The organism is Pseudomonas sp. Irchel 3H3 (genome assembly GCF_900187635.1).
GTDB lineage: Bacteria > Pseudomonadota > Gammaproteobacteria > Pseudomonadales > Pseudomonadaceae > Aquipseudomonas.
Genome location: NZ_FYEC01000020.1, coordinates 1 through 95,967, shown reverse-complemented (window position 1 = coordinate 95,967; position 95,967 = coordinate 1). Strand labels below are relative to the sequence as shown.

84 protein-coding genes are annotated in these 95,967 nt (G+C 63.4%); 35 read left to right on the top strand and 49 right to left on the bottom strand.

Translation table 11 applies throughout. From position 1 onward, the window contains the following. Nucleotides 1-320: 320 nt before the first annotated feature. The 8 genes from CKW24_RS20215 to CKW24_RS20180 all read right to left on the bottom strand — a co-directional run bounded on the left by CKW24_RS20215 (nt 321) and on the right by CKW24_RS20180 (nt 8,499). Entirely contained in the window at nt 321-1,589 is a 1,269-nt protein-coding gene (locus tag CKW24_RS20215) for an OprD family porin (RefSeq protein WP_095169932.1), read from the bottom strand. Nucleotides 1,590-1,675: 86 nt separating this feature from the next. Then, nucleotides 1,676-2,680, bottom strand: a complete 1,005-nt coding sequence (locus tag CKW24_RS20210; protein ID WP_095169931.1) for a branched-chain amino acid ABC transporter permease — start codon at nt 2,678-2,680, stop codon at nt 1,676-1,678. A gap of 2 nt (nt 2,681-2,682) precedes the next feature. Continuing rightward, nucleotides 2,683-3,570 (bottom strand): branched-chain amino acid ABC transporter permease, encoded by an 888-nt coding sequence (locus CKW24_RS20205; RefSeq protein WP_095169930.1) that lies wholly within the window; start codon nt 3,568-3,570, stop codon nt 2,683-2,685. A gap of 73 nt (nt 3,571-3,643) precedes the next feature. Continuing rightward, nucleotides 3,644-4,858, bottom strand: a complete 1,215-nt coding sequence (locus CKW24_RS20200; protein ID WP_095169929.1) for an ABC transporter substrate-binding protein — start codon at nt 4,856-4,858, stop codon at nt 3,644-3,646. Nucleotides 4,859-4,974: 116 nt separating this feature from the next. Continuing rightward, nucleotides 4,975-5,697 carry an ABC transporter ATP-binding protein gene (locus CKW24_RS20195; protein WP_095169928.1) on the bottom strand — a complete coding sequence of 241 codons (723 nt, stop codon included), beginning with the start codon at nt 5,695-5,697 and terminating at the stop codon, nt 4,975-4,977. Next, the gene (locus CKW24_RS20190; RefSeq protein ID WP_095169927.1) at nt 5,694-6,470 is read right to left on the bottom strand and encodes an ABC transporter ATP-binding protein; all 777 of its coding nucleotides are present in this window, start codon (nt 6,468-6,470) and stop codon (nt 5,694-5,696) included. Before CKW24_RS20190 ends, CKW24_RS20195 begins: the two co-directional genes overlap by 4 nt. Before the next feature lie 224 nt (nt 6,471-6,694). Beyond that, the gene (locus CKW24_RS20185) at nt 6,695-7,285 is read right to left on the bottom strand and encodes a peroxidase-related enzyme (RefSeq protein WP_095169926.1); all 591 of its coding nucleotides are present in this window, start codon (nt 7,283-7,285) and stop codon (nt 6,695-6,697) included. A 140-nt stretch (nt 7,286-7,425) separates the two neighbouring features. Then, a complete protein-coding gene (locus CKW24_RS20180) occupies nt 7,426-8,499 on the bottom strand; it encodes a sigma-54-dependent Fis family transcriptional regulator (protein WP_095169925.1) in 1,074 nt (357 codons plus the stop codon). 332 nt (nt 8,500-8,831) lie between these two features. On the opposite strand from CKW24_RS20180, the gene CKW24_RS20170 reads away from it, so the two are divergent. The 6 genes from CKW24_RS20170 to CKW24_RS20145 all read left to right on the top strand — a co-directional run bounded on the left by CKW24_RS20170 (nt 8,832) and on the right by CKW24_RS20145 (nt 17,878). Next, nucleotides 8,832-9,905: an ABC transporter substrate-binding protein gene (locus CKW24_RS20170; protein WP_095169923.1), complete on the top strand. Its 1,074-nt coding sequence runs from the start codon at nt 8,832-8,834 to the stop codon at nt 9,903-9,905. Between the two features lie 21 nt (nt 9,906-9,926). Further along, nucleotides 9,927-11,150, top strand: coding sequence for a lipase family protein (locus CKW24_RS20165; RefSeq protein ID WP_095169922.1), 1,224 nt, complete (start codon nt 9,927-9,929; stop codon nt 11,148-11,150). A 15-nt stretch (nt 11,151-11,165) separates the two neighbouring features. Beyond that, the gene (locus CKW24_RS20160) at nt 11,166-12,374 is read left to right on the top strand and encodes an LLM class flavin-dependent oxidoreductase (protein WP_095169921.1); all 1,209 of its coding nucleotides are present in this window, start codon (nt 11,166-11,168) and stop codon (nt 12,372-12,374) included. A gap of 4 nt (nt 12,375-12,378) precedes the next feature. After that, nucleotides 12,379-13,962, top strand: a complete 1,584-nt coding sequence (locus CKW24_RS20155; RefSeq protein WP_095169920.1) for an ABC transporter substrate-binding protein — start codon at nt 12,379-12,381, stop codon at nt 13,960-13,962. A gap of 221 nt (nt 13,963-14,183) precedes the next feature. Beyond that, nucleotides 14,184-16,766 (top strand): TonB-dependent siderophore receptor, encoded by a 2,583-nt coding sequence (locus CKW24_RS20150; RefSeq protein ID WP_095169919.1) that lies wholly within the window; start codon nt 14,184-14,186, stop codon nt 16,764-16,766. Between the two features lie 20 nt (nt 16,767-16,786). Then, nucleotides 16,787-17,878, top strand: a complete 1,092-nt coding sequence (locus tag CKW24_RS20145) for an LLM class flavin-dependent oxidoreductase (RefSeq protein WP_095169918.1) — start codon at nt 16,787-16,789, stop codon at nt 17,876-17,878. Between the two features lie 595 nt (nt 17,879-18,473). Here the strand turns inward: CKW24_RS20145 and CKW24_RS20135 are convergent. The 4 genes from CKW24_RS20135 to CKW24_RS20120 are packed head-to-tail and all read right to left on the bottom strand — an operon-like array spanning nt 18,474 to nt 21,467. Then, nucleotides 18,474-18,653 (bottom strand): DUF1289 domain-containing protein, encoded by a 180-nt coding sequence (locus CKW24_RS20135; RefSeq protein WP_095169917.1) that lies wholly within the window; start codon nt 18,651-18,653, stop codon nt 18,474-18,476. A 3-nt stretch (nt 18,654-18,656) separates the two neighbouring features. Then, nucleotides 18,657-18,971 (bottom strand): hypothetical protein, encoded by a 315-nt coding sequence (locus tag CKW24_RS20130; protein ID WP_095169916.1) that lies wholly within the window; start codon nt 18,969-18,971, stop codon nt 18,657-18,659. A gap of 57 nt (nt 18,972-19,028) precedes the next feature. After that, entirely contained in the window at nt 19,029-20,117 is a 1,089-nt protein-coding gene (locus CKW24_RS20125; protein WP_095169915.1) for a polyamine ABC transporter substrate-binding protein, read from the bottom strand. Between the two features lie 45 nt (nt 20,118-20,162). Further along, nucleotides 20,163-21,467, bottom strand: coding sequence for an FAD-binding oxidoreductase (locus CKW24_RS20120; RefSeq protein ID WP_095169914.1), 1,305 nt, complete (start codon nt 21,465-21,467; stop codon nt 20,163-20,165). Nucleotides 21,468-21,621: 154 nt separating this feature from the next. Between CKW24_RS20120 and CKW24_RS20115 the strand changes: the two genes are divergently transcribed. Next, nucleotides 21,622-22,506, top strand: coding sequence for a LysR substrate-binding domain-containing protein (locus CKW24_RS20115; protein ID WP_095169913.1), 885 nt, complete (start codon nt 21,622-21,624; stop codon nt 22,504-22,506). A gap of 94 nt (nt 22,507-22,600) precedes the next feature. On the opposite strand, the gene mqo is transcribed toward CKW24_RS20115, so the two are convergent. Then, nucleotides 22,601-24,247, bottom strand: a complete 1,647-nt coding sequence (gene mqo, locus CKW24_RS20110) for a malate dehydrogenase (quinone) (protein WP_095169912.1) — start codon at nt 24,245-24,247, stop codon at nt 22,601-22,603. Nucleotides 24,248-24,702: 455 nt separating this feature from the next. Continuing rightward, a complete protein-coding gene (locus tag CKW24_RS20105) occupies nt 24,703-25,326 on the bottom strand; it encodes a cell wall hydrolase (protein WP_095169911.1) in 624 nt (207 codons plus the stop codon). Between the two features lie 152 nt (nt 25,327-25,478). Here CKW24_RS20105 and CKW24_RS20100 point away from each other — a divergent pair, with 152 nt between their 5' ends. Beyond that, a complete protein-coding gene (locus tag CKW24_RS20100) occupies nt 25,479-26,333 on the top strand; it encodes a CAP domain-containing protein (RefSeq protein WP_095169910.1) in 855 nt (284 codons plus the stop codon). A 10-nt stretch (nt 26,334-26,343) separates the two neighbouring features. Here CKW24_RS20100 and CKW24_RS20095 read toward each other — a convergent pair whose 3' ends face one another. Beyond that, nucleotides 26,344-26,559 (bottom strand): hypothetical protein, encoded by a 216-nt coding sequence (locus CKW24_RS20095; protein ID WP_256585514.1) that lies wholly within the window; start codon nt 26,557-26,559, stop codon nt 26,344-26,346. Between the two features lie 68 nt (nt 26,560-26,627). Continuing rightward, complete coding sequence (locus tag CKW24_RS20090; protein ID WP_095169908.1) at nt 26,628-26,831, bottom strand: hypothetical protein; 204 nt, start codon at nt 26,829-26,831, stop codon at nt 26,628-26,630. A gap of 171 nt (nt 26,832-27,002) precedes the next feature. Here CKW24_RS20090 and CKW24_RS20085 point away from each other — a divergent pair, with 171 nt between their 5' ends. Next, complete coding sequence (locus CKW24_RS20085; protein ID WP_095169907.1) at nt 27,003-27,656, top strand: peroxiredoxin; 654 nt, start codon at nt 27,003-27,005, stop codon at nt 27,654-27,656. A 47-nt stretch (nt 27,657-27,703) separates the two neighbouring features. Here the strand turns inward: CKW24_RS20085 and CKW24_RS20080 are convergent, their stop codons facing one another. The 4 genes from CKW24_RS20080 to CKW24_RS20060 all read right to left on the bottom strand — a co-directional run bounded on the left by CKW24_RS20080 (nt 27,704) and on the right by CKW24_RS20060 (nt 31,717). Continuing rightward, nucleotides 27,704-29,062: an MATE family efflux transporter gene (locus CKW24_RS20080; RefSeq protein ID WP_095169906.1), complete on the bottom strand. Its 1,359-nt coding sequence runs from the start codon at nt 29,060-29,062 to the stop codon at nt 27,704-27,706. Between the two features lie 1,057 nt (nt 29,063-30,119). Beyond that, nucleotides 30,120-30,572 (bottom strand): N-acetyltransferase, encoded by a 453-nt coding sequence (locus tag CKW24_RS20070; RefSeq protein WP_095169905.1) that lies wholly within the window; start codon nt 30,570-30,572, stop codon nt 30,120-30,122. Between the two features lie 90 nt (nt 30,573-30,662). Continuing rightward, complete coding sequence (gene map, locus CKW24_RS20065; protein ID WP_095169904.1) at nt 30,663-31,454, bottom strand: type I methionyl aminopeptidase; 792 nt, start codon at nt 31,452-31,454, stop codon at nt 30,663-30,665. Continuing rightward, entirely contained in the window at nt 31,451-31,717 is a 267-nt protein-coding gene (locus CKW24_RS20060; RefSeq protein WP_095169903.1) for a ParD-like family protein, read from the bottom strand. Before CKW24_RS20060 ends, map begins: the two co-directional genes overlap by 4 nt. A gap of 222 nt (nt 31,718-31,939) precedes the next feature. On the opposite strand from CKW24_RS20060, the gene CKW24_RS20055 reads away from it, so the two are divergent. Next, nucleotides 31,940-33,649 (top strand): amidase, encoded by a 1,710-nt coding sequence (locus CKW24_RS20055; RefSeq protein ID WP_095169902.1) that lies wholly within the window; start codon nt 31,940-31,942, stop codon nt 33,647-33,649. Nucleotides 33,650-33,697: 48 nt separating this feature from the next. Here the strand turns inward: CKW24_RS20055 and CKW24_RS20050 are convergent, their stop codons facing one another. From CKW24_RS20050 to CKW24_RS20030, 5 genes are all read right to left on the bottom strand, one after another. Continuing rightward, nucleotides 33,698-34,510, bottom strand: coding sequence for an energy transducer TonB (locus tag CKW24_RS20050; RefSeq protein ID WP_095169901.1), 813 nt, complete (start codon nt 34,508-34,510; stop codon nt 33,698-33,700). Beyond that, the gene (gene tolR, locus CKW24_RS20045) at nt 34,507-34,953 is read right to left on the bottom strand and encodes a protein TolR (RefSeq protein ID WP_095169900.1); all 447 of its coding nucleotides are present in this window, start codon (nt 34,951-34,953) and stop codon (nt 34,507-34,509) included. The genes CKW24_RS20050 and tolR overlap by 4 nt, the downstream gene beginning before the upstream one ends. Nucleotides 34,954-34,967: 14 nt before the next feature. Then, a complete protein-coding gene (gene tolQ / locus CKW24_RS20040; RefSeq protein ID WP_095169899.1) occupies nt 34,968-35,678 on the bottom strand; it encodes a protein TolQ in 711 nt (236 codons plus the stop codon). 96 nt (nt 35,679-35,774) lie between these two features. After that, nucleotides 35,775-37,688, bottom strand: a complete 1,914-nt coding sequence (locus CKW24_RS20035) for a phytase (protein WP_095169898.1) — start codon at nt 37,686-37,688, stop codon at nt 35,775-35,777. A 46-nt stretch (nt 37,689-37,734) separates the two neighbouring features. Beyond that, nucleotides 37,735-40,278 carry a TonB-dependent receptor gene (locus tag CKW24_RS20030; protein WP_095169897.1) on the bottom strand — a complete coding sequence of 848 codons (2,544 nt, stop codon included), beginning with the start codon at nt 40,276-40,278 and terminating at the stop codon, nt 37,735-37,737. Between the two features lie 457 nt (nt 40,279-40,735). Between CKW24_RS20030 and CKW24_RS20025 the strand changes: the two genes are divergently transcribed. The 4 genes from CKW24_RS20025 to CKW24_RS20010 all read left to right on the top strand — a co-directional run bounded on the left by CKW24_RS20025 (nt 40,736) and on the right by CKW24_RS20010 (nt 44,412). Further along, nucleotides 40,736-41,650 carry a GGDEF domain-containing protein gene (locus CKW24_RS20025; RefSeq protein WP_095169896.1) on the top strand — a complete coding sequence of 305 codons (915 nt, stop codon included), beginning with the start codon at nt 40,736-40,738 and terminating at the stop codon, nt 41,648-41,650. Between the two features lie 9 nt (nt 41,651-41,659). Beyond that, on the top strand, nt 41,660-42,697 hold the full coding sequence (locus CKW24_RS20020; protein ID WP_095169895.1) for an AraC family transcriptional regulator: 1,038 nt from the start codon (nt 41,660-41,662) through the stop codon (nt 42,695-42,697). 78 nt (nt 42,698-42,775) lie between these two features. Beyond that, complete coding sequence (gene chrA, locus CKW24_RS20015) at nt 42,776-43,981, top strand: chromate efflux transporter (protein WP_095169894.1); 1,206 nt, start codon at nt 42,776-42,778, stop codon at nt 43,979-43,981. 32 nt (nt 43,982-44,013) lie between these two features. Beyond that, entirely contained in the window at nt 44,014-44,412 is a 399-nt protein-coding gene (locus CKW24_RS20010; protein WP_095169893.1) for a GFA family protein, read from the top strand. Here CKW24_RS20010 and CKW24_RS20005 read toward each other — a convergent pair. Together CKW24_RS20005 and CKW24_RS20000 are read right to left on the bottom strand one after the other, a co-directional pair. Next, a complete protein-coding gene (locus CKW24_RS20005; protein WP_095169892.1) occupies nt 44,382-45,374 on the bottom strand; it encodes an NAD-dependent epimerase/dehydratase family protein in 993 nt (330 codons plus the stop codon). The two genes, CKW24_RS20010 and CKW24_RS20005, sit on opposite strands and share 31 nt — an antisense overlap. Nucleotides 45,375-45,495: 121 nt before the next feature. Continuing rightward, nucleotides 45,496-46,941: a SulP family inorganic anion transporter gene (locus CKW24_RS20000; protein WP_095169891.1), complete on the bottom strand. Its 1,446-nt coding sequence runs from the start codon at nt 46,939-46,941 to the stop codon at nt 45,496-45,498. A 203-nt stretch (nt 46,942-47,144) separates the two neighbouring features. Here CKW24_RS20000 and CKW24_RS19995 point away from each other — a divergent pair, with 203 nt between their 5' ends. The 5 genes from CKW24_RS19995 to CKW24_RS19975 all read left to right on the top strand — a co-directional run bounded on the left by CKW24_RS19995 (nt 47,145) and on the right by CKW24_RS19975 (nt 53,305). Then, the gene (locus CKW24_RS19995; RefSeq protein ID WP_095169890.1) at nt 47,145-48,044 is read left to right on the top strand and encodes a bile acid:sodium symporter family protein; all 900 of its coding nucleotides are present in this window, start codon (nt 47,145-47,147) and stop codon (nt 48,042-48,044) included. A gap of 212 nt (nt 48,045-48,256) precedes the next feature. Continuing rightward, nucleotides 48,257-48,769, top strand: a complete 513-nt coding sequence (locus CKW24_RS19990; protein ID WP_095169889.1) for a sigma-70 family RNA polymerase sigma factor — start codon at nt 48,257-48,259, stop codon at nt 48,767-48,769. After that, entirely contained in the window at nt 48,766-49,734 is a 969-nt protein-coding gene (locus tag CKW24_RS19985; RefSeq protein WP_095169888.1) for a FecR domain-containing protein, read from the top strand. Before CKW24_RS19990 ends, CKW24_RS19985 begins: the two co-directional genes overlap by 4 nt. A gap of 97 nt (nt 49,735-49,831) precedes the next feature. Continuing rightward, the gene (locus CKW24_RS19980; RefSeq protein WP_095169887.1) at nt 49,832-52,255 is read left to right on the top strand and encodes a TonB-dependent siderophore receptor; all 2,424 of its coding nucleotides are present in this window, start codon (nt 49,832-49,834) and stop codon (nt 52,253-52,255) included. Between the two features lie 603 nt (nt 52,256-52,858). After that, nucleotides 52,859-53,305, top strand: a complete 447-nt coding sequence (locus tag CKW24_RS19975) for an NUDIX hydrolase (RefSeq protein ID WP_095169886.1) — start codon at nt 52,859-52,861, stop codon at nt 53,303-53,305. Nucleotides 53,306-53,393: 88 nt separating this feature from the next. Here CKW24_RS19975 and CKW24_RS19970 read toward each other — a convergent pair whose 3' ends face one another. Next, on the bottom strand, nt 53,394-55,550 hold the full coding sequence (locus tag CKW24_RS19970) for an LTA synthase family protein (RefSeq protein ID WP_371917602.1): 2,157 nt from the start codon (nt 55,548-55,550) through the stop codon (nt 53,394-53,396). 396 nt (nt 55,551-55,946) lie between these two features. On the opposite strand from CKW24_RS19970, the gene CKW24_RS19965 reads away from it, so the two are divergent. The 5 genes from CKW24_RS19965 (at nt 55,947) to CKW24_RS19945 (ending at nt 59,263) form a co-directional block, all read left to right on the top strand. Then, the gene (locus CKW24_RS19965) at nt 55,947-56,489 is read left to right on the top strand and encodes a DUF3455 domain-containing protein (RefSeq protein WP_095169884.1); all 543 of its coding nucleotides are present in this window, start codon (nt 55,947-55,949) and stop codon (nt 56,487-56,489) included. Between the two features lie 51 nt (nt 56,490-56,540). Further along, nucleotides 56,541-57,122, top strand: a complete 582-nt coding sequence (locus CKW24_RS19960; RefSeq protein ID WP_095169883.1) for a sigma-70 family RNA polymerase sigma factor — start codon at nt 56,541-56,543, stop codon at nt 57,120-57,122. Beyond that, the gene (locus CKW24_RS19955; RefSeq protein ID WP_095169882.1) at nt 57,119-57,835 is read left to right on the top strand and encodes an anti-sigma factor domain-containing protein; all 717 of its coding nucleotides are present in this window, start codon (nt 57,119-57,121) and stop codon (nt 57,833-57,835) included. The genes CKW24_RS19960 and CKW24_RS19955 overlap by 4 nt, the downstream gene beginning before the upstream one ends. Before the next feature lie 121 nt (nt 57,836-57,956). Continuing rightward, the gene (locus CKW24_RS19950; protein ID WP_095169881.1) at nt 57,957-58,352 is read left to right on the top strand and encodes a hypothetical protein; all 396 of its coding nucleotides are present in this window, start codon (nt 57,957-57,959) and stop codon (nt 58,350-58,352) included. Between the two features lie 236 nt (nt 58,353-58,588). Further along, nucleotides 58,589-59,263 carry a DUF3313 domain-containing protein gene (locus CKW24_RS19945; protein WP_095169880.1) on the top strand — a complete coding sequence of 225 codons (675 nt, stop codon included), beginning with the start codon at nt 58,589-58,591 and terminating at the stop codon, nt 59,261-59,263. Nucleotides 59,264-59,309: 46 nt separating this feature from the next. On the opposite strand, the gene CKW24_RS19940 is transcribed toward CKW24_RS19945, so the two are convergent. After that, the gene (locus CKW24_RS19940; protein WP_095169879.1) at nt 59,310-60,215 is read right to left on the bottom strand and encodes an alpha/beta fold hydrolase; all 906 of its coding nucleotides are present in this window, start codon (nt 60,213-60,215) and stop codon (nt 59,310-59,312) included. A gap of 2 nt (nt 60,216-60,217) precedes the next feature. After that, nucleotides 60,218-61,297: a sugar phosphate isomerase/epimerase gene (locus CKW24_RS19935; protein WP_095169878.1), complete on the bottom strand. Its 1,080-nt coding sequence runs from the start codon at nt 61,295-61,297 to the stop codon at nt 60,218-60,220. A 140-nt stretch (nt 61,298-61,437) separates the two neighbouring features. Between CKW24_RS19935 and CKW24_RS19930 the strand changes: the two genes are divergently transcribed. From CKW24_RS19930 to CKW24_RS19905, 6 genes are all read left to right on the top strand, one after another. Beyond that, the gene (locus CKW24_RS19930; RefSeq protein ID WP_095169877.1) at nt 61,438-62,046 is read left to right on the top strand and encodes a TetR/AcrR family transcriptional regulator; all 609 of its coding nucleotides are present in this window, start codon (nt 61,438-61,440) and stop codon (nt 62,044-62,046) included. A 219-nt stretch (nt 62,047-62,265) separates the two neighbouring features. Next, on the top strand, nt 62,266-62,808 hold the full coding sequence (locus CKW24_RS19925) for a cysteine hydrolase family protein (protein WP_095169876.1): 543 nt from the start codon (nt 62,266-62,268) through the stop codon (nt 62,806-62,808). Continuing rightward, nucleotides 62,805-63,257: a GNAT family N-acetyltransferase gene (locus CKW24_RS19920; protein ID WP_095169875.1), complete on the top strand. Its 453-nt coding sequence runs from the start codon at nt 62,805-62,807 to the stop codon at nt 63,255-63,257. Before CKW24_RS19925 ends, CKW24_RS19920 begins: the two co-directional genes overlap by 4 nt. 109 nt (nt 63,258-63,366) lie before the next feature. Next, nucleotides 63,367-63,882 carry a sigma-70 family RNA polymerase sigma factor gene (locus CKW24_RS19915; RefSeq protein ID WP_095169874.1) on the top strand — a complete coding sequence of 172 codons (516 nt, stop codon included), beginning with the start codon at nt 63,367-63,369 and terminating at the stop codon, nt 63,880-63,882. Next, the gene (locus tag CKW24_RS19910; protein ID WP_095169873.1) at nt 63,879-64,835 is read left to right on the top strand and encodes a FecR domain-containing protein; all 957 of its coding nucleotides are present in this window, start codon (nt 63,879-63,881) and stop codon (nt 64,833-64,835) included. The genes CKW24_RS19915 and CKW24_RS19910 overlap by 4 nt, the downstream gene beginning before the upstream one ends. A 76-nt stretch (nt 64,836-64,911) precedes the next feature. Further along, on the top strand, nt 64,912-67,317 hold the full coding sequence (locus CKW24_RS19905) for a TonB-dependent siderophore receptor (protein ID WP_095169872.1): 2,406 nt from the start codon (nt 64,912-64,914) through the stop codon (nt 67,315-67,317). Between the two features lie 73 nt (nt 67,318-67,390). On the opposite strand, the gene CKW24_RS19900 is transcribed toward CKW24_RS19905, so the two are convergent. Then, complete coding sequence (locus tag CKW24_RS19900; protein WP_095169871.1) at nt 67,391-67,987, bottom strand: DJ-1/PfpI family protein; 597 nt, start codon at nt 67,985-67,987, stop codon at nt 67,391-67,393. A 110-nt stretch (nt 67,988-68,097) separates the two neighbouring features. Between CKW24_RS19900 and CKW24_RS19895 the strand changes: the two genes are divergently transcribed. Continuing rightward, complete coding sequence (locus tag CKW24_RS19895) at nt 68,098-69,432, top strand: PLP-dependent aminotransferase family protein (RefSeq protein WP_095169870.1); 1,335 nt, start codon at nt 68,098-68,100, stop codon at nt 69,430-69,432. On the opposite strand, the gene CKW24_RS19890 is transcribed toward CKW24_RS19895, so the two are convergent. Beyond that, complete coding sequence (locus CKW24_RS19890) at nt 69,429-70,325, bottom strand: LysR family transcriptional regulator (protein WP_095169869.1); 897 nt, start codon at nt 70,323-70,325, stop codon at nt 69,429-69,431. The genes CKW24_RS19895 and CKW24_RS19890 overlap by 4 nt on opposite strands. 100 nt (nt 70,326-70,425) lie before the next feature. On the opposite strand from CKW24_RS19890, the gene CKW24_RS19885 reads away from it, so the two are divergent. Further along, nucleotides 70,426-71,817, top strand: a complete 1,392-nt coding sequence (locus tag CKW24_RS19885; protein WP_095169868.1) for an aldehyde dehydrogenase family protein — start codon at nt 70,426-70,428, stop codon at nt 71,815-71,817. 62 nt (nt 71,818-71,879) lie between these two features. Here CKW24_RS19885 and CKW24_RS19880 read toward each other — a convergent pair whose 3' ends face one another. The 15 genes from CKW24_RS19880 to CKW24_RS19805 all read right to left on the bottom strand — a co-directional run bounded on the left by CKW24_RS19880 (nt 71,880) and on the right by CKW24_RS19805 (nt 90,862). Continuing rightward, the gene (locus tag CKW24_RS19880; RefSeq protein WP_095169867.1) at nt 71,880-74,231 is read right to left on the bottom strand and encodes a serine protease; all 2,352 of its coding nucleotides are present in this window, start codon (nt 74,229-74,231) and stop codon (nt 71,880-71,882) included. Nucleotides 74,232-74,380: 149 nt separating this feature from the next. Next, a complete protein-coding gene (locus tag CKW24_RS19875; RefSeq protein WP_095169866.1) occupies nt 74,381-74,704 on the bottom strand; it encodes a helix-turn-helix transcriptional regulator in 324 nt (107 codons plus the stop codon). A 496-nt stretch (nt 74,705-75,200) separates the two neighbouring features. Beyond that, nucleotides 75,201-75,929 carry an amino acid ABC transporter ATP-binding protein gene (locus CKW24_RS19865; RefSeq protein WP_095169864.1) on the bottom strand — a complete coding sequence of 243 codons (729 nt, stop codon included), beginning with the start codon at nt 75,927-75,929 and terminating at the stop codon, nt 75,201-75,203. Beyond that, nucleotides 75,926-76,612: an amino acid ABC transporter permease gene (locus tag CKW24_RS19860; RefSeq protein WP_095169863.1), complete on the bottom strand. Its 687-nt coding sequence runs from the start codon at nt 76,610-76,612 to the stop codon at nt 75,926-75,928. The genes CKW24_RS19865 and CKW24_RS19860 overlap by 4 nt, the downstream gene beginning before the upstream one ends. A gap of 2 nt (nt 76,613-76,614) precedes the next feature. After that, complete coding sequence (locus CKW24_RS19855) at nt 76,615-77,343, bottom strand: amino acid ABC transporter permease (protein WP_095169862.1); 729 nt, start codon at nt 77,341-77,343, stop codon at nt 76,615-76,617. Nucleotides 77,344-77,465: 122 nt separating this feature from the next. Then, nucleotides 77,466-78,365 (bottom strand): transporter substrate-binding domain-containing protein, encoded by a 900-nt coding sequence (locus CKW24_RS19850; RefSeq protein WP_095169861.1) that lies wholly within the window; start codon nt 78,363-78,365, stop codon nt 77,466-77,468. A gap of 55 nt (nt 78,366-78,420) precedes the next feature. Then, the gene (locus tag CKW24_RS19845) at nt 78,421-79,623 is read right to left on the bottom strand and encodes a pyridoxal phosphate-dependent aminotransferase (RefSeq protein WP_095169935.1); all 1,203 of its coding nucleotides are present in this window, start codon (nt 79,621-79,623) and stop codon (nt 78,421-78,423) included. Between the two features lie 317 nt (nt 79,624-79,940). Then, complete coding sequence (locus tag CKW24_RS19840; RefSeq protein ID WP_095169860.1) at nt 79,941-81,353, bottom strand: aldehyde dehydrogenase family protein; 1,413 nt, start codon at nt 81,351-81,353, stop codon at nt 79,941-79,943. A 10-nt stretch (nt 81,354-81,363) separates the two neighbouring features. Further along, nucleotides 81,364-82,407, bottom strand: coding sequence for a homoserine dehydrogenase (locus CKW24_RS19835; protein ID WP_095169859.1), 1,044 nt, complete (start codon nt 82,405-82,407; stop codon nt 81,364-81,366). 772 nt (nt 82,408-83,179) lie between these two features. Then, entirely contained in the window at nt 83,180-83,617 is a 438-nt protein-coding gene (locus CKW24_RS19830) for an Lrp/AsnC family transcriptional regulator (RefSeq protein ID WP_095169858.1), read from the bottom strand. Continuing rightward, on the bottom strand, nt 83,614-85,008 hold the full coding sequence (gene thrC / locus CKW24_RS19825; protein WP_095169857.1) for a threonine synthase: 1,395 nt from the start codon (nt 85,006-85,008) through the stop codon (nt 83,614-83,616). The genes CKW24_RS19830 and thrC overlap by 4 nt, the downstream gene beginning before the upstream one ends. Nucleotides 85,009-85,024: 16 nt before the next feature. Next, entirely contained in the window at nt 85,025-85,915 is an 891-nt protein-coding gene (locus CKW24_RS19820) for a LysR substrate-binding domain-containing protein (protein WP_095169856.1), read from the bottom strand. Between the two features lie 59 nt (nt 85,916-85,974). Beyond that, entirely contained in the window at nt 85,975-87,405 is a 1,431-nt protein-coding gene (locus CKW24_RS19815) for an amino acid permease (RefSeq protein WP_095169855.1), read from the bottom strand. A 142-nt stretch (nt 87,406-87,547) separates the two neighbouring features. After that, nucleotides 87,548-88,825 carry a cystathionine gamma-synthase family protein gene (locus CKW24_RS19810; RefSeq protein ID WP_095169854.1) on the bottom strand — a complete coding sequence of 426 codons (1,278 nt, stop codon included), beginning with the start codon at nt 88,823-88,825 and terminating at the stop codon, nt 87,548-87,550. Nucleotides 88,826-89,002: 177 nt separating this feature from the next. Further along, nucleotides 89,003-90,862 carry an ABC transporter ATP-binding protein gene (locus tag CKW24_RS19805; protein WP_095169934.1) on the bottom strand — a complete coding sequence of 620 codons (1,860 nt, stop codon included), beginning with the start codon at nt 90,860-90,862 and terminating at the stop codon, nt 89,003-89,005. A gap of 125 nt (nt 90,863-90,987) precedes the next feature. Between CKW24_RS19805 and CKW24_RS19800 the strand changes: the two genes are divergently transcribed. Beyond that, complete coding sequence (locus CKW24_RS19800; protein WP_095169933.1) at nt 90,988-91,527, top strand: adenylate kinase; 540 nt, start codon at nt 90,988-90,990, stop codon at nt 91,525-91,527. Nucleotides 91,528-91,581: 54 nt separating this feature from the next. Continuing rightward, nucleotides 91,582-92,136 (top strand): DinB family protein, encoded by a 555-nt coding sequence (locus tag CKW24_RS19795; protein WP_095169853.1) that lies wholly within the window; start codon nt 91,582-91,584, stop codon nt 92,134-92,136. Between the two features lie 2 nt (nt 92,137-92,138). On the opposite strand, the gene CKW24_RS19790 is transcribed toward CKW24_RS19795, so the two are convergent. Together CKW24_RS19790 and CKW24_RS19785 are read right to left on the bottom strand one after the other, a co-directional pair. Beyond that, complete coding sequence (locus CKW24_RS19790) at nt 92,139-93,167, bottom strand: LLM class oxidoreductase (protein WP_095169852.1); 1,029 nt, start codon at nt 93,165-93,167, stop codon at nt 92,139-92,141. Beyond that, the gene (locus tag CKW24_RS19785) at nt 93,164-94,597 is read right to left on the bottom strand and encodes an MFS transporter (protein ID WP_095169851.1); all 1,434 of its coding nucleotides are present in this window, start codon (nt 94,595-94,597) and stop codon (nt 93,164-93,166) included. Before CKW24_RS19785 ends, CKW24_RS19790 begins: the two co-directional genes overlap by 4 nt. A gap of 129 nt (nt 94,598-94,726) precedes the next feature. Here CKW24_RS19785 and CKW24_RS19780 point away from each other — a divergent pair, with 129 nt between their 5' ends. Next, on the top strand, nt 94,727-95,617 hold the full coding sequence (locus CKW24_RS19780) for a LysR substrate-binding domain-containing protein (RefSeq protein WP_095169850.1): 891 nt from the start codon (nt 94,727-94,729) through the stop codon (nt 95,615-95,617). The last annotated feature ends 350 nt before the right edge of the window (nt 95,618-95,967 follow it).

The window sequence follows — 95,967 nt, the reverse complement described above, 5'->3', positions numbered from 1 at the left end:
GGGGGTAAACCGGCAGGACGCCGGTTTAGCCGCACTGGGCCAGGGAGGGCCCATTGCGGCGGCCCCCCAAATCAATGTCGGAGTACGGGCATGCCGAGCCTAAGCGAGGCACCGAGTGGTGGGGTAAGAGCGTTTTGCTTACTTTTGCGCTGTCCAAAAGTGAGCCGGCCGTCAGGGCGGAACCATAGGAGGCCGTTACCGCAAGAATGGATATGTACGCAGTCTAATCCAACACCCCAGAGGCCCAGAGGCCCCCACGCGAGCAAGCTTTGCTCCTACAGGGCCAAATATACGCAAGGCCCTGCAGGCGCCAGCCTCTGTTACCAAAGCGCCAGGGTATAACTGACGATCAACCGGTTCTCGTCGATGTCGCTGGCAAAGCTGGACCGGTAAGTCGCGTTACGCCATTTGAGCCCGACGTTCTTCAGCGCGCCACTCTGGATCACATAACCGATGTCGGTGTTGCGCTCCCACTCCTTGCCTTGCCCTGGGGCGGCGCCCAGGTTGATTTCATCACCCTTGACGTAACGGGTCATGAAGGTCAGGCCGGGAATACCGAGGCCGGCGAAGTTGAAGTCATAACGCGCCTGCCACGACTGTTCGTCCTGGTTGGCGAAGTCGTTGATCTGCAGCAGGTTGACCAGGTAAGGGTCAGTACCGTTGACGTTGGCAAAGCCGGTGTCGCCGCTCATGTCCTGATAGGAGAGGCCAAACGCATGGGCCCCCAGCGAGTAGGTGAACATGGCACCCAGCATGCGGTTGTCGACGTTGCTGTTGCCGTCATCGGTGGCGCTGGACCAGCGCAGGTCGGACTTCAACGACTGCCCCTCCGTCACCGGCAAGGTGTGGGTCAGCGTCAGGTAGTGCTGTTTGTACAAATCGTCCAGGTGCGCATAGTGGTACCCGGTGGTCAGCGCGCTGTTCCATTTGTAGTCGGCGCCGATGAAGTCGAACTGGTCGGTAAAGGGGTTGGCACCGGTGATGATGTTGCGCCGCGGCCCCTTCATCAGCGTCATGTCTTCGCGGTTGCTGGAGTTGCGCTGGCTGACCTGGGTCAGGCGGCCGCCGTTGAACGACAGGTTCTCCACGTCCAGCGAGCTCAACTGCCCACCCTGGAAAGTCTGGGGCAACAGGCGCGATTCGTTGGGTACCAGCACCGGCAACTTGGGCATCAGGGTGCCCAGCTTGAGGGTGGTTTTCGAGACTTTGAGCTTGCCGGTCAGACCCAGTTCACTGTAGTCATCCGGGGCCCGCTTGGATACCGGCCCCTGGGGCAGCAGCCCGGTGACCCCGGCACGATCCGGGCTGGAATCGAGCTTGATCCCCAACTGCCCAAGGGCATCGATCCCGACGCCCACCGGCCCTTCGGTGTACCCCGACTCCATGCGCAGGATAAACCCCTGGGCCCACTCCTCGCCCTTGCTTTGCGGAGCGCCGGACTGGCGGAAATCCCGGTTCATGTAGAAGTTGCGGGTTTCCACACTGGCCTTGCTGTCGTCGACAAAGGCCGCCGACGCTGGCGCGCACACCCCAATGACCCCAGCGATACCAGACAACTGAACGATACGGACAGAACGTTTGACGTACATAAGGCTCTCTTTTTTATTGTTGTTGTGAAGCGCACCCGCGCACCCTGCGCGGGCTCCAGACAGCAATCGCGGCGAATCAGCTACTACTAGAAGTTGCGGCGGCTGAGCTTGAGTACCCAGCCGACAATGCCGACCCGGAACAGCAGCACGCAGATGACAAAAATCAGCCCCAGGATCACGTGCACCCATTCCCCCAGCGGGCCGTTGGACAGATAGCTCTGCAGCGTCACCACCACAGTGGCGCCCACCAGCGGCCCGAGCACCGTGCCGACACCGCCCAGCAAGGTCATCAGGATCACCTCGCCGGACATGTGCCAGTGCGCATCGGTCAACGACGCCAGCTGGAACACCACCGTCTTGGTCGAGCCAGCCAGGCCGGTCAGCGCCGCCGAGATGACGAACGCCAGCAGCTTGTGGGCATCGACGTTGTAGCCCAGGGAAATCGCCCGTGGCTCGTTCTCGCGGATCGCCTTGAGCACCTGGCCGTAGGGCGAATGAATGGTGCGCTGGATCACCGCGTAGCCGAACACGAACACCGCCAGCACGAAGTAGTACAGGGTCAGGTTGTTGTTCAGGTCGAACAGCCCGAACAACTGGCCGCGCGGTACCCCGTGCAGGCCGTTCTCGCCGCCGGTGAACGGCGCCTGGACGTAGATGAAGAACACCAACTGGGCCAATGCCAGGGTGATCATCGCGAAGTAGATCCCCTGTCGGCGGATCGCCAGCAAGCCGAACAGCAGCCCCAGCACCGCCGAGGTCAGGGTGCCGGCGAGAATCCCCAGCTCGGTGCCCAGGCCACTGTAGTGACTGAGCAAAAAGCCGGTGACATAGCCACCCGTGGCGAGAAACGCCGCATGCCCGAACGACAGCAGGCCGGCATAGCCCAGCAGCAGGTTGAAGGCACAGGCGAACAGGGCAAAACACAGCAGTTTCATCAGGAACACCGGGTAGATCGCCATCGGCGCCACCAGTGCCACAGCGAACAGGGCCAGGTAGAACCAGCGCTTGCGGCGAGTCGCCGCCTGCTGCCGTTCCAGCACCACCTGGGGTTGCAGGCGCGTTGCGCCCGTCTTGATCTGCAGACTCGTCATCTTCACGCCTCCTTACCGAACAGTCCTGCCGGACGTACCAGCAGCACCAGCACCATCACCAGGAACACCACGGTGTTGGCCGCCTCTGGATAAAACACCTTGGTCAGCCCTTCGATCAGGCCCATCGCCAGGCCCGTGACGATGGCGCCCATGATCGAGCCCATCCCGCCGATCACCACCACCGCAAACACCACGATCAACAGGTTGGCGCCCATGGTCGGGGTCACCGAATAGATTGGCGCCGCCAGCACTCCGGCGAAGGCCGCCAGGGCCGCACCGTAGCCATAGGTCAGGGTGATCAGCAGCGGCACGTTGATGCCGAAGGCCTGCATCAGCTTGGGGTTCTCGGTGCCGGCGCGCAGGTAGGAACCCAAACGCGTGCGCTCGATCATGAACCAGGTCACCAGGCACACCGCCAGCGCCGCGACAATCACCCACGCGCGGTAAGTCGGCAGGAACATGAAGCCCAGGTTGTAGCCGCCCTTGAGTTGCTCCGGCATCGGGTAGGACGAACCGGACACCCCGAACAGCTTGACGAAAGAACCTTCGAGGATCAGCGCCAGGCCGAAGGTCAGCAGCAAGCCGTACAGGTGATCCTCCCCGGCGATGCGCCGCAGCAGGAAGCGCTCGATCAGCACCCCGACCACCCCCACCAGCAACGGCGCCAGTACCAGCGCCATCCAATAGTTGACGCCCAGGTAGTTGAGCCCCATCACCGCGGCGAAGGCGCCGAGCATGTACTGCGCGCCGTGGGCGAAGTTGATGATGCGCAGCAGGCCAAAAATGATCGCCAGGCCAAGGCTGAGCAAGGCGTAGAACGCACCGTTGATCAGCCCCAGGAGCAACTGCCCGGACATGACGCTCAGGGGGATACCAAAAATCAAAGTCATGATTCACCACTCGCAGGAAATCCGTGACACCCGGCTGCCAGCAGCCGGGCAACAAGCGTGTGCAGCGCCGCGGTCAACCTTTGGTCAGCAGCTTGCACTTGCTTTCGGATTCCGGGCGATAGGCCTCATCGCCAGGAATGGTGCGCACGATCTTGTACAGGTCCCACTCGCCCTTGGACTCGGCCGGGGTCTTGACCTGGGCCAGGTACATGTCGTGGACCATGCGGCCATCGGCGCGGACCTTGCCGTTCTTGGCGAACATGTCGTTGACCGGCGTCGCCATCATTTGCTTGCGTACAGCCTGGGCTTCGTCGGTGCCGGTGGCCTTGATCGCATTGAGGTAGTTGGTGGTGGCCGAATAGATGCCCGCCGGTACCATGCCCGGCATTTTGCCGAAGCGTTTGTGGTAGCGCTGCGCCCAGGCACGGCTATCGTCGTTCATGTCCCAGTACCAGCCGGTGGTCAGCATCAGGCCCTTGGTGACATCCAGGCCCATGGCATGGATATCGTTGAGAAACACCACCATGCCGGCCAGCTTCTGCCCAGACTGCGCGACACCGAACTGGCTGGCGGTCATCAGCGAGTTGACGGTATCGGAGCCGGCGTTGGCGAAGGCGATCACGTCCGCACCGGAGCCCTGGGCCTGGAGAATGTAGGAGGAAAAATCGCTGCTTGGGAACGGGTGGCGGACCTTGCCGACCACCTGGCCGCCATCGGCTTCGACCACCTTGGTGATGTCCGCTTCCATCGCATGGCCGAAGGCATAGTCGGCGGTGAGGATGAACCACTTCTTGCCACCTTCGGCCAGCACCGACTTGGCCGTACCGTTGGCCAGCGCGTAGGAGTCGTAGGTCCAGTGGATGTGGTTCGGCGAGCAATACTCATTGGTCAGGCTCGAAGCCGCGGCGCCGGAAATCAGCGCCAGCTTGCCGGACTGCTCGACCACCTTGCTGGCAGCCAGCACCACCGAGGACGCCACCATGCCGGTGACCATGTCGACGTTGCGCTCATCGACCCACTGGCGCACGGTGTTGGCGCCGACGTCCGGCTTGTTCAGGTCATCGGCGCTGAACACCACGATCTTCTTGCCGTTGACCTGCCCACCGAAATCCTCGATGGCCATGTTCAGGGCTTCCAGGCCACCGGGGCCGGACAGGTCGCGATAGGTGCCCGACATGTCCGCCAGGTAACCGATGCGAATTTCGTCGTCACTGATCTGCGCCTGCGCCGCACCGGCGATCAGGCTGGAAACCAGGATGGCGCTTGCTGTGTGCTGAAAAACCTTCATGTAGTTCACCCACTGTCCGAAGTTATTTTTATTGTTCCAGGCAAAGCGGCCCCGTGCCGTCGAGCCGTCGAGCCGTGAGACTCGGCGACCTGCGTGATGCGCGGGGTAAAACGGGTTCAGACGCCCAGGCAGCGGTGCAGCAGTTCCTGCTTGGCGTCCAGTTCAGCGGCACTGATCTGCTCGATGATCTGACCGTGCTCCATCAAGTAATGGCGGTCAGCCAACGGCGCAGCAAAACGGAAATTCTGTTCCACCAGGACGATGGTCAGGCCCTTGTTCTTGAGCTTGATCAACACCTCGGCGAGTTTCTGCACGATCACCGGGGCCAGGCCTTCGGTTATCTCGTCCAACAGCAACAGGTTGGCGCCGGTGCGCAGGATCCGCGCCATGGCCAGCATCTGCTGCTCGCCGCCAGACAGGCGCGTGCCCTGGCTGAAACGGCGCTCATAGAGATTGGGGAACATCTCGTAGATTTCATCGAGGCTCATGCCGTCGCTGCGCACGTTCGGCGGCAACAGCAGGTTTTCCTCGACATTGAGACTGGCGAAAATGCCCCGTTCCTCCGGGCAGAAACCGACACCCAGGCGCGGGATCAAGTGGGCCGACAGGCCGATGGTTTCGGTGCCGTTGACCACGATGGAACCGGTACGGCGCCCGACCATGTTCATGATCGCCCGCAGCGTGGTCGAGCGGCCGGAGCCGTTGCGCCCCAGCAGCGTGACCAACTCGCCACGGCGCACTTGCAGGTCGATGCCATGCAGGATGTGCGACTCGCCGTAGAAAGCATGCAGGTCATTGACCCGCAGTTGTTCGAACTCAGGACTGTGCAGCGCGTTCATGCTTGCACCCCTTCAACCGCCACCGCCTCGCTGCCCAGGTACGCCTCGCGCACCTGCGGGTTGGCCGAGACACTGGCGTAGTCGCCCTCGGCCAGAATCGCGCCACGGGCCAGCACGGTAATGCGGTCGGACAGCTCACTGACCACGCTCAGGTTGTGCTCGACCATCAACACCGTACGCCCCACCGCTGCGCGCCGCACCAGCTCAATCACCATGTTCACATCCTCGTGCCCCATGCCCTGGGTCGGTTCGTCGAGCAACAGCACACTGGGGTCCAGCGCCAGGGTAGTGGCCAGTTCCAGCGCGCGTTTACGGCCATAAGGCAGTTCGATGGTCTGGGTGTGGGCGTAGTCGAGCAGGCCCACCTCGTCGAGCATTTGCATGGCCCGCTCATTGAGGGAGTCGAGGCTGCTTTCGGCTTTCCAGAAATGGTAGGAGTCGCCGCGCTTGCGTTGCAGGGCCACGCGCACGTTTTCCACCACACTCATGTGGCCGAACACCGCGGATATCTGGAACGAGCGCACCAGGCCCAGGCGCGCAATCTCGTTGGGCTTGAGGCGGGTGATGGGTTGGCCCAGGTAGAGGATCTCACCGCGGGTCGGCGGGAGAAACTTGGTGAGCAGATTAAACACTGTGGTTTTACCGGCCCCGTTAGGACCGATCAAGGCGTGGATGTGGCCCTTCTGCACACGCAGATCAACTGAGTCTACGGCGGTAAAACCGCGAAACTCCTTGGTCAGGCCGCGTGTTTCCAAGACAAACTCTGGTGACATGTGGAGCCCTCTAACCTTGATTGTTTTTATTGGTTATGGCGCTGCTGGCACACTCTACTGCTTGTTTACGCTTACGTAAACGTTATGGAATATACAAAAATCCTACAGGGACTACAGAAACAACTTGTGAGCAAATGTATCAGCGCTCCGACAGGTACCAAGCGCGGGCCTCAGCGGGCTGATCGAGGCCTTATAAACGCGTTTATAAAGGCCTTGTACTACGTTCATTTCGCACTTCTTGGCACACGGCCCATCAGGTAGAACTCCGGGTTGGGTGGCGTTCCGGCCAAGGACACCAGGCGGTTGGAAAGGCTGAAAAAGGCCGTCACCGCGCCGATGTCCCAGATGTCCTCGTCACTGAAGCCCACTGCCTGCAGGTGCTCGCGCCAGCTATCGTCGAGCGCGCCGCCAGCGGCGCCGAGGTGAAAGGCAAAATCGAGCATCAGCCGCTGGCGCTCGCCAATCGGCGCGGTGCGATGGTTGATCGCCAACTGATCGGCCAACAGCGGGTCCTTGCTGTAGATGCGCAGGATCGCGCCATGGGCCACCACGCAATACAGGCAACCGTGGCGCGCGCTGGTGGCGACCACGATCATCTCCTTCTCCGCCGCCGTGAGGCTCTCGGACTCACGATCCATCAGGGCATCGTGGTAGGCAAAAAACGCGCGAAACTCCGCCGGCCGGTGGGCCAGCATCAGGAACACGTTTGGCACAAAACCGGCTTTGTCCTGCACCGCGAGAATACGCTCGCGCAGGTCGGCGGGGAGTTGCTCGAGGGTATGCGGAACCGGGAAATGACTGATGCCAGAAGACATGGGACGTCCTTGATCGATGACCACGATGAGCGAAAGACTCAGGCGCACAACGAACATCAGAACCCGAGCCGGGTGTTACGCGACTTTTACGTTAACGTAAAGGTAACGCAGCCACAACCGGCTTTTTCTTCGGCGCAAGGTTACTCCTCCAAGGTCACCGGTTTGTTCAGTTCGCCGATCTTCTCCAGCCGCGCACGCACGATGTTGCGGCTGATGTTCAGCAGGCGTCCGGTCTGCAACTGGTTACCGTGGCAGTAACGGTAAGCGGCGCGAAAGATGGTCTCTTCGATGTGCTCGTAGAGATCAGGGATGTTCTGCTCGAACAGCGCCTGCAACGCCGACTCCAGTTCCACCGGGCCGCTGAGCGTTGGGCTTGCGTGACTCGCCTGCTCCTGGCGAATGCCCGAAGAGCGCATGTCCACCAGGTGCAAGTCGGCCGGCGCCACGCGCTGGTTGCGGCACACCAGCAAGGCATGGTGGATGGAGTTTTCCAGCTCGCGGATATTGCCCGGCCAACTGTGATCCAGCAGCTTGCGTTCGGCCTCGATACTCAGGGTCGCGCGGTTGTAGCCCAGGCGCTGGCAGTGCTCCTCGAGGAAAAACTCGGCCAACGGCAGGATGTCGCCGGGACGTTCGCGCAGCGGTGGCAGGCGGATGGTCGCCACGTGCAACCGGTAGAACAGGTCTTCGCGAAAGTGCCCCGCCACCACCGCGTCCGCGAGGTTGACGTTGGTCGCTGCCACCAGGCGCACATTGATCGGTATCGGTGTGCGCGAGCCCAGGCGCACCACTTCGCGCTCCTGCAATACCCGCAGCAATTTCACCTGCATGTTCAGCGGCAAGTCACCAATCTCGTCGAGAAACAGCGTGCCGCCGTTGGCCGCTTCGAACCAGCCGGCCTTGTTGCTGGTGGCGCCGGTGAACGCGCCCTTTTCATGGCCGAACAGTTCGCTCTCCACCAGGGTTTCGGCAAAGGCACCGCAGTTCACCGCCACGAACGGTTCGCGGCCACGGCGGCTGAGGTTATGGATGTGGCGGGCGACCAACTCCTTGCCGGTGCCGGTCTCGCCGATGATCAGCGTGTTGGCTTCACTGGGCGCCAGGCGCTCGATGCGGCTGAGCAACTCCTGGGAGCGCGGGTCCTTGAAGACCAGCACGGTGGCGCGCACCGACTTGGTCAATTCGCGTGCGTGGGGATGAGTGATCAGCGACATGGTGCATTCCTGGCAGTAAAAGCGCGGGTTCAATAGTGCACGAAGATAGTTAGACTAAAAAATTATTAATTAATCTTTATATATTCTATAAAAACATATACCGCAGCATTGCTCCTACCCTGCTGCTGGAGCAGCAACAGGCACGCACCGACCTGTTGGTGCATCAGCAACACGCCGGCGCCCGAACCTTGCGCCAAACCGCGAAGGCCTTGCCCAGCAAGGGCTGCAGAGCATTTCTCCGACAGTGGCATGCTATCTGCTCTGTCCCTCCAGACATCCGGCCAGCAACCGCCAGGCGCTGTTGCTGGCGCGGTCATTCAGGGGGAAATTCAATGAAACGTTTATGGCGCAACAGCCTGGTCGCCTTGACCGGATTACTACTCACCGCCACGGCCTTGGCCGAACAGGCGCCGGCTTCGGTGAAAATCGCCATCGTCGCGTTCACCCAGGGTGGCAAGCCGGTGTTCGGTGGCATCGCCGGGCGAGTCATCGAGGACGGCTGGCTTGAGCAGCAACTGAGCCAACGCGGGATCAAGCTGGAGTGGATCGCCCTGCCCCACGCCGGCGCCGGCCCGCAGATCAACGAAGGCTTCAGCAACAACAGCATCGACTTCGCCGTGCGCGGTGACCTGCCCTCGGTGATCGCCGGTGCGGGCGGCGTGCCGGGCAAATTGATCGTGCCCGGCGGCAGCGGCAACAACATCTACCTGGTGGTGCCGGCCAACTCGCCCGCCAAGAGCATCGAGGACCTCAAGGGCAAGCGCCTGGCCCTGCATCGTGGCCGTCCGTGGGAGTTCGCCTTCAGCAACTTCCTCGCCAGCCAGGACCTCAAGCTCAACGACTTCAAGATCGCCAACCTCAACCCGCAAGTCGGCGCGGCCGCAGTCTCCGCCGGCAAAGTGGATGCAGCGGTCCTGCTCAGCGAAGCCTATGCCCTGGAAGACAAGGGCGTCGGCAGGATTCTCTGGTCGAGCAAACAAGGCGCCAACGACTGGCGGCTGATCTCCGACCTCTGGGGCACCGAACTGTTCGTGCAGCAGCACCCGGACCTCACCCAACTGCTCGCCACCGCCTGGGTCAAGGCCGCCTGGTGGATCTCCCAGACCCAGAACCAGGACGCCTACTACCAGCTCTCGTCCCGCGCCGGCACTGCTGAAAGCGTGTTGCGCCGCGACGACCAGGACGACCCGGTGGCCTGGAAAGAGCGCTGGGCGCCGAAAAGTGACCAGCAACTCAAAGCCCACTACCAGGCCCTCACCGCCTACGCCCTGGCCAACCAGCTGATTCGCGACAACTACGACATCAGCTCATCGCTGGCCACCGGCTTCACCAACCAGGCGCTGATCGACCTGCAACTCACCGACTACTGGCCAGCGCTGCGCGGCCAGGTCACCCGTAATCCTTGAACCTTCGATAAGGACATCCCGATGAAACTCAGCCACCGCTTCACCTTCGGCCTCAGCGTCCTGGCGCTGTCCATGAGCGCCCTCGCCGCTGGCACCCATGCGCCCAAGCCCGATCCACTGCAAGGCGACGGCCGCGTCTCGGCGTTCTACACCTGGCAGGAAGTGATCCCGGCCACGCCCGGCAAGTTGCTGCGCAGCGAGCCGCTGGAAAAAACCCTGAGCCTGCCCAATGCCGCCAGCGCCCAGCGCATTCTCTACAGCTCCACCGACGGCATCGACAACAAGACCCCGATCGTGGTCTCCGGCACCCTGTTCCTGCCCAAGGGCAAGGCCCCGGCCGGTGGTTGGCCGGTGGCCAGTTGGGGCCACGGCACCGTGGGCATCGCCGATGTCTGCGCGCCGTCCTGGCAGGGCCGTTCCTACCGCGATGTGCAATACCTGAGCCGCTGGCTGGATGAGGGCTACGCGATTGTCGCCACCGACTATCAGGGCCTCGGCGTGCCCGGCGGGCATCCGCTGCTGAACAACCGCATGGCCGCCTACGGCATTCTCGACGCCGCCAAAGCGGTGGTCGCCGGCGTGCCGGGGCTGGCCAACAAGGTGTTGATCGTCGGCCAATCCCAGGGTGGCGCCGGGGCCTTTGCCTCGGCCGCCTATGCGCCGACCTACGCCCCGGACCTGGGGGTCAAGGGCAGCATCGGCACTGGGGTGATCTATACCGTCGGCGCAAAAAACGTCGGCGAACAGGACCTCAACAAAGTCGATGCATCCCTGGCCTACGGCTTCTACACCCTGCTGGCGGCCCAGCAATACGACCCGAGCATCAACCCCAAGGATTTCTACACCGACAAGGCCCTGCCGCTGTTCGAACAAGCGCGCACCAGTTGCCTGGCGTCCCTGGTCAGCGACGTGGTCGGCGTCGGCCTGACCCCGGCCAATGCGAAGAAGGACTACCAGGGCGATCAACTCGCCGCCTGGCAAAAACAGGTGTCCTACCCGACCTTGAAACTGGCCCAGCCGATCTTCATTGGTACCGGCGCAGAGGACAAGACCCCGGCAGCCGCGACCCAGGTGGCCCTGATGCAGGACGCCTGCAAGACCGGCTCGGTAGTCGAGGGCCATCTGTACAAGGGCCTGGGCCACAGCGAAACAGTCAACGCGTCGCTCAAGGACTCGGTGCCCTTCGCCCACAAGGTGATCAACGACCAGCCTGTCACCCCGATCTGCAACCCCAGCGTGCAGTAAGCCGGAGCCTTCGTCATGAGCATTGAATTCTTCACCCGCCTGCCCCTGCATGGCGAAACCCAATACCTCCCCGGCGACCCGCGCAACCGTGGCGACTGGCACCGCGGCGGTCCGAGCACCGGTGCCGTGTCGGCGTTCAGCGTCGGTGATCACTTCACCTACATCGACTACCTCGGGCAGATCGCCAAGGCCGCCGAGATCAACGGCTTTGGCGGCGCACTGATGGTCAACGCACCGTCCGGCGAAGAGCCATGGACAGTCTGCTCGCTGCTGGCCCGCGAGACCCGTACGCTGAAATTCGTCACCGCGTTCCAGCCCTATCACTACACGCCCTGGGTCGCGGTGCAGCAGGCCGCGACCTACCAGCGCGCCACCGGCAATCGCCTGGTGTGGAACATCATCAATGGCGGCTCGGATGCGATCCAGCGCCAGGTCGGCGACTTCAGCGATCACGATGAGCGTTATGCACGGGCCATCGAGTTCATGGACGTGGTCAAGGGCTATTGGCACAACGAAAACTTCCACTACGACGGGCGCTTCTACAAGGCCGAGGGTGGTGGCCTGCGCGGGCCTTTGAAGAAAGCCGAACTGCCGCTGATCTGCACCGCCGGCTCGTCGATTGCCGCGCGGGAATTTGCCGCCAAACACGCGGACTTCTACCTGATGCGGGCCGAGCATCCGGATCAAATCGCCGCGCTGATCGCCGACATTCGCCAGCGCGCACTGCAGTACGGGCGCAGCGACATTCGCTTCGGCTTGTCGATCGACGTGATCACCCGCGAAACCGAGGAACTGGCGCGCACCGAGGCCAAGCGCTTCTTCGACGAAGGCCTGGCCAAGGGTGCGGTCAAGGCCGTGGCCGCCCATGCCGGGCTGCGCACCGCGCGCAAGCTGAGCTATGAAAGTGACTTCGCAGAGAAAGCCCAGACCCAGGACTTCGAGGACTTCTTCATTCACCCCAACGTCTGGACCGGCTTTGGCTACATCGGCATCCCGCCGGGCTGCGCGCTGGTCGGCAGCTACGAAAACGTGGTGGCGCGGATCCGCGAGTACCACGCGCTGGGCATCGACCTGTTCTTCCTCGCCGGCTACCCGCACCTGGAAGAAGCCTATCGCCTGGGCGAGCACATCCTGCCGCACTTTCGCAACGAACGCGCCACCCTGAGCCGCACGCCCGAACCACTGCTGCAACTGCGCTCGGCCAACGGCCCGGCGGGAGCCTGAGGCCATGGACAACGATCATGCATGGCTCAGCCGCCGCGACTTTCTCGGCCACAGCGCCCTGCTCGGCGGCGGTCTGCTGCTGGGCGGTGGCCTGCTGAGCGGCTGCGGCCCGGACAGTCAACCTGCCGCCACAACCACCGCCAGTAACCAACCGCGCTATGGCGGTCGCCTGCGCCTGGGCATTCTCGACGGCAACCAGAGCGGCAACCTCGACGCCCATAAACCCATCGGCAGCGGCATCGTTCGTGGCTTTGCCCTGTACAGCAAGTTGTGGGAGTGGGACGAACAGATGCAACCACGCCTGGCCCTGGCCGAGTTCGCCGAACCGAATGCCGACGCCAGCAGCTGGACCCTGCGCCTGCGCCCGGGCCTGGAGTTCCACCACGGCAAGACCATCGATGCCGACGACCTGATCTTCTCCATCCGCCGCCTCACCGATCCGCAGCTGGCGTCGCCCTACGCCGCGCTGCTGCACTGGGTCGACCGCGACAACCTGGTCAAGCTCGACCAGCGCACCGTGCGCCTGAATTTTCGTGAGGGCCGCAGCTACATGCCGTTGGCCGAAACCTGGGTCAACTTCGGCGGCATCGTGCCCGTGGACTATCACCCGGTCAGCAACCCGGTGGGCGCCGGCCCCTACAAACTGAAAAGCTTCACCCCCGGCCAGCGCTCGTTGTTCACCCGCTTCGAGAACTACTACAAGGAGGGCAAGCCCTACGCCGACGAACTGGAGATCATCGACTTCAAGGACCAGGTCTCACGCCTGGCGGCCCTGCGTTCCGGGCAGATCGACATGGCCAACGTGATGCCCACCGAACAGTTGCAAGTGCTGCAGCGCGACCCGCGACTCAGGGTGCTGAAATCGGTGACCGGCAACTGGTTGTCGTTCGACATGAACCTCGACAAGCCGCCGTTCAACGACCCCAGGGTGCGCGAGGCGTTTCGCCTGCTGGCCGATCGCGAAGAACTGGTGCGCCGCGCCCTCAACGGACAGGGCCGGGTGGCCAACGACCTGTACGCGCCGAGCGATCCGACCTTCAACCACAGCCTCGGCCCGCGCCCCTACGACCCGCAACGCGCGGCGCAATTGCTCAAGGAAGCCGGCCATGAACACCTGGAACTGGAACTGGTGACCACCCCGGGACCGGGGCTGACCTCGGCACTGGTGCTGGCCGAACAGGCCAAGCGCATAGGCGTCACCTTGAAGGTCAGGCAGGTCGACCTGGCCACCTTCCAGGGGCCCCAGCGCAGCGACTGGACCCTGAGCACCGGCGGCAGCATCGGCGCGCCGTTCCTGGCCAGCGCGATCCACACCGACGCGCCCTTTGCCGTGGCGAACAAGACCCACTTCAACGACCCGCAGTTCAGCGCGCTGTTCCTGCAGGCCATGGCCCAGCCCGACCTGGAGAAGCGCAAGGCCCTGGTGCACCAGGTCCAGCAGATCCAGTACGAGCGTGGCGGCATGCTGATCTGGGGTTATGCCGACCTGCTCGACAGCGTCTCGACCCGGGTCGGTGGCGCCACGCCGGAAGAGTCTCTGTTCAGCACCTGGCGCTTTGAACGGCTGTGGTTGAACGACACGGCCTGACCCCCAGTGTAGGAGCCGGCTTGCCGGCGATGGAATTGATGCGGTGTGGCTGATGGCCTCATCGCTAGCAAGCTAGCTAGCTAGCTCCCACAGGGTTCTGCAGCCACCACAGAATTTGTGACCAACACGAAACCTGTGGGAGCCAGCCTGCTGGCGATGGCGGTAGTTCAGTCACCACAGGTTTTTCCCTATTCCCGATTACCTTTCGAGGCCCATGCCCTATGCCCTCTATCGCCTTTCGTTTGCCCTTGAAACCCTCCGCACTGGCCGTGGCGGTGGTGTCCGCATTGGCCCTGCCAGCGTTCGCCGCCGACACCCAACTGCAAACCGTCACCGTGCAGGCCAGCGCCAGTGACCCCGAGGACGATGCCCTGCCCACCCGGCCGTCGACCTCGGTGTACGGTGGCACCGAAACCAAAATTATCGACACCCCGCGCTCGGTCACCCAGATCAACCCCGAGCAATTGGCCAACGACCCGATCCGCAGCGCCGACGACCTGGTCAAGTACGCCCCGGGCATCACCCGCGGTGGCGGGCAGAACGCCGGGATCGCCCCGCAGTTCCGGGCCCAGGGCTCCGAGGTTTTCCAGGATGGCCAGCGCGCCTACGGCGTGCGTCACCCAGCCAACTTCAACGCCTACGAAGGTGCCGACATCGTTGCCGGGCCCTCCTCGGTGACCTACGGCTCGGTGTCCGGCAGCGGGGGCTACGTCAATTACCTGAGCAAGAAACCCAACTTCAACGAATTCAAGACCCGCCTCAGTGGTGAACTGGGCAGTTGGGTGCCGGACGGCGAGTCCCGCGACTCAAGCAAGTTCAGCGTCGACAACACCGGCCCCCTCGCCGACAACCTGGCCTACCGGCTGAGTATCACCAAACAGCGCCAGGAAGATTTCTACGACAACGTCGAGAACAATTTCGACGCCTTCTATGGCGCCCTCGCCTGGCGCAACGACAACGTGCGGGTGGACTGGAACGCCAGCTACGACGACTACTACGACTACAACATCACCCACGGCTGGAACCGCGCCAACCAGGCCCTGGTGGAGCACGGCAAGTACTCTGCCGGCCGGGCGACGCCGATCATCCAGAACGGCAGCAACCTGTGGTCGCCGGTGCTGGCGTCCGGCGCGGCCGATGCGCCGACCCTCGGCTGGGTCAAGCGCCAGCGCAACGCCCAAGGGCAGTACAACGTGGTCGACGGCAGCTTCCAGGCCGCCTCGCCCAACACCCAGGCCAACCCCGGCAGCCTGCGCGGCTGGGTCTATGACCCGAACCTGGCGGGCAACGGCCGCCAGTCGCTGTCGTCGCAGACCGGTCAACGCGACGAAGACCAAAGCAGCTCGCGACGCTTCACCACCCAGTTGCATGTCGAGGCCGACCTGTCGCCGACCGTGACCCTGGCCAACAGCAGCTTCTATCAGCGCTCGCGGGACAATACCGATGCCGTCGGCGCGTTCCAGGTGCAATCCAAGGACAACCTGTTCGACAACCGCTTCGAGTTACGCTCGCGCAACGAGCTCAGCCTCGGTGGCTGGACCCTCAGCGACGAGAGCAACAGCGGGCTGATCTACCGCCGCGAGTTCAACCAGTCGATCGCCGCCAACAACAGCTTCGGCTCGACCATCAACGCCTACGACCTGACCCAGGACCCCTCCGGGAAAAACCCCGGCGACCTGCTCGGCCTGGACAACCGCAACCCCGCCGGCGGCAACGCCGCGTGGATCGGCCAGCCGGGGGTAGCGCAGTTCTCCAACTACTACGGCTGGCTCAACCTGCCGCCGATGTACCCGGCCGGGCATGGCCTGTACGCAGAATCGGTGGCGCCCTACACCGCCGAAAGCACCTGGACCACCCAGACCCTGTTCAGCCAGCACAACCTGCGCTTGGGCGACCGCGTGGGCTTGAACATCGGTGCCAGCCGTAGCTGGATCGACGCCGAGATCGACAACCCCTTCGTCCTCGCCGGCGGCAACTCGCGCAAGGACAGCGACAACTACCGGCTGTTCTCGTTCCAGGTCAGCCCCTACGTCAAGCCCACTGAAAACAGCACCCTGTACTACACCTTCGACCGCTCGCTGGCAGTCAACACCGGGTTCTTCTCCAACGGCCTGGGCTGGGGCAGTGGCACCGGGGCCAACCAGCTCAATCCGCTGGCGTTCGAAAGCCTCAGCGTGCTGCATGAAGTGGGGCTGAAAGTCGAGGCCGTGCCCGACCAACTGTTCGTGACCCTGGCGGCCTTCAAGCAGGAACGTGACCAGTCCCCCGACAGCAACAACAACATCGCGCGACTGGTGATCAAGGGCGTCGAGTCGACCCTGCGCTACCAGCCGGACGATCACCTGCGCAGCGCCTTGAACCTGACCAAGCTCACCGCCTACAACGAGTTCACCACCCAGACCGGCTTCGCCTCGGCTGGTTTCGTGGCCGACAACGGCACCGTATTCGGCGACAACAACAGCCTCAACCAGCGGCCGTCCGGGCGTTTCGATGCGGTGCAGATTCCCGAGTACACCGCCAGCGGCTATCTCGACTACCGCTTCGATTCCGGCTTCGGCGCCGAACTGTCCGGCTGGTGGACCAGCAGTTGGTACCTGAACCTGAGCAAGACCGTAAAGATCCCCGACGAATACAACCTCGACCTCGCGGTGTATTACCGCCAGCCGCAATGGAGCACCACGCTACGGGTGCTCAACCTCACCGACGAGTTGAATTTCGTCAGTGGCCTGGCCGGCTCCACCAACACCTTCCTGCAACCGATGCCTGGCCGCACCCTGCTGGCCCAGGTCGACTACCAGTTCTGACCTCACCTTGGAGTAACCCTATGTCCATTGAATTTGTCGGCATGATTTTCCCCCGCCAGTGGTCCGAGACCCGCGGCGTGCGCAGTGCCGATTTCGACCTGGAATTCATCCGCCATCACGCCCGCGCCCACGAACACGCGGGGTTTGACCGGGTACTGATCGCCAGCGGACCCGGCAGCGCCGACAGCCTGCAGATCGCCGCCTACGCTGCCGCCCACACTGAGCGCCTGGGGTTCATGATCGCCCACCGCCCCGCCCTGAGCGCCCCCACGGTGGCGGCGCGCGCGTTTGCCACCCTCGACCACACCACCGGTGGCGGGCGCATCCGCCTGCACGCGATCACCGGCATCACCGCCGAGCCCCAGGAAGGCGACACCCTGCTGGACAAGACCGCGCGCTACCGGCGCACCGATGAATACCTGGAGATTGTCCGACGCACCTGGACCTCGGACGAACCCTTCGACTTCGTTGGCGAGTACTTCAACATCCAGGGTGCGTTCTCGCCGGTCAAACCGCTGCAACAGCCACACATTCCGATCTCCTTTGGCGGCTCTTCCGATATCGCCTACCAGATCGCGGTCAAGCATGCGGACTTGTACGCCTTGTGGGGTGAGCCGCTGAGTGGCGTGGCCGAGCAGATTGCCAAATTGAAGGCCGCGGCCCGGGTGGCGGGTGTGACGGCGCCGCGGGTGAGCCTGTCGGTGCGCCTGATTCTCGGCGCCACCGAAGCGCTGGCCTGGCAACGGGCCGAGCAGATCCTGGCGCAGATCAAGGCCAACCCACAGTTCGCCGCCGGCAGCCCCTGGCAAAAGCGCCTCAAGGGCACCGGCTCCGAACGCCTGCTGGCCGCCGCCGCCCTGGGCGACCGCCACGACCGCGCCCTGTGGATGCCCACCGCCACCGCCGTCGGCGCCTACGGCGACACCACCGCCCTGGTCGGCACCCCGGAAACCGTGGCCCAGGCCCTGCTCGACTACGTCGACCTGGGCGTCACCACCTTCCTCAACCGCGGCTACGACCCGCTCTACGACACCGTCGACTACGGCCGCTGGATCATCCCCGCCGTCCGCGAAGCTGCCGCCCGCCGCAATCCAGCAGCGAACAGCGCATAACCCAAGCCCCCCCCGTAGAAATTGCGCCAACCTTTGTGGGAGCGAGCGCCCGCTTGCGGCCTGCTCGCGAAAAGCCGGAGGGCGCCGCTGGGCATCAGATTGTACGCGTCATCGTTGACGACCATCGCGGGCAAGCCCGCTCCCACAGTACTTTGCAGTGTGCAGATCCCGCATGCACCCACAGAACCTGTAGGAGCGAGCCTGCTCGCGAAAAGCCTGAGGGCGCCGCTGGGTGTCAGACTGCACGCGTCATCGTTGACGACCATCGCGGGCAAGCCCGCTCCCACAGTACTTTGCAGTGCTTGCAGATCCCGCACGCACCCACAGAACCCGTAGGAGCTTGCCCGCGATGGGGGCGGAACATTCAGCATCGATGGCGCCTGACACACCGCCATCGCGGGCAAGCCCGCTCCCACCGTTATTTGCGGTGCTTGCAAATCCTGCATGCACCCACTGAACCTGTGGGAGCGGGCTTGCCCGCGAAAAGCCTGAGGGCGCTGCTGGCTAGCAGACTGTACGCGTCATCGTTGACGACCATCGCGGGCAGACGGAGCGCCGCCCGACGCTCTCCCACCAAAAAGAGCGGGTAGTCAGTTCAGCTGGATTTTTTTAGTTTCTTCAAACGCAGCGTTGCCCGTTGCACCGCCGCCATCTTTTCCGGGCGCTTCATGCGTTTCCATTGGCGGATGTCGTCCTTGGTCCGGCCGCAGCTGACACACAGTTCGCCGCTCAACTGGCAGACGGCGATGCACGGGTTCTCGATGTCCTTGGCCATGGTTCAACCCCGCAGCGCTTCGCAGGCGAACTGCACGTGAGTCGCGATCTGCTGGAACGCCACCTCGGCCTCACGCAAGGCCACTGCCGTCAGCTCGAGCATGCGCTCACCCTCACCGCGGGCCAGTGCCCGATCCAGCTGGGCCTGCGTCTCGAACACCCAGGTCACCCGCAGGCTGGCGGGGAACCGTTGATAATCGACCTCGTGGGTCAACCAGCAGAAGCCGACAATCTCGGCCTTGGCCGTTTCGCAAGCCTCGGTCAGGGTAGCGATCAGGCGGCGCTCGATGTGCGCCTGTTCGCGTTTACTCAGTGCCATGGGGGTTCCTTGAATGACGGGCGGCTAAAGCGCCCATCATACGTGACCGGCGCCCACTCAGCGGCCGCTGGTGACTTTGGTCCACAGGCGGGTGGCCTGGCGCATGACCTTGGGTGGCATCGCCTTGAGCGCAAACAGGGTACTCATGACCTCGGGCGACGGATAGACCGCCGGATCGTTACGCAGCGCCGGGTCGAGAAACGGCGTCGACGCGCTGTTGCCGTTCGGGTAGTGGATCGCATTGCTGATGTCGGCGATCACCTTGGGCTCCATCAGGTAGTTCATATAGGCATAGCCGTTCGCCTGGTTGGGGGCGTTGCGCGGCATGACCACCATGTCGACGGCCAGGGTCGAGCCTTCCCTGGGAATCGAGTACCCCAGTTCGACGCCGTTTTTCGCATCACGGGCGATCGAAGTGGCCTGGGCAATGTCGCCGCTGAAGCCGATGGCCACACAGATGTTGCCGTTGGCCAGATCGCTGACGTACTTCGATTGATGGAAGTACTGCACGTAGGGCTTGACCTTGAGCAAGGCGGCTTCGGCCTTGAGGTAGTCGGCCGGATCCTGGCTGTCGTGCTTGAGCCCCAGATAATTGAGGGTGATGGGCAACATCTGCGTCGAGTTATCGAGGAAGGCCACGCCGCACTGCTTGAGCTTTTCGATATTCTGCGGCTCGAGCAGCAGGCTCCAGCTCTGGGTGACCTCGGTGCTACCGAAGATTTCCTTGATCTTCTGCACGTTGTAGCCGATGCCCACGGTCACCCACATGTAGGGGAAGCCGTACGCGTTGCCAGGGTCATTGACCTCGATCATCTTCAGCAGTTGCGGGTCGAGGTTCTTCCAGTTCGGCAACTGCTCCTTGTCGAGTTTCTGCAGGGCACCCGACTTGATCAACTGCGCCAGGAAGTGGTTCGACGGGCTGACCACGTCGTAACCGCTGCTGCCGGTGATCAGCTTGGCCTCGAGCATCTCGTTGCTGTCGATCAGGTCGTAGGTGGTCTGGACCCCAGTCTGCTGGGTGAAGTTGCTCAGGGTGTCGCTGGCGATGTAGCTGCTCCAGTTGGAGATCCGCACGGTTTCAGCGGCCATGGCCGCCCCGCTGGAGGCGACGCAAAGGGCAAGCAGGCAGTGTCTAAAAGTGTTCATTATTATTGTTCCCGGCTAGAAAACCACGTTGGCGGTTGGGGTGGATCAAGACTCTGATTGGGCACGGCAGGCTTCGTAACGCAGGCGCACCGAGGCGCCAACGGCGAAAAACGGTGCCGGCGGCAGCCAGCCGGGCTCGGCCTGGCTGAGGACTTTTTCCAGCAACGGCGACTGGCTGTCCGAGGCCATCTCGGCCAGCAAACGCCCCCACAAGGTGCCGCGCGCCACTCCGGAACCGTTGCATCCGGCCACCGTATGAAGGCCCCGTTCCAGGCGGGCAAAACGCGGCTCACCGGAGCGGGTGGCGCTCAAGTGCCCGGTCCAGCTGTGTTGCAAATGCGCCTCGGTGATCCACGGGAAACGCCGTTGCAGCCCCCGCAAGTGGCTGTTGCGCCGTACTCCCAGCGCGGCGCCATCGAGATCGCGCCGACGCAGTTCCACAGTGTTGCGAATCAACAGCCGCCGATCCGGCGTCAGGCGCACGGTCGCACCGGCCGGCCGGGTCGACAGCACACCCCAGGGCTGGGGACTGCCCATTTGGGCGAATTCGTCATCGCTCAGCGGATGCGTCAGGCTGGCGCTCAGCTCAAGGGGGAACACCGCCCGCTCGCGGACCCCGACCCGAGGCAGGAAGGGCCCGACGCAGACCAGTACCTGCGGCGCCTCGACACTGCCCAGGGCCGATGTGGCGCGCAGGTTGCCGTTGGCCTGCCGAGCAAGACCGCTGATCTCGGTGGACTCATACAGGGTCACCGACTCTGGCAAGGCATCGCGCAAACCCTTGGCGTACTTCGCCGGCTGCAACAACGCGTTGCCGCCGCGACACCAGATCCCTGCCTGATAGAAGTCGGTGCCCAGTTGTTGGCTCAGGGCCTTGCCCATTAACAGCTGCGCATCGGCCCCACTGTTGCGCAGGGTCTGGACCCGCAACTCGGCGTCTTCAAGCTTGGCGGGATCGTGCACGGCAAAAAAATAACCCTGTTCACGCCAATCGCAATCGATGCCCAGGCTGCTGATGCGCTGACGCACTTCTGCACTGGCGGCACGGCTGATCTCGGTGCTGGCCTGGTAATAGGCGTTGCCCGAGCGACCGAGCAGGTCGGCACCCGAGGGGTTTTCATGGGCCACCACAAAACCCGAGTTTCGCGCGCTGGCACCCTGCGCCGCACGCTGGCGATCGACGAGCACGATACGTGCATGGGGGTGCATGTGCGCCAACGTGTGGGCAGCCGAGAGCCCGGTGAACCCGCCACCGATGATCAGCCAATCGGCCTTTTGCGCACCGTGCAAGGGCGGTTGCGCTACCGACGGCGGCGTCTGCGCGATCCAGCCACATATGTTTTCAGTCATTTACCCACCTCACACCGCACAAATCTGTTGATGGCTTTTGTCATGAGCAATTAGCATGCTTGGACGCTGTTCACTCGATCGCCTTATCCAGAATTTATGGGGATATTGATGGCTAATCCAACGCTATTAATGCATTCAAGCATTCATATTTCGCATGGATAGAATATTCCGCGCGCCCTCATTGCAAGCGCTGCAAGCCTTTGTCGAAGTAGCCGCTGCCAGCAACTTCACCCAGGCCGCAGAGCGCCTGTGCCTGACCCAGAGCGCGGTCAGCCGCAAGGTCCAGCAACTGGAAAGCCATTACGGGGCGACGTTATTGGTGCGCAGCAGCCGTAGCGTGACGCTGACCGCCGAAGGCAAGGAAGTGCTGGCCAGTGCCCAACGGGTAATCGATGAGTTGCAAGCCCTGGAGAGTCGCCTGCCCCCCAGGGACGCGGCCTTTCGTATCCGCATCCATGTGTCGCTGGCGGTGCGCTGGTTGCTGCCACGGTTGACCGATTTCTATGCGCGCCATCCCGACCTGACGCTGGCGATCGAGACTGTCGCCACTGAGCGCGTCGACCCCACGGGAGATTGCGATGCGTGCATCCTCTACCTGCCAAGCGTGCCGGATGACCAGGCGCACCACCTGTTGTTCGAAGAGTTGCTGGTGCCGGTCTGCGCCCCTGGCTCGGTCGCCGGCAAAGCACCGCCGGCCAACCTCGCCGAACTGGGCAACTACCCGCTGATCCACGGCTCCACCGGCCAGCTGGAATGGACCCGCTGGCTGCACGCGCAACAACAGGCGCCGGCCAGGGACTGCAAGCACATCACCTTCAACCTCGACGAACTGGCCCTCGATGCAGCCACACGCGGCCTGGGCATTGCCATGACCGACCAGACCCTGGCACAGGAGCTGATCGACCGCGGTGACCTGATCATCCCCTTCGGCCCGGCCCTGAAAACCGCCGGTGCCTATAGCTTGTGGCTGCAGCCATCGAGTGCCCGGCACCCGGCACGCCAGGTGATCGTGGACTGGTTTTTCCGCCAGTCGGCGTAGGCCAAACGCAAAAAAGCCCAGCACTAAGCTGGGCTTTTTCACATCGATTGAAAACCTGCGCGCCCCTCAAGCGGGCTGAAGGGCGCCCAAGGTCTTACAGCGCCATGTCGGCCGCTGGGTTGCTCGGCACAGGCTTGGCCGGGGCTGCCGGGGTTGCAGCCGGCGCCAGGGCCGGGTTGATCGCCGGCGGCGGATCCAGTTGCAGGACCTCGCTGGTGTAAGCCCATTCCTGGGCTACACGGGCTGGATCATCGTTGAGCTTGGTACCGTAGCTCGGCACGATCTGGTGCAGTTTTTCCTGCCAGGCCGGGGTCGCTACCTTGTCCTTGAAGACCTTCTCCAGCACGCTGAGCATGATCGGTGCTGCGGTCGAAGCGCCTGGCGATGCGCCCAGCAAACCGGCGATGCTGCCGTCTTGCGAAGCCACGATCTCGGTGCCCAACTTCAGCACGCCGCCCTTCTCTTCGTCACGCTTGATGATCTGCACGCGCTGACCGGCCTGCCACAGACGCCAGTCTTCAGCCTTGGCGTTCGGGAAGTATTCCTTCAGGGCGTTCATGCGGTCGGCGTCCGACAGCATCAACTGACCGGCCAGGTATTCAACCAGTGGGTACTGCTCGATGCCCACCTTGGTCATTGGCCAGAAGTTGTGGGTGGTGGTGCTGGTCAGCAGGTCGAAGTACGAGCCTTCCTTGAGGAACTTGGTGGAGAAGGTCGCGAATGGGCCAAACAGGATCACGCGCTTGCCATCCAGCACGCGGGTATCCAGGTGCGGAACCGACATCGGCGGTGCGCCAACCGACGCCTTGCCGTAGGCCTTGGCCAGGTGTTGCTGGGCAATGGTCGGGTTCTCGGTGACCAGGAACGAACCACCCACCGGGAAACCGGCATATTCCTTGGCTTCCGGGATACCGGACTTCTGCAGCAGGTGCAGGGCACCGCCGCCAGCGCCGATGAACACGAACTTGGCGTCGGTCTGGGTTTCGCTACCGTCTTTCAGGTTCTTGTAGGACACACGCCAGGTGCCGTCCTCGTTGCGCGCGATGTCTTCGACTTCGCTCGACACTTTCAGCGAGAAGTTCGGCTTGGTCTGCAGATAACCGGCGAACTGGCGGGTGATCTCGCCGAAGTTGACGTCGGTGCCCAGGGGCGACCAGGTGGCGGCGATCTTCTGGTTCGGATCACGGCCTTCCATCATCAGCGGGACCCATTGCTTGATCTGGGCCGGGTCTTCGGAGTACTGCATGCCAGCGAACAGCGGGCTGGCCTGCAGGGCTTCGTAGCGCTTCTTGAGGAACTTGATGTTGTCGTCGCCCCACACAAAGCTCATGTGCGGCGTGGAGTTGATGAACGAACGAGGATCTTTCAGGACGCCGTTCTTGACCTGCCAGGCCCAGAACTGACGGGAAATCTGGAAGGCTTCATTGATTTCAATGGCCTTGGGGATTTCGACCTTGCCGTTCTTGTCTTCCGGCGTGTAGTTCAGTTCAGCCAGGGCGGAGTGGCCGGTACCGGCGTTGTTCCAGCCGTTGGAGCTTTCCAGGGCGACGCCGTCGAGACGCTCGACCATCTCCATCGACAGGCCAGGCTCAAGTTCGTTGAGCCAGACACCCAGGGTGGAACTCATGATGCCGCCACCGATCAGCAGCACATCGACTTTTTTGGTTTCAGCTGCATGCACAGGCATCAGGGCCATCGACATGGCCAGGCCAAGTAGCCCCTTGTTCATTTTTTTTAACATTCGGTAATACCTAGGATAGAACGCCATTCACCCCGTTCACGATCATGAGGCGCCCTGGCTGGCAACATGCACTGGCGCATGCCGACGAACCCCGCACTCAGGAAGATCGGTGGGTGAACATATAAGGCCGACAAACACTGTCGACTTCACGTTTAGGCCCCTCCCGTGCTGACTTTCTTGTAAGTCATTGGCTTCAGCTACATGGGTGACACTAATTTCGGATACAACTTCAAGCGCAGTGATTAAACAGAGTAGACCCGCTTGCTCAAATACGCCCGTCAACCGCTTCGCGGCACTCACACCCAACGCCTGAAGACGCCGGATGCCCATGATCCCCGAGGCCGCGAGCCTCCGTGCCGCGGCATTCTACCTCAGGTGCGGCGCTCAACGAACCCGCAAAACCGCTTGATTAGCGCCTGCAGCGGCCATTGGCAAAAACCGTTTAAATTGGCCCCTTACTGCGCCGTGCCATTACGCGGCTTGTAGAACAGAAACTTACCGGTCTCGGCGGTCTTGATGTACGTGCGCGACCAGTCGGGTTTCACATTGCGATCATGGAAATACAAGGCGCCCAGGGTGCGGTCCTTGAGTTGCTGGTTGAGGGCCTTGCGCGCGATCTCCTTGGCCTCGGTGTACTCGCCCTCATCCCGGACCTGATCCGAGCGCCCGTCGCACCACCAGGAAAACTGGCAGGCGCGGGTCTCGACGCCCTGCTTGACCACGCCACACACGGTGTCGGGAAAACCTTCATGGCCCAGGCGGTTCATCACCACGCAGGCCACCGCTTCCATGTCGGCCGTGGAGATACCTTTAGCCTCCCAGTAGATCGTCCGCGACAAGCAGGTGATGGCATCATCCAGCGGCGCCTTGCCTACCGGATCGACCACCTGCACCTCGCTGGGGGTGATGGCCTGGGTCTTGGGCACCGGAGCCGTCCCGGCCTTGTCGACGACTTTCTGCTCGAGGACCTCGGCCTTGTCCTCGACCACCGCGGCCGGTTTTTGCGCCGTTTGTGCCGCGACTGCCTGGCTACCCAGGAGCGCGAATAGCAAACCACTGACCATCCAGATGCAACGCATGAGCGCACCCTGCTGATAGATTGGCGACGGGCCCAAACAGTCGACACAGCGGCCGATTGACAGGCTTAAGCGTAGCTGCGAAGTAAAAACCCGTTGCGCGACCCGGGGCAAGATCGCGCATCATGTGCCCAGTCAGTTCAAGGGAGACTTCCATGCGCGTCCTGTCATCCATTTTGCGTCTTGCCACGTTGTCGCTGGCAATCGGCTTTGCCAGCAGCGCGGCGGCCACCGAGGAAAGCCAACTGGTGGAGTCGATCAACACCTATCGCAGCCAGATCCAGCGCTGCGCGGGCCAGGCCGCCGGCGAATTGCCTGCGCTGGCGGCCGACCCGCGACTGATCCTCTCTCCCGACAGTAATCTGGGCGACCTGCAACAGGCCATGGCCCGCGCGGCGTACCCGATGGTCAACGTGCAGGCGATCACCCTCAAGGGCCCAGTCAATGCCCAGGCGGCGATGAAAGCGGTGCAGGAAAGTTTTTGCCAGGTGGTGCTCGACCCGCAGTTCGTCGATATCGGGGTCAGCCGCGCTGGCCCGACATGGCGCATCGTCCTGGCGCGGCCGCTATTGAGTGGACGCCTGGGGGATTGGCAAACCGAAGGCCAGAAGCTCCTGGAGTTGATCAACAGCGCCCGCGCCCAACCGCGCCAGTGCGGCACCCAGGCGTTCAGCGCCACCGCGCCCCTGGCCTGGAACGCCACGCTCGCCACTGCCGCCCAGGATCACAGCCGGTCGATGGCCAACAACAATTTCTTCGATCACAAGGACCGCGACGGCCGCACCCCCGGCGACCGCGCGGAACTGGCCGGCTACAGCGGCCAACTGGTGGGCGAGAACATCGCCGCCGGCCAGGACACCCCGCGCAAAGTGCTCGACGGCTGGCTGTCCAGCCCCGGGCACTGCGCCAACCTGATGAACCCGCAATTCAGCGAGCTGGGCGCGGCCTATGCGGTGGACCCGAAAAGTGACGCCGGCATCTACTGGACCAGCCTGTTCGGCACGCCATAAACCACGTTCCTTAACGCCGGTCATCCGACAATGGCGTCGGCTCGTCAGGTGGTGGTACCTGGGGGTTGGCGCCGGGCGCATCCGGGTCCATCGGACGCTCGACATCATTGCCCTGGTCCTGGCGATCGGGATCGCCATTGACGTTGGGGTCAGTCACCGGATCGTGTTGCCGGGCCGGATCCGGTGGATCACTGGGGCTGGGTTCATTCGGGGTAAACATCGACATCATCGTGCACCTCATGCAAGACGCCTGAGGGGCGCCAGGCCCCGCCAGGCGTTTGGTTCAAGGGGTAATCAGTCATTGGGCAGCGGCATATCCTTGTCACTGGGAATGCCATCGCCCTCGCTGGGTTCGTTCCAGTCCTCAGGCCGTTTGCGAGGTACCACATCCGGACGCGCCAGCGGATCGGACAACCGAGGATCGTCCTCCGGTGCCGGGTCGGCAGTGGAAGGATCATCGTCCAGGGGTTCGTCCTGGAAACTCGAGTCAGTAGACATAGTCACCTCACCGATTGAGGTCCAGAAAGCCTGGGCCGTACTCGTTGGAAGGCGGCCATGCGCCGGGGTGCGGGCGAGATGACGAACGGTTTGCGGCTGCCGGGCCAGGCGGCAAATCCCGACTAGGCTGAGTCAGGCCTGTACCTCATCCCACGACTCAAGGAGACTCCCATGGCATTGCGCATCAACGACCTCGTCCCCGACTTCAGCGCCGACACGGACCAGGGCCCGATCCAGTTCCATGACTGGATCGGCTCGGGCTGGGCGATTCTATTTTCTCATCCCAAGGATTTCACCCCGGTATGCACCACCGAATTCGGCGCGGTGGCGCAACTGGCCGCCGAATGGGCCAAGCGTGGTACCCAGGTGATCGGCGTGTCCGTGGACAGTGCCGACTCGCACACCCAGTGGAAGACCGACATCGAAGGCTTCTGCCGCGCCAGGGCCGACTTCCCGATCATTGCCGACGAGGGCCTGGCTGTCTCCAAGGCGTTCGACATGCTGCCCGCCGAAGCCTACCTGCCCGATGGCCGGACGGCCGCCGACACCGCCACGGTGCGTTCGGTATTCATCATCGGCCCGGACAAGAAACTCAAGTTGTCGATGACCTACCCGATGTCCGTCGGGCGTAACTTTGCCGAGGTGCTGCGCGCCCTGGATGCCTTGCAGTTGACCTACAACGTACCGCTGGCGACTCCGGCCAATTGGCAGGCGGGACAGGATGTAATCGTCGCCCTGGCGCTCAACGATGAGCAGGCCCGGGACAAGTACGGCAGCCTGGACATCCACCTGCCGTATCTGCGCACCACCGCGGCGCCGAAGTAAACGCAAACGACAGCCGCCCGGCCGTAACGACGGCACGGGCGCTTGCCTTACACCAGGCGTTCGATCTTCTGATGGCGCCACACCAGCCGGTAGTAGGCAGTCTGCAGTGCCAGCATGCTCAGGTAGGCCACTGGAAAGGCCATCCACACCCCAGGCAGACCGAAACGTGCATTGAGCAGGTAGGCCACCGGCAACTCGACACCGAGGATGCAAAACAGCGAGATCGCCACCGGCACCAGCACCGTACCGCTGGCCCGCATTATCCCACCGATCACCGACTGGAAGCCGAACACCAGCATGCTCCAGAGCATGATGTGCAGCAGATGCTGGGCCTGCGCCTGGGTCGCCGGTTCCGTGATGAACAACCCCAGCAGCCAGTGCGACAACAGGTAGCCCAGCAGCACCAGGCCGCCAGTCAACCAGACGTTGATCAACAGGCCCGTGCGCAGGATCGGGCCAATGCGCTCGACGCGTCCGGCACCAATGGCCTGGGCCCCGAGGATCGAGGCGGTGATGGCGATCGACAGCGCGGGAAACTGCACGTAGTTGACGATCTGCGTGACCGCGCCGTACGCCGCCGTGGCCTGGGAGCCGTGCTGGTTGACCAGCGCCAGGATCACCAGTTCGGACAGTGAAATCACCACCATCTGCAGCCCCGTGGGCAAGCCGATCCGCAGCACCTTGGCCAGGATCACCCGGTCCAGGCGCATCGCGGCCAGCAACGCACGATCCGGGGCCAGCACATGAGCCTTGCGGTTCAAGTGCCAGACCAACCACAGCATCGCCGCCAGGTTACCCGCCAGCCCGGCCCACGCCGCACTCTGAATCCCCATCTCGGGCAAGCCGAACCAGCCGCGAATCAACGCCGGCGTCAGCAACAGGCCAATGCAGGTCGACACCACCAGCGCCAACAGCGGCGACAGCGTATCGCTGACCCCGCGCAACAACTGGGTGAACAGCACAAACACCAACAGCAGCGGCATGGTCCACATCATCACCCGGGCGTAGGCGACCGCATCCTCCAGCACGTCCGCCGGGGTGCCCAAGCCCTGCAATGCCTGCCGGGCGAACACACTGCCGAGCAGCGCCGCGACCAGGCCGATCAGCGCTCCCAGCAGCAGCGTGGTGCCGGCGATGGCCTTGACCATCGCCGGCTCACGCGCGCCCCAGGCCTGCCCAATCAACACCCCGGCGCCAGCGCCCAGGCCGATCACCAGGGCAATGAAGAAAAACACGATGGGGAACATCCCGGACACCGCCGCCAGCGCCTGGGTACCGAGCATCTGACCGATGTAAATACTGTTGACCGTGCCCGACATCGACTGCAGGAAATTCGACAGCACCATCGGGGCGAGGAACAACAGGTAGGTTTTCCAGAGGGGGCGCGGCGAAACCGGGTTGTGCATGGAGGATCCATCTCGGACAGGCAAGAGAATGTGCTCGCCGCAGTCTACGCCAAATCGCTTCTACCGGGCCTGGTGGAGGGAAGCGACATGACAATAGTTATAGCGGTACCGCAATCCTATTCCTCGCACTCTGTGGCTAAGACAGCCCGCACTTTTTGGCCACTCTGTTCATGCAGGCAGTGCGCATCAACGTTGACGACCATCGCGAGCAAGCCGCAAGCGGGCGCCCGCTCCACAGTGTCCGGTATATGCAGGGACCTGTGGGAGCTGGCTTGCCAGCGATAATCGCAAGGACGGCGCGGTGCATCAGGCAGTGCGCGTCATCGTTGACGACCATCGCGAGCAGGCTCGCTCCCACAGGATTTACGGCGTGCCCATAGATTGCAGCAATCCGGGATGGCCCCATCGCGAGCAGGCCGCAAGCGGGCGCCCGCTCCACAGTGTCCGGTATATGCAGGGACCTGTGGGAGCTGGCTTGCCAGCGATGATCGCAAGGACGGCGCGGTGCATCAGGCAGTGTGCGGCATCGTTGACGACCATCGCGAGCAGGCTCGCTCCCACAGGATTTACGGCGTGCCCATAGATTGCAGCAATCCGGGATGGCCCCATCGCGAGCAGGCCGCAAGCGGGCGCCCGCTCCACAGTGTCCGGTATATGCAGGGACCTGTGGGAGCTGGCTTGCCAGCGATAATCGCAAGGACGACGCGGTGCATCAGGCAGTGCGCGTCAACGTTGACGACCATCGCGAGCAGGCTCGCTCCCACAGGATTTGCGGCGTGTCCATAGATTGTGGCAACCCGCGGACGGCGCCTTGGGCAACTCCAGGATGGTGGTGACCGCTCCCACAGGGGAGATTCATACACCAGGGAAAAGCAGGTCGGTAGGCCGCCTCGCCCGCCCTTGCCACTCAACAGGTCGAGCGTTAGCTCGCCTGCAGCTCTTGATCTTGATCCACCTGCCCCATCGGCAGGCTGAGCGAAGGTATGCATCCGGATTTTGGTTACCACCATGGAGGCCTTGAGCGAGTAGCGCAGTGCTGGATGGGCCCGGTGCCGGGTTATTTCAGGTCCAGGCAATAGGTGTAGTAGCCCGGGTCGCGGACGTAGCCCAGCGACTCGTAGAGGCGCTGCGCGATATGGTTGTCCGTGGCAGTTTCCAGGACCAAACTCTTGGCCCCGGTGGCCACGGCGAACTCCCGGGCGGCGTTCATCAACAAGCTCCCTACTCCGCGCCCGCGGGCCTGGGAGGCGGTGAACAGGTCGCTGAGCAGCCAGGTGCGATGGGCATCGATCGAGGAAAAACTGGGGTACAACTGCACGAAACCCAGCGCCTGGCCGGACGCATCCTGCACATAGAAGATCACCGACTCGTCGCGGGCCAGGCGCTCGGCGAGGAACTGCCGCGATTGAGGCAGGTTCGCTGGCTGGCCGTAGAAACCTCGGTAGGCATCGAACAGGTCGGCAACTTGATCCACACGGGAAGCATCGGCGCGCAGCAGTTCAAGGGTCATGGGCAACTCGGATCAGGTCAGGGCTCGATCCTGAAGTCTAGCCAAGCCCGCCAGCCACGCACGGGCTTTTCTGAGCGCCAGGCCCCGCGATCAAACAATCGGGGCAAACCCGGCCGGGGTGTCCGGCCAGGGGCTCAGCACCTCGAAGCCATCGGCGGTCACCGCCACCATGTGCTCCCACTGTGCCGAAAGTGAGTGATCCTTGGTCACCACCGTCCAACGATCGCCCAGGGTGCGGGTGTGGGGTTTGCCGGCGTTGAGCATCGGCTCGATGGTGAAGATCATCCCCGGCTTGAGGACCAGGCCCTGGCCGGGATGGCCGTAGTGCAGCACCTGCGGCTCGTCGTGATAGACCTTGCCGATGCCGTGGCCGCAGTACTCGCGCACCACGCTGTAGCCCTCGCGGTGGGCCACGGTCTGGATCGCATGACCGATGTCGCCCAGAGTCGAGCCCGGGCGCACGGTGCGGATCCCCGCACACATGGCTTCATAGGTGGTCTCGACCAGGCGCCGGGCGTCCGCGCTGGGTTCGCCGACGAAGTACATGCGGCTGGTGTCGCCGTACCAGCCGTCCTTGACCACCGCGATGTCGATGTTGAGGATGTCGCCGTCCTGCAGGGCCTTGCCCGAGGGAATGCCATGGCAGACCACCTGGTTGACCGAGGTGCATACGGTTTTCGGGAAGCCGTGATAACCGACGTTGCCGGGAATGGCTTGCTGCACGTTGACGATGTAGTCGTGGCAGATTTTATCCAGTTGGTCGGTGGTGACACCCGCCTTGACGTGCGGGGTGATCATCGCCAGCACTTCGGCGGCGAGCATCCCGGCCGTACGCGACTGGGCGATCTGCGCCGGGGTATTGAGCGGGACTTTCGCACTCATCGCGAGGTCCCCCCGACCGCCCGCACTGCCGGGCTCAAGGCCTGGTCCGCCGGTGCGCACAGTTGGTTCAAGTCGAGGCCACCGGCCTGTTCGGCACGAATCAGCAAACGGCAGATATCGCTGTGGTCGAGGTTGGGATGCAACTCACTCAACATGCCAATACGCATCCAGTGCTCGGCTTGGGCGTTGATCGAGCGACTGAGCGCATCACTGGCGACACGCAGGTTCTCATGCATGCCTTCGGAAATTTTTACGATACCCATGGCGTCACTCAATATGAAATGTATACGTTTCGTATATTAAGCCAATCCAGGGCGCGATCGCAATTGGCGGGTTGCACCGGTGGGTGAAGGCGGCCTTCCCTTGGCGTGACACGCCGCGAAAAAACCTTGGCCTGCTTCTTTTAGCCGCGCCTTGGTGTTAAATAGCCCGCTCAGGGCGCAAGCCCGGACCCTGGCGGGTAATACAGTGCAACGAGAGCCGATATGAAACAGCAGTTTGAGGTCACCGAGGTATCCATTGCGCAGCTGCGGGCTGCGCTCGAATCCGGCCGGACAACTTCGGTTGAGCTGGTCCAGGCCTATCTTGCGCGAATCGCCGCCTACGATGGCGCCGACACCCCCACCGCGCTGAATGCCGTGGTGGTGGCCAACCCGGACGCGCTGCAGGAAGCCCGGGCCAGCGATGAGCGGCGCGCCAAGGGCCAGACACTCGGACCGCTGGATGGCATCCCCTACACCGCCAAGGACAGCTACCTGGTCAAGGGCCTCACCGCCGCTTCCGGCAGCCCGGCCTTCGCCAATTTGATCGCCTACCGCGATGCGTTCACCATCGAACGGCTGCGCGGCGCCGGCGCAATCTGCCTGGGCAAGACCAACATGCCGCCCATGGCCAACGGCGGTATGCAGCGTGGGGTCTACGGCCGCGCCGAAAGCCCGTACAACGCCGCCTACCTCACCGCGCCCTTCGCCTCCGGCTCCTCCAACGGTGCCGGCACTGCGACCGCCGCCAGTTTTGCCGCGTTCGGCCTGGCCGAGGAAACCTGGTCGAGCGGTCGTGGGCCGGCGTCGAACAATGGCTTGTGTGCCTACACGCCATCGCGCGGGGTGATCTCGGTGCGCGGCAACTGGCCGCTGACCCCGACCATGGACGTGGTGGTGCCCTTTGCCCGCACCATGGCCGACCTGCTGGAAGTCCTCGACATCGTGGTCGCCGAGGACCCCGATACCCGTGGCGACCTGTGGCGCCTGCAACCCTGGGTGCCGATCCCCAGCGTGGCCTCGGTGCGTCCGGCGTCCTACCCGGCACTGGCCGCCCGCGCCGCAGCCCTCGCCGGCAAACGCTTCGGCGTGCCCCGTATGTTCATCAATGCCGACCCGGATGCCGGCACCAGCGCCGCGCCGGGAATCGGTGGCCCGACCGGGCAGCGCATCCACACCCGCGAGTCGGTGATCGGTCTCTGGCAAGAGGCACGCCAGGCCCTCGAAGCGGCTGGTGCAGAAGTCCTCGAAGTGGACTTCCCGCTGGTCTCCAACTGCGAAGGCGATCGCCCCGGCGCGCCGACCGTGTTTACCCGCGGCCTGGTGTCCAAGGAGTTCCTCCATCACGAACTGTGGGACCTGACAGCCTGGGCCTTCGACGATTTCCTGCAGGCCAACGGCGATCCGCAGTTGCAGCGCCTGGTGGACGTCGACGGTGCGCTGATTTTCCCCCACGACCCCGGCACCCTGCCCAACCGCGAAGGTGACCTGGTCGCCGGCATGGACGAATACGTGCGCATGGCCGAACGCGGCATCACCCCCTGGGACCAGATCAGCACGGTGCCTGACGGCCTGCGCGGCCTGGAGCAGACCCGGCGCATCGACCTCGAGGAGTGGATGGACCGCCTGGGGCTCGACGCCGTGCTGTTCCCCACCGTCGCCGACGTGGCGCCGGCCAATGCCGATGTCGATCCGGCGGCCGCGGATATCGCCTGGAGCAACGGCGTGTGGGTGGCCAACGGCAACCTCGCGATCCGCCACCTGGGCGTGCCGACCGTCACCGTGCCCATGGGCGTCATGCCGGACATCGGCATGCCCGTCGGGCTGACCTTTGCCGGTCGGGCCTATGACGATTCGGCGCTGCTGCGGTTTGCCTCGGCGTTCGAGTCCACAGGTTCCAAGCGCCAGGTCCCGCCACGCACCCCGCCACTGTGACCTGCGCGGGACTGGCGCCGCCCTGGCGCCAGTCCCCTGCCCCGCGTCTCACTTGATCCGGTAATGAAAGGTATTGCGCACCGCTGGTACAGCCACCGCGCGACCGTCCACCATGCGTGGCTGATAGCGAAAGGTGTTGGCCGCCGCCAGTGACGGACGCATGAACAACGGATGGCAGCCGTCGAGCACCCGCGGGTTTTCCACTTTGCCCTGGGGGTTGACGGTGTATTCCACCGAGCAGTCGCCCTCGATGTTCTTGTCCAGGGCTCGCTGCGGATAATCCGGCGCCTCCTTGCTCAACGGCAGGTACTGACGACTGTCGGCCGCCGCCTGCTGGCGCGTGCGTTCGGCTGCCTGGCGCGCCTGGTCGGCACGCTGCGCCTGGTCTGCCTGCTGCTGGGCCAGGCGTTGCTGCTCGGCTTCGCGGCTGCGCTGCTCCTGGGCCACGCGCTGGCGTTGTTGCTCGGCCTCGCGAGTGCGCTGCTCTTCGACCCGCTTGCGAGCGAGGCTCGCCTGTTCCAATTTGCGGGCCTGGATCTGCGGGTCGACTGCCGGTTTGACCGCTGCCGGAGCCGCTGGTACCGGCGCGGCCACTACCGGCGCAGGCTCGACCACCGTCGGCAGCGGTTCAGCGGCGGGGGCCGGGGCTGGCGGCGCCGGGGGCAACATCACCAATTGGGTCCGCAGCACCGCAGCCGGCGCTGGCGCTGGTGGCGCCACCGACCAAGTGTGCACCAGCAACGCCAGGACCAGCACATGCAGCGCCACTGCCAGGCCCGCCGCCAGGCTATTGCGCCAGAACCCCGACTGATCGGCGCGTGGCAACACCAGGGCTGGGTGGGCCATGCTCATGCTGGTCATTGCGGCGCCTCGGTAACCAGTCCGAGGTTGCTCACCCCGCCCTGCTGCAACGCCGCCATGGCCGCCACCACCGTGCCGTAGCCAGCGTCCTTGTCGGCGCGGATATAGACCTGGGTCTGGCTGTTGGCCGCAACGATGTCCGTGACCTTGGCCCGCATCTCGTCCAGGGTCAGCGCGCTGTCGGTCTGCTGCTGGGTGTCGAGTTCACCCCCCAGGTTCCAGGAATAACCGCCCCCGGCCTGCACCGACAGCGTGAGGATCTGTTGGCGGCTGTCAGTGGCCAGGGCTTCGCTGGCGACCTTGGGCAGCTCGATCTTCACGCCCTGGGTGAGCATCGGCGCGGTGACCATGAAGATCACCAACAGCACCAGCATCACGTCGATATAGGGCACGACGTTCATTTCGGCCTTGGGCCCGTGTTTGCGTTGCGGCCTGACTAACATTGACTCTCTCCTGCTCAGGCGGCTACGGCCAGGTTGATGGAGCCGCCGTGCAACGTGCGATGCAGGCGTACTTGCAGCTCATTGCCGAAGGCGTAGTAACGGGTCAGCAGGGTCTGGCTGCGTGCAGAAAAACGGTTGTAGGCGATCACCGCGGGAATCGCCGCAAACAGGCCGATAGCGGTGGCAATCAGCGCTTCGGCGATGCCCGGCGCCACCGTGGACAAGGTTGCCTGCTGCACCTGGGACAGGCCGAGGAAGGAGTTCATGATCCCCCACACGGTGCCGAACAGGCCGATGTAAGGGCTGACCGAACCGACCGTGGCGAGAAACTGCAGGCCCTTTTCCAGCTTGATCTCTTGCTCGCTGAGGGCCACGAACATGGCTCGCTCCACGCCCTCGAGCACCACCTCGGGATTGTTGCCGGGGTGTTGGCGCAGTTGGCTGAAGGCCTGTAGGCCGCTATGGAACACCGGCTCGATGCCGGCCTCGGGATCGCTGCTCTGCGCGGTCTCGCGGTACAACGGCTGCAAGTCCGGGGCACTCCGAAAGCGCTGGATAAACGCATTGGCCTGGCGCTCACGCTGGCGCAGCACACGGCTGCGGGCAATGATCAGGTACCAGCTGAGTACGGAAGCCAGCAACAACGTGAGCATGACGGCTTTGACCAACAGACTGGCGTCGCTGATCAGCCCCCAGACGGTCATGTGTTCCAGTGTGGCCTGCATGGTGAAGCTCCTTGGTGGGTGCCCGGTGGCGGTTGCCGTGCAACGGCCGCCAGGCTATTCGATGAAAAACCGATGACAGGTTGATGACAGCCGCGGTCAGGGCAATTGCAGCGCCTGGGTGACCTCGGCCCAAGGCACGAACTTGAAGTTCTGGGTCTGTTCGGGCATCCGCTTGCGCCCGTCCTGCACCACCAGCATGCCCTTGCTCCAGGCCCCGCCGAGGTTGACCGCGGTGACCTCCAGGCCGTCGGTTTCTGCGGCACCGTCGATGCCGGCCGGCGCATTCAGGCCGACCCGAAAGGCCCCGCGGGAGGCGAAGGGCGGCTCGGCGTCCAGCACCAGGTAGCTGTCGTTGCCTTGGCTGGAGATCACCAGGTAGTCATGGCCCGGGCTTTGATACAGCGCCAGGCCCTCGACATCGGCGTGCAGTTGCGGGCCGACCTTGATCACGCTGGTCAACTGCGCCGGCTGATCGGCACGAGCATCCACCGCCCAGACCCCCACGTCCTCTTCGCCGAGGAACAGGCGCTGGCGTTGATCGTCGGCCACACAGCCTTCGGGCTGGCTGTCGACCTTGAACTGGCGCACCAACTCACCCTGCACCACACCACTGGGTGCACTCAGGCGGTATTGCAGGAAGGTGCCATCCTTGCCGTTGGCAATTGCATACAGCTCGCCACTGGCGGGCTGGAACAGGCAGATGCCATAGATGTCCTTGAGCGGCGTGGCGATCTCGCCGGCCTCGCGCAACTCACCGCTGCTGCGGTCGATGCTGAACAGGCTGAGGCTGTTGTGATCGCGATTACTCGCCACCGCGAGGTCGACCGTCTGCTGGCCGAGCTTGAAGTTGGGCCGCACGTCGACATTGTTCAGGCGCCCCACCGGCAACTCCTGAAGCAGCTTGCCTTGCAGGTCATAGGCCAACAGTCCCTGCTTTTTGTTGGTGCCCAGGACCCGGCTCAAGGCCGGTTGTTGCGGGTGAATCCAGATCGCCGGATCGTCCGCCGCATCGCCCTGGCGCCCGACCGGGTCACTCTGGGCCAGCGCGCCGACGCTCGGCAGCACCGGCGCCAAGGGCACAGGCTTGGCCTGCCAGTCCAGTTCGCCCTGATACAGGCGCCCGTCGTTGTCATCACGCAGCAACAGCTGCAGGCCGTTGGCGGTGGCCCGCAGGGCGAGGTTCTGCGGTTCTTTCAACTCACTCACCGGCAGTTTTGCCACGGCGCTCCAGGCAGCGTCCTGCTGCTGATACAGGTGCAGCTGGGCCGCCTTGGGGTCGAGCCCGACCACGCCGCCCGGCACCAGCGCCATGGCCCCGGCCTCCTGGCTGATATCGCCAAAGGGCTTGCGCAGGGCCACCGGCACCCGCAACACCTCGGCCTCAGGGTGGGCCGGATAGGCCCACCAGCCGACGTTTTCCTCGTTGACCAGTAACTGGTTGGCACCATCGTCGACCTGGCAGAACTGCGCCGAAGGCGGCAGCGGCAAACCTCGAACCCGCTGCGGTTGCGGGTTCAACTGTGCACCGTGGCCCACCAGCCACTGCTCACCCTTGCCCTCCTCGCCCACCAGGAACAGGAACAGGTTGCTGGCGTCGTCGCGGTACAGGCACAAGCCATTGACCGCAAAGTCCCGCGTTGGCAGATACACCGGCTGGCCAAAACGCCGCTGGCGCGGATCGAGGCTGACCAGCAGTGCCTGCTGCCGACTGTTGTCGAGACTGGCCAGCAGCACCTGCTGGCCGGCAGCCCGGCGGTCCAGGCCACTGAAAGTGCCAGGCAGGTTGGCCAGCGGCGCACCTTGTTCGTCGAGCAACAGCAAGCCATCGCGCTCACTGGCCGCCAGGCGCTGCGGGCCGAGGTCGGCCGGCAAGAACGCCAGTGCATCCACAGTGAGACCGGGGGCCCAGGGGCTGAGAGTCAACTTCGGCCCGGCGGCCAACGCCTGGCCCGTGCCCAGGCAGATCAAGGCGGCCAACAGGCAGCGCTTGGGGGAAAACGAAATAGTCATGGAAGTCCTTGGTGAGGTATTGCCCGAATCTGTGGTCTGCTGGGAATCAAAAATGGGTAAAGGTCAGGCCGAGCTTGAAGGTTGGGCCGTACTCTTCGTATTGGGCGTTGTAGGCGCCGTGGCCGGTGTAGACGTAGTACGACTCGTCCGTGAGGTTCTGCGCCTCGAAGTTGACCTGCAGGTTCTTGGTCAGCGAGTAACGCGCACTGAAGTCAACGAAGGTCTGGGCATCCACGTGCAGGTCGTGGGCCTTGTCGTTGATCGCGGCCAGCTCATAGAGGTAGTCGGACTTGTAGTTGGCCGACAGGCGCAGGCTGAGCTTGTCGTCTTCCCAGCCGAGCATCAGGTTGCCGACGGTGTCCGACTGGCTCGGCAGGTCGATGCTGCGCTTGCGGTTGCTGCCGCTGGCGGCGTCGAAGCCTTCAATCTGCGCATCAGAACGGCTGAAAGTGGCGTTGGCGCCCAGCAGCAGGCCGTTCCAGGGGGCGGGCAGCCAGTCGTATTTCTGCGAGTAGGCCAGTTCCAGGCCGTAAAGCTTGGCGCTGTCACCGTTGGTGAAGGTGTGGGCCTCGGAGAAATCGACCCAGGCACCGCTGCCGGCGACGTCGGTGTTGTAGACGAAGTTCTGGATGTCCTTGTAGAACACGAACGCCGAGACCGTGCCGGCACGGCCCATGTAGTGCTCGATGCCCAGGTCCAGGTTGCTCGACTCCAGGGGCTTGAGGTTGGGGTTGCCAAAGGTCGCCTCGTCATCGTCGATGACAAACCCCGGCGCCAGTTGACCGAAGGTCGGCCGCACCACGGACTTGGTCCAGGCCGCGCGCACCTGGGTGTTCTTGTCCAGTTGGTAGCGCGCGTGCAGGCCGGGCAACCAGTGGTGGTAGCTGCTCTTGCTGTCGCTGGCCTCGAACTCGCCGTCGTTGACCCCGGTGCCCTTGGCCGCGAACTCGGTGCCTTCGTAGCGCATGCCGGCAATGAAGCGCCAATCGTCGATGTCCAGGGTGTTCATCAGATAGCCGGCGTTGATGTCCTCGCTCATCTTGAAGTCGTTGACCCGCGACTCGGTCTCGTCATAGAAGTCCGCCCGGTCGAGGCCGCCGATCAGGTCCTTGATCGCGCTGCCACTGATGCCCGGACCGAACTCGCCGAGACGGTAGTGCACCTTGCCCTTCTGGAATTGGCTGAGGTTGAGCTGTTCATCACTGAACCCCAGGTCGTCGAAGTCCTCATAGACCCAGGCGTCGAGGTCGTTGTCTTTGTTGCGCCGGCTGACCTTGCCGCCGAACTTGACCTGCGACGCATACCCGCTGAGGTCATAGTCGCGGGCCAGGTCCAGGCGCAGGTTTTTCTCGGTGTCGGTGGTTTTCTGCTGTTCCCAGTCGACCTTATCGAGGCTGAAGTTGTCGGGGTTGTAGAAGTCCTGGCCGATGATCAGCCGCGGCTTTTCGCTGTCGTAGAAACCACTGCCGGCAAAGTCCTCGGCGCCGCTGAAGGCGGCATTGGCGATGTGCCCCGGGCTGTCTTCGCTGGAGCGGCTGTAACCGGCCTGGCCGCTGAGGGTCCACAGGCCCAGCAGGCGCTCGCCGCCCAGTACGTAGGATTGGATCTCCTGGGTTTCCTCGCGCTGCTTGAGCTTGCGCTTGCCATCGGCGTCCCCCAGTTCACCGGCGGCCTGGGGCTCGGCGAACTCGATGCTGGTGGAGTTGCGCGTCTCGCTGTCCTTGTACCGGCTGTAGAGGGTGCGCAGGTAATAGCTGCTCAGGTCGTCGGGCTTGTAATCGAAGTTCAGGCCGCCGCCGCTGCGCTCCCGACTGATGTCGTAGTCACGCTGCTCGAACTCATCGAGCCGTGCGCCCCGCTCGAAGTCCCAGGCGCCGCCGGTCTCGACGTTGTCCGAAGCGAAGTCACGCTTCTGCCAGCTCAGCGCCGCGGCCACGCCGAAGTTGTCGATGCCATCGCCGAGGCTGAAGCGGTCGCTGATCGCCCCGGAAAATTTCGGGCTGGTCTGATGGCTGTTCTGGTCATAGCTGGCCTCGCTGCTGCCGGTGTAGAACAGGCCCTGATGATCGAAGGCCGACAGGCTCTGCACATCCACGGTGCCACCGAGGGAGTTGGCATCCATGTCCGGGGTCAGGGTCTTGATCACCGAGAGCGATTGCACCAGCTCCGCCGGCAATACATCGAGGGCCACGGCGCGGCGCTCGCTTTCCGGCGAGGGCACCAGGGTGCCGTTGATGGTCACGCTGTTGAGGTCCGGTCCCAGGCCCCGCACGCTGACAAACCGGCCTTCGCCCTGGTCGCGCTCGACGCTGATCCCCGGCAGGCGTTGCACCGCCTCGGCCACGTTCTCGTCCGGCAATTGCGCCACGCCGTCGGCATGCACCACGCTCTTGATGCTGTCGGAGCGGCGCTGTTCCTTGAGCGCCTGATCGATACTGGCAGCCTGGCCGACCACTTCGATGTGCTCGGTCTGGCCGGCGGTTTCGGCGGCGTGCAAGCGGTCGCTGGCTATCGCCAGGGCCAGGGCGGTCAGCGTGAAACTGACAAGCCCGGCGGTGCCGCTGCGCGGGTGGCTGCTGCGCTGGTACATGGTGGTCCCCCCCAAGAGTCCGATAACGCCAGGCAAGACGCCCGGCAACTGGGAGGGCACGCTAGGGGTGGGGAATGACGGTTCTGTGACAGCCACTGCCAGATGGCCCGGTAAACAGGGGGTTTAGCGCGATTTTCCTCGGACAGTGAGCTGATTTGACCTCTGATACGAGGGAGCCGATCAGCATTTTGCTCTGACTTGAGAGCATCGCGAGCAAGCTCGCTCCCACAGGTTTAGTGGCCGTACGCAAGATCTGCAGGCAACCAGATTTACTGTGGGAGAGGCCGGGCGGCGCTCCGCTTGCTCGCGATGGCGATTTTCCAGGCACCACGCGCTGGGTGGCGCAAAAATCGCGTGTCCCAGGCTGAGCTGATTCGACCTCCCTGCCCCGTCACCCAACTGTCACAGACATCTGCTGTGCTGACGCGCATTGCTCGTTCGCCAAAGGATCACGGCCATGTTCTCGGTACTCAAACCCCACCGCTGGAAACTGCTCCTGCTGCTGTTGGCCGCCAACCTGGGGCTGCTCCTGCACCTGGCCTGCGGCGAGTTGAAAAGCGTCGGCGAATGGGTCTGGCTGGACATCGTCGGTGAAGGCGGCTCGGCCCTGCTGGCCCTGGTCTGGCTGGGCCTGGTGCTGAAAAGTCGGCCCGCCGGGCGGGTCACCAATTACCTGGCGCTGGGCCTGGGCTGCATCTTTTTCTCCTGGTGGATCGACAGCCTCGACGAGTTTATCCGCCTGCCCGACAGCATCACCTGGGATCACTGGCTGGAGTCCGGGCCGATGCCGGTGGGCATGCTCCTGCTGACTCTTGGCATCTACCACTGGCACCGCGAACAACTGGCGATCAGCGCGCAGATGGAAAAACGCGAGCGGCTGTTTCGCGAACACCGGCTGTTCGACAAGCTCACGCCCTTGGGCGGTGCCGACTATCTCAAGCGCCAACTGGCCAGCAGCGTCGCGGAAAGCCTGGAGCAGCAGCAACCGCTGTCGCTGCTGGCCCTGGACCTGGACAACTTCGCCGCCATCAACCAGGCCTGTGGTCACGCTGAAGGCGACGCCGTGCTGCAGGCGGTGAGTCACTTGCTGCTGCTCAACCTGCGGCGCCAGGACCTGCTCTGCCGCCTGGCCGGCGATCGTTTTGTGGTGGTGCTGGCCAACACCGGCGAAAGCCAGGCGCGGTTACTGGCACTGGAGCTGCAACAAGCGGTGCACGGCCTGGCCCACAAAACCCGCCAGCACGGCGAACGCTTGCACCTGTCGGCAAGCACCGCGGTGGTGATGGCCATGGACGAATCCCCCGAGCAGTTGCTCAAACGCCTGAACCTGGCGCTGGCCCGGGCCAAGCAGCCGCTGGCCAAGACGGCCTGAGGCGCGCACATGACCTGCAAAACCCTGTGGTACGAAAACGACAGTCGCTTCATTCCCGGGCACTACCAGCCGGCGACCCTGATCGACCTGGCCCTCTCGCGGGATATCGACAGCCATCGCCTGTTGCGCGGCACCGGGCTGTTCCATGAGGACATCCTGGCCGGCCAGACCCGCCTCAGTCCCCAGCAGTTCTTCGCCTTGATTGGCAACAGCAAGCGGCTGCTCGACGCCGACGACAGCAGCTTCCTGTTTGGCCAGCGTTTGTTGCCGGGGCATTACGGTGCCGCCAGCCATGCCCTGCGCCACGCGCAAAACCTGCACCAGGCTCTCGACACCCTGGTCCAGCAGCAGGCGCTGCTCAGTCCCTTGGTCACCCCGCAACTGGTGCTGGATGAGCAGTACGCCTACTTCTACTGGCTCGACAGCTGCGGCGCAGGCGAGCAGTGGCGCTTCCTGCTGGAAGCGAGCATGACCTCGCTGGTCGCCATGAGCCAATGGCTCAGTGGCCAGCGCCTGCCCTGGCAATGCAGTTTAAGCTACGACGAGCCCCGTTATGTCGAACAGTACTGGGTGCACCTGGGCGAGCAAACCCAGTTCCAGCGCCCGCTGGACATGATGCGCATTCCCCGCCAGTACCTGACGCAAGCCTGGCCCGGTGCCTCCGCCACGGCCGGCCAGGTCGCACGCCAGGAAGCCCAGCAGCAGTTGGACCAGTTGGGCCATGCCAGCAGTTTTCTCGCCTGCCTGTACCGTTACCTGCAAAGCCAAGTCCGCCAGGCGCCGAGCCTGGAGCAGGCGGCTCACGCCTTCGCCATGAGCCCGGCCACCCTCAAGCGCAAGTTGCACAAGCACGACACCGGCTTTCAGCAGCAGGTTGACCTGGTGCGCAAACATGTGGCGCTCTACCTGTACCAGGTCAAGGGTATGAACAACGAGGAAGTGGCGGCCTACTTGAACTTCAACGACCCGGCGAACTTTCGGCGCTCGTTCAAGCGCTGGACCGGCAGCACCCCCAACCTGATCCGCCAGTTGTTCTGTGGAGCTTGAAACGCCGCAGGCTATCGAAAGCGCAACCGGGCATTGTTATGCTCGGCGCCTGTCCCCGTCTTTTGCGCAGAGCCCTGAATGCCCCCATCCCTGAACGCAGACCGCAGTCCCTGGCAGGTGTTCTGGGTGTTCCTGCGCCTGGGCCTGACTTCCTTCGGCGGCCCGATTGCCCATCTGGGCTACTTTCGCCAGGAGTTCGTGGTGCGTCGGCGCTGGTTGAGTGAGCGCAGCTACGCCGAGCTGGTCACGCTCTGCCAATTCCTGCCCGGCCCGGCCAGCAGCCAGGTCGGCATCGCCCTGGGCCTGTCACGGGCCGGCTACCGTGGCGCACTTGCCGCCTGGTGCGGCTTCACCCTGCCCTCGGCCCTGGTGTTGATCCTGTTCGCCCTCGGCCTGCACGACTACGGCGACGTGTTGCCCGGCGGCATTGTGCATGGCTTGAAAGTGCTGGCGGTGGCGGTAGTCGCCCAGGCGGTCTGGGGCATGGCGCGTTTGTTGTGCCCGGACTTGCCGCGCATCCTGCTGATGATCTGCGCCGCTTGCCTGGTGCTGATGCTGCCAACTGCCTGGGCCCAGGTCGGGGTGATTGCCACGGCCGGTTGTGCCGGGCTGTTGCTGTTCAAGCCGGCACCCACCCTCGAGCACGAGCCGTTGCCGATCACCGTCAGCCCGCGCGCCGGGCTGTTTTGGCTGGTGCTGTTTGCGGTGCTGCTGGTGGGCCTGCCGATCCTCGCCCAACTGCTGGCGAGCCCGACCCTGAGCATGCTCGATGCCTTCTACCGCACCGGCTCGCTGGTGTTCGGCGGCGGCCACGTGATGCTGCCGTTGCTGCAGGCCGAAGTGGTGCCCAACGGCTGGGTCAGCAATCAGACCTTCCTTGCCGGCTATGGCGCGACGCAGGCGGTACCTGGGCCGCTGTTCACCTTCGCAGCCTTTCTCGGTGCGTCGATGCAGGGCCCACAGTCGGGCTGGCTCGGTGGCCTGCTGGGACTGCTGGCGATCTTCGCACCGTCGTTCCTGCTGGTGGTCGGCGCACTGCCGTTCTGGGAGCGACTGCGGCGCAACCTGCGCATGCAGGCGGCAATGCTCGGGATCAACGCCGCGGTGGTCGGCCTGCTGCTGGCAGCGCTGTATCAGCCAGTCTGGACCAGCGCCATCCTCACCCCGGCAGACTTTGCCCTGGCCCTGGTGGCACTGCTGGCGCTGATGTTCGCCAAGGTCGCGCCGTGGAAGGTGGTGCTGGGGTGCGGCTTGGCGGGCTGGGGCCTGGATGTCATCCTGTGAGCCATTCGACGACTATGCAGGAACCTCGGGACATGGATCAGTCACACCGCGGCAGTTGCCTGTGCGGCGCCGTCAGCTACCAGCTCAGCAGCCCACTCAAGGCCTTCACCCATTGCCATTGCCGCAAATGCCAGAAAGCCCATGGCGCGGCATTCGCCACCTATGCCAGTGCGCCCAGGTCGGCGCTGGCGATCACGGCCGAGGCGTCGCTGCTCAAGGCCTACCAATCCTCCCCCGGGGTCACCCGCCAGTTCTGCGGACACTGCGGTTCATCGCTGTTCTGGTCGAACGCCCGAGGCGCGTTCCCGGACTGGATCTCGATTGCTGTCGCGACCCTGGACACCCCGTTCCAACCCACCAAGCAAAGCCACAGTTGCCTCGAGGCGAAGGCCTGCTGGTATCAGCTCGACGACGCGCGGCTACTCAGGTAGCTGAAGGCTGATTGCAGCGCGGCCTCGGGCGTACGCGGGGCATAACCCAGTTGCTGCCTGGCCTTGTCGATGCAGTATTGCTGGCGCACTTGATGGAACATCCGCACCTGACTTTGCAACAGCTGCGCCGGCCGCCCGGTCAGCCGCGCCCGCGCCTCCTCGATCCACGCCAGCGCCAGCAACAGCCAGCGCGGCGCCGGCGCGGGCAGCCGATAGCCCGGAGCGACCGCGTTGGCCGCGTCGATGATCTGCGCCAGGGACGAGCAATGTTCGTTGGCCAGAATATAACGCTGCCCAGGCTGGCCCTTCTGCGCGGCCAGGATCATGCCCGCGGCCACGTCCCGCACATCGACAAAATTGAAATGAAAGCCCGGGTCCAGCGGCAGTTTGCGCTGCCTGACCGACTCGATAAACCCCATGGTGTCGGTCAGGCGCGTCGCGTTCGGGCCGATCATGGCCGAAGGCAAGACCGCGACCATCCACAGGTCCAGGGCTCGCGCCGTGTCCCAGGCAACTTGCTCGGCGAGGATCTTCGAGCGGTAGTAGGCGTTGTCCGGCTCGACGTTCCACTGCTGCTCATCCAGCGCCTGCCCGTTGTGACCGATAGCCGCCACGGAGCTAACGTAGACCACCCGCCTGACCCCGGCGCGCTTCGCTGCGTGCAAGACCCGGCGAGTGCCCTCGACATTCGGTTGGACAATCTCGGCCTGGGGATCGCGGGCCCAGTGCTTGAACACCGCCGCCACCTGGAACAACAGCTCGACGCCCAGTAGCGCCTGGAACAACGTCTCTTCGTCGAGCAGTTCGACGTACACCAGTTCGCAATCCAGGCCCTGGAACGCCGCGCGGTTGTCGATATCGCGAACCCCGGCCCGGACCCGATAGCCCTGCCCGAGCAAGGCCCGGACCAGGGTATTGCCCAGGTGCCCGTTGGCCCCGGTGACCAGACATGACTGACTCATAGCGCCTCGTTGTTCCCTGTTGTGGCGGCCAGCATAGACTCTGCCCCTGGGGGGAGAGTCAAGGACACCGGGGACACCATCAACGCGATCGAGAACGAACGCTACGACCCGAGCCTGCCCCTCAGTCGTGAGCCACTCGGGCGCGCTTGAGCAGTTTCTTGCAGCGCTCGGACAGGTGCAGCACACGCAGGTGCTTGCCGGCCTTGGCGTAGCGCTCGCGCAAGGTGTCCAGGGCGGCGATGGCCGAGTAGTCGACGAAGCTCAGGTGCCGGCAGTCGAGAGTCACCTGGGGTGGGTCGCCGGCACTGTCGAACTGGTTGAGAAACGGCGTGGTCGAGGCGAAGAACAGCGTGCCATGCACCCGGTAGAGTTTGCTGCCGTCGGGTTCCAGATGGCTGTCGGCATACAGCTGGCGAGCTTGCTGCCAGGCAAAGTTGAGCGCGGCAATGATAATCCCGCACAACACCGCAGTGGCCAGGTCAGTGAAAACCGTAACCAGGGTCACCGCGACAATCACCAGTACATCGTTCAGCGGCACCTTGTTCAGCACCCGCAGGGAGGCCCAGGCGAAGGTCTGCTGCGAGACCACGAACATCACCCCGACCAGGGCCGCCAGGGGAATGCGCTCGATCAGCGGTGACAGGAACAGCACGAACAGCAGGATCATCACCCCGGCCACCACGCCGCTGAGCCGTCCGCGCCCACCGGAGCTGAGGTTGATCACGGTCTGGCCAATCATCGCGCAGCCGCCCATGCCCCCGAACACCCCAGACACCATATTGGCCGCGCCCAGCGCCACACACTCACGGTCCGGGTAACCACGGCTCTCGGTGATCTCATCGGTCAGGTTCAGGGTCAGCAGGGTTTCCAGCAGCCCCACCAGCGCCATCAACACCGCGTAGGGAGCAATGATGCGCAGGGTCTCGAGGGTCCAGGGCAAGTCGGGGAATGCCAACACCGGCAAGCCGCCGGCAATGTGCGCCATGTCCCCGAGGGTACGGGTCGGCAGGCCCAGCAGGTAGACCGCCGCACCGACACCGAGAATCGCCACCAGGGCCGGCGGCACCGCCCGGGTCAGGCGTGGCATCAGGTAGACAATCGCCATGGTCGCGGCCACGAGACCAAGCATCAGGTACAGCGGCGTCCCGCTGAGCCAGGCCTCCCCGCTCTTGAAATGCTCCAGTTGCGCCAGGGCAATGATAATCGCCAGGCCGTTGACGAACCCCAGCATCACCGAATGCGGCACCATGCGCACCAGCTTGCCCAGGCGCAACAGGCCGAACGCAAGCATGATCAGCCCGCCCAGCAGCACGGTGGCGAGCAAGTACTGCACACCGTGCTGGACCACCAGCGCGACAATCACCACCGCCATCGAACCGGCCGCACCGGAGACCATGCCCGGGCGGCCGCCGAACAGCGCGGTCAGGGTGCAAATGATGAAGGCGCCGTAGAGCCCCATCAACGGATTGAGGTGGGCCACGAGGGCGAAGGCGATGCACTCGGGCAACAGGGCGAAAGACGTGGTGAGTCCGGCCAGGACATCGGCGCGCAGACGTTGAGGTTTCATGGCTTACCTGAAAATGGCGACCGGGGCAGCCGGCCGTGGAGGATTGCGGGAAAAGGCGCTGAATGTTACGCAATTGCCGGCGGGCGAACCAGTCGTGGCGGGGCCCAGCCGTCAATGGGGATTTTGTAACAACTGGCGACCTGTGCATTTCCAGACTGCGTGCTACACCTTGATGAGCCTCCTTACCCTCGAGCCGACCACCCATGACCGCCACACCCCTGTTGACCGCGTTCCTGCCCATTGCCCTGGGCATCATCATGCTGGGCCTGGGGTTGTCACTGACCCTGGCCGACTTCACCCGCGTGGTGAAATACCCCAAGCCTGTGCTGATCGGCCTGGTCTGCCAGTTGTTGGTGTTGCCGTTCCTGTGCTTCCTGATCGTCCAGGGTTTTCGCCTGGAGCCGGCACTGGCCGTCGGCCTGATGCTGCTGGCCGCCTCCCCCGGCGGCACCACCGCCAACCTCTACAGCCACCTGGCCCACGGCGACGTGGCGTTGAACGTGACGCTGACGGCGGTCAACTCGATGATCGCGATCCTCAGCATGCCGTTGCTGGTGAACCTGTCGCTGCTGTATTTCATGTCCGCCGACCAGGCCATCCCCCTGCAATTTGCCAAGGTGCTGCAGGTGTTCGCGATTGTCCTGTTGCCGGTCGGCCTGGGCATGCTGGTGCGGCGCTACTGGCCACGCTTTGCCAACCGCATGGAAAAACCGATGAAAATCGTCTCCGCCCTGTTCCTCGTCGGCACGGTGACCATCGCCTTCATCAAGGACTGGCAGACCGTGGTCGACTACGCGCCGGTCGTGGGCCTGGCCGCCCTGCTGTTCAACCTGCTCAGCCTGGCCATCGGCTACGGCGTCCCCCGCCTGCTCCGCCTACCCCAGCGCCAGGCGGTGGCCATCGGCATGGAAATCGGCATCCACAACGGCACCCTGGCCATCGCCCTGGCACTCAGCCCGAGCCTGCTGAACAACTCCACCATGGCCATCCCGGCCGCCATCTACAGCTTCATCATGTTCTTCACCGCCGCAGGATTCGGCTGGTGGGTCAACCGCGTGCACGGCAAGCAGTTGGCGTTGGAGGAACGGGAGTTGGCTGGGTGAGTCAGCGAAACGCGGCGAGACCGCCATCGCGGGCAAACGGAGCGCCGCCCGGCCCTCTCCCACAAGGGATATTCCAGTGCGGGAAAGCAGGCCGGCCGGTAGGCCGCTTCGCCCGCCCGTACCACTCACCCACCACCGCACCACTCTTGCCGTAGACATTCCCTCCCCGTTACTATTGCTAATAATTCTCACTAACAAAAAACACCAACGCGATGAGCGACTCTCCAACCGCCACTCACCAGCAGCACGTCGAAGCCCTGTACGTGGGCCATCAAGGCTGGCTATACGCCTGGCTGCAGCGAAAACTGGGAAACCGGGTAGAGGCCGCAGACCTGATGCACGACACCTTCATCCGCATCCTGGCCGCCAAGTCAGTGCCAGACCTGGTCGAACCCAGGGCCTATCTGACCTGCGTAGCCAAGGGCATCCTGATCAACTGGTACCAACGCCAGGCACTGGAACGCGCCTACCTTTCGGCACTGGCCCAACTGCCGGAGTCCCAGGCGCCCTCACCCGAACTGCGCTACCTGATCCTGGAAACCCTGCATGAGGTCGATGCCCTGCTCAACACCTTGCCGCCGCTGGTGAAGCGCGCCTTCCTGCTCGCCCAGATCAGCGCCGTGAAGTACGAAGACATTGCCCAACAACTCGACGTGTCGCTGACCACGGTCAAGCGCTACATCAAACAGGCGTTCCTGCAATGCCTGACGTTGATGCCCGAATGAGCAGCCCGACAAGCATTAACCCGGCCGTCTTGGAACAGGCCGCCGAGTGGCTGATGCGCCTGGGGGAAGGCAACCTCAGCGCCCAGGAACTCGCGCAATGGCAGCAATGGCGCACCAGCAACGTCGAGTGCGAGCGGGCCTGGCGGCGCGCCGAATCCCTGCTCGGCACCCTCGGCGGCCTACCCGCGGACCTGGCCCTGTCGGCGCTCGACCGCCCGGCCAATCCCCAGCGCCGGACACAGCTCGCGCGCCTGGCCGCACTGTTGGCGCTGGCGCCGACCTCCTGGCTGGGCTGGCAACTGGACCAACGCCAGGGCTGGAGCGCTGACTACCACTCGCCGATTGGTGAACGTCGGCACCTGACCCTCGCCGACGGCACCCGGGTGACCCTCAATACCGATACTTCGATCGATGTGAATTTCGACCCGCTGCAGCGCCTGATCCGGGTTCGCAAAGGTGAAATCCTGGTGCAGACCGCACCCGATCTCCAGGTGCCTGCCCGACCGTTGCGGGTCAGCACCGAGCAGGGTCGCCTGGAAGCTTTGGGCACGCTCTTCAACGTGCGCGAAGAAACCGGCATCACGCGCCTGGCCGTGCTCGACGGGCGGGTGCGAATCGAGCTGAACCAACAGCCCCAGGCAACCCCGACCATCGTGCTGGCCGGTCAACAGACCGCATTCTCGGCCTCAGCGGTCGGTGCCATGCGCGCCACCGACAGCTCTCGCACCGCCTGGACCCAAGGCATGCTGGTAGCCGACCGCATGCGCCTGGGCGACTTCGCCGCCGAACTGGCGCGCTATCGCCCTGGAGTACTGCGCTGCGATCCGGCCGTGGCCCAGGTGCGGATCTCCGGCGCGTTCCCCCTGGACGACAGCCGTCGCGCCCTGAGCATGCTGAGCCAAACCTACCCGGTGCGGGTGACCTCACGCCTGGGCGGTTACTGGGTGACGATTGCCCAGGCGTAGCCGCGGAAAATATTTTCACCCAACCCTGGCACTTTTTTCGCGCTCGGCTGGCAAGAGAAGAATCCACCTTCTCCCTTGCCCACAGGATCACCTCTCAATGTCCGTTGTCCGCCCCCAAGGATCCACCCCGCCGTTTCGCCGCACGGCCTGCCATGCGCTGTTCAGTCTGCTGCTCAGTGGTACCTGCGCCCAGGCCTGGGCTGCCGAGCCACAGCCATTGGCCAACACCCAGGCGCGCAGCTACCAGATTCCCGCCGGTACCCTGGGGCAGACCTTGTCGCGCTTCGCCGCCGCCAGTCACATCGCCCTGTCGTTCGACCCCAGTCTCACCGATGGCCTGCAAAGCCCCGGCCTGAACGGCAACTACTCACCACTGGAGGCCCTCAGCCACCTGTTGCACGGCAGCGGCCTGGACCTGCAGCAGCGCGCCGATACCAGCTTCACCCTGGTGCGCTCGGCGAACGGCGATGCCCTGCAACTCGCGCCGACCGCGATTACCGGCCAGGGCCTGGGCGTCACCACCGAAGACACCCACTCCTACACCACCAGTGAGGTGAGCATCGGCAAGGGCAACATCAAGCTCAAGGACATCCCGCAGTCGGTGTCGGTGGTCACGCGCCAGCGCATGGACGACCAGAACATGAACAGCCTGCAGGACGCCATGCGCCAGGTCACCGGGGCCACCATCAAGACCTACAACTCAGGTTCCAGCCTCAACGACGTGTACATGCGCGGCTTCCTCGTCGACCAGGTGCAGGTCGACGGAGTCTCCCAACCCACCGGCCAGGGCGACATGGCCACCAGCTTCGACCTGGCGATGTACGACCGAGTCGAAGTGCTGCGTGGTCCATCGGGCCTGTACCAGGGGGCCGGTGAGCCCGGCGGCACCATCAACGTGGTGCGCAAGCGCGCCCTGGGCCGGTTTGCCCTGGGTGGCGAACTGGGCGCTGGCTCCTATGATCACTACCGTTCCTCGGTGGACGTCACCGGCCCGCTGAACGGACAGGGCAGCGTGCGCGGCCGTTTCATCACTGCCTACGAGAACAACCAGTCCTTCGTCGACTATGCCCAGAACGAACGGCCGATGGTCTATGGCCGCCTGGAGTTCGACCTCGACCCGTCCACTACCCTGTCGGTTGGCGGTGCCTACCAGCAGAACCACTCCACCCCGGCATTCGGTTTGCCGGCCTACGCCGACGGGCGCTTGCTCGACGTCCCACGCTCGACCTTCGTCGATGCCAAGTGGAACGAACTGAACGAAAAAGTCTGGGAGAGCTTCGCCGAAGTCGACCACGCCCTGGACAACGGCGGCCAGTTCAAGACCACCCTGACCTACCGTGACGCCGAAACCCCCAAGCGCAACTTCACCTGGGCCGATGGCGCCGTCGACCCGGCCACCGGTGACAGCTGGGCCGTGGCCTACAACTACTACACCCACATCAAGACCATTGGCGTGGACAGCTTCGTCACCACCCCGTTCGAAGCGTTCGAGCGCAGCCATGAGTTCACCGTGGGTGGCGAGTACCAGCACCTGGACAAGGACTTCACCTACGGCGGCGGCGACTACTTCCCGATCAACGTGTTCGATCCGGGCAGCATCGACATCCCCAAGCAGGACTACGAGCGCAACAACGGCAACTGGTCCAAATCCGATCAGTACGGCTTTTATACCCGCGCCAAGCTCAACGTCAGCGACTGGCTCGACGTGGTCGGCGGCAGCCGCGTGAGCTGGTACGAAAGCGACGCGCAAAACGCCAACGCGTTTTTCAACAATTTCAGCAGCGCCCACACCAGCATCAACCGCAAGGTGGTGCCCTACGGTGCGCTCATCGCCAAGCTGACTCCCGAGCTGTCGGCCTACGCCAGCTACACCGGGGTGTTCAAGCCGCAAAGCGAGATCGGCAGCGACAGCTCGCCCATCGGCCCACGCAAGGGCAAGCAGTATGAAGTGGGCCTCAAGCGCGAGTTCTACGACGGGCGCCTGAATGCCAGCGTGGCAGTGTTCCGCATCTATGACGAAAACCGCGCCGAATACGACAACCTCACAGCGGCCTACGAGGCCCAGGGCAAAGCCCGCAGCCAGGGTTGGGAAACCGAGTTGAGCGGCAACCTGAGCGACAACTGGAGCCTGGTCACCGGCTACGCCTTCACCACCACCAAGACCCTGGAGGCCGATGACGGCAACGAAGGCAAGACCTTCAGCACCATCACCCCCAAACACAACTTCAATCTGTGGACCAAGTACCAGTTCACCGACGGCCCGCTCAAGGATTTCAACGTCGGTGGTGGTGTACGAGTCGTCAGCAAGACGTACTTCCAGCGTGAAGTGCGTTTCGAACAGAGCGGCTATGGCATCACCACGGCGCAGGTCGGCTACAAGATCAACGACAACCTGTCGACGACCCTGACCGCCAACAACCTGTTCGATCGCAAGTACTACGACCGAGTGGATGCATCCTGGGGCACCAACTTCTACGGCGACCCGCGCAACCTCACGCTGACCCTGCGCGCCCAGTACTGAGCATGACGCACCACGCTTGACGGACCAGGCAGCGGTGCCGGCAACGAGCTTGCTCGCGAAGGACGCAAGAGCGCCGCGGTGAATCAGGCTTTGCGCGTCATCGTTGACGACCATCGCGAGCAGGCTCGCTCCCACAGTGGTTTTGTGGTGCCCACAGGTCCCAAAATCCCTGTGGGAGCGAGCTTGCTCGCGATGAGGCCGACACATTCAACATCATTGCTGCCTGACCCACCGCCATCGTCGGAACGCCGCCCGGAGCAAGCTCGCTCCCACAGGTTTGATGGGTATATGCAAAATCTGCGGGCACCACAAAACCACTGTGGGAGCGAGCCTGCTCGCGATAGACGCAAGAGCACCGCGGTGAGTCAGGCTTTGCGCGTCATCGTTGACGACCATCGCGAGCAGGCCGCAAGCGGGCACCCGCTCCTACAGTGATATTAGGTGCCCACAGGTTCCGTATACGGCTTGCTCGCGATGGTCTGGAGAACGCCACGCATACCCGGACTCACGCTATTGGCCCATGGTTTCAAGCCCGGTCGTCGCGTTATCATGCCCTGGGACCTGGTGCTATCTCGCGCATCACCTGCAAAAGGACTTCAGTTCATGACAACGCCCCGCATCCGCGCGCTCGCGCTTTGTGTGTTCCATCACCAGGGAAAAATCCTGGTCCATCGCTTCGTCGACCCCGTCACCGGACAGAGCCTGTTCCGGCCAGTCGGCGGTGGTATCGAGTTCGGTGAAACCAGTGCCCAGGCGATCGAGCGTGAAGTCCAGGAAGAGCTCGACCTGGCGATCGACAACCTGCGCCTGGTCGGCACGCTGGAAAGCCTGTTCACGTACAACAACATCCCGGGGCATGAAATCGTCCAGGTCTACGATGGACAATTTCGCGATCAGCACCTGTACCAAATGCCCTACCTCGACGGTCACGAAAGCGACGGCATGGCCTTTCAGGTCACCTGGCAAGACAGCTCGGCTTTCACCGCCACGTCGCCCCTGGTACCCGAAGGCCTCTACCCGCTGCTGAAGAACGCCGGCCTGCTTGCCTGATCCCAATCCCACCGCGCCCAGACCACCGTCACCAAGGATGTCCGGGAGTTGAAGTGCCTGCGCGACAACCCGGGGCGAGCTGCAGGCTTCAGCTCGAATGCACAATTGCCTCGTCCGGAATATCGTCCAACGATTCCGGTTGCCCCGGATCTTCGGTGATCACCGTGAAATCACTGACCTCGACCGCGCCCACCCCGTACCCCAGCAGATGGAAGGAAAAGGCCTTGCGTGACTCGGGGTTGTCGAAGCTGAAGTTCATTTCCAACGGTTGATCGCCGGTCACCAGCATTTCTTGCGGCAGGCCCAGCGGCACGTCCTGTTCCAGCTCCTTGGCCTTGAGCAGGATGTAGACCTTCTCTTGCGGGTCCACCGAGCGCACCGTCAGGCGCACGCGGGTCTGGGAGCCCTTGGGCATTTCCAGGTACTGCGCGCCGATCAGGTTATCGGCCCAGTCGTCCTTGATCTGTGCCTGCAGCGGGATGATCGCCGGGCTGCCGAACTGGTAGCGCTGGTTCAGCGGGGTGCGCAGCAGTGTGCGGTCCAGGGCCTCGGCGCGGGCGCTGATCTGACGGGCCCGCAGGCCGCCGTACTGGCCGGCGAAGGTCGCGCGGTCGGCAATGAACCCCGCGCTGTTGTAATAGCGGCAGCGCTGCTGGAAATCGCACTCGGTGAGGGTGCCCTGGCCGTCGTGATAACGCAGCTTGCCGTTGGTGTAGGACATGATTTCACGGCCGCTGGCATAGTCGCGAAACAACGAGCGGCCACTCAGGCTCGGCGGCACCGGCAAGGAGAAATAGTCGAGGATCGAGGTACTCAGGTCGACGTGCCCATAGACCCCTTGCTTGACCCGGGGCAGTTGTTCCTGCTCGGGGGCCAGTGTCAGGTTGAAGCCCCAGGACGAGGCCAGGCGCACGCCATCGATGCCGTGGGATTCGTCGGAAGTGATCACCACCAGGGTGTCCTTGAGAATGCCCTGGCGTTCCAGACCATCGAGGAATTGCCCAAGGGCGTCGTCCAGGTAACCGACGGCGGCCTGTTTGGCCGTGTCATAGCGTTGCAGGTACTCGTCCGGTGCCGAGTACGGCTGGTGCGTGCCCACAGTCAGCAGGGTCAGCATCCACGGCTGTTTCTGTTTTTTCAGTTGACCGACGTAATCCAGCGCGCCTTCGAAGAAGGCCTTGTCGTCCTTGCCCCAGGGGAATTCCAGGTAGTTGCTGTTGCTGAACCACTCCAGGCCATGGGTCGCATCAAAGCCGATGTGCGGCATGATCTTGTCCTTGGCCATGAAGCGCAGGCCGGCACCCTGCAGGTAATGGGTGGCGAAGCCGTGCTGGCGCAGTTGGGCCGGCAGGCAGGCCTGGTTGCGTTCGGTCTGGGTGAGCATCTCCACGCCCTTGGGCGTGCCGTTGTCGAGCTTGTCGTAGTCACCGCACAGCATCGCGTACAGGCCACGGATGGTCTGGTGACTGTGCAGCACATAGTCCGGGGTGTTCATGCCGCGCTCGGCCCAGCGGCTGAGGTTGGGCATCAGGTTTTCCTGATAGCTGCTGTGCAAGGCCTGGCGATTGACCCCGACATACGCCCCGGGTATGCCCTCAAGGGTGATGATCAGCACATTGCGCGCACGACCCGGCGCGCCCAGCAGTTGCTGCCCGTCCAGGTCCAATTGAGTGAGGCCGGCCATCTGCGGCGGCACATCGACCACACCCCCTTCCAGCCATTCTTCGGCACGCATCTGCACCTCGCCGACGCCGGCTGCCAGCAGCTGGTGCGGCAGGTTGAACAGTTGCCATTGATCAGCCTCCGTCGGGTGCAGGTACTGGGCACCCCAGTGCGCGACCAGCAGCAACGCCGGGGCGGCCCAGGCGCTACGCGGCAGGCGCGTCGCGGGTTGGCCGCGACCTGCCCATTGGCAGAGCAGCCAAACCAACAGCCCCGACATCAGGCTGGCGGCCAGCCACGGCTGGGCAAAACTGCCGCTGGTGGATTTATCGAGAAACTGCGGATCGATCAGGTAGTTAAGGTCGGCCGCATTGGGCAAGCGGCCGACTGCGCTGACCAACTCGGCCGTCGCCACGGTAAACAGGCCCCAGACCAGCAACACCGGCAGCGCCAACCACCAGGGACGGCGATGCAACAGCAGCACCAGCAGGCTGCCGATGCCCAGGTCCGACAGATAACCCAACGGGTCCGACCAGCCCATGGCCGCTCGCAGGCACAGGGGCGCCACCAGGACCAGGCCCATCAGGGCAATCAGGCGCGCGCGCGGGTGCTGCAACCAGTGACGAATGATGTTCACAAAAATATGCTTCCAGACATTAAATCTTCATATAGATATGCCCGATGGTACCAAGGGATGCACAGGATGTGCCGTGATATTCCCCGTCGGCGCCGCGATTAAACAAACGTAGGACGGCGGCTACCGCGCCGTGGCCCCGCGATATGGGGCATAAACCCGGCGCCAGAGCGCTGCACCGCCTCGACGAAACGGCGTCCGGAAGGCCTGCAACAAGTTGTTTCAGGCTGTTTAATCAGGCGGTCATTTATTTTTCCGGCGCCTGCATCCAAAACCCTTCCTGGCGGGTAGTACAGGTAGCAGCCCCTGCGCTGCCGAGCTGTTCAACCTGCTGGAGAGACCTCAATGAACACCAGACAATTGCTCTGCCACCTCGGTACTGCGTTATCCGCGACTTGCCTGATGAGCGCGCTGTCGCTCGCCCACGCGCAAACGAATCTGCCGGACCCGATCAAAGTGCCGTCGGGACACAAGTTGGTGCTGGAAAGCGTGGGGGTTGGCGAAATCACCTACGAGTGCCGCGACAAAGCCAACGCGCCCGGCCAGACCGAGTGGTTTTTTGTCGGCCCCAAAGCCACGCTCAATGGTCGCGACGGGCAAATGCTGGGCAGCTACTTTGGCCCGCCCGCCACCTGGCAGGCCAAGGATGGTTCGACCATCACCGGTACCCAACTGGCGGTCGCGCCCTCGTCCAGCGGCAACCTGCCCTATCAACTGGTCAAGGCCAACCCGGCACAAGGCAAAGGTGCCATGACCGGTGTCAGCTACATCCAGCGCGTGGCCACTCGCGGCGGTGTCGCGCCCAGCCTCGCCTGCACCGCCGCCAACAAGGGGCAGCGTGAGGTCGTGAGCTATCAGGCCGACTACCTGTTCTGGGCGGCCAACTAACAGCGCGGGGTAAAAACACCCGCCGCAGGGAAACTCGTCTAACCTGCTGCAATGGCACCCCAGCCTCAGGGCTGGGGCGGTTTCACCTTGTCGATGGCGGATCCATTGTCCTTGCCCGAGCCCGGTTTTGATTATGAAGCGTGCCTGACGGCGTGTGCGCAAGGCGACCACCAGGCCCTGCGCGACCTGTACACGCAGGAGAGCGCCCGCCTGTTGGGGGTGGCCCGGCGCATTGCCGGGGACACCGCCCTGGCCGAAGACATCGTGCACGACGCGTTTATCCGGATCTGGACCAAAGCCGCCAGTTTCGATCCGGCACTGGGGACCGCGCGCGGCTGGATTTTCAGTGTCACCCGGCATCTGGCCCTTAACTTCATGCGTAACAGCGCCAGGCTGGTGCCCATCGACCAAGACCACGAAGACGCCTCGCCGGGCTTCGACCTGCACGGGCATTCGGGACGGATCTATGACTGCCTTGAGCAACTGCAGCCGGCCCGCCGCGATTGCCTGTTGCATGCCTATGTCGATGGTTACTCCCATGGGCAGATTGCCGAAAAACTGGGCACGCCCCTGGGCACCGTCAAAGCCTGGATCAAACGCAGCCTGGCGGCATTACGCGAGTGCATGGGATGAACACGAGCCCCGACGACAATGACCAACTGGCAGGTGAATACGTGCTGGGCACCTTGGCGGCCGAACAACGGCGCGAGGTTGAGCAACGCCTGGCCGTGGACGCGGACCTGCGCCTGGCGGTCGCCAGTTGGGAGCGGCGCTTGCTGGAGTTGACCGACCTGGCCCCACCCCATCCGCCTAGCACACGCCTATGGGGCCGCATCGAACGTAGCCTCGACGCTCTTGATCGACCTGAGGCAACTGCGCCTGCCCCGACAACAGCGCCGACCTGGTGGGACCGTCTGGCACTGTGGCGCGGCCTCGCCGGCGCCGGCCTTGCCGCGACCCTGGTGCTGGGTAGCGTGCTGCTGACGCGGACCACGCCCCAGCCGGTGACCTCCTACCTGGTGGTGCTGGTGGCCCCACAGAGTCAGGCCCCAGGCTGGGTCATCCAGGCAAGCGATTCCCGGGAGATGCAACTGATTCCATTGGGCGTGGCCCAGGTGCCTGCCGACAAGGCCCTGCAGTTCTGGACCAAGGCCGAGGGTTGGCAGGCGCCGGTGTCCCTGGGCCTGGTCAAGCCCGGGCAACGCCTGCAGGTGCCCCTGGACCAACTGCCTCCTCTGACCCCCGACCAGTTGTTCGAACTGACCCTGGAAAACCCCGGTGGCTCGCCGACCGGTAAACCCACCGGGCCCATCCAGTTCATCGGCCGGGCGGTCAAGGTCCTCTGAGCGTGCTCGGCGGGCACCCTTTCGCAGTCCGCAGCGGCGCGCGGAAAACCTTGTGCTAGGCTTTTTTTCACATGAAGAACGGCGATTGAACCCTCCCATTTCTGGATGACGGAGTTGTGCAATGAAAAACACGCTTTCCTGGCTGACAATTACCCTGATCAGCCTGCTGCTCGGTGCCTGCGCCAGCATCGATGCCCAGACCACCGCCTACGTCGGCGGGCCGCATCCCGGCCCGACCCTGGCGGCCAACGTCCAGGTACTGCGGGTTGAGCCAACGCGCCCCCATGTGCGCCTGGGTGAAATACTGGTCGATGCCAGTGTCGACCCTGCCCCGCCTATCACCGACGTCGAGCAGAAACTCAAGGATGAAGCGGCGAAGATCGGCGGAGATGCCGTGGTGGTGGTCTACGACCATATCCAGCCCGTGGCCGCCTACGTCAGCGGACCACTGTGGAGCCGCGATATCGAGACCATCCAGGGCCGCAAACTCAAAGGCATCGTAATCCGCTACCAGTAACTGTCTCGCCCGCGCAGCCTGGCGATTGGCCTATAACCGCGGCGTGGAATACCGATGGCAGAATCCTGGCGCATTGCCACAGGAGCCCTATGCTGTAGACGATCAGAGCAAATCCCAGTCAGGCGAGCGAGTTTTGGGGCAATTCGATAACGCCTGAATACCAGCCCTGGGCGGCAACATGAACTGGCAGTTTTGAGACCCTGCAACCCGAACTTAAATACATGGAGTAACACCCTATGAGCTTGACGCGAAAAATGATCTTCGGCGCCGCATTGGCCAGCCTGTTGCTGGGTGGTTGCACCTCGAAAGTCACTGAGCGGGAGCAGTACTCCGGCTTCCTGTCCAACTACAACAACATGGAAGAAGTCACCACCACCAGCGGCGAGAAAGCCATGCGCTGGGTCAGCCCGTCCTGGAACGCAAACGCTTACGACACCGTGGCGTTCAACAAGCTGGAACTGTACCCGGCGCCCAAGCCTGATGAACGGGTCAACCGCCAGACCCTGGATGAGTTGCAGCGCTACATGACCAGCTCGGCCAAAGCCACCCTGGGCACGAAGTACCGCATCGTGCCCACCCCGCAAGCGGCGCCTGCCGGTTCCCGCGTATTGATCCTGCGTGCGGCGATCACCGGCGTCAGCGCCTCCAACGAAGGCATGAAATGGTATGAAGTGGTGCCCATCGCCGCTGTCGTCGGCGGGGTCAGCGCGGCCACCGGGCATCGTGACCAGGACACCGAACTGTTCATCGAGGCCGAACTGGTCGACGCCCGCACCAACCAGACTGTGGCCCGGGTAGTGCGCAAACTCTTCGGCAAGACCCTGGAAAACTCCAGCCAGAAGATCACCACCAACGACTTCAAGGCGGCGATCGCCAAACTCAACAGCGACTTGCAAGCCTTCATCCGTTAATCCGCCAAGCCTGCCAGCGCCTGTCCATGGCGCTGGCAGCAGCCCATCAACGCTGCGCAGCGACCCGCGATGCAGATGACTCCAGCAGAAACGGCAACAGATGCGCGACAAACGCCTCGGGCGCCTCCTCCGTAATGAAGTGACCACAACCTGGCACAATCGCGCCTTGCAGATTCAGCGCGTTGCCTTGCATCGTCAGCAGCGGCGCATCGTTGGTCGCATGTTCCGCGCCGATAGCCAACACCGGCATTTCTAGCGGTCTGGCGGCTCGCCGCTGGTTCTGCGCGATGGTCTCAGGGATCGCCCGGTAATAGCCGAACCCACCCCGTAGCCCACCCGGCGTCGCATAGGCGTTGATATAGCTTTGCACCGCGACTCGCTCCTGGCGCACCGACCATTGCGCAAACATGTAGGCCAGGTACTGGGCTTCCCGTCCCGCGATCAACACCTCGGGCAAGTCGAGCAACTGGTTGAACATGAAGTGCCAGAGAAAGATGTTCTGCCCCGCTGGCGCAAAAATCGACGGCGCCGGCGCCAATCCGGGTATCACTGCCTCCGTCAGTACCAGGCATTCAACCGCCTGCGGATAATCGCTCGCCAGGGCGTACGCCACCCACATGCCGACATCATGGCCAACCACCGCGTAATGCTCGTAGCCGAGAACCTGCATCAAACCGTGCAAACGCCTGGCCGTGGCCCCGGTGTCATACCCCTCTTGCGGTTTATCGGAGAGCCCGGTGCCCGGCAGATCCACCGCGATCGCCTGGAATCCGTTCGCCGCCAGTGCCTGCATCACATGCCGCCAGGTCAACCAGGTTTGCGGCCAACCGGGAATCAACAGTACCGGCGCCCCCTGACCCTCGGTCACATAATGAATGCGGCTGCCGTCGACCTCGGCGTAACCATGCTCGTGTGTGCGCCCGGCGAACGCCTGCTGTTCGAAGAGATCCATGTTCATGCCCGCCCTTGAAGTGCAGGCCGGGCCAGGCCGAGCATGGCGTCCAGTTGCGCCTGGTCGACGGCGGCGCCGGCAAAGTCGTCGAACACCTTGTCCGTGACCCGGATGATATGTTCATTGATAAACGCCACGCCTTGCCTGGCGCCGTCATCCTGGTCTTTCAGGCAGCACTCCCACTCCAACGTCGCCCAGCCGGCATAGTCATGGAGTGCCAGCTTGGAAAAGATCCCCTTGAAATCGACCTGGCCATCGCCCAGGGAACGAAACCGCCCTGCGCGATCAGCCCATCCCTGGTAACCACCGTAGATGCCCTGGCGCCCGGTCGGATTGAACTCGGCATCCTTGACGTGAAACATCCGAATGAAATCGCGGTAGATGTCCAGATAGTCCAGGTAGTTGAGTTGCTGCAGCACGAAGTGACTGGGGTCGAAGAGGATCTTGCAGCGCGGATGATTGCCCACCCGCTGCAAAAACATCTCGAATGTCACACCGTCGTGCAGGTCTTCGCCGGGGTGAATTTCGTAGCACAGGTTCACGCCCTCCTCGTCACAGGCATTGAGGATCGGCAACCAGCGCTTGGCCAACTCGTCGAATGCCGAGTCGATCAGGCCCGCGGGGCGCTGCGGGAACGGGAACAGATAGGGCCAGGCAAACGAGCCGGAGAACGTGCCCATGTCCGTCAACCCCAATCGGCGGGAAGCCTTGGCCGACAACAATAAGCGCTCCAGCGCCCACTCGGTCTTGGCGGCTGCATTGCCCTGTAGCGCTGGCGGGGCGAACCCGTCGCACAAGCTGTCATAGGCCGGATGCACCGCCACCAGTTGCCCGAACAGGTGGGTAGTCAATTCGCTGATCACCAGGCCGTGCTCTGCCAAGGTCCCGCTGATCTCATCGCAATAATCCTGGCTGTGTGCCGCCAGGCTCACATCGAACAGGCGCTCATCCCAGGCCGGAATCTGCAGCGCCTTGAATCCACGGTCCGCAGCCCAGGCCGCGATGGTTGGCAGGCTATTGAACGGCGGCGCGACGTCACTGAATTGCGCCAGGTGCAAGCTCGGTCCCTTGAGGGTTTTCATCGTTCACTCCATTTGTTTGTCGATCGACAAAGAATAGAGACGTTGAACAAAGTCCGTCAATACGTCGACTTGCTTTTTTTGTCGATCGACCAATAATAGCGCCAACCCCACGACCCTTCCCCCATTGAGACCCCCACCCCATGGCTGGCAGACCCCGAGAGTTCGACCGCGATCAAGCCTTGCGCAACGCCCGCGATGTATTTTGGCGGCGCGGCTTCGAAGCCACATCCATGTCCGACCTGGTCGAGGCGCTAGGCATCGCGTCGGCGCGGATCTACGCCGCGTTCGGTTCCAAGGAAGCACTGTTTCGAGAAGCCGTCGCCCTCTACGAGTCCGCCGATGGAGCCTTTGCCGACGCCGCCCTGGCCGGGGAAAGCAGTGCTCGCGACGCTATCGAGCGCATGCTCAGGGACGCCGTCGAGCTGTACACCCTGCCCGGCCGGCCACAAGGTTGCATGGTGGTGTCGTCGGCCACCAACTGCTCGCCCGACAACGACGGCATCCGCGAGTGGCTGGCTGGGCATCGGCGCAACCGGACCCAGTCGATCATCGAACGCCTGGAGCAGGCAGTGCGTAGCGGCGAGTTGCCCGCGCGCACCGACGTGACGTCCCTGGGTGACTGCTACGCGACCCTGCTGCACGGGTTGTCGGTCCAGGCACGAGACGGGATCGCCAAGGCTCGCCTGCTGGCAATGATTCCCATGGCGTTGGCGGCCCTGGATGCGGCGGTCGATAAAGCGCAGCGCTGATCTCGCTACAACTCACTTGCCAACCCCGCACGGTGACGCTAGTGTCAGGACCATGAACCAGCCCCGCACGACCTCGACCACCTTTACCATGACCGCCCAGGGCGGGTCGTGAGAGGTGCCGTGAGCGGCTAAGCACACGTTACCCCAAAGGCCCCGCCAGCAATGGACGGGGCCTTTTTTTGCGCCGCTGTCGCTGGTTTTACGACAAGGAAATGCAGCATGCACGCACTGTTGATTCTCGATATGCAAGTTGGCCTGTTCCACGGCCCGGAACCGCTTTGGCGCAGTGCCGCGCTGCTGGACGCGGTCAATCTGCTGCTGGACAAGGCGCACCAGGCCGGCGCGCCGGTGTTCCTGTCCCGGCACGTCGGCCCGCCCGGGTCGCCGATCGAACCGGGCAGCCCGCTGACCCACCTGATTGATGAACTGCGGCTACAGGGCGATGAAGTGATCTTCGAAAAGCACCGTCCCAGCGCCTTTGCCGCCACGCCCCTGGCCGCCTGGCTACGGGAGCGTGGCGCAGAGGGCGTGGTGATCGCCGGACTGAAGACTCAGTACTGCGTCGACAGCACCTGCCGTGTCGCCCGCGACCTGGGCCTGGACGCCGTGCTGGTCGAGGACGCCCACAGTTGCAGCGACACCGAGGTGTTGAGCGCCGAGCAGATAGTCGCCCACCACAATGCGACGCTGGCGGGGCCTTTCTGCCGCCTGGTACGGGCCGCGGATTGGAACTTCCAGCCATTCAGGACAAGCGCACCATGAACAGCCAGGTACGCCGCGCCCGTGCCGAAGACGCCAGCGCTATCAGCCAGGTGGTGATCGCCGCGCTGCGCCACTGCAATGCCCAGGACTACCCGCCGACGGTCATTGCCCAGGTGGTGGAGCATTTTTCCCCGGCAGCGATCCGGCAATTCCTGGCGCAACGCCAGGTCTACGTGGCGACCCTGCAACAGCAGATCGTCGCCACGGCCAGCCTCGATCAGGACGTGGTGCGCAGCGTGTTCGTCGAGCCGGGTCATCAAGGCCGTGGCATTGGCCAGCAATTGATGGCGGTGATTCACGCAGCGGCCACCGAGGCCGGCCTCGAACAGTTGCGTGTGCCCTCCTCGCTCACCGCCGAGGGGTTTTATCGCCGGCTCGGCTATGCAAAGGTTCGCGACCAGCTGCATGGCGCCGAACGCACCATCATCATGCACAAGCGGCTGGTCTGAACCGCTGAGTGTCGGTGTTCCTCAGGTGGAGAGTCCGAGATGTTAAGCATTGCGGATTCTCCATCCGACGCAATAGAATGCGAAACATTACCACTTGCTAGATTTTCTCATGAAGCCCTCCCCCACAGCCGAGTCGTCGACGCTTGAAGCCCTGTACCGTGGCTATCATGGATGGTTGCTCGGCTGGTTGCGCCGCCGCGTGCAGTGTTCGCACCACGCTTCGGACCTGGCGCAGGACACCTTCATTCGCCTGCTGGCGGCCGGCCCTTACGTCGCCCCGCGTGAACCCCGGGCCTTCCTGGCCACTGTGGCCCGGCGCCTGTTGATCGACAATGGCCGACGCCTGCGCCTGGAGCTGGCGTTTCGCGAGGAGCTTGAACGCTGCGCTGCCTACCTCGATCAAGCGCCGTCGCCGGAGCAGATCCTCCAGGCCATCCAGATCCTCGAAGCCATCGACCGGGCATTGGCCCGGATGAAACCCCGGGTGCGCGAAACCTTCATCCTGCGTCATCTCGATGGCCTGGGACAGGCACAGATTGCCGAGCGCCTGGGGGTGACCGTGCGCACGGTGCAACATGACCTGGTGGAAGCGCTGCTGGCCTGCGACGCATGTGCCCAGGCATGAAACCCGCAATCGCCCCCCAGGTATTGCGCCAGGCCGCTGAATGGCTGGTGCGCCTGGATCACGGCAGCGATGCCGATGCCCAGACCGAACAACAGTTCCGCGCCTGGCTGGCGGCAGACCCGCAGCACCACGAGGCGATCACGCGGCTGCAGGGCCACATTGCGCCCCTGCAGGAACTCCCTGCGCGGGCGGCCCTGCGCCGAGCACAGCCACCGCGGCGCCGGGCGTCGGGGGTCAAGGGCCTGGCGTTGCTGGCAGTACTGGGACTGACGGCAGCACCCGGCTACCAGTATTGGCAGAACGGTTACCTGCTGGCCGATCACAGCACCGACAGCCGCCAGTGGCGGCACGAATACCTCGCCGATGGCAGTCAACTGCAGCTGGACAGCAGCTCCGCCGTCGATCTGGACTTCGACTCCGCGCAACGCCGCGTGCGGTTGCTCGAAGGCGAGATCCTGATCGACGTGGCCAAGGACGCCCATCGTCCGTTCTACGTCGACACCCCCCACGGCACAATTCGCGCCCTGGGTACGCGGTTTATCGTCGAGCGCATCGGCGACGCAACCCAGGTGAGCATGCTGGAATCCTCGACCCGCATCGACAGCGGCGGACGCAGCCTGACCCTCAATCCGGGCCAGCGCGTGCGCTTCGACGCCCAGGGGTTGGGCGCCGTCAGCCAGGTCGATGGCCCTGCTTTGCAAGCCGCGTGGAGTGCCCACCAGTTACTCGCCCACGACCAATCCCTGTCCGATGTGCTGGCACGAGTTGCGCGCCATCGCCCGGGGCTGTTGATCTTCGACCGCCAGGCCCTGCAGGCCTTGCGCGTGACGGTGATGCTGCCGGCCGACGACAGCGACCGCGCCCTGCGCCTGCTGGCGCGCACCCTGCCGATCGAGGTGAAAAGCTACAGCCCGTGGATCACCCGGGTGTCGCTGAAACGCGAAAGCGAATAATTTTTCGCGGTTATTTCATGTTTGCGATTCTGCTGCGTCCTTCCTTTGGCCAACATTGATAAGGAGCACACAGAAGATGGCTTCAACGTCGTTCACCCGCAGCGGTTTGCTGCTCGCCAGCCACATGCTGCTGGGCAGCCTGCCGCTGGCCCTGCCCACCCTGGCGTATGCCCAACAGCAAACCCAGGCCTTCGATATCGCGCCCGGCCCGCTCGGCGAAGTGCTCGGTCGCTACGCCCAGGCCGCCGGCGTGCCGATCGCGTTCGCCTCGCATCAGGTCGAGGGACTGCGCAGCGAGGGTGTACGCGGCAGCTACAGCGTCGCCGAAGGATTCGCGCAGATCCTGCGTAACAGCGGCATGGACGCCAGCGCCAGCAACGACGGCTATCAGTTGGTGAGTCGACCACTGTCCACCGGATCGATTGCGCTGGAGGCGACAGAAGTCACCGCCAACCAGTTGGGGACCATCACCGAAGGCACCGGTTCCTACACCCCGGGCACCATCGCCACGGCCACCCGCCTGGTCCTGACGCCGCGGGAAACCCCGCAGTCGATTTCAGTGGTGACCCGCCAGACCATGGATGACTACGGCCTGGTCTCCATCGACGACGTGATGCGCCATACACCGGGGATCACGGTCTCGACCTACGACAGCGAGCGCACCAACTACTACGCCCGTGGTTTCTCGATTCAGAACTTCCAGTACGACGGCATTCCGACCCTGCGCAACGATGCCTTCTCGGCCGGCCAGACCTTGACCGACATGGCCGTCTACGACCGTGTCGAAGTGCTCAAGGGGGCTACCGGGTTACTCACTGGCGCAGGTGGCCCCGGCGGCACCATCAACCTGATCCGCAAGAAACCGACCGCCGAGTTCAAGGGCAACGTGGAGCTGGGCGCTGGCAGCTGGGACAACTACCGCTCGCAGATCGACCTCAGCGGGCCGTTGACCGAAACCGGCAATGTGCGGGCACGGGCGGTCGCCGCCTACCAGGACAAGCATTCGTTCATGGACCATTACCAGCGCAAGACCAGCGTCTACTTTGGTACCGTGGAAATCGACCTCAACCCCGACACCCTGCTGACCCTGGGTGCCGACTACCAGGACAACGACCCCAAAGGCTCGGGCTGGTCCGGTAGCCGCCCACTGTTCGATTCCAATGGCGATCGGATCAGCCTGCCACGCGCCTTCAACAATGGGGCGAAATGGAGTGGCTGGGAGCAATACACCCGCACGGTATTCGCCACCCTGGAACACAGCTTTGCCAATGAGTGGGTCGCCAAGGGCCAGTACAACCACCAGATCAATGGCTATCACGCCGAGATCGGTTCGGTGCAGAGCAGCCCCAATGCGCTGACCGGAACCTCCAGCGTGTACGCCAACAAGTTCACCGGCGAAACCACCAGCGACAGCGGCGACTTTTACCTGTCCGGGCCCTTCAGCCTGCTGGGTCGCGAGCATCAGTTGGTGGTGGGCACCTCGGCCTCCAACTCCCACTGGAAAGCCAAGAGCTACTACAGCCCGACCTACACCAACAACGTGATCGACTTCTACCACTGGGACGGCGACAGCATCAAGCCGGACTGGGGCGTGGCCACCCCGACGGATGAAACCACGCGCCAGACTGCCGGCTACACCACGGCACGTTTTAGCCTGACCGATGAGCTCAACCTGATGCTCGGCGCCCGCGTGGCGAATTATTGGCTGACGGGCACCAGCGACACCCGGGAAACCGGCAAGCTGGTGCCGTACGCCGGCGTCACCTACGACCTCAGCCAGAACCTGTCGTTGTACGCCAGCTACACCAGCATCTTCATGCCACAGTTCTACTACATCGACAGCCAGAACAAAGTCCTGGAACCGGATGAGGGCAAGAACTACGAGCTGGGCATCAAGGGCGAGTATTTCGATGGCCAGCTCAACACCAGCCTGGCGTACTTCGAGATCCACGAGACCAACCGTGCCGAGGCCGACAACGCCTACAACGCGGCCCCGACCAACCCCGCCGTGGAGTACGCCTACCAGGGCATCAAGGCCAAGACCAAAGGCTACGAAGCAGAAATCTCCGGGCAGTTGGCCCCTGGCTGGCAATTGCAGGCCGGCTATACCCACAAGGTGGTGCGTGACGAGCACGGCAACAAGGTGTCCACCTGGGAACCCGAGGACCAGTTGAGCTTCTACAGCAGCTACAAACTGCAGGGCAACCTCGACAAGTTGACCCTCGGCGGCGGTGCACGCTGGCAGGGACAAGGCTGGCAGGTCCTGACCAACCGGGCCAAGTCCAGCGAGGAGAAGTTCTCCCAGGATGCTTACTGGCTGGTGGACCTGATGGGCCGCTATCAGTTCACCGAACACCTGTCGGCCACGGTCAACGTCAACAACCTGTTCGACAAGTACTACTACACCAACATCGGCTTCTATAACTCCTCGTACTACGGCGACCCACGCAATGTGATGGTGACCAGCCGCTACGACTTTTAAGCCATGGCCCACACGCCGAGCAGACACTGGCGGTCAGCTCGGCTCAAGCACCGGAACCAGGCACCGGGCACCGCTACAAGTAAGGTTGGATATTGGCCAGGGTGCGCTCGACATACAGCTGTTTTTCTCCCACCGGGGCCACGTAGTGCACCGCATTGCTGGCCGCCTCCAGGCCCTGCAGGCGGGCGATGATCCAAGCCGCCAGGTAGGTTGACGCCAGGCAGCCGCCGGCGGTCGCCACGTTGCCCCTGGCGAAGAACGCCTGGTTCAGTACGTCCACCCCCGCGGCCTGGACCCAGGGTTTGGTGGTCAGGTCGGTGCAGGCCGGCACCCCTTCCAGCAGCCCCAGCTTGGCCAGCACCAGGGTCCCGGAGCACTGCGCCGCCAGCAGTTGCCGCCTCGGGTCCAGGCGCAATTGACCCATCAGTTGACTGTCCTCGACCACTTCACGGGTCAGCGCACCGCTGCCGACAATCACCGCATCCGCCTCGTTCGCCTCCTGCAGCGTGGCCTGGGACTCGATCACCAACCCGTTCATCGAGCGCACGCGCAACGTCGGGCTGGCAATCGACACGCGCCAGCCCGGGGTCTTGATCCGGTTGAGCAGCCCCAGGGCAATCAAGGAGTCGAGTTCGTTGAAACCGTCAAAAGTCAGGATCGCGATATGCATGACCGGGTCGTCCGCTGAGTGGGCTGGCGTCCGCCTGTTGGGGCGGTTGTGCGGTCTCAGGCTAGGGCCAATAATCAGTACAATCAAATTATTGTACTGGATACAAGCCCATGGCCCGTTCCCGCTACAAGTACCTGGTGGACGCCTTCGCCGCCGACATCCGTGCCGGCCGCCTGACACCCGGCACCCGCCTGCCCACCCATCGCCAACTGGCCACCCGCGAAGGCCTGGCCTTGGCCACCGCGACCCGGGTGTATGGCGAACTGGAAGCCATGGGCCTGGTCAGCGGCGAGGCCGGCCGCGGCACTTTTGTCCGTGAGACTGCGCTGCCCGCCGGGCTGGGAGTCGACCAGCACGCCGTCGCCGCGGGCCTGCTCGACCTAAACTTCAACTATCCCGCACTCCCCGGCCAGGCCGAACTGCTGCGCGGCGCCTTGCGGCAACTGGCGAACAGCGGTGACCTGGAAGCCCTGCTGCGTTATCAGCCCCACGGTGGTCGCCCCCATGAGCGGGCCAGCGTCGCCCGGCACCTGCGCTGTCGCGGTCTTGCGGTCAGTGAAGAGCAGGTGCTGATTGTCAGCGGCGCCCAGCACGGCCTGGCCGTCACCCTGATGGGGCTATTGCGCGCCGGCGATGTGGTCGCCACCGACGCCCTCACCTACCCCGGGTTCAAAGTCCTCGCCGAGAGCCAGCGCCTGGAACTGGCGCCGATTGCCGCTACCCACCAGAAACCGGACCTCGATGCCCTGGCGCGCCTGTGCCAGCAACGCAAGGTACGCGCCGTGTACTGCATGCCGACCCTGCACAATCCGCTGGGCTGGGTGGCCAGTGCCGACTGGCGTCAGCGCCTGGTGCAGATCGCCCGCCAGCACGACCTGCTGATCATCGAAGACGCCGCCTACGCCTTTCTCGCCGAAGACCCGCCAGCGCCCCTGGCCGCGCTGGCGCCGGAGCGCACCGTGTACGTCTCGGGGCTGTCGAAAAATGTCGCCACCGGCCTGCGGGTCGGTTTTGTCGCGGCGCCCCTGCCCTGGATCCCGGCCCTGGAACGGAGCATCCGGGCCACCGTGTGGAACACCCCCGGCGTGATGACCTCGATCGCCTGCAACTGGCTCGACGACGGCACCGTGCTACGCCTGGAACAACACAAGCGCGAGGATGCCAGACAGCGCCAAGCCCTGGCCCGCGCCGTCCTGCGCGGGCTGCCGTTCACCAGTCACCCCAACGCCTACTTCCTCTGGCTGCCCCTGGGTGAAGAAGTGCGCGCCGACCAGATCGCCTTGGCCCTGCTGCGCGAGAACGTCTCGGTATCGACCGCCGAACCCTTTGCCACCTCCAGCCACGTGCCCCACGCCATCCGCCTGGCACTGGGCTCCCTGGACCTGGCTAGCTTGCAGGTGGCCCTGGAAACGGTGAAGCGGGTGGTGGACAGGCATACGTATTAAGCCGGCTTGAGCGCGGTTGCCTCTGATCCCACCCCCCCACGCGCCTCGAGCATCCGCACAAACATGCCCAGGCTTTGCGACACCGTGCCTCGGCGCCACACCAGCCAGGTGCGCAGGTAGCGGAACGACTCCGACAGCGGCCAGATGCTCACCGTGCTGCAACCGGGCATGCTCTCGAGCATGCTGCGGGGCATCAGGGCCAGGCCGGCACCGGCGCTGACGCAGGCGAGCATGCCGTGGTAGGACTCCATCTCGTGGATCCGCCCCGGCACTGCCGCGTCCTTGGCGAACCAGCTTTCGAAGTGGTGCCGGTAGGAACAGTTGGCGCGAAACGCATAAATGCTCTCGCCGTTGACCTCCCGCGCGCGGTGGATCGGCGGGTGATTGAGGGGGGCGATCAACACCATCTCCTCCTCGAACGCCGGCACTCCCTCCAGTGCCGGGTGCAGCACCGGTCCGTCGACGAAGGCCGCCGCCAGGCGCCCGGACAATACGCCGTCGATCATGGTCCCGGAGGGCCCGGTGGACAGGTCCAGCGCCACCTTGGCGTACTGTTGGTTATAGGCCGCCAGCAGTCCGGGAATGCGCACCGCCGCCGTGCTCTCCAGTGAGCCCAGGGAGAACGAACCTTGGGGTTCTTCCCCGGCAACCGTCGCCCGGGCCTCCCCGACCAGGTCGAGAATCCGTCGCGCGTAGTCGAGAAAACTCCAGCCGGCCGGCGACAGGCGCAAGCGGCTTTTCTCGCGGATAAACAGATCCACGCCCAGGTCCTGCTCCAGTTGCTTGATCCGCGTCGTCAGGTTCGAGGGCACCCGGTGGATGTGCTGCGCGGCGGCACTGATACTGCCGTGCTCGGCCACGGCCTTGAAAATCTCCAGCTGAACCAGATCCAAGTCATTCTCCATTCGTGAACGATAGGCTCAGCATTATTCAGTTTTCAGCAGCCAAGCGCCAGCGTAGCCTGCATCCATTCCCACCCAGCAGGACGGTGCCATGACCCAGATTTCCAGCCTCACCCATGCCCTTTCGATCAACCCCGCCACCGCCGAGCAGATCGGCCACTACCCTTATGAGTCCGCGACTGAACTGGATGCGGCGCTGGCCCGGGCCAGTGCCGGGTTCGCCACCTGGCGCCGTACCCCGCTCGCCCAGCGAGCCCAGGCCTTGATTGCCCTCGCCCAGGCGCTACGCGACAACGCCACGAGCATGGCCCGGATGATCACCCTGGAAATGGGCAAGCCGCTGACCCAGGCCCGTGGTGAAATCGAAAAATGCGCCCAGCTCTGCCTGTGGTACGCCGAACACGGCCCGGCCATGCTCGCTGCCGAACCGACCCAGGTGGAAGGCGCCAAGGCGCGCATCGAGTACCGCCCGCTGGGGCCGATTCTCGCGGTGATGCCGTGGAACTTCCCGATCTGGCAAGTCCTGCGCGGCGCGGTTCCAGCCCTGATCGCCGGCAACACCTACGTACTCAAACATGCACCGAACGTGATGGGCAGCGCCTACCTGCTGCGCGATGCCTTGCGCCAGGCCGGGTTTGCCGAGGGTGTGTTCGAAGTCATCAACGTCACGCCGGACGGCGTCTCCAGTGCGATTGCCGATCCACGGATCGCCGCCGTGACCCTGACTGGCAGCGTGCGCGCCGGCATGGCCATCGGCGCCCAGGCCGGTGCGGCCTTGAAAAAATGCGTGCTGGAACTGGGGGGCAGCGATCCGTTCATCGTGCTCAACGACGCCGACCTCGATGAAGCGGTCAAGGCCGCAGTGCTCGGCCGCTACCAGAACACCGGGCAAGTCTGCGCAGCCGCCAAGCGCCTGATCATCGAACAGGGTGTGGTCGAGGAATTCACCCGCAAGTTCGTCGAGCTGACCCGCCAACTGGTGGTCGGCGACCCCTTGGCCGACGCAACCTACATCGGCCCGATGGCACGTGTTGACCTGCGCGACGAGCTGCACGAGCAGGTGCGCGAGACCCTGGAGCAAGGCGCGACCTTGCTGCTGGGTGGCGCCAAGGCCGAAGGCCCGGGCAACTACTATCCGCCGACGATTCTGGCCGACGTCACCGACCAGATGACCGCCTTCCGCCAGGAACTGTTTGGCCCGGTGGCGTCGATCATCACCGCCCGCGATGCCGCCCATGCACTGGCGCTGGCCAACGACAGTGAGTTCGGGCTGACGGCGACTGTCTTCAGCCGCAACCTGGAACTGGCCCGGCAACTGGCGGACGAACTGCAAACCGGTGGCGTGTTCATCAACGGCTACAGCGCCTCCGACCCTCGCGTGAGCTTCGGCGGCGTGAAGAAAAGTGGTTTTGGCCGCGAACTGTCGCACTTCGGCGTCCGCGAATTCTGCAACGTCCAGACCGTGTGGCTGGATCGCCGCTGAGGGCAGCAAAAAACCCGGGAGCACCGGGCTCCCGGTTTTTTAGCGGTGCAAGGGGCTAACGATCAGTCCTGATCCTGGTTCAAGGCTGAGCCAAACACCCCGTGGTAGAACTCCCCGACCCAAGGACCGAACTCCGGTCCGTAGTTCTGTTGCAGGTCGATGTTGTACTGGCTGAACACACCATTGACCAACTGCGGCTCATTGATCATGAACCAGGGTCCGCCGCTGCCACCCGCCGTCAACTCATCGTGCTTGACCACGATGGACGGCGCGGCACTGGCCACCTGACTGCCAATGCTCTGCCATGGCACTTGACCGTCGAACGGGAACAGCACCGTGGCTTGCCCCGGATAACCGGTGTTCCTCCAGCAACCGGCAACCATGCCCCACTGCAAGCCCACCCAGCCGACCACATCCCCTACTCCGCGGCCATCGGGGCCGGGTTTGACCTTACAGAAACCCAGGTCCCAGGCCGGGCTCTGGGTGCTCTCCCAGGCTGTCGGCCAATTCCAGTTCTCCACTTGCCAGCCACCGTAAGGGGCGTTGCCGTTTTCATAGGCGGGGACGAAATAGAGATTGCTGGCTTGATGCCCATCGAGCAGCAGGCAGTGGGCCGCCGTCAAGATCCCGGATCGATGCACCACCACCGCCGACGCGGTGCACGGCCTGCCATTCATATCGAAGAACAGCTTGCCGACGGTACGCTGCGGGTACTCATGCAGGTGCTGAACCCGCGAAGTATCTGGCCCCAGGTGCACACTCAAGCTGCCCGCAGACGGCGGTGTCCCCCCGGCCAACAGACTGTTGGCGTCGCCGCCGACGATCGACCGACCAGCCTCCGGCAGCGGGTATTCATCCAGCGCGTGAGTGGAGCGATCCAGTGGCTGTGCGCTGGCCATGCGTTCGGCGGTCCACAGCGCGGCAAGGTCTTCGAGCGACGTGGTAGCGCTCGCGGAAAAGTCCTGGGCATGCACGGCGGTGGCCAGCCATGGGCCCACCGGGTAGAGATTGGCCTCCACCAGGTACCAGACGATGTTCCAGCTGTAGCCTCGGTCGTAGTCGCTCTTGACGAACACATCGCCGCTACTGCGACCGATTACCTGCTCGCTGACTTTGTGCCAGTCGCCGCCCGTGCCATCGTCCCAGTTGCAGATGATGTCCCAGCCGACAATCACCTTGGTCGAATCACGGAAGGAGAACACGTGTTTGTTCCAGCCGATCCGCCATTTCGCCTCGACATGGTCCGAGACGCTCTGGATGTTGATCCCCGGCAGGTCGCCTTTCTGGAACCCGAAGCTCCAGCGCACCGTGCCCTTGTCGGCGTCGAAGTTCTGGTCCTTCTTCGGCTCGTTTTTTCCCGCCGCGACCACCTGGGTGTAGAACACCTGGCGGTTGTTGATCTCGCGCAGGCCGTTGAGCAGGCGATTGGTTTCATCGGTTAACAACTCGATCATTTTCGAGTCTTTGGGCAAGGAGGCTTGCTGCGCCTGGATTTTCGATTCCAGCCGGTGGTACGGCTCCTCGACCAGGCGTCGGCCGAAGTCCGGGCAGCTACTGAACAAGGCGCGCGCCAGCCAGAAACGGTTGTAGAGAAAGCTCAGCTCGGAAAACACCACCGGGCTGACCGGCACTTCGCCGGAAATCGACGGGTCGATCACTCGATAGTGCTGCAGGTAGGTTTCCAACTGATTGGCTTGCAGCGACTGGTTGAACCACGGCAGCAACTCGGTGACGATGGTCTCGGCGGTCCAGCCCGTTTTCGGTGGCGAGGGGATCGCGCTGTTGACCCCGGTGGCCTTGATCCGCACTGAGACGCTGGCGTTGTGTTCCTTGGAGATTCTCTCGAAGCTGGCGCTGCCCTCGGTACTGAACACCTGGGGCACATCGGCGGCCATCGCGGCGGTGAACTTGTTGCGTTGCTCGGCGCTGGAAAAACGGCACTGGTAGATCGCATACAAGGATGAACCGGCCCTGTAGCCTGCGACAAAATAGTCGCCGTACTTGCTGCGAAAATCCTCGCCTGGAGTCACGTTCAGTTCGTTCTTCTGCGCTAGCGCGTACTGGCTCTCCTCGATCGACACCTGGGCCACCAGTGTCACACTCAGCTCGGAAACCGCCATCTCGTTGAGGAACGAGGTACTGGCCGAGACATTCACCCCCTCAAGGTTGTAGGCGGCCTTCACCGAGCCGGAAATCATGCTCTGCAGGTCGCTCTCGGACTGCACCAGTGAATAGATGAATTCCGTCGACTTCTGCCCCGCCGGGGTCACCGTGAACGGCTTGACCGCCGAGGCACGCAATTGACCGGTGATGGCATCGACACCCAACCCGAGCTGGTAGCTCTTTTGCCACGGCTGGCCCACCACTGTGGTGTTGAGCAGGGAGGTCACCGGATTGCTTGAGATCTGTTTCATGGGTCGTTCTCCTTAACAGTTTGAACCGCACAATCGTCACTGGCGCCCGACACCCTTGCGGTGCACTTAGCGCGTCACCACCCTGGCAAGCTTGTGCCAGGCCCACAAGCAATGGCGCATGCGTGCTGCGCACTTCGCGTGCGTGGTGCTCAGTAGCCGCTGGCAGGGTCTTGAAGAACACGGATCAGGTGCGCACGTGCCCGGTCACACAGATCGGGGAAAGGCTGCTCGACCGGCCATGGTGCCGGCTCTCGGTGCTGCTCCATGCCACCGCGCCCCAGCAGCAGCCAGTCCGCCGATACGTCCAGGTACTCGCACAGGGCGATGACATTGGCCAGGGTCATGGGACCGCCCTGGCACCAGCGCGATACCGCGCTTTCGCTAACCCCCATGGCGGCAGCCAGCGCGTAGTGTTTGTTGATGTGGCGTTGCCCCATCGCCTTGCGGATACGTCGTCCTCGATTCAGTGGCATGTCAGCCCCTCTGCAATGAATATCCTGTAGGGAAATCTGGCACAAAAGCCAAGCACCAGTGAGCGATCGCAGGGGGAACTGTGCGGCAGCTAGCAAAGCGCGGGGGGAGACAGCAAAAAAACCGAGGGGTATCAGCTAATTTCGAGCAGTTAAACGATACCGGGCCTTGTGGGAGCAGCCGGGCGACGTTCCGTTTGCTCGCGAAAAACGTCAACGATAACGCGTGCATTCAGAATAACCGCGGCGCTCTCCAGACCATCGCGAGCAGGCCGCAAGCGGGCGCTCGCTCCTACATTAAATTTGCTGAGTGTCTGCAAAACCTGCGGGCGGCCAAGCTCACTGTAGGAGCGAGCCTGCTCGCGAAAAACGTCAACGATAACGCGCACATCCAGAATAACCGCGGCGTTCTCCAGACCATCGCGAGCAGGCCGCAAGCGGGCGCTCGCTCCTACAGGGATTGCGCCGGGCCTTGTGGGAGCGGCCGGCCTGCAACGCCTTAGTGCTGGAGGATTTTCGAGAGGAAACTGCGGGCCCGGTCCGAGCGTGGGGCGCCGAAGAACTCCTCGGACTTCACGTCCTCGATGATCTCGCCGCCATCCATGAATACGATGCGGTCAGCCACTTTACGCGCGAAGCCCATTTCATGGGTCACGCACATCATGGTCATGCCCTCGCGGGCCAACTGGACCATGACGTCCAGCACTTCGTTGACCATCTCCGGGTCGAGCGCCGAGGTCGGCTCATCGAACAGCATGGCGATCGGGTCCATGGCCAGGGCCCGTGCAATGGCGACCCGCTGTTGCTGGCCGCCGGACAACTGGATCGGGTACTTGTGCGCATGGCTCTTGAGCCCGACGCGTTCCAGCAGGGCCATGCCCTTTTTGGTCGCCGTGTCACGGTCGCGACCCAGCACCTTGATCTGCGCCAGGTTGAGGTTGTCGATGATGCTCAGGTGCGGGAACAGTTCGAAATGCTGGAACACCATGCCAACCCGCGCACGCAGTTTCGGCAGGTCGACACCCTTGCCCGTGACAGGCTGGTTCTCGATAAAGATCTCGCCTTCCTGCACCGGCTCCAAGCCGTTGACGCATTTGATCAGGGTGCTCTTGCCGGAACCGGATGGCCCGCACACCACCATCACTTCACCACGCGAGAGCTCGGTGGTGCAGTTCTTCAGGACCTGGAAGTTGCCGTACCATTTGCTCAGGTTTTTCATCTGGATCATGCGGTTCTCCCTACATTTCTTTTCAAGCGCTTGGTCAGGCTGGAGAGCAAGTAGCAGATCACCAGGTAGACCAGGGCCACGAACAGGTACAGCTCCACCAGGCGCCCGTCACGCTGGGCGAACTTGCTGGCCGCGCCGGTAAAGTCGGCGATGGACAGCACGTACACCAGTGAGGTGTCCTGGAACAGGATGATGGTCTGGGTCAGCAGCAAGGGGGTCATGCGGCGCAACGCCTGGGGCAGGATCACGTAGATCATCGATTGCGCCGGACGCAGGCCGAGGGCGGCCGCGGCCTGTCGCTGGCCGCCAGTGATGCTCTGGATACCGCCACGAATGATCTCGCTGTAGTAGGCCGCCTCGAACATGCAGAAGGTCACGAAGGCGGTGACCACCGGGCCGATCTGCACCGGGCGTTCGGTGCCGAAGGCCATCTGCAGGAGCAAGGGCATCAGGAAGTAGAACCAGAAGATCACCAGCACCAACGGGATGCTGCGCATCACCGTCACATAGCCCAGGGCAAAGCCGCGCAGCACGCGGTTGTGCGACAGACGCATGAGGGCCAGGAAGGTACCGGCGACGATGCCGACCGACATTGCCACCAGGGTCAACAGCAGGGTGAATTTCAGGCCATTCCACAGGGCCGGCATGGCCCGAACAATGACGCTTGGGTCTAGATCAAACATGACTACCTCGTCGCGCCGCGAATGGCCAGGGAACGTTCGATGTGACCCATGACAAAGGTCACCAGCAGCGAAATCACCACGTAGATCACGGTTGCGGCGGTGAACGCCTCAAAGGTGTTGAACGAGTACTCGCTGACGTTGCGCGCCTGCGCGGTCAACTCCATCAAGCCGATGGTCAGGGCCACCGATGAGTTCTTCAGGGTGTTCAGGGCCTCGGAGGTCAGCGGTGGGAATACCACGCGGATCGCCTGGGGCAACAACACCTGCAGGTACATCTGGGTCGGGCGCAGGCCCAGCGCCAGGGCCGCACCCCGCTGCCCGGCGGCGACCGATTCGATACCGGCTTTGAACAGCTCCGACAATTTGGCCGAGGTGAACAGGGTCAGCGCCACCACGGCACTGAAGAACGAGGGATAGGGCAAGTCCTGCTTGAGGTAGTCACCCATCGACACCGGCAGCAATTCGGGCACCACGAAGAAGCAGATGAACATTTGCACCAGCAGCGGGATGTTGCGAAACACCTCGGTGTACAGGTTGCACAGCCATACCAGTGGCCGCAGCGTACTGGTGCGCAGGGTGCCGACCAGGCCACCGATCAACAACGCGAGGATGAACGCGACCAGGGTGGTCGCCAGGGTCCAGCTGGTGCCGGTGACCAGCCAGTGCAGATACGACGAAGTTTCTCCGGGAGCGAAATCCCAGAACACGCTCCAGTTCCAGTTGTAATCCATCAACCACCAACCTTTAAGAAAAAGCACAACGCTTGCACGCTGGACACGCTCTCCCCTGCGCAGGAGCTGGCAAGCCAGCGCCCGCGCCTTGAAAAGCGCCTCAGCTCATTGGCAAACCGGCATCAGACGCCGGTGTCGTTCGGGTGCGCGATGGCTTGTTTCAGCGCTTCGCTCATCGGCAGGTTGATCACGGCATTCTTCGGCGGGATCGGCTGCTCGAACCATTTCGGGTACTGGGTATCGATCACGCCAGTACTGTAGAGGTTGCGCAACACGTCATCGGCAAAGGACTTGAACTGCGGGTCGTTCTTGCGGATGCCGATGGCATAGGGTTCGGCGGACATCGGCTCGGGCAGCAAGGTGTAGGCATCCGGGCTGCGGCTTTGGGCGATGGTTGCCATCAACTGCACGTCGTCGTTGATGTAGGCCACGGCGCGCCCGGTTTCCAGCATCAGGAAGGCTTCGCCACCGTCCTTGGCATTGAGGATTTTCAGGCCCAGCTGTTTTTCCCGGTCCAGGTTCTTGGTGATCCACTCGCCGCTGCCCCCGGTAATCACCACCACCGCCTTGCCCTTGAGGTCGGCGACGCTGTTGATGCCGGCGGTCTTCTTCACCGCGTACTTGGCGCTGGCCACATAGCTGGTGAGCAGGAAGCCGATCTGTTTCTGGCGCTCGACGGTGTTGGTGGTCACCCCACATTCCAGGTCGATGGTGCCATTGATCAACAGTGGCGTACGGGTCGCCGCGACAACCGAGACGTACTCGGTCTTGAGGCCCGGCTCGCCCACCTTGACCTTGATCTGGTCGACGATTTTCTGGCACAGCTCGATGCTGTAGCCGATCGGTTGCTGGGCATCGTTGAGGTAGGAAAACGGCAACGAGGCGTCGCGGTAGCCGAGGGTGACGGTGCCCGATTCCTTGATTTTCTTCAGGGTTCCTGTGAGGTCGTCAGCCTGTGCAACGCTGGTGCCCAGACAAGCAGCGACGACTAGGGCAAGCAGCTGTTTCTTTTTATCGAGCATGGGGATCTCCGACTATTGTTATGGCAGCTTTGGCACAGCGAAAGGGCGAAGAACTTCAGCGCAAGGCATCCAGCGCTTCGCGGATACGAACGACAGCTTTTTGTAGGTTTTCCCGGGAGGTGGCGAACGACAGCCGGAAGTACCCCGGCAACCCGAACGCCAACCCCGGCACGACGGCGACACCGGCATGGTTGAGCAGATAGGCCGACAACTCGACGTCATCGCTGATCACCTGCCCGTCCGGGCTGACCCGACCGAGCAGTTGGCTGCACTCGGGGAAGGCATAAAAGGCCCCTGCCGGTGCGCTCAGGCGCAAGCCGGCGCACTGGCGCAGACCGTCCACCAACAGACGACCGCGCGCGGCGTACTCGGTGGCGCTGTGCTTGACGAAATCCTGCGGGCCTTGCAGCGCGGCGCGCGATGCCTCCTGGGAAATCGCGCTGGCGCCTGAGGTGCTTTGCGACTGGATCTTGCTGATCGCGGCGATCAGCGCCTTGGGGCCGGCGGCGTAACCGATGCGCCAGCCTGTCATGGCATAGGCCTTGGCCACGCCATTGATCAGCAAGGTGCGCTCACGCAGCTGCGGGCAGGCATTGGCGAAGGACACGAACGGTTGGTCGGCGAGCAGCACGTGCTCGTAGATTTCGTCGGACATCACCAGCACATTGGGAAAGTCTTCGAGCACCTTGCCCAGCGCTTGCAGCTCGGCGAGGGAGTAGATCGCGCCGCTGGGATTGGACGGCGAGTTGAGGACCAGCCAGCGGCTCTTCTCGGTCAGCGCGGCCTGCAGCGCCTCGGCGGTCAGCTTGAAGCCGACCTCGATGCCACAGGCAATCACCTGCGGGCTGCCGCCATTCAAGGTGACGATATCGGAATAGGAGACCCAGTACGGCGCGGGGATGATCACCTCGTCACCGGCTTCCAGGGTGGCCATGAAGGTGTTGAAGATCACCTGCTTGGCGCCGTTGCCCACGGTGATCTCGTCGACGCTGTAGTCCAGGCCATTCTCGCGCTGGAACTTGCTGACGATCGCCTGGCGCAAGGCCAGGGTGCCCTGGGGCGCGGTGTAGCGGGTATGGCCGTCACGCATGGCCTGGCAGGCCGCGTCGATGATGTGGGCCGGGGTATCGAAATCCGGTTCACCCAGGCTCATGTCGACAATGTCGCGACCCTGGCTGGCCAGCTCCTTGGCACGCATGGAGATAATCATGCTCGGAGAAGAAGAGATCTGCTTGACGCGTTGACTTTCAAAACTCATGAAATGCCCGCCTTCCATGGAGGTCCGCTGAAGATCATGGAGGATCGTCAAGCGCCTCGCTGTTGTTGTACGACGTAGTATGACATGCGTTTTTCTGATTTCGCAATCGCCAAGTGCCAGTGTTTTTTTTCCACGCAAAAAAGCCCGTCATCCCACGATAACTAGTGGTTATCGTGGGATGACGGGCCTGATGGGTCTAGATGAGGGTGATGGCAGCGCTAGGTTCAAGCAGAAAAAAATCGCTGCCTGGGTTGCTTAGCTCTGAAAGAGGTACGATGACTTATAGGCCTCTTCCGGTAACTGATGCCTTCCAGCACCTAGGCGGGCGTATTGAGGCACACCACCTTGGGCTGGGTCATTTCCTCATAGGCAAAGCGCACCCCTTCGCGTCCCAGGCTGCCGTACTTGGAGCCGCCGAACGGCATCGCATCGAAGCGGTAGTCCGAGGAGTCGTTGATCATCACCCCCCCCGCCTCGATCCGCCGAGCAGCGCTCATGGCCGTGGCCAGGTTACCGGTGAAGATCCCTGCGTGCAGGCTGTACTCCGGCTCGTTGGCCAGCGCGATGGCCTCATCGAAACTGTCGAAGGGTTGCAGGACCACCACCGGGGCAAACACTTCATCGCGCCACAACCGGCTGGCGTGATCGACATTCTCCAGCACCGTTGCCGCGTAGCAGGAACCTTGGCGGCGATGACCGCAGAGCAGCGTGGCGCCCTCGCGCAAGGCTTCGTTGACCACCTGCTCGGCATTCTGTGCAGCCTGCGGGGTGATCATCGGCCCGATATCAGTGCTCGCCAAGGTAGGATCACCGGCGACCAGCGCCTCGGCCTGGCGCACGAAGCCTTCGCGAAAGGCCTCATAGACCGACGCCTGGACCAACAGGCGCTGGGTGCCGATGCAGTTCTGCCCGGCCGCCCAGAACGCCCCGGACACACAACTGTCGATCGCCGCCGGCAAGTCGCAGTCGCCCATCACGATCACCGGCGCATTGCCGCCCAGATCCATGGCCAGCTTCTTCAGGCCGGCGGTGCGGGCAATCTTTTCGCCGGTGACGAAGCCGCCGGTGAAGGAAATCATCCGCACCTCGCGGGCGGCCACCAGCGCGCGGCCCAACTCGGCCCCGCCGGTAGCGACCGTGACGACCGCCTCCGGCAGCCCGGCTTGCACCAGGTAATCCACCAGGCGCAGGGCCGACAAGGGCGCCAACTCCGAGGGCTTGAGGATCACCGCATTGCCCCCCGCAATCGCCGGGCCGAGCTTGTGCGCCACCAGGTTCAGTGGATCGTTGTACGGGGTGATCGCGACGATCAGGCCCAACGGCTCACGGGTGAACCAGCCCTGGCGTGACTCGGAGCCTTCATAGGCGTCGAACGGCACCACTTCGCCAGCGTTGCGCTTGGCCTCCTCGGCCGACAACTTGAGGGTATTGACGCAGCGCTTGACCTCTTTTTGCGCCTGCACCAGGGTCTTGCCGGCTTCCTCGACAATCAGCCGGGCAAAGCCCTGGGCGTCGCGCTCGATGGCCAGCGCGGCCTGCTCGAGAATCCGTGCGCGACGATGGCGCGGCAGCGCGGCGCAGAGGCGCGCGCCATGCCGGCCCTGCTCCAGCAGCTGCGGGACCTGGGCCGCATCCACCTTGACAACCGTGCCGACGACGCTGCCGTCAAATGGGTTCAACACATCGATGTGCGGTTCAACAACCGCCAGGGCCAGACGCGATAGGTTCACAGGCTTTCTCCTAGTGGGTGACCACGGATTGGTGCAGGCTGATGATGTCCGACAACAACGCGTACGCAGTTTCCATGCGCCCGGCGCCCGGCCCCGAGACCGTCACTGCACCGAGCAATGGGCTGGTGAACGACACGGCGTTAGTGGCGCCGCTGATCGCGGCCAATGGGTGGTCGTTGCGCAACAAGCGCGGTTCGACCCGCGCACTGACCGAGCCGTCGGCCTGACGCGTGGCGGCGCCAATCAGCTTCCAGCGCGCACCCTCCTGGCGAGCCTTGGCGATGTCGTCCAGGGTCAGGGCGCTGATGCCCTGGCAACTGACATCGCTGACCTGCAGCTTGGCGTCCAGCAGTTCATTGGCCAGGATCACCACCTTGAGGCGCACGTCGTAACCTTCGACATCGGCGCTCGGATCGGCTTCGGCGTAACCCAGCTCCTGCGCCTGGCGCACCGCCTCGGCAAACCCCAGGCCGCCTTCCATACAGGTCAGGACGAAGTTGGAAGTACCGTTGAGAATGCCCTCGAAGCCGTTGATTGCACTGCCGGCCAGGGTCTGTTTGGCCAGGCGGATCACCGGTGTGCCGCTCATCACCGAACCTTCGTATTCAAACGCCACCTTGTTGCGCAGGGCCAGGGCCTTGAGCTCGGCACCGTGCAGGGCAATCGGCCCCTTGTTGGTGGTCACCACATGCTTGCCGGCCTCCAGGGCCCAACGGCAGAACGAGGTAGCAGGCTCGCCATCCACTGGATTGGTGAAGGTCGCCTCGGCAATGATGTCTGCCCCCGAATCCTTGATCACCGCCTCATTCAAGGCCTCGACCGTGCCACCAGGCATCTGGGCCAAAGCCCCCTTGGCCGCCGGCAACCGGGCCAGCACTCCAGCGTCCAGGCCTTCACGGCCAATCAGCGAACCCAGGAACAAGTCAGTCACCCCGACAATCTTGAGGCTGAAACCCAGCTCGGTTTTCCAGCCCTCATTACGCTCGGCAATCAGTTGGGCCAACGCCCGATTGACACCACCGAAGCCGACCAGCGCCAGTTTGTATTCAGTCATTTTGTTATTGCCCTTGATCCGGAAGATGGGTTGTTGGGCACTAGATTAGGCGGCGGGCCTGGGCAGTGAAATAGGCCAATTTGCTCTATTTCCTGAGCGTTTTGCCCAGGGTTTGCGCAATTTCACACCCCGTTGCGGGGGGCTCCCAGAGTGTGGTTTTGGGTGTTCGCAGATTTTGTGTACAGCCACAAAATTTGTGTGGGAGCGGGCTTGCCCGCGATGGCGGTGGGTCAGGCAGTATCGAGGTTGGATGGGGCGGCCTCATCGCGGGCAAGCCGCAAGCGGGCGCCCGCTCCCACAATGATTTTGGCTGTTCACAGATTCTGTATGCACCACATCAAACCTGTGGGAGCGGGCTTGCCCGCGATGGCGGTGGGTCAGGCAGTATCGAGGTTGGATGGGCCGGTCTCATCGCGGGCAAGCCGCAAGCGGGCGCCCGCTCCCACAATGATTTTGGCTGTTCACAGATTCTGTATGCACCACATCAAACCTGTGGGAGCGGGCTTGCCCGCGATGGCGGTGGGTCAGGCAGTATCGCGGTTGGATGGGCCGGCCTCATCGCGGGCAAGCCCGCTCCCACAGTGGTTTTGGCTGTTCACAGATTCTGTATACACCACATCAAACCTGTGGGAGCGGGCTTGCCCGCGATGGCGGTGGGTCAGGCAGTATCGAGGTTGGAGGCCGGCCTCATCGCGGGCAAGCGGAGCGCCGCCCGGCCCGCTCCCACAATGACTCCAGGGGTTCGCAGAGTTTGCATACCCCCCGACTCGCCCTAGACCACCGACGACAACACAAACGAGGTCACGGTGTTTTCCACCCCAGGCAGTGCCGAAATCTGCTTCCAGACCTTGTGCACCCGCTCAGGACTGGCGGCGCCGACGCGGAGCATCAGGTCGAACTCACCGCTCATCACATCGCACTGGATGACTTCCGGGATCGCTCGCAGCGCCTGCAGCACTTCGGCCCCGCGCATGCGATCGTAGCGGTAGACAAAGATCACCGCATTGATGTGCGAAGCGCCGGAATGCCCCTCCCCCGTGCGCACCGTATACCCCTGGATCGCACCATCGCGCTCGAGTCGTTCGATGCGCTGGCGCACGGCATTGCGCGACAGGTTGACCTTGGCCGCCAGCTCCGCATGGGCGGCCCGGGCATTGAGCCGCAGTTCGGCGATGATGCGCTCATCGAGGGGATCGAGAATACGTTTCACCGGGCCTCCCAAGGCAGCGCGCCCAGGCGCTGGCGAAGTGTTTGCAGATCATCCGCCTCGATCCGAGACGCCCCGCCGCCGCCCTGTTCCACCACCGGGGCAGGCATCATGGGCAGGACGATCCCCAGCTCGGCGAGCAACTGCGCCGACTTGCCGGGAGCGATCTCGCCCAGGGTCACCATCGGCGCCACCAGGCTGCGGCGATAGAGCCGGGCCGCGAGCACCCCGGTCGCCGTGTGGGGATCGATGACGTAGCCGGTGTCGCGGTACAGCGCGCTGATTTCCTGCACCGTCTCGGCATCGCTGACCGCGTAGGAGTCAATGATCATCCGCGCCTGTAACCAGCATTCGTTGGCCATGCGCATCTCGCCAGTGGCCTCGAACCCGGCCATCAGCGCACTCACCGCCTGGCCATCTTGCCCATACAGCGCCCAGAGCAAACGTTCGAGGTTGGAGAAAATCGACAGGTCCATGGCCGGCGACAGGGTCTGGTTGGCGTGCGACCGGCAGTAGTAATTCTTCAGGAACAGCTGGTGCAGCGCGTCATTCTGGTTGGTCGCGACAATGATCTGGGTAATCGGCAGCCCCATCTTCTGTGCGATGTACCCGGCATACACCTGGGCAAAGCTCGCCGCCGGCACGCTGACGCCGATGGGCCGCTGACCGCCACCCAGTTGCAACACCCCGTGGAAATAGAACACCAGTTGCGCCAGCACACTGACCCAGTTGCTGGAGTTGAAGCTGACCGCCTGCAAGTCGGCGCACGGCCACTGCTGGAATAGCTGACTGACCAGGGTCTGGCACTGATCGAAGCTGCCGTTGACCGCGAACCTGTGGACCCTGGGCCAGTTCACCGCCTGCAACTGCTGCCACTGCTGCGGCGCCACGCCAGTCTGCGGGTAAAGCAGCACCACTTCGGCTTGCGCGCAATGCTTGAATGCCTCGATGGCCGCCAGCCCGGTGTCGCCATTGGTGGCCCCCAGCACCACCGCCCGGCGCTGGCGTTTGCGCAAGAAGTGCTGCACCAGCTGCGCCTGCAGTTGCGCGGCAAAGTCCTTGGAGGAACCCGTGGGCCCGTGGAACAGCTCCAGCACCCACTCGTTGCGGTCGACCTGGTGCAGGGGCGCTATCGCACGATGACTGAAACCGCGGCAGGCAGCCTTGAGCAATGGGCGTAAATCCGCTTCGGCAATCGCCTCACCGATAAACGGCTGCAACACCCGCCAGGCCAGTTCGTCATAGGCCAGGGTCGACCAGTTGGCGATGTCCTGCGGGCTGAAGTGCGGAAGGTCGACGGGGACAAACAGCCCCCCATCGTCGGCCAGTCCGGATAACACGACTTTTTCGAAGTCAGCCTCTACGGCCGAACTGCGGGTACTGACATAACGCATGGTTGGCTCCGGCCATTCATTTGTGACGATGTGCCTGCTCCACCAGCCAGGTGGCAAACATGATCGCGTCGGGGTGTTCGTCGGTGCCGGCACCGCGCACCAGGTAGAACGACTCGCTGGCTTCGATGCGCTGGGCGAAGGGTTCCACCAGGCGCCCGTCCTCGAGCATCTCGAGCACCATCGAGGAGCGGGCCAGGGCAATGCCCTGCCCCAGCTCGGCCATGCGCAAGGTCGAGATCAGGGTGTCGAACTGCATGCCGGTCGAGGAATCGACGCTGTCGGCGCCAACCATCTTCAACCAGTAGCCCCACCCTTCTTCGTAGCCCAGCACGTGCAGCAGCGGATGCTGGGCCACGTCGGCCGGGACCTTGAGCGGCGAGCGCGCCATCAGCGCTGGCGAGCAGACCGGGAACAGGCTGTCCCAGGTCAGGCGCTGCGCCACCAGGCCGGGCCAATGGCCGTGACCCCAGCGAATCTCCATGTCGTCCTCGCCGTCCAGTTCCTTGACCCAGATATTGCTGATGTAGCGGATGTCGACATGCGGATGGGCCTGGCGGAACCCCACCAGCCTGGGCGCCAGCCAGTGCACGAAAAACGACAGGCTGCCGCGCACCTTGATCGGCCGGCGCTTGTGCTGGCCGAAAATTTCGTTGGTACCCACGGCCAGCCGGGTGATCGCGTCCTGCACCACGGGCAGGTAGGCCTGCCCTTCCTCGGTCAACCCCAGGCCACGAGGCAAGCGCTTGAACAGCGCCACCCCGAGGTGGCTTTCGAGCTGGCGGATCTGCTGGCTGACGGCGCCCTGAGTGAGGAACAACTCGTCGGCGGCGTGGGTGAAGTTCAGGCAGCGGGCGGACACCTCGAAGGCCCGCAACCAGTTCAACGGGGGTAAGGTTTTTTGCTTCATGGCCTGGACCTCTGTGACACCCCCGCACCGAGCGAACCTGCCCAGCCCGCCGACGGTTACTAGAACGCATCGGACGGTTGTGCCAAGGGGGCAAGCGCCAAGCGGCGCTCACGGCTTTTGCGGGTAATGTAATACACGAAGTAGCACCAGGCGATGAAGGGCAAGCCGAAGTACAGGGCCACGCGCTGCTCAGGGTCGAAGGCGATCCCGATGCAGGCCAGGCTGCAGCAGACCAACGCCCCCAAAGGCACCCACGGATAACCGCGGACCCGGAACTTGAGGTCGTGGATATCGCCGCCGTTGGCCACGTAGTGTCGACGAAAGGCGATCTGGCTCGCAGCGATGCTCATCCAGACCACCACCACGGCCAGCCCGGAGATCGATACCAGTGCCAGGTAGATGGTGTCGGCGGCAAACACACTGCTGAGCAGGGAGGCGGCGCCCCCGGCCATGCTCACGATGATCGCGTTGAGCGGCGTGCCCATGCGGGTCAGGGCTGAGAATTGCTTGGGCAGGTGTCCCTGGTCGCTGAGGGTCCAGAGCATTCGCGAGGCGGCGTACAACCCGGAGTTGGCTGCCGACAGCAAGGCCGTGATGATCACGAAGTTCATGATGTCGGCGGAGTACGGAATGCCGATGTAGGTGAACACCGTGACAAACGGGCTCTCCACCAGCCCGGCCTGCTCACGGGGCAACAGAGTCGCGAGGACAAAGATGGTGCCGACAAAAAAGATCGCCAGGCGCAGCACGGTGGTGCGGATGGCCCGCGGTACATTGCGTTGCGGGTCCTTGGTTTCACCGGCGGCGATGCCGATCAACTCGGTGCCGGAGAAGGCAAAGGCCACCGCCAGCAAGGTCATGGCAATCGGCATGAAGCCGGTGGGGAACAAGCCTTCACGGGTGAAGTTGCCCAGGCCGATGCTGTGCACCTGGTCGATGTTCAACAGGCCGAGAATCGCCCCGCCGCCAATCACCAGGAACACCACCACCGTTATCACCTTGATCAGCGACAACCAGAATTCGGTCTCGGCAAACAAGCGCACGGAAATCACGTTGGTCAGGAACACCACCCCGGCAAACAGGGCGCTCCAGATCCACACCGCAGTGTCCGGGAACCAGCGCGTCATGAGGATGCCGGCGGCGGTGAACTCCGAACCGATGGCCACCGTCCAGGTCAGCCAGTAGAGCCAGGCCACCGTGTAGCCGGTGCCCGGGCCGAGAAAGCGCGTGGCGTAGGTGCTGAAGGAGCCGGTTTCCGGCATCTGCACCGCCAGTTCGCCGAGGCACATCATGACCATGTAGACCATCAGCGCGCCAATGATGTACGCAATCACCGCGCCCAGCGGGCCGGCCTGGTTGACGGTGTAGCCAGAGGTGAGGAACAGTCCGGTGCCAATCACGCCGCCCAATGCCAGCATGACGATGTGGCGGGTCTGCATTTCCTGTTTGAAACCGGAACGCGGGTCGAGTTGTTGTTCTTTTATGGACATGGTTGTTCTCATGAAAGGGGTTAGGGCACGCACTGGCGCCTGCGCTCGGTTGCCCGGCAGAGGCGCACCCAGGTTTTATTGTTATGGCTCTTCATGAAGTCCCCACGGACGGTCTCGCCGTGGGGCTGGTGATCCCTCCTCGTCAGCCTGCGACCTCGACGCTCGGCGGATTGCAGGTAACACGCGCCATCGACGCGCTTTGCTCCTCCCGAGTGCGCCGGACATGGGCAAACGCCTGCTGCAGATCCGCCAGCAGGTCATCGGTGTCTTCGATGCCGACCGAGACCCGCACCAATCCTTCGGAAATCCCCAGGGCGAGACGCTCCTCCAGGGTGTTCTCGACGTGGCTGGTGGTGCGGGCCGGGCCGTAGATGGTTTCCACCGCCCCCAGGTTGCCCGCGCAATGGGCATACCGCAGGCGTGGCAGCAGCACCTTGACCGTGTCCATGCCCCCCACCAGCACGAAGCTGACGATGGCGCCAAAACCGCGCATCTGCGCAGCAGCGACACTGTGGTTCGGGTGGCTGGGTAAGCCGGGGTAGTTGACCGACTCCACCAGCGCTTCGCTGCACAGGTAGTCCGCCAGGACGCGGGCGCTGTGCTGCTGTTGGCGCATGCGCAGCACCAGGGTCTTGATGCCACGGATGATCAGGTAGGCCGAGAATGGGTCGAGGGACGCACCGTTGATTTCCCGGTAATGCCGGACCTGCGCCATCAGGGTTTCGCTGCCGCACACCAGGCCGCCAAGCACGTCGCCATGGCCGCTGAGAAACTTGGTCGCGCTGTGGATCACCACATCCACGCCCAGCGCCAGGGGGTTCTGGTTCAGGGGGGTGGCGAAGGTATTGTCGGCCACCACCAGCGCACCGACACGCTTGGCCGCGGCGACCAGGCGCTGGATGTCGAGAATTTTCAGGGTCGGGTTGGTCGGCGTTTCCAGGTACAGCACACGACAGCCCTTGGCGATTTGCGCTTCGATCTCGGCGTGATCGAAGGTTTCGCACAAGGTCACTTGAACGCCCATGCGCGGCAGGAATTCTTCGAAGATTTTGTTGGTGCCGCCGTAGCTGTCCTTGGTCGACACGACTCGGTCACCGTTGGCCAGGAAGGTGTAGAGCACACTGCTGATGGCCGCCATGCCGCTGCTGAACGCCACTGCGGACTCGGCCTGTTCCAGCTGGAGGATCTTCGCTTCGAGGGTCTCCACCGTCGGGTTGCTCATGCGACTGTAGATGAAGCCGGGGGCCTTGCCCAACGCCACGTCGTACCAGACGTCGATGTCGTCGTAGGCATAGGCAGCACTGGCAACGATCGGCGTTTGCGTGGCGTTGTAGGGATGCCCGCCCTGCTCCCCGCCCCAGACCGCACGGGTCCCCGCGCCGGCCTGGGTGAGTCCTGCGCTGTCAGGTTTTTTATTCATAGAGACTACTCGCACTAAGGATGGCGAGCGTTCAGCCACTCACCGGGTATGGCGGCCAATATAGGGAAATACACCGCCCCCGAGAAACGATGGAATCGGTGGCAAAGGGGCGGTTTTTTTAATGGCTGGGGGACGGGCTGAACGGTCAGGCTCCCCCCCTGCGTCGCCCCTTCAGGCTCACACCTGATCCATAGCCTCGACCACGCCGTTGTCCTCCCCCAGGAAGCCGCCGCTTTGATGCTGCCACAGCCGCGCATAAACGCCGTTCTTGTCGAGCAGTTCGGTGTGGGTACCTTCTTCGATGATGCGTCCGTCATCCATGACAATGAGCCGGTCCATGGCCGCAATCGTCGACAGTCGATGGGCGATGGCGATTACCGTCTTGCCTTGCATCATTTCATCGAGGCTTTCCTGAATAGCCACTTCGACTTCGGAGTCCAGCGCGCTGGTGGCCTCGTCCAGCAGCAGGATCGGAGCGTTCTTGAGCATCACCCGGGCAATCGCGACGCGTTGGCGCTGGCCGCCGGACAGCTTGATGCCCCGCTCACCCACCAGGGTGTCGTAGCCGGTGTGGCCTTGTCGGTCACTCAGTTGGTTGATGAACCCATCAGCCTGGGCATTGGCCGCGGCGCTGCGGACCTGCGCGTCGGTCGCATCGGGACGGCCATAGGCGATGTTGTCGCGAATGGAACGATGCAGCAGGGAGGTATCCTGCGTGACCATGCCGATGGAGGCACGCAGGCTGTCTTGTGTCACGTTTGCGATGTTCTGGCCGTCGATGCGAATCTCCCCGCTGTCGACGTCATAGAAACGCAGCAGCAAGTTGATCAGCGTGGACTTGCCAGCACCAGAGCGACCCACCAGGCCGATTTTTTCACCAGGGCGGATACTCAGGCTCAAGCCATCGAGCACCTGGCGTTCGCCACTGTAGTTGAAGCTGACCTTATCGAAGGTGACCGCGCCACCGCTGGTCATTAGCACGCCGGCATCTGGCGCGTCCTGCACCTTGGCGCCCTGGGTCAGCGTCGCCATGCCATCCTGCACGGTGCCGATGCTTTCGAACAGCGAGGTCATTTGCCACATGACCCAGTTCGACATGCCGTTGATACGCAATGCCATGGCAATGATTGCCGCCACGGCACCGGCGCCGATCTCGCCCTGATGCCATAACCACAGGGCATAACCCCCTGCCGCCATGATCAACGCCACCACCAGTGCCTGGTTGACGATATCGAACAGGCTGACCAGGCGCATCTGGCGAAAGCCGGTTTGCTTGAAATCCTCCATCGCTGCACGCGCGAAGTGCGCCTCACGATTGGAGTGGGAGAATAGTTTCACCGTCGTGATGTTGGTGTAGGCGTCCGAGATACGCCCGGTCATCATCGACCGCGCGTTGGCCTGTTCCTGCCCGACTTTCCCCAGACGAGGCACGAAGTACAGCATGGCCACGCTGAACAATACGACCCAGGCAATAAAAGGCAGCATCAGCTTCAGGGCGAAGCCGCCGGCCAGGGCGATGATCGCAATCAAGTACACGCCGATCCCGGGGGCGATCTCGATAAGGGTAAACAGCACATCGCGCACCGCTAGCGCAGTTTGCATCACCTTGGTCGTGACTCGACCGGAAAACTCATCGGAAAAAAAAGACAGGCTTTGCCGCAGCATCAGGCGATGGAAGTCCCAGCGCAGGCGCAACGGCAAGTTGATCGCCAATATCTGGTGCTGCACCATGGTGCGCAGCGCGACCAGGACGACACTGGTCACCATGACGATGCCCATGCCCCACAACACGCGACTTTCCTGCGCCGCCGCTGCACCGCCTGCCTGCCAGGTCGAGAGCAGGTCCACGACCTGCCCGAGGAAGTAAAACAACCAGGCTTCGTAGATCGACACACCGGCACTCAGTAGCGCCAGCGCCAGGATGTAACCACGAGCACCCCGCGTACAGGCCCACAAAAATCGAGCCAGGCCGGCGGGTGGCGGTGGCACCTCATCTGGCGGAAAGGGGTCGAGCCTTCGTTCAAACGCACCCAGCATGGTGATCTCCAAAACCATCCAGTCTAGTCCGTTCGACAAAACACGAGAAGCCTGGCGGTTTTTCGAGCGGCGGTTATGGGGTATCGTGCCGACCTCGAAACCGGCTGGTATTCATGGAGGAACAATTGCGGATCTACATTACCGGTGCGTCGTGTGCGGGCGTGACCACATTGGGACAAAACCTCGCAACCCTGCTGGCTGTTCGGCAGGTCGATGTCGATGATTTTTTCTGGATGCCCACCAACCCTCCGTTTACCACCAAGCGACCTGCCGACGAGCGCGTGTCATTGATCCAGCAGGAGTTCGCTGACGAAGATTGGCTGCTGACCGGTTCTTGTTTGGGTTGGGGAGATGCGCTGATCCGCCAGGTCGATCTGATTGTGTTCGTTGCAACTCCAACGCCGGTTCGCCTTGAACGGCTGGCCGCCCGGGAACAGCAGCGCTTTGGCGATAGCATCGCACCCGGTGGCGACATGCATGAGATACACGTGGCCTTTCGGGAATGGGCTGCGCAGTATGACAATCCGGACTTTGCAGGACGCAACCGAGCGTGGCACGAGGCGTGGTTATCCAAACAAACGGCACCAGTCCTGCGGATCGACGGGGCCAACAGTGCTGAACAGATGGCAGCGGATGTGATTGCTGCATTGTCGCAAGTATCGTAGTCACTCGTAACCGAGCCGGCTTCCCCGCTAGCTGCTGGTAAAAGGATGAGCACCATGACCCGCACCCGCCACATCCACCTGATGGCGACCTATAACCAGTGGATGAACAGCAGGATTTATCAGGCCGCCCGGAGCCTGCCAGACGAAGAGTTGTGCATGGATCGTAAAGCCTTCTTTGGTTCGATTCTGCGGACCTTGAACCACCTGGTGGCCGGCGACACGGTCTGGCTGCAACGCTTCGCCACGCACCCAGCGAACTACCTGGCACTGGGTGCGATTGGCCAATTTCCCGTCAGCAGCCTGGACCAGTTGCTGTTCCCGGATATCCGCGAACTGTCGGCACATCGAGAGTGGCTCGATGAGCAAATTGTCGAGTGGTCTGGCTGCATTACCGAGTCGGACCTGGATCACACCCTCCATTACAGCAGCATGAAGGGTGTACCTGCCGACAAGAACTTCTACGCGTTGCTCATGCACTTTTTCAACCATCAGACCCATCACCGCGGACAAGTGACGACCTTGCTGTCACAGGCGGGTGTCGACATGGGGGATACGGACCTGGTCATACTTGTTCCGTCCGAGCCTGGCGCACTGGATAGCTCGCGCTGAACTCACCATGCCACCTTGAAGCCCGCAGGCCCCGGATGCGACGGAAACAGTGGCAGGACTTCTTCGGCCAGTTCCTGGACGACTTCTGCGGCCGGTCGCTGGGAGAACTGGATGCCCAAGGCGGCATGGTTGACCCCGGCAGCGCGCCACTCACCCAGCAATTCAATCAAGCCTTTACGCCCGGTACGCAGCACATATCCCCCCTGTATCGGCGTGCGGGGATGGTTGGGGTCGTCAACCAGATCGAGCCACTCATTGGTCATGTGGGGCCGGAACCCGCCGTCTGCAATCAACCCCCGCCAGGCCTGGATCTTTGCCGCCAGGCGTTTCGGCCCTTCAGGTGTATGGGTCGCTTCGGGAAAGGTCAGCCAGCCATCCGCCTGCTCTGCGATCCAGGCCGGTGACTGGCGGGACGAACCGGTCACCATCAAGGGTATGACTCCCGCCACCGGTTGCGGCAAGAACTCAGCGCCGGTGATCCGGCCCAAGGGCGAATCGACGACGGGCGTTTGCCCACCGGTGAGCTGACGAAAATACGCCACCGCCTGGGCAAACCGCTCGCCACGCTCGGCGTGCTGCAGACCGTAGGCGGGAAACTCTAGCGGCCGGTCACCCGAGGCAATGCCCAGGACCAAGCGGCCGCCCGACAGCTGGTCGATCGTCGCCGAGGCCTTGGCCAGGTCGATGGGATGGCGCAGCGAAAAAATCGCACTGCCGGTTGCCAACGCAATGGTCTTGGTCTGGGCGGCCAGGAACGCCAAGTACGTGAAGGGGTCGAACACCTGGCCGGCATCACCGAACGCCGGATCGAACAGCGGCACGTCCCTCACCCAGACGGCGGCAAAACCCAGGCGGTCAATGTCCCTGACCATCTGCGCCTGCCCCGCCAGCACCGCCATGTCACCTTGATAGAAGCGCAAGGGCAGGAAAATCCCCAGTGTCAGTTCATCGGACGCGAACATGCGTCGGTAGCCGGGATGGCTGGCGAACGCCCAAGAGGATTTGCCTACGCCATGATCGATGCAGTTCATGCTCGTTCTCCAGGTTCAAGCGCCTGGAGCGGGCGTGGTAAGGGCGATGCACCCGCAGACTTGCCGGGCAGGATGAGCGCGGCACAGACCACACCGATCACCACCATGCCGGCGGAGACCAAAATGGCATAGCTGAAGCCTTGCACCGCGCTTCCACCATCGGCCAGCACGGCGATGCTGACTGCCACACCCATCGCCAGGCCCACGGCTGAACCCACCTCTTGAGTGGTGGTCAGCATGCCGCCGGCCAAGCCGTGGTCGACCGCATCAATGCCCTCGATCCCGGCCACCGTCCAGGCGGGAAACGCGACCCCGTAGCCAATCCCCGCCAACAAGGTGCCGGGAAGAATCGAGGCAGCCCAGGAGGCGTCCGCTGCCAGTGAGGCACCCAGCAGCGCCAGGCCGCCGATGAACAGGGTCATGCCGCCGAGGATGACCGGCTTGGTAGTGACCCTGGCGATCAGGCTCGGCCCGACCCAGGCGCTGGAGAGCGTGAAGGCAATCGCCATCGGCAGCAGCCCCATTCCGGTCTGGGTGGCGCTGAAGCCGAGGATTTCCTGCATGTACAGCGCCACGACCACAAAGGTCGGACCCAGCGCGGTGTTCGCCAGCAGCGAGACCAGGTTGGCCCCGCCGGTCATGCGCCGCCAGAAAATCGGGATCGGCATCAACGGCTGTTTGACCTTGCTTTCGACCCAGACGAACAAGGCCAGCAACCCCATGGCCAGAGCGATCAATCCATAGGTGATGGGCGACGCGAGGCCCACGTGTTCGCTGTTGGCAAAGGCGAACACCAGCGTTGCAGCACCCGCCGCGACCAGCACGGCACCGCCGGCGTCCAGGCGCCCCGCAGCCCTTGCCCCCTCGCGCTGACCCACCGGCAGATTACCCGCCAGGGCAATCACCAACACGCCAACGGGCACGTTGATCCACAGCACCCAGCGCCAGCCCATGAGGTCAGTGATGATGCCACCCAGGATCAAGCCCGCGACAAATCCTGTCGCGGCCACGGCCGTCCAGGCCCCCAGCGCTCGATTACGCGATTGCTCATCGGTAAACAGGGCCAGCAATAACGAAAAGGCCGCTGGCGAAAACAACGCCGCACCAAAACCCTGCAAGGCCCGGGTGAAGATCAGCATCGCCGGGCTCTGTGAAAAACCCCCGAGCAACGAACCGAGGGTAAAGATAACCAGCCCGAGCAGAAACACGCGCCGGCGGCCAAACAGGTCGGCCGCTCGCCCACCCAGCAGCAGGAACCCGGCAATGGCCACGCCGTACGCATTGATCACCCACTGCAAGGCGCCGGGGGTAAAGCCCAGGCTTTGCTGAATCTGCGGCAAGGGAATCATGGTGATGGAGAAGTCGAGCAGTGCAACGAATTGGGTGGTGCACAGCAATATGAGGCAGAGCCGCCAACGAGGGTTGTTCATACAGGCATCCTGATAGATATAGTTTTACTAAAGCTTCTTAGTCGCGCTAAACGAACGGTATAATCGCTGGCGTGCTGCTCCAGCGGAAACGATCATTTCTGCGCACTGACTTTAGGAAAACTAAACCTTATGGCCACCTCACTGCCCCTGCTCGCCCTGCGCACCTTCGTTGAGGTTGGCCAACGCGGCAGCATCAAGGCTGCCGCTCAAGCGCTGAGCGTCACCTCCGGTGCGGTCAGCCAACAGATCCGCCTGCTGGAAGATCGAATCGGCCTGGCGCTTTTCACTCGCCAGAGAAGCGGCTTGCGCCTGACCGAAGCGGGAGCCAGCGTTCACCCTTCCCTGCTCCAGGCGTTCGAGCAAATGGAGCAAGCGCTGCAGTCGCTGGAACAGATCAAGTCTCGCCAGACCCTGACGGTCAGCACGGTCGCAACGTTCGCCGCGTCGTGGCTGGTGCCGCGCCTGGGGCGTTTCAACCTGCGCCACCCGCACATTGAAGTGCGGGTCGAGGCGACCTCCGCCGTGATCGACATGCGCCGCGATCATGTGGATGTGGCCCTGCGACATGGCTTGGGGGTCTACCCCAACCTGCACGTCAGCCGCCTGATGGCGCCCGTCCTGGTGCCGGTGGCCAGCCCCCGGTTCATGGCCGACCACTCCATGCCTGAAGAGCCGCAGGAGTGCCTCGACTTTCCACTGCTGCACGACTCTGACCGGGCAGACTGGCCCCTGTGGCTGACCGCACACGGCGTGGCGAAAGACCCGCGCGCAGAACGCGGGACGGCGTTTGAAGATGACTTTCTGCTGATCCGTGCAGCGGAGGCCGGCCAGGGGCTGGCCCTGGTGCCCGTGGAATACGCCAGAGACGAAATCGCCGCCGGCCGCCTCGTGCAAGTCATGGATAAACCTTGGCCGGCACGCTTTGCCTACTACGTCGTGACGCAACCGGAGGCGATGCAGCGCGATGAGGTCAAGGCATTCGTTGCGTGGGTCATGGAAGAAGCCCAGGGCATGAATTAGAGGCCCCCCTGCGGCTAATGCTGATCAGTTAAGCGACGCCGTCCATTGTGGGAGCGGGCGCCCGCTTGCGGCTTGCTCTCGATGGACTTGAAAGCGCCGCGTATTTATTCATTTACGCGTTATCGTTCACGTCCATCGCGAGCAAGCTCGCTCCCACATCTATGGTTACCCCCTTTTCTGCAATACTGTTTTTGATGTCGTGTTTGGCTTGCTTTCATCTATCCGGCGTCTGAGTGGGGCTGCTACCCCGCGCCTCGATGAGAATCGATGCCCAACGATCCTGATTAGTGAAACGGCCTTTCAGCCGTGTGGGAGCCCAGGGTTGTCGTCAGGCCGGTTGGCCGTTCACG

Excerpts from the sequence above, each read along its gene's own strand:
- CKW24_RS20215 (WP_095169932.1), bottom strand. The coding sequence starts at position 1,589 with ATGTACGTCAAACGTTCTGTCCGTATCGTTCAGTTGTCTGGTATCGCT.
- CKW24_RS20210 (WP_095169931.1), bottom strand. The coding sequence starts at position 2,680 with ATGACGAGTCTGCAGATCAAGACGGGCGCAACGCGCCTGCAACCCCAG.
- CKW24_RS20205 (WP_095169930.1), bottom strand. The coding sequence starts at position 3,570 with ATGACTTTGATTTTTGGTATCCCCCTGAGCGTCATGTCCGGGCAGTTG.
- CKW24_RS20200 (WP_095169929.1), bottom strand. The coding sequence starts at position 4,858 with ATGAAGGTTTTTCAGCACACAGCAAGCGCCATCCTGGTTTCCAGCCTG.
- CKW24_RS20195 (WP_095169928.1), bottom strand. The coding sequence starts at position 5,697 with ATGAACGCGCTGCACAGTCCTGAGTTCGAACAACTGCGGGTCAATGAC.
- CKW24_RS20190 (WP_095169927.1), bottom strand. The coding sequence starts at position 6,470 with ATGTCACCAGAGTTTGTCTTGGAAACACGCGGCCTGACCAAGGAGTTT.
- CKW24_RS20185 (WP_095169926.1), bottom strand. The coding sequence starts at position 7,285 with ATGTCTTCTGGCATCAGTCATTTCCCGGTTCCGCATACCCTCGAGCAA.
- CKW24_RS20180 (WP_095169925.1), bottom strand. The coding sequence starts at position 8,499 with ATGTCGCTGATCACTCATCCCCACGCACGCGAATTGACCAAGTCGGTG.
- CKW24_RS20170 (WP_095169923.1), top strand. The coding sequence starts at position 8,832 with ATGAAACGTTTATGGCGCAACAGCCTGGTCGCCTTGACCGGATTACTA.
- CKW24_RS20165 (WP_095169922.1), top strand. The coding sequence starts at position 9,927 with ATGAAACTCAGCCACCGCTTCACCTTCGGCCTCAGCGTCCTGGCGCTG.
- CKW24_RS20160 (WP_095169921.1), top strand. The coding sequence starts at position 11,166 with ATGAGCATTGAATTCTTCACCCGCCTGCCCCTGCATGGCGAAACCCAA.
- CKW24_RS20155 (WP_095169920.1), top strand. The coding sequence starts at position 12,379 with ATGGACAACGATCATGCATGGCTCAGCCGCCGCGACTTTCTCGGCCAC.
- CKW24_RS20150 (WP_095169919.1), top strand. The coding sequence starts at position 14,184 with ATGCCCTCTATCGCCTTTCGTTTGCCCTTGAAACCCTCCGCACTGGCC.
- CKW24_RS20145 (WP_095169918.1), top strand. The coding sequence starts at position 16,787 with ATGTCCATTGAATTTGTCGGCATGATTTTCCCCCGCCAGTGGTCCGAG.
- CKW24_RS20135 (WP_095169917.1), bottom strand. The coding sequence starts at position 18,653 with ATGGCCAAGGACATCGAGAACCCGTGCATCGCCGTCTGCCAGTTGAGC.
- CKW24_RS20130 (WP_095169916.1), bottom strand. The coding sequence starts at position 18,971 with ATGGCACTGAGTAAACGCGAACAGGCGCACATCGAGCGCCGCCTGATC.
- CKW24_RS20125 (WP_095169915.1), bottom strand. The coding sequence starts at position 20,117 with ATGAACACTTTTAGACACTGCCTGCTTGCCCTTTGCGTCGCCTCCAGC.
- CKW24_RS20120 (WP_095169914.1), bottom strand. The coding sequence starts at position 21,467 with ATGACTGAAAACATATGTGGCTGGATCGCGCAGACGCCGCCGTCGGTA.
- CKW24_RS20115 (WP_095169913.1), top strand. The coding sequence starts at position 21,622 with ATGGATAGAATATTCCGCGCGCCCTCATTGCAAGCGCTGCAAGCCTTT.
- mqo (WP_095169912.1), bottom strand. The coding sequence starts at position 24,247 with ATGTTAAAAAAAATGAACAAGGGGCTACTTGGCCTGGCCATGTCGATG.
- CKW24_RS20105 (WP_095169911.1), bottom strand. The coding sequence starts at position 25,326 with ATGCGTTGCATCTGGATGGTCAGTGGTTTGCTATTCGCGCTCCTGGGT.
- CKW24_RS20100 (WP_095169910.1), top strand. The coding sequence starts at position 25,479 with ATGCGCGTCCTGTCATCCATTTTGCGTCTTGCCACGTTGTCGCTGGCA.
- CKW24_RS20095 (WP_256585514.1), bottom strand. The coding sequence starts at position 26,559 with ATGTCGATGTTTACCCCGAATGAACCCAGCCCCAGTGATCCACCGGAT.
- CKW24_RS20090 (WP_095169908.1), bottom strand. The coding sequence starts at position 26,831 with ATGTCTACTGACTCGAGTTTCCAGGACGAACCCCTGGACGATGATCCT.
- CKW24_RS20085 (WP_095169907.1), top strand. The coding sequence starts at position 27,003 with ATGGCATTGCGCATCAACGACCTCGTCCCCGACTTCAGCGCCGACACG.
- CKW24_RS20080 (WP_095169906.1), bottom strand. The coding sequence starts at position 29,062 with ATGCACAACCCGGTTTCGCCGCGCCCCCTCTGGAAAACCTACCTGTTG.
- CKW24_RS20070 (WP_095169905.1), bottom strand. The coding sequence starts at position 30,572 with ATGACCCTTGAACTGCTGCGCGCCGATGCTTCCCGTGTGGATCAAGTT.
- map (WP_095169904.1), bottom strand. The coding sequence starts at position 31,454 with ATGAGTGCGAAAGTCCCGCTCAATACCCCGGCGCAGATCGCCCAGTCG.
- CKW24_RS20060 (WP_095169903.1), bottom strand. The coding sequence starts at position 31,717 with ATGGGTATCGTAAAAATTTCCGAAGGCATGCATGAGAACCTGCGTGTC.
- CKW24_RS20055 (WP_095169902.1), top strand. The coding sequence starts at position 31,940 with ATGAAACAGCAGTTTGAGGTCACCGAGGTATCCATTGCGCAGCTGCGG.
- CKW24_RS20050 (WP_095169901.1), bottom strand. The coding sequence starts at position 34,510 with ATGACCAGCATGAGCATGGCCCACCCAGCCCTGGTGTTGCCACGCGCC.
- tolR (WP_095169900.1), bottom strand. The coding sequence starts at position 34,953 with ATGTTAGTCAGGCCGCAACGCAAACACGGGCCCAAGGCCGAAATGAAC.
- tolQ (WP_095169899.1), bottom strand. The coding sequence starts at position 35,678 with ATGCAGGCCACACTGGAACACATGACCGTCTGGGGGCTGATCAGCGAC.
- CKW24_RS20035 (WP_095169898.1), bottom strand. The coding sequence starts at position 37,688 with ATGACTATTTCGTTTTCCCCCAAGCGCTGCCTGTTGGCCGCCTTGATC.
- CKW24_RS20030 (WP_095169897.1), bottom strand. The coding sequence starts at position 40,278 with ATGTACCAGCGCAGCAGCCACCCGCGCAGCGGCACCGCCGGGCTTGTC.
- CKW24_RS20025 (WP_095169896.1), top strand. The coding sequence starts at position 40,736 with ATGTTCTCGGTACTCAAACCCCACCGCTGGAAACTGCTCCTGCTGCTG.
- CKW24_RS20020 (WP_095169895.1), top strand. The coding sequence starts at position 41,660 with ATGACCTGCAAAACCCTGTGGTACGAAAACGACAGTCGCTTCATTCCC.
- chrA (WP_095169894.1), top strand. The coding sequence starts at position 42,776 with ATGCCCCCATCCCTGAACGCAGACCGCAGTCCCTGGCAGGTGTTCTGG.
- CKW24_RS20010 (WP_095169893.1), top strand. The coding sequence starts at position 44,014 with ATGGATCAGTCACACCGCGGCAGTTGCCTGTGCGGCGCCGTCAGCTAC.
- CKW24_RS20005 (WP_095169892.1), bottom strand. The coding sequence starts at position 45,374 with ATGAGTCAGTCATGTCTGGTCACCGGGGCCAACGGGCACCTGGGCAAT.
- CKW24_RS20000 (WP_095169891.1), bottom strand. The coding sequence starts at position 46,941 with ATGAAACCTCAACGTCTGCGCGCCGATGTCCTGGCCGGACTCACCACG.
- CKW24_RS19995 (WP_095169890.1), top strand. The coding sequence starts at position 47,145 with ATGACCGCCACACCCCTGTTGACCGCGTTCCTGCCCATTGCCCTGGGC.
- CKW24_RS19990 (WP_095169889.1), top strand. The coding sequence starts at position 48,257 with ATGAGCGACTCTCCAACCGCCACTCACCAGCAGCACGTCGAAGCCCTG.
- CKW24_RS19985 (WP_095169888.1), top strand. The coding sequence starts at position 48,766 with ATGAGCAGCCCGACAAGCATTAACCCGGCCGTCTTGGAACAGGCCGCC.
- CKW24_RS19980 (WP_095169887.1), top strand. The coding sequence starts at position 49,832 with ATGTCCGTTGTCCGCCCCCAAGGATCCACCCCGCCGTTTCGCCGCACG.
- CKW24_RS19975 (WP_095169886.1), top strand. The coding sequence starts at position 52,859 with ATGACAACGCCCCGCATCCGCGCGCTCGCGCTTTGTGTGTTCCATCAC.
- CKW24_RS19970 (WP_371917602.1), bottom strand. The coding sequence starts at position 55,550 with ATGGGCCTGGTCCTGGTGGCGCCCCTGTGCCTGCGAGCGGCCATGGGC.
- CKW24_RS19965 (WP_095169884.1), top strand. The coding sequence starts at position 55,947 with ATGAACACCAGACAATTGCTCTGCCACCTCGGTACTGCGTTATCCGCG.
- CKW24_RS19960 (WP_095169883.1), top strand. The coding sequence starts at position 56,541 with ATGGCACCCCAGCCTCAGGGCTGGGGCGGTTTCACCTTGTCGATGGCG.
- CKW24_RS19955 (WP_095169882.1), top strand. The coding sequence starts at position 57,119 with ATGAACACGAGCCCCGACGACAATGACCAACTGGCAGGTGAATACGTG.
- CKW24_RS19950 (WP_095169881.1), top strand. The coding sequence starts at position 57,957 with ATGAAAAACACGCTTTCCTGGCTGACAATTACCCTGATCAGCCTGCTG.
- CKW24_RS19945 (WP_095169880.1), top strand. The coding sequence starts at position 58,589 with ATGAGCTTGACGCGAAAAATGATCTTCGGCGCCGCATTGGCCAGCCTG.
- CKW24_RS19940 (WP_095169879.1), bottom strand. The coding sequence starts at position 60,215 with ATGGATCTCTTCGAACAGCAGGCGTTCGCCGGGCGCACACACGAGCAT.
- CKW24_RS19935 (WP_095169878.1), bottom strand. The coding sequence starts at position 61,297 with ATGAAAACCCTCAAGGGACCGAGCTTGCACCTGGCGCAATTCAGTGAC.
- CKW24_RS19930 (WP_095169877.1), top strand. The coding sequence starts at position 61,438 with ATGGCTGGCAGACCCCGAGAGTTCGACCGCGATCAAGCCTTGCGCAAC.
- CKW24_RS19925 (WP_095169876.1), top strand. The coding sequence starts at position 62,266 with ATGCACGCACTGTTGATTCTCGATATGCAAGTTGGCCTGTTCCACGGC.
- CKW24_RS19920 (WP_095169875.1), top strand. The coding sequence starts at position 62,805 with ATGAACAGCCAGGTACGCCGCGCCCGTGCCGAAGACGCCAGCGCTATC.
- CKW24_RS19915 (WP_095169874.1), top strand. The coding sequence starts at position 63,367 with ATGAAGCCCTCCCCCACAGCCGAGTCGTCGACGCTTGAAGCCCTGTAC.
- CKW24_RS19910 (WP_095169873.1), top strand. The coding sequence starts at position 63,879 with ATGAAACCCGCAATCGCCCCCCAGGTATTGCGCCAGGCCGCTGAATGG.
- CKW24_RS19905 (WP_095169872.1), top strand. The coding sequence starts at position 64,912 with ATGGCTTCAACGTCGTTCACCCGCAGCGGTTTGCTGCTCGCCAGCCAC.
- CKW24_RS19900 (WP_095169871.1), bottom strand. The coding sequence starts at position 67,987 with ATGCATATCGCGATCCTGACTTTTGACGGTTTCAACGAACTCGACTCC.
- CKW24_RS19895 (WP_095169870.1), top strand. The coding sequence starts at position 68,098 with ATGGCCCGTTCCCGCTACAAGTACCTGGTGGACGCCTTCGCCGCCGAC.
- CKW24_RS19885 (WP_095169868.1), top strand. The coding sequence starts at position 70,426 with ATGACCCAGATTTCCAGCCTCACCCATGCCCTTTCGATCAACCCCGCC.
- CKW24_RS19880 (WP_095169867.1), bottom strand. The coding sequence starts at position 74,231 with ATGAAACAGATCTCAAGCAATCCGGTGACCTCCCTGCTCAACACCACA.
- CKW24_RS19875 (WP_095169866.1), bottom strand. The coding sequence starts at position 74,704 with ATGCCACTGAATCGAGGACGACGTATCCGCAAGGCGATGGGGCAACGC.
- CKW24_RS19865 (WP_095169864.1), bottom strand. The coding sequence starts at position 75,929 with ATGATCCAGATGAAAAACCTGAGCAAATGGTACGGCAACTTCCAGGTC.
- CKW24_RS19860 (WP_095169863.1), bottom strand. The coding sequence starts at position 76,612 with ATGTTTGATCTAGACCCAAGCGTCATTGTTCGGGCCATGCCGGCCCTG.
- CKW24_RS19855 (WP_095169862.1), bottom strand. The coding sequence starts at position 77,343 with ATGGATTACAACTGGAACTGGAGCGTGTTCTGGGATTTCGCTCCCGGA.
- CKW24_RS19850 (WP_095169861.1), bottom strand. The coding sequence starts at position 78,365 with ATGCTCGATAAAAAGAAACAGCTGCTTGCCCTAGTCGTCGCTGCTTGT.
- CKW24_RS19845 (WP_095169935.1), bottom strand. The coding sequence starts at position 79,623 with ATGAGTTTTGAAAGTCAACGCGTCAAGCAGATCTCTTCTTCTCCGAGC.
- CKW24_RS19835 (WP_095169859.1), bottom strand. The coding sequence starts at position 82,407 with ATGACTGAATACAAACTGGCGCTGGTCGGCTTCGGTGGTGTCAATCGG.
- thrC (WP_095169857.1), bottom strand. The coding sequence starts at position 85,008 with ATGCGTTATGTCAGTACCCGCAGTTCGGCCGTAGAGGCTGACTTCGAA.
- CKW24_RS19820 (WP_095169856.1), bottom strand. The coding sequence starts at position 85,915 with ATGAAGCAAAAAACCTTACCCCCGTTGAACTGGTTGCGGGCCTTCGAG.
- CKW24_RS19815 (WP_095169855.1), bottom strand. The coding sequence starts at position 87,405 with ATGTCCATAAAAGAACAACAACTCGACCCGCGTTCCGGTTTCAAACAG.
- CKW24_RS19810 (WP_095169854.1), bottom strand. The coding sequence starts at position 88,825 with ATGAATAAAAAACCTGACAGCGCAGGACTCACCCAGGCCGGCGCGGGG.
- CKW24_RS19805 (WP_095169934.1), bottom strand. The coding sequence starts at position 90,862 with ATGCTGGGTGCGTTTGAACGAAGGCTCGACCCCTTTCCGCCAGATGAG.
- CKW24_RS19795 (WP_095169853.1), top strand. The coding sequence starts at position 91,582 with ATGACCCGCACCCGCCACATCCACCTGATGGCGACCTATAACCAGTGG.
- CKW24_RS19790 (WP_095169852.1), bottom strand. The coding sequence starts at position 93,167 with ATGAACTGCATCGATCATGGCGTAGGCAAATCCTCTTGGGCGTTCGCC.
- CKW24_RS19785 (WP_095169851.1), bottom strand. The coding sequence starts at position 94,597 with ATGAACAACCCTCGTTGGCGGCTCTGCCTCATATTGCTGTGCACCACC.
- CKW24_RS19780 (WP_095169850.1), top strand. The coding sequence starts at position 94,727 with ATGGCCACCTCACTGCCCCTGCTCGCCCTGCGCACCTTCGTTGAGGTT.